Annotated in this window: 96 protein-coding genes and 5 pseudogenes; 44 read left to right on the top strand and 57 right to left on the bottom strand. The window is 54.9% G+C overall.

Annotation, left to right across the window (positions count from 1 at the left end; translation table 11 throughout):
• Positions 1-60 precede the first annotated feature (60 nt).
• The 8 genes from selB to fdnG all read right to left on the bottom strand — a co-directional run bounded on the left by selB (position 61) and on the right by fdnG (position 10551).
• Positions 61-1902, bottom strand: coding sequence for a selenocysteine-specific translation elongation factor (gene selB / locus ACUTQ5_RS19960; protein ID WP_445652650.1), 1842 nt, complete (start codon positions 1900-1902; stop codon positions 61-63).
• On the bottom strand, positions 1899-3290 hold the full coding sequence (selA, locus tag ACUTQ5_RS19955; protein WP_445652649.1) for an L-seryl-tRNA(Sec) selenium transferase: 1392 nt from the start codon (positions 3288-3290) through the stop codon (positions 1899-1901). Before selA ends, selB begins: the two co-directional genes overlap by 4 nt.
• 219 nt (positions 3291-3509) lie before the next feature.
• The gene (locus tag ACUTQ5_RS19950) at positions 3510-4115 is read right to left on the bottom strand and encodes a glutathione S-transferase (RefSeq protein WP_261092910.1); all 606 of its coding nucleotides are present in this window, start codon (positions 4113-4115) and stop codon (positions 3510-3512) included.
• Positions 4116-4149: 34 nt separating this feature from the next.
• Positions 4150-4797, bottom strand: a complete 648-nt coding sequence (locus ACUTQ5_RS19945; RefSeq protein ID WP_445652648.1) for a DcrB-related protein — start codon at positions 4795-4797, stop codon at positions 4150-4152.
• A 233-nt stretch (positions 4798-5030) separates the two neighbouring features.
• A complete protein-coding gene (gene fdhE, locus ACUTQ5_RS19940) occupies positions 5031-5960 on the bottom strand; it encodes a formate dehydrogenase accessory protein FdhE (protein WP_445652647.1) in 930 nt (309 codons plus the stop codon).
• Positions 5960-6595 carry a formate dehydrogenase cytochrome b556 subunit gene (gene fdoI, locus ACUTQ5_RS19935; protein WP_445652646.1) on the bottom strand — a complete coding sequence of 212 codons (636 nt, stop codon included), beginning with the start codon at positions 6593-6595 and terminating at the stop codon, positions 5960-5962. Before fdoI ends, fdhE begins: the two co-directional genes overlap by 1 nt.
• Positions 6592-7491 carry a formate dehydrogenase subunit beta gene (fdxH, locus tag ACUTQ5_RS19930; protein ID WP_135314605.1) on the bottom strand — a complete coding sequence of 300 codons (900 nt, stop codon included), beginning with the start codon at positions 7489-7491 and terminating at the stop codon, positions 6592-6594. The genes fdoI and fdxH overlap by 4 nt, the downstream gene beginning before the upstream one ends.
• A gap of 12 nt (positions 7492-7503) precedes the next feature.
• Positions 7504-10551 carry a formate dehydrogenase-N subunit alpha gene (gene fdnG, locus ACUTQ5_RS19925; protein WP_445652645.1) on the bottom strand — a complete coding sequence of 1016 codons (3048 nt, stop codon included), beginning with the start codon at positions 10549-10551 and terminating at the stop codon, positions 7504-7506.
• A gap of 144 nt (positions 10552-10695) precedes the next feature.
• On the opposite strand from fdnG, the gene fdhD reads away from it, so the two are divergent.
• The 5 genes from fdhD (at position 10696) to ACUTQ5_RS19900 (ending at position 15985) form a co-directional block, all read left to right on the top strand.
• Entirely contained in the window at positions 10696-11523 is an 828-nt protein-coding gene (gene fdhD, locus ACUTQ5_RS19920; RefSeq protein WP_445652644.1) for a formate dehydrogenase accessory sulfurtransferase FdhD, read from the top strand.
• Between the two features lie 126 nt (positions 11524-11649).
• Complete coding sequence (gene sodA, locus ACUTQ5_RS19915) at positions 11650-12270, top strand: superoxide dismutase [Mn] (RefSeq protein ID WP_445652643.1); 621 nt, start codon at positions 11650-11652, stop codon at positions 12268-12270.
• Positions 12271-12397: 127 nt separating this feature from the next.
• The gene (locus tag ACUTQ5_RS19910; RefSeq protein WP_445652642.1) at positions 12398-14326 is read left to right on the top strand and encodes a methyl-accepting chemotaxis protein; all 1929 of its coding nucleotides are present in this window, start codon (positions 12398-12400) and stop codon (positions 14324-14326) included.
• A gap of 93 nt (positions 14327-14419) precedes the next feature.
• Positions 14420-15091, top strand: a complete 672-nt coding sequence (gene yiiM / locus ACUTQ5_RS19905) for a 6-hydroxyaminopurine reductase (RefSeq protein ID WP_445652641.1) — start codon at positions 14420-14422, stop codon at positions 15089-15091.
• A gap of 114 nt (positions 15092-15205) precedes the next feature.
• Positions 15206-15985 carry a class I SAM-dependent methyltransferase gene (locus ACUTQ5_RS19900; RefSeq protein WP_445652640.1) on the top strand — a complete coding sequence of 260 codons (780 nt, stop codon included), beginning with the start codon at positions 15206-15208 and terminating at the stop codon, positions 15983-15985.
• A 31-nt stretch (positions 15986-16016) separates the two neighbouring features.
• On the opposite strand, the gene ACUTQ5_RS19895 is transcribed toward ACUTQ5_RS19900, so the two are convergent.
• Entirely contained in the window at positions 16017-16379 is a 363-nt protein-coding gene (locus ACUTQ5_RS19895) for a YibL family ribosome-associated protein (RefSeq protein WP_261111514.1), read from the bottom strand.
• A 72-nt stretch (positions 16380-16451) separates the two neighbouring features.
• Positions 16452-17918: an aminotransferase-like domain-containing protein gene (locus ACUTQ5_RS19890; protein WP_445652639.1), complete on the bottom strand. Its 1467-nt coding sequence runs from the start codon at positions 17916-17918 to the stop codon at positions 16452-16454.
• 140 nt (positions 17919-18058) lie between these two features.
• On the opposite strand from ACUTQ5_RS19890, the gene ACUTQ5_RS19885 reads away from it, so the two are divergent.
• Positions 18059-18667, top strand: a complete 609-nt coding sequence (locus ACUTQ5_RS19885; protein ID WP_445652638.1) for a LysE family translocator — start codon at positions 18059-18061, stop codon at positions 18665-18667.
• On the opposite strand, the gene ACUTQ5_RS19880 is transcribed toward ACUTQ5_RS19885, so the two are convergent.
• From ACUTQ5_RS19880 to glyQ, 6 genes are all read right to left on the bottom strand, one after another.
• Positions 18664-19215: an MltR family transcriptional regulator gene (locus ACUTQ5_RS19880; RefSeq protein WP_012004547.1), complete on the bottom strand. Its 552-nt coding sequence runs from the start codon at positions 19213-19215 to the stop codon at positions 18664-18666. The genes ACUTQ5_RS19885 and ACUTQ5_RS19880 overlap by 4 nt on opposite strands.
• Positions 19216-19388: 173 nt before the next feature.
• On the bottom strand, positions 19389-20543 hold the full coding sequence (locus tag ACUTQ5_RS19875; RefSeq protein ID WP_445652637.1) for a mannitol-1-phosphate 5-dehydrogenase: 1155 nt from the start codon (positions 20541-20543) through the stop codon (positions 19389-19391).
• Positions 20544-20601: 58 nt separating this feature from the next.
• Entirely contained in the window at positions 20602-22521 is a 1920-nt protein-coding gene (locus ACUTQ5_RS19870; protein ID WP_445652636.1) for a PTS mannitol transporter subunit IICBA, read from the bottom strand.
• 548 nt (positions 22522-23069) lie between these two features.
• Complete coding sequence (locus tag ACUTQ5_RS19865) at positions 23070-23789, bottom strand: DUF3053 domain-containing protein (protein WP_445652635.1); 720 nt, start codon at positions 23787-23789, stop codon at positions 23070-23072.
• A 333-nt stretch (positions 23790-24122) separates the two neighbouring features.
• A complete protein-coding gene (glyS, locus tag ACUTQ5_RS19860) occupies positions 24123-26192 on the bottom strand; it encodes a glycine--tRNA ligase subunit beta (protein ID WP_445652634.1) in 2070 nt (689 codons plus the stop codon).
• 9 nt (positions 26193-26201) lie between these two features.
• Complete coding sequence (glyQ, locus tag ACUTQ5_RS19855) at positions 26202-27116, bottom strand: glycine--tRNA ligase subunit alpha (RefSeq protein ID WP_012004542.1); 915 nt, start codon at positions 27114-27116, stop codon at positions 26202-26204.
• A 157-nt stretch (positions 27117-27273) separates the two neighbouring features.
• On the opposite strand from glyQ, the pseudogene ACUTQ5_RS19850 reads away from it, so the two are divergent.
• Positions 27274-27750: pseudogene (locus ACUTQ5_RS19850) on the top strand (MFS transporter); the annotation flags it as partial.
• A gap of 363 nt (positions 27751-28113) precedes the next feature.
• Entirely contained in the window at positions 28114-28773 is a 660-nt protein-coding gene (locus ACUTQ5_RS19845; RefSeq protein ID WP_445652654.1) for an acyl-homoserine-lactone synthase, read from the top strand.
• Here ACUTQ5_RS19845 and ACUTQ5_RS19840 read toward each other — a convergent pair.
• Positions 28732-29478, bottom strand: coding sequence for a LuxR family transcriptional regulator (locus ACUTQ5_RS19840; protein ID WP_115183488.1), 747 nt, complete (start codon positions 29476-29478; stop codon positions 28732-28734). The two genes, ACUTQ5_RS19845 and ACUTQ5_RS19840, sit on opposite strands and share 42 nt — an antisense overlap.
• 795 nt (positions 29479-30273) lie before the next feature.
• Positions 30274-32262, bottom strand: coding sequence for an autotransporter outer membrane beta-barrel domain-containing protein (locus ACUTQ5_RS19835; RefSeq protein WP_445652633.1), 1989 nt, complete (start codon positions 32260-32262; stop codon positions 30274-30276).
• A gap of 198 nt (positions 32263-32460) precedes the next feature.
• Between ACUTQ5_RS19835 and ACUTQ5_RS19830 the strand changes: the two genes are divergently transcribed.
• The 10 genes from ACUTQ5_RS19830 to ACUTQ5_RS19785 all read left to right on the top strand — a co-directional run bounded on the left by ACUTQ5_RS19830 (position 32461) and on the right by ACUTQ5_RS19785 (position 43702).
• Positions 32461-33024, top strand: a complete 564-nt coding sequence (locus ACUTQ5_RS19830) for a DNA-3-methyladenine glycosylase I (protein ID WP_445652632.1) — start codon at positions 32461-32463, stop codon at positions 33022-33024.
• Entirely contained in the window at positions 33000-33458 is a 459-nt protein-coding gene (locus ACUTQ5_RS19825) for an N-acetyltransferase (RefSeq protein WP_445652653.1), read from the top strand. Before ACUTQ5_RS19830 ends, ACUTQ5_RS19825 begins: the two co-directional genes overlap by 25 nt.
• Positions 33459-33726: 268 nt before the next feature.
• Positions 33727-34389, top strand: coding sequence for an OmpA family lipoprotein (locus tag ACUTQ5_RS19820; protein WP_445652631.1), 663 nt, complete (start codon positions 33727-33729; stop codon positions 34387-34389).
• A gap of 137 nt (positions 34390-34526) precedes the next feature.
• Positions 34527-35543, top strand: coding sequence for a LacI family DNA-binding transcriptional regulator (locus tag ACUTQ5_RS19815; protein ID WP_445652652.1), 1017 nt, complete (start codon positions 34527-34529; stop codon positions 35541-35543).
• A gap of 182 nt (positions 35544-35725) precedes the next feature.
• The gene (locus tag ACUTQ5_RS19810) at positions 35726-36478 is read left to right on the top strand and encodes a sugar phosphate isomerase/epimerase family protein (RefSeq protein ID WP_445652630.1); all 753 of its coding nucleotides are present in this window, start codon (positions 35726-35728) and stop codon (positions 36476-36478) included.
• A gap of 6 nt (positions 36479-36484) precedes the next feature.
• Positions 36485-37444: a sugar kinase gene (locus ACUTQ5_RS19805; protein WP_445652629.1), complete on the top strand. Its 960-nt coding sequence runs from the start codon at positions 36485-36487 to the stop codon at positions 37442-37444.
• A gap of 238 nt (positions 37445-37682) precedes the next feature.
• Complete coding sequence (locus ACUTQ5_RS19800) at positions 37683-38951, top strand: MFS transporter (protein ID WP_445652628.1); 1269 nt, start codon at positions 37683-37685, stop codon at positions 38949-38951.
• Positions 38952-39109: 158 nt separating this feature from the next.
• A complete protein-coding gene (gene ghrB, locus ACUTQ5_RS19795; RefSeq protein WP_445652627.1) occupies positions 39110-40087 on the top strand; it encodes a glyoxylate/hydroxypyruvate reductase GhrB in 978 nt (325 codons plus the stop codon).
• A 160-nt stretch (positions 40088-40247) separates the two neighbouring features.
• Entirely contained in the window at positions 40248-42314 is a 2067-nt protein-coding gene (locus tag ACUTQ5_RS19790; RefSeq protein WP_445652626.1) for an alpha-amylase, read from the top strand.
• A gap of 134 nt (positions 42315-42448) precedes the next feature.
• Positions 42449-43702 carry a valine--pyruvate transaminase gene (locus ACUTQ5_RS19785; RefSeq protein WP_174354804.1) on the top strand — a complete coding sequence of 418 codons (1254 nt, stop codon included), beginning with the start codon at positions 42449-42451 and terminating at the stop codon, positions 43700-43702.
• 54 nt (positions 43703-43756) lie between these two features.
• On the opposite strand, the gene ACUTQ5_RS19780 is transcribed toward ACUTQ5_RS19785, so the two are convergent.
• The 3 genes from ACUTQ5_RS19780 to ibpA form a co-directional block, all read right to left on the bottom strand.
• The gene (locus ACUTQ5_RS19780) at positions 43757-45415 is read right to left on the bottom strand and encodes a putative transporter (RefSeq protein ID WP_445652625.1); all 1659 of its coding nucleotides are present in this window, start codon (positions 45413-45415) and stop codon (positions 43757-43759) included.
• A gap of 167 nt (positions 45416-45582) precedes the next feature.
• Positions 45583-46011 (bottom strand): small heat shock chaperone IbpB, encoded by a 429-nt coding sequence (gene ibpB / locus ACUTQ5_RS19775; protein WP_135314580.1) that lies wholly within the window; start codon positions 46009-46011, stop codon positions 45583-45585.
• A gap of 310 nt (positions 46012-46321) precedes the next feature.
• A complete protein-coding gene (gene ibpA, locus ACUTQ5_RS19770) occupies positions 46322-46735 on the bottom strand; it encodes a small heat shock chaperone IbpA (RefSeq protein ID WP_445652624.1) in 414 nt (137 codons plus the stop codon).
• 304 nt (positions 46736-47039) lie between these two features.
• Here ibpA and ACUTQ5_RS19765 point away from each other — a divergent pair, with 304 nt between their 5' ends.
• Positions 47040-47384: a YceK/YidQ family lipoprotein gene (locus ACUTQ5_RS19765; protein WP_445652623.1), complete on the top strand. Its 345-nt coding sequence runs from the start codon at positions 47040-47042 to the stop codon at positions 47382-47384.
• A 34-nt stretch (positions 47385-47418) separates the two neighbouring features.
• On the opposite strand, the gene ACUTQ5_RS19760 is transcribed toward ACUTQ5_RS19765, so the two are convergent.
• Together ACUTQ5_RS19760 and ACUTQ5_RS19755 are read right to left on the bottom strand one after the other, a co-directional pair.
• Positions 47419-48699, bottom strand: coding sequence for a DUF3748 domain-containing protein (locus ACUTQ5_RS19760; protein ID WP_445652622.1), 1281 nt, complete (start codon positions 48697-48699; stop codon positions 47419-47421).
• Between the two features lie 46 nt (positions 48700-48745).
• A pseudogene (locus tag ACUTQ5_RS19755) lies at positions 48746-48856 on the bottom strand (hypothetical protein); the annotation flags it as partial.
• A gap of 438 nt (positions 48857-49294) precedes the next feature.
• On the opposite strand from ACUTQ5_RS19755, the gene ACUTQ5_RS19750 reads away from it, so the two are divergent.
• From ACUTQ5_RS19750 to ACUTQ5_RS19740, 3 genes and pseudogenes are all read left to right on the top strand, one after another.
• The gene (locus ACUTQ5_RS19750; RefSeq protein WP_135314577.1) at positions 49295-49900 is read left to right on the top strand and encodes a helix-turn-helix transcriptional regulator; all 606 of its coding nucleotides are present in this window, start codon (positions 49295-49297) and stop codon (positions 49898-49900) included.
• Entirely contained in the window at positions 49897-50865 is a 969-nt protein-coding gene (locus ACUTQ5_RS19745) for a threonine/serine dehydratase (protein WP_445652621.1), read from the top strand. Before ACUTQ5_RS19750 ends, ACUTQ5_RS19745 begins: the two co-directional genes overlap by 4 nt.
• A pseudogene (locus ACUTQ5_RS19740) lies at positions 50852-50962 on the top strand (ornithine cyclodeaminase family protein); the annotation flags it as partial. The gene ACUTQ5_RS19745 and the pseudogene ACUTQ5_RS19740, both read left to right, overlap by 14 nt.
• 156 nt (positions 50963-51118) lie before the next feature.
• Here the strand turns inward: ACUTQ5_RS19740 and yidA are convergent.
• The 5 genes from yidA to dnaA all read right to left on the bottom strand — a co-directional run bounded on the left by yidA (position 51119) and on the right by dnaA (position 58232).
• Positions 51119-51934, bottom strand: a complete 816-nt coding sequence (yidA, locus tag ACUTQ5_RS19735) for a sugar-phosphatase (protein ID WP_445652620.1) — start codon at positions 51932-51934, stop codon at positions 51119-51121.
• 121 nt (positions 51935-52055) lie between these two features.
• Positions 52056-54470 (bottom strand): DNA topoisomerase (ATP-hydrolyzing) subunit B, encoded by a 2415-nt coding sequence (gyrB, locus tag ACUTQ5_RS19730; RefSeq protein WP_445652619.1) that lies wholly within the window; start codon positions 54468-54470, stop codon positions 52056-52058.
• Between the two features lie 18 nt (positions 54471-54488).
• Positions 54489-55574, bottom strand: a complete 1086-nt coding sequence (gene recF, locus ACUTQ5_RS19725) for a DNA replication/repair protein RecF (RefSeq protein WP_445652618.1) — start codon at positions 55572-55574, stop codon at positions 54489-54491.
• A 161-nt stretch (positions 55575-55735) separates the two neighbouring features.
• Positions 55736-56836, bottom strand: a complete 1101-nt coding sequence (gene dnaN / locus ACUTQ5_RS19720) for a DNA polymerase III subunit beta (protein WP_445652617.1) — start codon at positions 56834-56836, stop codon at positions 55736-55738.
• 4 nt (positions 56837-56840) lie between these two features.
• On the bottom strand, positions 56841-58232 hold the full coding sequence (gene dnaA / locus ACUTQ5_RS19715) for a chromosomal replication initiator protein DnaA (RefSeq protein ID WP_445652616.1): 1392 nt from the start codon (positions 58230-58232) through the stop codon (positions 56841-56843).
• Between the two features lie 682 nt (positions 58233-58914).
• Here dnaA and rpmH point away from each other — a divergent pair.
• The 12 genes and pseudogenes from rpmH (at position 58915) to ACUTQ5_RS19655 (ending at position 66888) form a co-directional block, all read left to right on the top strand.
• The gene (gene rpmH / locus ACUTQ5_RS19710) at positions 58915-59055 is read left to right on the top strand and encodes a 50S ribosomal protein L34 (RefSeq protein WP_000831330.1); all 141 of its coding nucleotides are present in this window, start codon (positions 58915-58917) and stop codon (positions 59053-59055) included.
• 18 nt (positions 59056-59073) lie between these two features.
• Positions 59074-59433 carry a ribonuclease P protein component gene (rnpA, locus tag ACUTQ5_RS19705; RefSeq protein WP_025123954.1) on the top strand — a complete coding sequence of 120 codons (360 nt, stop codon included), beginning with the start codon at positions 59074-59076 and terminating at the stop codon, positions 59431-59433.
• Positions 59397-59654 (top strand): membrane protein insertion efficiency factor YidD, encoded by a 258-nt coding sequence (gene yidD / locus ACUTQ5_RS19700; RefSeq protein ID WP_012004505.1) that lies wholly within the window; start codon positions 59397-59399, stop codon positions 59652-59654. The genes rnpA and yidD overlap by 37 nt, the downstream gene beginning before the upstream one ends.
• A gap of 2 nt (positions 59655-59656) precedes the next feature.
• Entirely contained in the window at positions 59657-61294 is a 1638-nt protein-coding gene (gene yidC, locus ACUTQ5_RS19695) for a membrane protein insertase YidC (RefSeq protein WP_445652615.1), read from the top strand.
• A gap of 104 nt (positions 61295-61398) precedes the next feature.
• Positions 61399-62763: a tRNA uridine-5-carboxymethylaminomethyl(34) synthesis GTPase MnmE gene (gene mnmE, locus ACUTQ5_RS19690; protein ID WP_445652614.1), complete on the top strand. Its 1365-nt coding sequence runs from the start codon at positions 61399-61401 to the stop codon at positions 62761-62763.
• 29 nt (positions 62764-62792) lie between these two features.
• Positions 62793-63593 carry an MBL fold metallo-hydrolase gene (locus ACUTQ5_RS19685; protein ID WP_445652613.1) on the top strand — a complete coding sequence of 267 codons (801 nt, stop codon included), beginning with the start codon at positions 62793-62795 and terminating at the stop codon, positions 63591-63593.
• A 133-nt stretch (positions 63594-63726) separates the two neighbouring features.
• Positions 63727-63792, top strand: a pseudogene (locus ACUTQ5_RS19680) (SidA/IucD/PvdA family monooxygenase); the annotation flags it as partial.
• 51 nt (positions 63793-63843) lie between these two features.
• A pseudogene (locus ACUTQ5_RS19675) lies at positions 63844-64029 on the top strand (SidA/IucD/PvdA family monooxygenase); the annotation flags it as partial.
• 14 nt (positions 64030-64043) lie between these two features.
• The gene (locus ACUTQ5_RS19670) at positions 64044-64166 is read left to right on the top strand and encodes a hypothetical protein (protein WP_445652612.1); all 123 of its coding nucleotides are present in this window, start codon (positions 64044-64046) and stop codon (positions 64164-64166) included.
• Positions 64167-64274: 108 nt separating this feature from the next.
• The gene (locus tag ACUTQ5_RS19665; protein ID WP_445652611.1) at positions 64275-65000 is read left to right on the top strand and encodes a 4'-phosphopantetheinyl transferase family protein; all 726 of its coding nucleotides are present in this window, start codon (positions 64275-64277) and stop codon (positions 64998-65000) included.
• Between the two features lie 174 nt (positions 65001-65174).
• On the top strand, positions 65175-65741 hold the full coding sequence (locus ACUTQ5_RS19660) for an NADPH-dependent FMN reductase (RefSeq protein WP_445652610.1): 567 nt from the start codon (positions 65175-65177) through the stop codon (positions 65739-65741).
• Positions 65742-65835: 94 nt separating this feature from the next.
• Positions 65836-66888, top strand: a complete 1053-nt coding sequence (locus ACUTQ5_RS19655; RefSeq protein ID WP_445652609.1) for a hypothetical protein — start codon at positions 65836-65838, stop codon at positions 66886-66888.
• 330 nt (positions 66889-67218) lie between these two features.
• On the opposite strand, the gene ACUTQ5_RS19650 is transcribed toward ACUTQ5_RS19655, so the two are convergent.
• Complete coding sequence (locus ACUTQ5_RS19650; protein WP_445652608.1) at positions 67219-68556, bottom strand: NCS2 family permease; 1338 nt, start codon at positions 68554-68556, stop codon at positions 67219-67221.
• A gap of 349 nt (positions 68557-68905) precedes the next feature.
• Here ACUTQ5_RS19650 and yieH point away from each other — a divergent pair, with 349 nt between their 5' ends.
• Positions 68906-69571 carry a 6-phosphogluconate phosphatase gene (gene yieH, locus ACUTQ5_RS19645; RefSeq protein ID WP_445652607.1) on the top strand — a complete coding sequence of 222 codons (666 nt, stop codon included), beginning with the start codon at positions 68906-68908 and terminating at the stop codon, positions 69569-69571.
• On the opposite strand, the gene ACUTQ5_RS19640 is transcribed toward yieH, so the two are convergent.
• The 8 genes from ACUTQ5_RS19640 to pstS all read right to left on the bottom strand — a co-directional run bounded on the left by ACUTQ5_RS19640 (position 69564) and on the right by pstS (position 76658).
• The gene (locus tag ACUTQ5_RS19640) at positions 69564-70304 is read right to left on the bottom strand and encodes an amino acid ABC transporter permease (RefSeq protein ID WP_445652606.1); all 741 of its coding nucleotides are present in this window, start codon (positions 70302-70304) and stop codon (positions 69564-69566) included. The genes yieH and ACUTQ5_RS19640 overlap by 8 nt on opposite strands.
• A gap of 1 nt (position 70305) precedes the next feature.
• A complete protein-coding gene (locus ACUTQ5_RS19635; RefSeq protein WP_445652605.1) occupies positions 70306-71019 on the bottom strand; it encodes an amino acid ABC transporter permease in 714 nt (237 codons plus the stop codon).
• A gap of 78 nt (positions 71020-71097) precedes the next feature.
• On the bottom strand, positions 71098-71937 hold the full coding sequence (locus ACUTQ5_RS19630) for an ABC transporter substrate-binding protein (RefSeq protein WP_445652604.1): 840 nt from the start codon (positions 71935-71937) through the stop codon (positions 71098-71100).
• A gap of 168 nt (positions 71938-72105) precedes the next feature.
• Positions 72106-72840: a phosphate signaling complex protein PhoU gene (phoU, locus tag ACUTQ5_RS19625; protein ID WP_085120124.1), complete on the bottom strand. Its 735-nt coding sequence runs from the start codon at positions 72838-72840 to the stop codon at positions 72106-72108.
• Positions 72841-72851: 11 nt separating this feature from the next.
• Positions 72852-73628: a phosphate ABC transporter ATP-binding protein PstB gene (gene pstB, locus ACUTQ5_RS19620; protein WP_012004491.1), complete on the bottom strand. Its 777-nt coding sequence runs from the start codon at positions 73626-73628 to the stop codon at positions 72852-72854.
• Between the two features lie 48 nt (positions 73629-73676).
• Positions 73677-74567 carry a phosphate ABC transporter permease PstA gene (gene pstA, locus ACUTQ5_RS19615; protein WP_153858586.1) on the bottom strand — a complete coding sequence of 297 codons (891 nt, stop codon included), beginning with the start codon at positions 74565-74567 and terminating at the stop codon, positions 73677-73679.
• Between the two features lies 1 nt (position 74568).
• A complete protein-coding gene (gene pstC, locus ACUTQ5_RS19610) occupies positions 74569-75525 on the bottom strand; it encodes a phosphate ABC transporter permease PstC (protein ID WP_135344788.1) in 957 nt (318 codons plus the stop codon).
• 92 nt (positions 75526-75617) lie between these two features.
• Positions 75618-76658 (bottom strand): phosphate ABC transporter substrate-binding protein PstS, encoded by a 1041-nt coding sequence (gene pstS, locus ACUTQ5_RS19605; RefSeq protein ID WP_445652603.1) that lies wholly within the window; start codon positions 76656-76658, stop codon positions 75618-75620.
• Positions 76659-76875: 217 nt separating this feature from the next.
• Here pstS and ACUTQ5_RS19600 point away from each other — a divergent pair, with 217 nt between their 5' ends.
• On the top strand, positions 76876-77256 hold the full coding sequence (locus ACUTQ5_RS19600) for a hypothetical protein (RefSeq protein ID WP_445652602.1): 381 nt from the start codon (positions 76876-76878) through the stop codon (positions 77254-77256).
• Between the two features lie 45 nt (positions 77257-77301).
• Here ACUTQ5_RS19600 and glmS read toward each other — a convergent pair whose 3' ends face one another.
• From glmS to asnC, 15 genes are all read right to left on the bottom strand, one after another.
• Positions 77302-79131 (bottom strand): glutamine--fructose-6-phosphate transaminase (isomerizing), encoded by a 1830-nt coding sequence (gene glmS / locus ACUTQ5_RS19595; protein WP_153858537.1) that lies wholly within the window; start codon positions 79129-79131, stop codon positions 77302-77304.
• Positions 79132-79407: 276 nt separating this feature from the next.
• On the bottom strand, positions 79408-80781 hold the full coding sequence (gene glmU / locus ACUTQ5_RS19590; protein ID WP_445652601.1) for a bifunctional UDP-N-acetylglucosamine diphosphorylase/glucosamine-1-phosphate N-acetyltransferase GlmU: 1374 nt from the start codon (positions 80779-80781) through the stop codon (positions 79408-79410).
• A 296-nt stretch (positions 80782-81077) separates the two neighbouring features.
• The gene (locus ACUTQ5_RS19585; protein ID WP_445652600.1) at positions 81078-81497 is read right to left on the bottom strand and encodes a F0F1 ATP synthase subunit epsilon; all 420 of its coding nucleotides are present in this window, start codon (positions 81495-81497) and stop codon (positions 81078-81080) included.
• 20 nt (positions 81498-81517) lie between these two features.
• The gene (gene atpD, locus ACUTQ5_RS19580; protein WP_012004485.1) at positions 81518-82900 is read right to left on the bottom strand and encodes a F0F1 ATP synthase subunit beta; all 1383 of its coding nucleotides are present in this window, start codon (positions 82898-82900) and stop codon (positions 81518-81520) included.
• Between the two features lie 32 nt (positions 82901-82932).
• Positions 82933-83796, bottom strand: coding sequence for a F0F1 ATP synthase subunit gamma (gene atpG / locus ACUTQ5_RS19575; RefSeq protein ID WP_174354830.1), 864 nt, complete (start codon positions 83794-83796; stop codon positions 82933-82935).
• Positions 83797-83854: 58 nt separating this feature from the next.
• Complete coding sequence (gene atpA / locus ACUTQ5_RS19570; RefSeq protein ID WP_012004483.1) at positions 83855-85396, bottom strand: F0F1 ATP synthase subunit alpha; 1542 nt, start codon at positions 85394-85396, stop codon at positions 83855-83857.
• A 12-nt stretch (positions 85397-85408) separates the two neighbouring features.
• Positions 85409-85942, bottom strand: coding sequence for a F0F1 ATP synthase subunit delta (atpH, locus tag ACUTQ5_RS19565; RefSeq protein ID WP_445652599.1), 534 nt, complete (start codon positions 85940-85942; stop codon positions 85409-85411).
• A 14-nt stretch (positions 85943-85956) separates the two neighbouring features.
• Positions 85957-86427: a F0F1 ATP synthase subunit B gene (gene atpF, locus ACUTQ5_RS19560; RefSeq protein ID WP_004950476.1), complete on the bottom strand. Its 471-nt coding sequence runs from the start codon at positions 86425-86427 to the stop codon at positions 85957-85959.
• Positions 86428-86484: 57 nt separating this feature from the next.
• Positions 86485-86724, bottom strand: a complete 240-nt coding sequence (gene atpE / locus ACUTQ5_RS19555) for a F0F1 ATP synthase subunit C (protein ID WP_004093904.1) — start codon at positions 86722-86724, stop codon at positions 86485-86487.
• 49 nt (positions 86725-86773) lie between these two features.
• Positions 86774-87550 carry a F0F1 ATP synthase subunit A gene (gene atpB, locus ACUTQ5_RS19550; protein WP_445652598.1) on the bottom strand — a complete coding sequence of 259 codons (777 nt, stop codon included), beginning with the start codon at positions 87548-87550 and terminating at the stop codon, positions 86774-86776.
• Positions 87551-87571: 21 nt separating this feature from the next.
• On the bottom strand, positions 87572-87955 hold the full coding sequence (atpI, locus tag ACUTQ5_RS19545) for a F0F1 ATP synthase subunit I (protein WP_445652597.1): 384 nt from the start codon (positions 87953-87955) through the stop codon (positions 87572-87574).
• Positions 87956-88595: 640 nt separating this feature from the next.
• Positions 88596-89216: a 16S rRNA (guanine(527)-N(7))-methyltransferase RsmG gene (gene rsmG, locus ACUTQ5_RS19540; protein ID WP_445652596.1), complete on the bottom strand. Its 621-nt coding sequence runs from the start codon at positions 89214-89216 to the stop codon at positions 88596-88598.
• A 135-nt stretch (positions 89217-89351) separates the two neighbouring features.
• On the bottom strand, positions 89352-91241 hold the full coding sequence (gene mnmG, locus ACUTQ5_RS19535; RefSeq protein WP_445652595.1) for a tRNA uridine-5-carboxymethylaminomethyl(34) synthesis enzyme MnmG: 1890 nt from the start codon (positions 91239-91241) through the stop codon (positions 89352-89354).
• A 381-nt stretch (positions 91242-91622) separates the two neighbouring features.
• Positions 91623-92063 carry an FMN-binding protein MioC gene (gene mioC, locus ACUTQ5_RS19530; RefSeq protein ID WP_445652594.1) on the bottom strand — a complete coding sequence of 147 codons (441 nt, stop codon included), beginning with the start codon at positions 92061-92063 and terminating at the stop codon, positions 91623-91625.
• A gap of 97 nt (positions 92064-92160) precedes the next feature.
• Entirely contained in the window at positions 92161-92622 is a 462-nt protein-coding gene (gene asnC, locus ACUTQ5_RS19525; RefSeq protein ID WP_004950461.1) for a transcriptional regulator AsnC, read from the bottom strand.
• A gap of 155 nt (positions 92623-92777) precedes the next feature.
• Between asnC and asnA the strand changes: the two genes are divergently transcribed.
• Entirely contained in the window at positions 92778-93770 is a 993-nt protein-coding gene (asnA, locus tag ACUTQ5_RS19520) for an aspartate--ammonia ligase (protein WP_261152985.1), read from the top strand.
• 3 nt (positions 93771-93773) lie between these two features.
• On the opposite strand, the gene viaA is transcribed toward asnA, so the two are convergent.
• Together viaA and ravA are read right to left on the bottom strand one after the other, a co-directional pair.
• Complete coding sequence (gene viaA / locus ACUTQ5_RS19515) at positions 93774-95237, bottom strand: ATPase RavA stimulator ViaA (protein ID WP_445652593.1); 1464 nt, start codon at positions 95235-95237, stop codon at positions 93774-93776.
• A gap of 2 nt (positions 95238-95239) precedes the next feature.
• Positions 95240-96748, bottom strand: coding sequence for an ATPase RavA (ravA, locus tag ACUTQ5_RS19510; RefSeq protein WP_445652592.1), 1509 nt, complete (start codon positions 96746-96748; stop codon positions 95240-95242).
• Between the two features lie 283 nt (positions 96749-97031).
• On the opposite strand from ravA, the gene kup reads away from it, so the two are divergent.
• The 7 genes from kup (at position 97032) to rbsR (ending at position 104907) form a co-directional block, all read left to right on the top strand.
• Positions 97032-98900: a low affinity potassium transporter Kup gene (gene kup / locus ACUTQ5_RS19505; RefSeq protein ID WP_445652591.1), complete on the top strand. Its 1869-nt coding sequence runs from the start codon at positions 97032-97034 to the stop codon at positions 98898-98900.
• A gap of 190 nt (positions 98901-99090) precedes the next feature.
• Positions 99091-99510 carry a D-ribose pyranase gene (gene rbsD / locus ACUTQ5_RS19500; RefSeq protein ID WP_445652590.1) on the top strand — a complete coding sequence of 140 codons (420 nt, stop codon included), beginning with the start codon at positions 99091-99093 and terminating at the stop codon, positions 99508-99510.
• A gap of 7 nt (positions 99511-99517) precedes the next feature.
• Positions 99518-101023: a ribose ABC transporter ATP-binding protein RbsA gene (rbsA, locus tag ACUTQ5_RS19495; RefSeq protein ID WP_445652589.1), complete on the top strand. Its 1506-nt coding sequence runs from the start codon at positions 99518-99520 to the stop codon at positions 101021-101023.
• Positions 101024-101029: 6 nt separating this feature from the next.
• Positions 101030-101995, top strand: a complete 966-nt coding sequence (rbsC, locus tag ACUTQ5_RS19490; protein WP_442232695.1) for a ribose ABC transporter permease — start codon at positions 101030-101032, stop codon at positions 101993-101995.
• 23 nt (positions 101996-102018) lie between these two features.
• Positions 102019-102906, top strand: a complete 888-nt coding sequence (gene rbsB / locus ACUTQ5_RS19485) for a ribose ABC transporter substrate-binding protein RbsB (protein WP_445652651.1) — start codon at positions 102019-102021, stop codon at positions 102904-102906.
• A gap of 67 nt (positions 102907-102973) precedes the next feature.
• On the top strand, positions 102974-103900 hold the full coding sequence (rbsK, locus tag ACUTQ5_RS19480) for a ribokinase (protein ID WP_445652588.1): 927 nt from the start codon (positions 102974-102976) through the stop codon (positions 103898-103900).
• Positions 103901-103905: 5 nt separating this feature from the next.
• A complete protein-coding gene (gene rbsR / locus ACUTQ5_RS19475; RefSeq protein WP_445652587.1) occupies positions 103906-104907 on the top strand; it encodes a ribose operon transcriptional repressor RbsR in 1002 nt (333 codons plus the stop codon).
• On the opposite strand, the gene mdtD is transcribed toward rbsR, so the two are convergent.
• From mdtD to ACUTQ5_RS19460, 3 genes are all read right to left on the bottom strand, one after another.
• Complete coding sequence (gene mdtD / locus ACUTQ5_RS19470; RefSeq protein ID WP_445652586.1) at positions 104904-106319, bottom strand: multidrug transporter subunit MdtD; 1416 nt, start codon at positions 106317-106319, stop codon at positions 104904-104906. The genes rbsR and mdtD overlap by 4 nt on opposite strands.
• A 58-nt stretch (positions 106320-106377) precedes the next feature.
• Positions 106378-107067: a FadR/GntR family transcriptional regulator gene (locus tag ACUTQ5_RS19465; RefSeq protein ID WP_445652585.1), complete on the bottom strand. Its 690-nt coding sequence runs from the start codon at positions 107065-107067 to the stop codon at positions 106378-106380.
• Between the two features lie 31 nt (positions 107068-107098).
• On the bottom strand, positions 107099-107370 hold a 272-nt coding region (locus ACUTQ5_RS19460; RefSeq protein WP_445652584.1), incomplete at its 5' end, for a hypothetical protein.

Genomic DNA, 107370 nt, shown 5'->3' with positions numbered 1-107370 from the left:
CCTTCAGAAAAACGTTAACTGACAAGCATTAGGCTAACGCCCCGCTTTAGCGTATCACCATCAACGGCCAAACAGCCCGCCATCGCGCAGCAGATGCTGGTTGCCCTTGCGGCGGGTGAAACCGCTGCGGTCGAAGAACTCCAGCACCTGGATCGCCAGCTTGCGGCCCACACCGAGCCGATCGCGAAAATCGGCGGCATTGGCGCTGCCCTGCTCCACATCAAGCTCGCGGATCAGTGCCGCGAACTGTTCAATACGTCGACTTAGGTAATAACGATCCACCACTACTGCCGTGACATGCCCCAACTGTGCCGCTTTACGCAATGTCGCCCGTATCCGGGCCTCGTCTTCGCCCAATTCGCTCGCCAAATCGCGTACCCACCATGCCTCGTCGCCAAACCGCGGCTCAATACTGTCCCACAGGGTCAGTTCTTCGGCACTGAACGCCAGACCGTGCTCCGGCAGGTGCAACCAACCCCGGGTATTGTTTATCAACCCCTCGGCCAGCAGCCGATCGATCATCATAAATACCAGCGGTTCAGCAAGCTGAGGCAAAGCCATGCGCCGTAGGCGTGCCCGCCCCAGGCCGAGCTGATCGGCATGCTGCTGGTGATACTCGGCCAATACCTGCAATAAACGCTGTTGGCCCTGCTGTGCATTCTCCTGCGCCAGCGCCATATCGCCGGCAATCAGCAACTCACAGCCCGCCAACAGCGCTGCCAATTCGCCTGCGGTCAGTTGCCGGGCCCAGGAAAAAGCGGCCAGATCCAGTGCGCCATTAGGCAGATGCAACGCCAACACTTGCCGGTCATCGTCGGCCTGTGCCAGCGCCGCCAGCCAGGTCAGATACTCAGGTTGGCGCTTGCCTCGCTTCGGGGTGGTCAAACTCAGTACTCTGGCACCGCCCAGCGTTTGGCGAGCGCCAATATCCCGCAGCACCAGCCGGTCGTTTTCCGCCAGCCACAGTGGACGATCGAGGAGTAGCTCTGCCAGCCCCTCATTGAGCAGCGAAATTCGCCCGGTGATATGGCTGGCGGCATGATGCAGATGCAGCGGTTGCCAATGTTTTATCGGTTGGTCAGCATCCAACGCAACCAAAATGCGCTCGGCAGCGGCCAGCGGCTTTTGTGCCAGCAGCCAGTCACCGCGCGCCACCTGCTCTTTACTGACGTCACCGCTGATATTCAACGCGATACGCTGCCCGGCCTGCGCCTGCTCAACCTGCTGGTTTTGCGCGTGCAGGCCGCGTACCCGCACCGGAGTATCGGCACCGGTCAGCCACAGCGAGTCACCCACCGCCACCTGCCCGCCCAGCGCGGTACCGGTCACCACCAGACCCGCACCTTTTACGATGAACGCGCGATCCACCGCCAGACGGAAGCGACGGCTTAACGCATGTTCGTTTGACTGCAACGCCAACAGGTGCGCACGCAATGCATCGATCCCCCGCGCCTGTAGCGCTCCGGTGACGAACATCGGCACCTGATGCCACCCCTGGTGCGCCAGCTCGTCACTTAGCTGGCGTCGTACCTCTTCAATGCGTTCCTCATCCACCCGATCGGCCTTGGTCAGCGCCACAGTCAGCGCCGGCCGACCACTTAACCGCAGGATGGCCAGGTGCTCGCGGGTTTGCGCCATCACGCCGTCGTCACAGGCCACCACCAGCAGCGCATGGTCAATGCCGCCAACGCCTGCCAGCATATTGGCGAGGAATTTTTCATGACCGGGCACGTCGATAAAACCCAGCACCCGGCCATCCGGCTGCGGCCAGTAGGCATAGCCCAGATCTATGGTCATGCCGCGGCGTTTTTCTTCCGGCAGCCGATCGGCATTAATCCCGGTAATCGCCTGCAGCAGGGTGGTTTTGCCATGATCGACATGGCCGGCGGTAGCGATAATCATGCGCTCAGCGCCTCAATCAATGCGTTTTCCTGCTCCAGACAGCGTAGATCCAGCCACAGCCTGCCGTCGTTAATGCGACCAATCACCGGTTGCGGCAGACGGCGCCAGCGTTCCGCCAGTGCCTCCAAAGTCGCGCCGCGACCGTCCTGCGGCGTAAAGGTCAATGCATAGCTGGGCAGCCGATCCACCGGCAATGAACCGCTACCGATCTGCGACCAGCACGGCTCGGCACGCAACTGGAAATGCCCGGCAAACTGCGGCGTCAACGCCTGTAACAGTCGCTCGGCGGCATACTGCATGGCCTGCTGTGGGCGAGTGAGCAACCGCAGCGTCGGCAGTTGCTCCGCCAACAATTCAGGTTGTTGATAAAGGCGCAGCGTGGCCTCCAGCGCTGCCAGCGTCAGCTTGCCGACGCGCAGCGCACGCTTTAAAGGATGCTGCTGCAACCTGGCGATCAGCGCCTTTTTACCGACAATGATGCCGGCCTGTGGGCCGCCCAACAATTTGTCACCGGAGAAGGTCACCAGATCCACCCCGGCAGCCAGCAGCCGCTGCGGCATAGGTTCGGCCGGCAGGCCGTACTGCGCCATATCAATCAATGAGCCGCTGCCCAGATCAGTGGCGGTCGGCAGGCCGTGTTCGGCACCAAGCCGCGCCAGCTCGGCTTCTTCCACCGCGGCGGTAAAACCCTGGATGCTGTAGTTGCTGGTATGCACCTTCATCAGCAACCCGGTCTGTTCGTTAATTGCGTTACGGTAGTCCTTTAGATGGGTGCGGTTGGTCGTGCCGACTTCGACCAACTGGCAGCCCGCCTGACGCATCACATCGGGGATGCGGAACGCGCCGCCAATTTCCACCAGTTCACCGCGCGACACCACCACTTGCTTGCCGGGGGCGATCGCCGCCAGCATCAGTAGTACCGCTGCCGCATTGTTATTGACGATGCAGGCGTCTTCCGCGCCGGTCAGTTGACACAATAAATCCGCGACGGCGCGATCGCGATGGCCACGACCGGCACCATCGAGATCGTATTCCAGCGTCACCGCCGCGCCCATCGAACACGTCACCGCCTCTATCACCGGTTGCGCCAGCAAGGCCCGGCCGAGATTGGTGTGCAACACGGTACCACTGAGATTGAATACCGGGGCCAGCGACGGGCGTTGCTGTTGTGCCAACCTGACGCCAAGCGCCTGCGGCCAGTCAGCACACCAGCCAGGCAACCGTTGATGTTGTTTAATTGCCTCACGCGCCTGTAATTGCAGTTGGCGCAGTAGCTCGCTAATCAGCGTTTGGCCATGTTGTGCCACCAGCGGTTCGATAGCGGGATCGCGCAGCAGGCGGTCAATGGCGGGTAACTGGCTGTAAAGATGCAGGGATTCTGTGCTCATGGTCGCTCGGTTTTAATGTAATGGTCTCGGCATAAAGCAAAACCCCGCCGCAGCGGGGTAAGACTGCTGACCAAGCCTTGGTGGTTAACGTAATGATTTGAGTACCAATAAAAACAAAAGAATGATGTCTACTGGTTTACCCCAAACATCCGAAAACCACGTTTTTCGGGTGTTTGTCATCAATCTAAACCCCGCCGCAGCGGGGTAAGAGAAAGCAGATCAGGGGGGCGAGGTGCGGGCAAAGCTTTCGCGGGCAAACAGCCGTTCGGCCAGTTTGATCAACGCCGGTCGTTCAACGCACCAGTTGGGCATGATGCGGCGAAAGTTGAGGTAGCCCAATGCGCAGCCGGTAGCGATGTCCGCCAGCGTCAGCGTTTCGGTGTTCAACAGCTTTTTTTCCTGCGCCAACTTTTCCAGCGCGTCCAGCCCGTGCGTCAGCTTGGCGCGCTGGCGCAGGATCCAGTTTTCGTCCTGTTTGTCCGACGCCCGTTTGCTCTCGCGAAACAGCGTGGCGGCGGCCTCTGTCACGCCATCCGCCAGGGCTTCCACCTGACGTATGCTCAGTGCTGCCGCGCGATCGGCAGGTAAAAAAGCCGGAGCTACCGACAACAACTCAAGGTATTCGGCGATCACCCGCGAGTCGTAAAAGACGCTACCGTCGTCAGCCACCAGCACCGGAACCTTGGCGAGCGGATTTAGCTCCACCACCCGGCTGCCCGGCTCATACGGCGGATCGTTAACGAATTCGAACGCCATACCCTTTTCCAACAGCATCACGGAAATCTTGCGGACAAAAGGGCTGGTGTAACTGCCAATAAGCTTCATCAGTCTTCCCCTCGGCTTGCAAACCTCAGCGTTGTTATTTGATCGTCAGCGTGTCGATAATCTGCTGCACCAGTGCCTGGTGCGCCTCCGGCGTTTTGGCCGGCGACAACATTTGCAGCGTCACCACCCGCTTATTGAACACCGTCAGCACGATGGTGGATACCACCTTCTGCCCGTTGATGCTCTGCTCGGTATCCAGACGATGGAATTTCTGTTTACCGACGGTGAAGTTCTCTTCTTTGGTGGTCTGGATATTCTGATAACGATCGGCCAGTTCGGTAATGATGCTCTGCGTCAGATCTTTCAGCATTTTATCGCTGCTGTTGAGCTTCATGTCGTCTGGCGGGATCACTTCGGAAGAGACGGTGCTCTGGCGCGATTTGCCGTCCAGAAAGCGCTGAATAGTGGATTGGCTGTCGTTGATGATGCCGCTGTTCTGGGTCTGATCGCTAAAGCCCGATGGCAATTCAAAGGTAATCTTGCCCTTTTGCATCGAGACTTTCAGGCCCGGAGGAGCTGCAGGTTTTGTCTCCACCACCGGCGGTGGCGGTGCAGGTTGCGTGACGACCGGCTTGGTATCCGGCTTCGGCACTTCCGGTTTGGTGTCGTCCTTGTTGTCACAGGCCGCCAGTCCGATGGCCAAAACGGCAACCGCCGTGAATTTCGCAATGGTCTTCAACATCGTCAGTCCCTTTCCTTTCGCTTCGCGCGTCATTGCGTAAACGTAGCAAGTCGCCCCGGCGAATGCCAGAAACCCAGTCCGAAATTAATCATTGTTGTTCACTACCAAGAGACGTAGCGAGCAACGGCAGTTTGAGCGCGGACAGCGCACAGGCCCCGGAGCGTACACGCAGTACGTGAGGAGGCCGAGCACTGCCCAAGGTCAACATGCCGCAGCACAGTAGCCGGAGACCATCATTCCCCAGGGAACAGGAACGGGTTGATGCTGCTACGTGCAAAGCCTTCATCTTCCATTTTGGCGTCGAGCACCAGCGTGGCCAGATCGTCGGCAACCGCCTCAACCTGCGGGTCTTTCTCCTGATATAAAATCTTCAGGTAAGTGCCGCAGTCACCGCAGCTTTCCGCTTTCACTGCCGCCAGTTCGCTGTCCAGCGACCAGTAGTTGAGGTCACGGGTCTGCTCACAGTTGCTGCATTTGATTCGCACCACGTGCCATTCGCTTTCGCACAGGTTGCAGTGCAAATAACGCAGGCCGCTGACGGTGCCGATATGCACCACGCTGGAAACCGGGATACTGCCGCACACCGGGCAGAATTGGCGGTGCTCGCCATATTCGGCGCGTGCCTTGCCGGGGATAAGACCTGCCATCTGCGCCCAGTAAAGCGACAGCGCGGCCCAGATAAACGGCGCTTTCTCGCTGCCAATCTTGCTGAACTCTTGGTTAAGCAACGCCTGAGCCATCAGTTCTAACTCATGCGACGAGGCCTTTTCCAGGTTATCCAGCACCGCCAGAATGTGTTCCGGCGCCTGCGGGCGCAACTCGGCAATCAGCGAAGCCAGCAGTTTGTGCCAGTGTTCACTGCGCGGAAAAACGCTCAGATCCAGCGGGGGTTTGCCGCTGGCTGCGCCCTGTTGTAACGCTTCGGTCAGATCCAACGTCAGCGGATTGTCGTGCAACGCGTGATGTTGCGCCTCGGCCAGTTGGGCGGCGAAGTTCAGGTAGTCGCCCAGCGGGTTGTCGGTCGCCAGCTTGCGCAGGCGTTCAGCACGGCGGCTGTAAAGGCTTTTCAGATTCGCGAAAAGTAACGGCGGGATGGTTTCCGCCGTTGTGGACTTCTCACGCTGTGCCCCTAACTGCTCTTTAGGAACAATGCGGATGCTCATCAGGGTTTGTCTTCCTGTTGTTTCTCGCGGACCTCTCGGTACCAACGCGGGTGATGTTTTTTAGCCCAGGCCGCCGGCACCCAGCCTTCCACCATCGCGGTAATGGTGCCTTTTACCCACAGCGCGGCGTAAATATGCACCATGATAACGATAATCAGGCCAACCCCTGCCAGCGAATGCACCAGCAACGCGATACGGATCAGCGGTATCGGGAAGGACGGCGCAAAGTACGGCCGCCAAATCACCACACCGCTGGCCAGCAACAGCACCAGACTAATGATTGCCGCCCAGAATACGCACTTCTGACCGAAATTATAACGCCCGGTGTCACCCACTTCTTCGTTCATGACGATTTTTTGGATGTTTTTAGCCCAGACGATGTCTTCACGGTTGATCAGGTTATGCTTCCAGTAGCGCAGGAACATCAGCAGGAAGGCCACAAACATAATCACCCCGATAAAAGGGTGCAGAATGCGCGCCAACTGCGGCGTGCCGAGAATGTTCATCAACCAGTTGAAGGAAGGGAAAAAGAACCCCAACCCGCTGATGGCGGCGAACACAAAGCAGAACGCCACAATCCAGTGGTTAATCCGCTCCGGCGCGCTGTAGCGCTGAATACGCTTTTCCTTCTTCATTTGCGCGTCTCCTCATCGTGCAGTTCGTCGTTGTCTTCCTCTTCGACGCGATTAGGGCCGACGCCGACATAGTGGAACACGCTCGCTGCAAAGGTGGCGGCAAAGCCGATGGCCGCCAGGGGTTTCCACACGCCTTTCCAGAACGTGACTGCCGGGCTGATGGTCGGGTTATCCGGCAAACCGTGATAGAGCTGCGGCTTGTCGGCATGGTGCAGCACATACATCACGTGGGTGCCGCCCACGCCCGCCGGATCGTACAGACCGGCGTTCTGATAACCTCGGGTGTTCAGCTCGCTGACGCGCTCGGCGGCGATCTCCTTCATGGCGTCCTTGGTGCCGAAATGGATGGCCCCGGTCGGACAGGTCTTCACACAGGCCGGTTCCTGGCCGACATCAACCCGATCGACGCACAGGGTGCACTTGTACACCCGGTTGTCGTCCTTGTTCATGCGCGGCACATCGAACGGGCAACCGGCGATGCAGTAACCGCAGCCGATGCAGTGTTCAGACTGGAAATCGACGATGCCGTTGGCGTACTGGATGATGGCCCCTTCCGACGGGCAGGCCTTCAGGCAGCCCGGATCGGCGCAGTGCATGCAGCCGTCCTTGCGGATCAGCCACTCCAGCTTGCCGTTCTCCTCAACTTCGGAAAAGCGCATCACCGTCCACGACTTGGCGGTCAGATCGGCGGGGTTATCGTACACCCCGACGTTGTGACCGATTTCATCGCGGATGTCGTTCCATTCGGAACAGGCCACCTGACAAGCCTTGCAGCCGATACAGGTGGTGACATCGATCAGTTTGGCCACTTCCTCCTGGTGGTCACGGGCGCGCGGCGCCGGCGTGAAACCATTGGTGGCGGATTTACGAATGATGTCCTGAGATTGCATTGCCATAATTCGTCTCCGTTACACCTTTTCCACGTTGACCAGGAACGCCTTGAACTCTGGCGTTTGCGTATTGGCATCACCGACAAACGGCGTCAGCGTATTGGCAATAAAGCCTTTCTTCGCCACCCCTTCGTAACCCCAGTGGATCGGGATACCTATGGTGTCGACCTCCTGGCCGTGCACCTGCAGGGTACGGATACGCTTGGTCACCACTGCCTTGGCCTTGATAAAGCCGCGGTTGGAGCTGACCTTCACCGTATCGCCATGCTGAATGCCTTTTTTCGCCGCCAGCTTCTCGCCAATCTCCACAAACTGCTCCGGCTGTGCGATAGCGTTGAGTATCGCGTGCTTGGTCCAGTAGTGGAAATGCTCGGTCAACCGGTAAGTTGTCCCAACGTACGGGAACTTGTCGGAAGTGCCCATTGCTGCCAGATCGTCCTTGAACACCCTGGCCGCCGGGTTGGAAACCACGTTCGGGTGCAGCGGGTTGGTACCGAGCGGCGTTTCAAACGGCTCGTAGTGTTCCGGGAACGGCCCTTCGGCCATTTTATCGGTGGCAAACAGGCGGCCCATGCCTTCCGGCTGCATGATGAATGGCCCCACGTCACTGCCCGGTGCGGCGGCGCTGTAGTCCGGAATATCCACCCCGCCCCACTTGGTGCCGTCCCACTCCAGCAACTGACGTTTTGGATCCCAGGGCTTGCCCTGTGGATCGGCAGAAGCACGGTTGTACAGGATGCGGCGGTTGAGCGGCCAGGCCCAGGCCCAACCCAGCGTATTGCCGAGACCGGAAGGATCGGCGTTATCGCGCCGCGCCATCTGGTTACCGGCCTGTGTCCAGCTACCGGCGAAGATCCAACAGCCGCTGGCCGTCGTACCGTCGTCACGCAGGTGGGCAAAGGTGCTGAGTTGCTCACCTTTTTTCGCCAGCACTTTGCCGTCGGCGTCGAGAACATCCGCCAACGCCTTGCCGTTGCTTTCCATCGCCACTTCTTCAGAAGCAGGATTTTCCGGCGTCAGATAATCCCAGGTCATGTTCAGCACCTGTTCAGGTACCGCCCCCCCTTCACGCGCGTACATCTCACGCAGACGGATAAAGATACCCGCCAGGATTTCCCCGTCGTTCATCGCTTCACCCGGAGCATCAGCGCCCTTCCAGTGCCACTGCAACCAGCGCCCGGAGTTGACGATTGAACCGTTCTCTTCAGCGAAGCAGGTGGACGGCAGGCGGAACACCTCGGTCTGAATCTTCGACGGATCAACGTCGTTGAACTCGCCGTGGTTCTGCCAGAAGTTGGAGGTTTCGGTATTGAGCGGATCAATGGTCACCAGGAACTTCAGTTTTGACAGCGAGGCCACCACCTTGTTCTTGTTCGGGAACGACGCCACCGGGTTAAAGCCCTGACAGAAGTAACCGTTGACCTTGCCTTGTGACATCAGCTCGAAGTACTGCAGCACATCGTAGCCTTTGTCCCACTTCGGCAGCCAGTCGAAGCCCCAGCCGTTTTCCTTCTGCGCCTTGTCGCCGTAGAAGCTCTTCATCATGCTGACGAAGAATTTCGGGTAGTTGCTCCAGTAGTTCACCTGGCCCGGCAGCAGCGCCTTCGGCGTATTGGCTTTCAGGTAGGTGTCGATATCGGTCTGTTTCTCCGACGGCAGCGTCATATAGCCCGGCAGGCTCTGCGACAGCAGGCCCAGGTCGGTCAGCCCCTGAATGTTGGAGTGGCCGCGCAGCGCGTTGACGCCGCCGCCCGCCATGCCCATGTTACCGAGCAACAGCTGGATCATCGCCATGGTGCGGATGTTCTGCGCGCCGACCGAGTGCTGAGTCCAACCCAGGGCGTACAGGAACGACGCGGTTTTATCCGCCACACAGGTTTCGGCGATGTATTCGCACACCTTGATGAAGTCTTCGGTTGGCGTACCGCAGATATTGTTTACCACCTCCGGCGTATAGCGGCTGACGTGCTGTTTGAGCAGGTTCCACACGCAACGCGGGTCCTGCAGTGTCAGATCGCGCTTGGCGAAGCCGTTTTCATCGAACTGGTAGTTCCAGGTGGTTTTATCGTACTTGCGGTTTTCCGCGTCATAACCGCTGAACAGGCCGTCTTCAAAGGTAAAGTCTTCCCGCACCAGCAGGCTGGCGTTGGTGTAGGCGTGGACGTATTCGTGGTTAATCTTGTCGTTGGTCATCAGGTACAGCAACACGCCCGACAGGAAGGCAATGTCGGTGCCGGAACGGATCGGCGTGTAGAAATCTGCCACCGATGCGGTACGGGTAAAGCGCGGATCGATGACGATCAACTTGGCTTTATTGTGTATTTTGGCTTCCATCGCCCAGCGGAATCCTACCGGATGCGCTTCCGCCGCATTACCGCCCATGACGATAATCAGATTCGCGTTCTTGATATCAACCCAGTGGTTGGTCATCGCACCGCGACCAAATGTTGGAGCAAGACTTGCTACCGTTGGTCCGTGTCAGACACGTGCTTGGTTGTCTACGGCAAGCATGCCGAGAGCGCGACTAAATTTTTGCGTTAAATAACCGGTTTCGTTACTGGAAGCAGAGGCACACAGCATGCCGGTGCTCAGCCAGCGGTTGACGGTCACGCCCTGTTCGTTGGTTTTAACGAAGTTGGCGTCACGATCTTCCTTCATCAGCTTGGCGATGCGGGTGAAGGCGTCGTCCCAGCTCAGGCGCTGCCACTTGTCGGAACCTGGCGCGCGGTACTCCGGATACTGAAGGCGGCTTTCACTATGGATGAAGTCGACCAAACCTGCGCCTTTCGGGCAAAGCGCGCCGCGGTTGACCGGGTGATCCGGGTCGCCTTCAATGTGGAAAATGCTTTCTTTGGCGTTTTTGGCGCCATCACCAAGGCTGTACATCAACAGCCCACAGCCGACGGAACAATACGTACAGGTATTACGGGTTTCACGGGCGCGCAGCAGTTTGTACTGCCGGGTTTCCGCTAACGCCACTTCCGGGGCAAAGCCCAGAGCAGCTACCGTCGTCCCTGCCATACCGCCAGCGCAGATCTTAAAGAACTGCCTTCTGCTGACCTGCATGGGGGTCTCCTTTCACTTGCGATTGTCACATTGTTTCAAATGGCGCTTTCCCCCTGGAAGCGGGAAGCGCTAAAATTACTGTTGTTTTTACGCGGCAATATTACCACAGCGTATTTGTGGGTGTTACAAACAGGTGCCACTTAAGTGAACAATATAAACCCAGACCAACATATCAATGAAACCTTGCTCACAGGGGTGACCCGGTCTCAGGTGTATCAACGCGGGCAACTCGCCACCGCACAGCAGGATTGGCTGGCGGAAGAAGTGCCGGTCGCGCTGGTCTATAACGGCATTTCTCACGTGGTGATGATGTGCACCCCCAAAGATCTGGAGGCCTTCGCCCTGGGCTTTTCCCTGTCTGAAGGCATCATCGAGTCACCGCGCGATATTTACAGTATAGAGATTAACCAAACTTGTAACGGACTGGAGGTGAAAATTGAGCTTTCCAGCCGTCGCTTTGCCGGTTTGAAAGAGCGCCGCCGTGCCATGGCAGGCCGCACCGGCTGCGGCGTGTGCGGTATCGAACAGTTGGCGGATATTTTTCGCCCGCTGCCTGCATTGCCGTTTACCCAAACCTTTTCCCTCACCAACCTCGATCACGCGCTGGAGCAGCTAAAGCAGGTGCAGAGCGTCGGCCAGCTCACCGGTTGCACCCACGCCGCCAGTTGGATCTCACCACAGGGGGAACTGCTGGGGGGCTGTGAAGACGTAGGACGCCACGTGGCGCTCGACAAGCTGCTCGGCGTGCGGGCAAAACAAGACTGGCAACAGGGAGCAATCCTGGTTTCCAGCCGCGCCAGCTATGAAATGGTGCAAAAATCCGCCATGTGCGGCGTCGAGATCCTGTTTGTGGTTTCTGCCGCCACGTCACTGGCAGTGGAAATCGCCGAGCGCAGCAACCTGACGTTGGTCGGCTTCAGCAAACCCGGCCGTGCCACGGTGTTTACCCACCCGCAGCGCATTGTGGATTAACCAAAGACCACAATATAAGTAGGGCATTGATAATCATTTTCAATATCATTTAAATAACTATAATGATCCGACTGCTTACGCGGTGCTCACATAATGCGCCGCCCTATACCCTTGGAGATGATGATTATGAGTTACTCACTGCCATCCCTGCCGTACGCCTACGACGCACTGGAACCGCATTTCGACAAGCAGACGATGGAAATCCATCACACCAAACATCACCAGACTTATGTTAACAACGCCAACACCGTGCTGGAAGCTTACCCAGAGCTGGCTCAATACAGCGTTGAAGACCTGATCCAGGATCTGGATAAAGTGCCTGCTGACAAGCGAACCTTCATGCGTAACAACGCCGGCGGCCACGCTAACCACAGCCTGTTCTGGAAAGGCCTGAAAATCGGCACCACTCTGGGTGGCTCCCTGAAAGCGGCTATCGAACGTGATTTCGGCAGCGTTGAGAAATTCCAGGAAGAGTTCGAGAAAGCCGCAGCGACCCGCTTCGGTTCAGGTTGGGCCTGGCTGGTACTGAAAGGCGACAAACTGGCTGTAGTGTCTACCGCTAACCAGGACAGCCCGCTGATGGGCGAAGCCGTTGCCGGCGCTTCAGGCTTCCCAATCGTGGGCCTGGACGTGTGGGAACACGCTTACTACCTGAAATATCAAAACAAACGTCCAGACTACATCAAGGCATTCTGGAACGTGGTTAACTGGGATGAAGCCGCAGCACGCTTCGCGGCGAAGAAGTAATTCGCCCCCAAAAATGAAGATACCCGCTTCGTGCGGGTATTTTTTTGACCAAAATTCGCTAAAGTTTGACCGTTCTTTGCCGATGGTTTATTCAATTGACGTTCGCCCAAAGGAAAGGAAAATCATTATGGCGGCATTGAAAACATTGGCAGGAAAGTTTGTTCATCTCACCGTGGGTAAAAAACTCGGTCTCGGTTTCGCACTGCTGCTGCTGCTGTCCACGGTCATCGCTGGCACCGGCGTGCAATATCTGCACATCATCAAATCCCGTTCCGCTCGCATCGATTTCAGCAACCATTTGAAAGAGGAGATCAACCAGGCCAAGTACAACCGCGCCATGTTCAGCCAAACCTACAAGACAGAGTATCTACAGAACAACCGCACTAACATCAAGAACGCTGTCAAACTGATCGGTCAGGGGCAGGAGCTGGACTGGGACCCGCAGAGCCACAAAGATCTGCAACGACTAATCACGCTGATCGACGAATATCAGCAGCAGCAAACAGCCTTTGAACAGGCCGTGGCAGCGAAAGACGCCGTGCGCCAGAGTTGGAATATGTCAGAGGTCCAGGCCAGCCTGGATCAAGTAGAGCGCCAGTTAAACAACGGTGAACTTCAACTTGCTTTCATCCAGCTAAATCAAAAACTGACCCAGATACACTACGGTTCCCGCGGTCTGCTCTTGAACCTGAATAAGGAAACCGAAACCTCGTTGATGACCACTATCGACGAGGCGCGCAACGCAGCCAACGCGTTGAATCGCCGGGTCAGTGAAGCACAGCGCCCTCAGTTGCAACCGCTACTGACTACACTCGACAATTACAAAAAACGTATCGCGGCCTATCTACCCGCCTATCAGCATGAACAGCAGCTCAGCCAAGAGCTCAGCGGAAGCGCACAACAGATCGGCGAACTGGTGAACGCCTTTATGCTGGACGAACTGGCGCAGACCCGCCACGACATCAATCTAGCGCAGTTGCAGATGGGTATCACCACCTTGATAGCCATCATCGCTGGGGTGCTGATCGCTTGGCGCATCACGCTGCAGATCACCCGCCCACTGCATAACACACTGGCGATGGCAGAACGTATCGCCAACGGCGATCTGCGCCAAGCGCAGACCAGCGACCGCCGCGACGAACTGGGGCAGTTGCTGAACGCCGTGGCGGCAATGAGCCAGAATCTGCGCGATATGATTGAGAAGATCCAACTGGGGGTCAGTCAGGTTTCGACCGCCTCGTCAGAAATTGCCGCTGGCAATACTGATCTGTCCTCCCGCACCGAGCAGCAGGCGGCGGCGGTTGAAGAAACGGCTGCCAGTATGGAACAGTTAACCGCGACGGTGAAACAAAACGCCGAAAACGCCCATCATGCTAATCAGTTGGCTACCGACGCCTCGCAGACTGCCCAGCAGGGCGGCAAGCTGGTGGAAAGCGTGGTCAGCACCATGCGCGATATTTCCAGCAGTTCGCAGCGGATCGCCGAAATTACGACCCTGATCAACGGTATTGCCTTCCAGACCAACATTCTGGCGCTGAACGCGGCAGTGGAAGCTGCGCGTGCCGGCGAACAGGGCCGTGGCTTCTCGGTGGTCGCCAGCGAGGTGCGCAATCTGGCACAACGCAGTGCCCAGGCAGCAAAAGAAATCGAAGGGCTGATTGCCGAGTCGGTCAACCGGGTACAGACCGGTACCACACTGGTGGAAAACACCGGCAACACCATGGAGCAAATCGTTCTGTCGGTCACCCACGTGCGTGACATCATGGCGGAAATCGCCGCGGCCTCCGACGAACAGACCCGCGGCATCGCCCAGATCGGCCAGGCAATTGTCGAAATGGACCACACCACCCAGCAGAACGCCGCACTGGTGGAAGAATCCGCCGCCGCCGCCGACTCGCTGGAGGAACAGGCAGAAATGCTGTTGCAGAGCGTCTCGGTCTTCCGCCTGACGGAACATTCTGCGCCTGTCGCCGCGAAAGCCGTCGCAGTCAAAACCCCGAGCGGCAAACAACCGGCCAGCCAAACCGCCGGGCAAGACAACTGGACCACCTTCTGACCCTATCCCGCCCGAAACCTCTCGGGCGGGTTATTGTTCCCCGCGGCCAACTCGGGCTATGCTGGGCCTTCGACGCGGGACAAGGAGGCGCATATGCATCACCCAGAGGTTTACATCGGCACTATCCAACCCTACGAAGGCGGGCGGCCCAGCGGCATTGCCAAACGCCTGGTGGACGGTGCCGTCAAGCTGACCCCGCTCGGCCTGGAAGGCGATGAACAGGCAGAGAAAAGTTATCACGGCGGGCCGGACCGTGCGCTGTGTCACTATCCACGTGAACATTATGACCACTGGCGTGAACAGTTCCCGGCACAAGCGGAAAAGTTCAGCGCGCCCGCTTTTGGCGAGAACATTTCTACCCTCGGGCTGACCGAACATAACGTGTTTATGGGCGATATCTTCCGCTGGGGCAAAGCGCTGATCCAGGTCACCCAGCCGCGTTCTCCCTGCTTCAAGCTCAACTACCATTTTGCTATCGATGAGATCTCGGTGCTGATGCAGCAAAGCGGCCGCTGCGGCTGGCTGTACCGCGTGGTATCTGCCGGCAAGGTCAGCGGCGATCACCCGCTGGAACTGATGACGCGCAACAGTGATGTCTCGGTCGCCGAAGCCATTGGCATCGCCTGGCATATGCCATTTGATGAAGAGCAGTATCGTCGCCTGCTGGCGGTGGCCGGGCTGTCTGCCAGCTGGAGCAAAACCATGCTGACGCGCATCAGCGAAGGACGTCTCGAAGACTTTAATCGCCGCTTGCTGGGCCGCTAAAACAGACCGGTGGAAAATAAAACCTGACGCTGCCTACAGCGCTTAACTTTTTCACCGGCCTATACTGTTCAGCGTCGGTTGTTCCGGCAACCTCATTCAGGCAGGAGCAAAGTTATGAACACCCCGTCTCATTCGATTCACCCTGCAGCAGCCGAAGGCTACCAGGCCAACGCCGATCGTTACGTTAAAGGGCGTCCGGATTATCCGCCGGAGATAGCGACCTGGCTGCGCGACACCATCGGCCTGCACGCCGGTATGACGGCTCTCGATCTCGGTGCCGGCACCGGCAAGTTCACCCCTCGCCTGCTGGAAACCGGTGCGCAGGTGATCGCCGTCGAACCCGTGGCCCAAATGCTGGAAAAGCTGTCGGCGGCGCTGCCGCAGGTGAAAACATTGGCAGGCACCGCGGAATCTATCCCATTGCCGGATGAGTCGGTCGACGCGGTAGTTTGCGCGCAGTCCTTCCACTGGTTTGCCACGCAGCAGGCTTTGGCCGAAATCCAGCGCATCCTCAAGCCCGGCGGCAAACTTGGCCTGGTGTGGAACATGCGCGATGCGCGCGTGAGTTGGGTGCGTAAACTCAATCAGATTGTCGACCGCCATGAAGGCGACGCGCCGCGTTTCTACACCGGTGAATGGCGTAAACTTTTCCCGTCCAAAGGATTAGAACCGCTGCAGGAACAGGTGTTTATGCTCGGCCACCAGGGCGCAATAGAAGATGTGATTTATAACCGGGTGCGCTCCACCAGCTTTATCGCCGCCTTGCCGCACGAGCAGCAGGAACAGGTGATCGAACAGATTCGGCAGTTGGTGGCAGAGGAAGGGGAATTGCAGGGCAAGAATACGGTGACAGTGCCCTATCAGACCAAGGTGTATTTCACCACCAAGCGATGAAAACCGGGCGCCACAAAAGGCGCCCCAGCAATCAGAAAGCTTTTCTGGCGTAGCCGGTGACCACTTTCAGGCCCATTTCACGGCCCAGTGCGGTCATCGGGTGCACCACGATCAGGCCGCGCACGTTTTTCTTCAACGTGCCCATATCCGCCTGCTCTTTCTTGGTGATTTCACGATTGAACGGCAGTTTGCTCAGCTTTTGCGCTTCGGCGCTCAGCTTCTCAACGCGCACGCCTTTCAGGCGCTCGATCTCCGCTGCCATCTTCTCTTTTTCTTTGGTGTGCTGAGCAATCAGGTCAAGATTACCCTGTTGGATAATCAGGGTGTCTTTGTGCTTGAGGGCGTCCAGCAGGTCGCTAAGGCGCTTGATCTCTGCCTTTTCTATTTCTTTCATGGTTTCTGGCCTGTTGTGCCGATACGGCACGCTAATCAATGATGTCCACATTGTAGCAAAATGCGCGCGTGGTTACTCGTCTTGCGCGATGCCCGGTGGCAAGCCGCTCATCTCGCAGGCTTTGGCACCAACACGCGCCAGTGCCTGGCTGTAACGGGCATTAAACGGGTAGCAGCAGGAAAGCCGCAACGCGTTACGATAGCGGCCACTGGGGGAATACAGCGTGCCCGGTGTCAGGCAAATTTGTTCCTCCAGCATCTGGTGGAACAACGCCACGCTGTCGACCCCGACCGGGAACTCCACCCAAAACACGAATCCGCCCGCGGGTTGTGTCGCCCGGGTGCCACGTGGGAAGTGACGCGCAATCAGCGCCCGTGCCTCATCCACCTGAGCGGCGTAGCGTTTACGCAGGTTGCGCAGATGGTGATCGTATCCACCGGTTTCCAGAAACATCGCCAGAGTTTCCGACAGCAACTGCGACTCGGACATCGACGACACCGCCTTCAGCTTGCGCAACGCCTCGTTAAAGCGCCCCCCACTGATCCAACCGATGCGAAAGTCCGGTGCCAGGGTCTTGGTAAAGCTCGAACAAAACAACACCCAACCGTCGCGATCGAAAGATTTTACCGCCGGGGACAGCGCACCGCCGAATTGCAGTTCTGCGTACAACCCATCTTCTATCAGAGGTACCTGGTGATCGTTCATCAACCGCGCCAAACGTTTTTTCGCCGCCTGCGGCATGGTGCAACCCAACGGGTTTTGCACCGTCGGCATGGCGATTACTGCGTTCAGTCGCTTTTCATTGAGCAACAGCTCCAGCGCATCCAGCGACAGCCCGTGCTGCGGATCGGTAGGAATTTCCAACGCCTTCAGCCCCAGGCTGGCCAGCAGCGGCAGCAGATAAAAATAGGTCGGTGACTCCAGGCCAATACAATCGCCCGGTTTGGTGGTCACGCGCAGCGCCAGTTGCAGCGCCTCCATGCAGCCATGAGTCAACGTGATATCGCCGGGTTCCAGCAGCATGCCCAGCGTCATCGAACGACGGGCTACCTGCTGTCGCAGCCGCAGGCTACCGGGCGGTAGCGCATATTGACCGATTAAATTCGGCTGACGGCGTAACTGCGACGAAAGCATCCGCCCCAACTTGCCACCGGGATAGAAATCAGAAGTCTGTGGGCAGGCCAGCGAAAGATTGGTGAATGCCGGGTTTTGCTGGGCGGCGAACACCGTGTCGATCAACGCCAGTACGTCATCTGCCGGTGGCTCTATCCGGTTGCTGGTCGGCGAAGCAGCTTTCAGCGCCGGCAAGGTGTTGCAGACATAAAAACCGGACTGTGGCCGTGCCTCTATCAGCCCGCGATCTTCCAGGGTGCGGTAAGCCGCCACCACGGTATTGATACTGACGCTATGGCTTTGCGCGCAACGGCGCACCGAAGGTAAACGGCTGCCGGGTAGCAACGTGCCACGGCGTATGGCTTCTGCCAGCGTATCCGCCAGCTGCTGGTAGCGCGTTTCCGGCATTTCATCGAGCAAGGTCACAGTTTGTCTCCAGGCAATGGGTACAGTTTAAATTTGATACAACTGTATCCATGACAATAGCGGGTTTTTGGTTCTGTCACCATCTGCCTGTAGGTTTTATGCTGGTTCCCTTGCTTCTCAGCCCTTGTAAGGAACCCATTATGCTGGACTCCGCCTTTATCAGTTATGTCACGGTGATGTCGATCACCCCCGGCCCCAACAACCTGCTGCTGGCCTCGTCCGGGGTCAATTTTGGTCTGCGCCGCACCATGCCGATGGTGTTCGGCATCAGCCTGGGTTGTGGGGTACAGTTGGCCCTGACCACTAGCCTGCTGGCGCTGGTGCTGAGTTGGGCCGGAGCGATACGTTTCCCGCTGGCGGTGATTGGCTGTGCCTATTTACTGTGGTTGTCGTGGAAGCTGTTCCAGGCAACCTCGCCGGATGCCAAACAGCAGGCACAGCCGATGCGCTTGCTCAACGGCGCGCTGTTTCAGGCGGTGAATCCCAAAGCCTGGCTGATGGCGATTAACGTCGCCATTCTGTTCACCCCGCGTGAAGGGGCCAGCCTTGGCCATACGCTGATGATCATTGCCGGTTTCACCGCCCTGAACATTCCTTGCGTACTGGTGTGGGCGATATTGGGCGATCGGCTGCGTGATGCGCTACGCGTGACCTGGAAACTGCGGTTGTTTAACGGCGTCATGGCGGGCTTGATGGCAGCCACGGCACTGTGGCTGTTATTCGACGAGTGGCGCGCGGCCTTTGCTTAATTGCGGCCAAGCGGGGAAAGCCGGGACGGTTGCTTGGCACCGATGCCGGCGATCAGATCGGTGACCGACAGCACCATAGTGGAACGTAACACCTGTTGGTATCGCTGACGCTGCATGGCGATCAGCGATTCTTCCGCTTCGCCGGGCTGCAGGAAGGTCGGTACCGGCGGCAGCGCAGCCACGCAATGCAGTTCACCGAACGGCCCGAGGATTTCATCATCGACAAAACGGTATTCCGCCCCGTCGTGGTTCAGTTCTTCACGCATCGCCATCAGCAGTTCGGCGTCTTCGTATTCGTGACGTGAGATCACCCCCAGCCCATACATCAGCTTCAGGCGTACCGACAGCTCACCCAATGGACCGGCGCCGGACAATAGCGGTTCGACGGCATACTTCACCGCATAGTCATCTTTGCGGAACACCTGCACCACCAGAACGTTCAGCGCTTCCGCCAGCAGCTCTACCGCCGCGATCAGAAAACTGCGCACCGTCTTGCCTGCGTTCAGCCGTTCCAGAACCTTATTTTCAAATGCCTGTGCTTCTTCCATCGTCGCTTTTCGAATGGCGTGGGAGGGGTATGCTGTATTGGCCACTAATTTAATACCATAGGCGTTATTGTCGCAGCCAGTTTGCGGGCGGACAGCGCGCAGAATCCGGAGCGTACACGTAGTACGTGAGGAATTCGAGCTCTGCCCAACCGTAAAATGGCAAGTAAAATAGCCTATTGGCGCTGCATGGCGTTATACACAGCAATGGCCTGTTCTACAACCTCACTTTCCGCCGGCAGGCCGGAAATTTGCGCCAGCGCCGCTTTTGGCCCCAGTTTGGCCAGCAGTTCCACCAGCTCTTTGGCCTGCGGATCCTGCTCGCTGCGGTAGCTCATGGCGGCGGCAATACCCTGGATCAGATTGTCATGCGGCAGACCGTATTCCAGCGTGCCGAGCAGCGGCTTGATCAGGCGATCGCCAGCGCTCAGCTTACGCAGTGGCTGACGGCCCACACGCTCCACGTCATCGTGCAGATAGGGGTTTTCAAAGCGGCTGAGGATTTTTTCAATGTAAGCGGCATGCTTGGCGGCGTCAAAACCGTAGCGTTTGATCAGCACTGCACCGCTCTCTTCCATCGCACCTTTCACCACACGGCGGATCGCCGGGTCGAGAATGGCATCGCGGATGGTCAGCAGGCCGGCCTGTTGGCCAAGATAAGCGGTAATCGCATGGCCGGTATTGAGCGTGAACAACTTACGCTCAACAAACGCCATCAGGTTATCGGTCAGCTCCATGCCGGCGATTGCCGGTGGCTGGCCCTTGAACTGGGTTTGATCGACAATCCACTCGCTGAAGGTTTCAACCGTCACTTCCAGCGGATCGCTGCTGCCCGCTTCCGTCGGCGGTACAATGCGGTCAACCGCCGAATCAACGAAGCCAACATGCTGTTCGACCCATGCCTGATCTTCCTGCGGCAACACATCGAACACGTGCTGCTTTAACTGGCTGGTGCCACGCACCATGTTCTCGCAGGCGATGATGTTCAGCGGTTGGCTGTTGCCTTGCTGACGACGTTTGATTAACCCTTTGGCGATAGTCCCAGCAATCTTAGCCAGGATCTGTGGGCCCACGGCGGTGGTCACGACATCCGCTTCGGCGATCAGCGCAACCGCCTCTTCACTGCCGCTATTCACTGCGCTGACATTGTTGACCTGCTCGACCCGGGCCTGCTCACCGACCACGTTGACCTGGTAGCTTTTACGGCTGCTGAGCAGGTCCAGCACCGTCTGGTTAACGTCGGCAAAGGTCAGTTCGGCCTGCGCGTCCGCCAGTAGCTTGCCGATAAAACCACGGCCAATATTCCCCGCACCGAAATGTAATGCTTTCATATTCCTACCTTTCTAATGTCGAAGGGTGCAGCAAGCTGCACCCCTTAAAATGATTCCGTTATCCGCGTTTTTTGCCGCCCAGCAGATCCAGCACTTCCTGCACATTGGTGGTATGCGCCAGTCGTTCGATGACGCCCTCGTCATCCAACGCGTTGGTCAGGCTGGTGATCACCTGGATATGTTCGTTATTGCGTGCGGCAATACCGATGACCAGCCGAGCTACCTCGTCCTCTTCATCACCGAAACGTACGCCCTGCGGGTATTGGCAGAACACCACGCCGGTGCGCAGTACCCGGTCTTTGGCTTCGATGGTGCCGTGCGGCACGGCGATCGACTCGCCCAGATAGGTGGAGGTCAGTTTTTCGCGCTCCAGCATTGCAGGAACGTATTCCGGCTCGACGTAGCCGCCCTTGACCAGTTGCTCACCGGCAAAGCGGATCGCCTGTTCCTTGTCGCTGGCCTGCAGGTTAAGGAACACGTTACTTTCGCTGAGTCTGAACAGGTTTTGCTCGCTCGCTTCAAAGCTATCGTCAAGCCGGCTGATGACTTTCTGTTGGTTATCGGTGGTTTTGTTGGCCGCCACCAGACGCTCGGTCAGATCGCTGTACAGCTTGCTGTCGAGGAAGTTGGTCAGCGAGATATGCTGAGCCTGTGGCGCATGGCGCATCGCTCGTTCGGTCAGATCGCGGTGAGTAATCACCAGATCAACATCGTCCGGCAGGCTATTGATGGCGCTGTTGGTCACCGAGATATTTTTCAGCCCGGCATCCGCCACTTTTTTGCGCAGCACCCCGGCCCCCATCGCACTGGAACCCATGCCGGCATCGCAGGCAACGATGATTTTACGTACCGTGGTCAGGTCGCCATCGACCGCTGCATGAGCCGCCGCGCCGCCTTTAGACTGCGACTTCATTTCTTGCATACGGCGAGTGGCATCGATCAGGCCGTCCTCTTCTTTCACTTTTGAGGTCTTCAGCAGGAAGCTGGCGACCACGAATGACACCACAAATGCCGCACCGATAGCCGCCAGGTTGGCGAAATAAGCGCCCTTCGGCGTCATCGCCAGCACCGCCAGAATCGAACCCGGTGAAGCCGGTGAAACCAAACCGCCATTCAACAGGGTCAAGGTGAATACCCCGGTCATGCCACCCAGGATCACCGCCAACAGCAGGCGTGGGTTCATCAGCACGTACGGGAAGTAGATTTCGTGGATACCACCGAAGAAGTGGATGATCGCCGCACCACCGGCAGACTGCTTGGCACTGCCGCGGCCAAAGAACATGTAGGCCATCAGCACGCCCAAACCCGGGCCTGGGTTGGCTTCGATCAGGAAGAAGATGGATTTGCCGGTTTCTGTCGCCTGCTGAATGCCCAGCGGTGAGAAGATGCCGTGGTTAATCGCGTTATTCAGGAACAGGATTTTCGCCGGTTCCACGAAGATGGACGCCAGCGGCAACAGGTTGTTGGTCACCATGATATTTACACCGGCAGCCAGGATATGCGACAACCCTTCTACCAGCGGACCAATCGCCATAAACGACAGAATGGCCAGCAGCATACCGATAATGCCAGCGGAGAAGTTGTTCACCAACATCTCAAAACCGCTTTTGATCTTGCCGTCTACCCAGCGGTCAAAATGCTTGATCGCCCAGCCGCCCAGCGGACCGGCAATCATCGCACCGAGGAACATTGGCATGTCGGCACCGACAATCACACCCATGGTAGTGATCGCACCGACCACGCCGCCGCGCTCGCCCCCCACCAAGCGGCCACCGGTGAAACCGATCAGCAGCGGCAGCAGGTAAGTGATCATTGGGCCAACCAACTTGGCTAAGGTTTCGTTCGGCAGCCAACCGGTAGGAATGAATAGCGCGGTGATGATACCCCAGGCGATAAATGCGCCAATGTTGGGCATCACCATGTTGCTTAAGAAGCGGCCAAAGTTCTGAACTTTGACTTTGATGTCTGGTGAAAACATAAAACACACCCCTATTGTTACGCGCTGACAATAGAGCGCGTGATTATTGTTGTTACGATCCAGCTGTGTTGTGGCTGTACGCGAAATGGACTCTATCACGCTGTTTTTACTGTGCGAACTTCACGAGTTTTTTGTGATTCAGATCACCAATACCACCCCACTCAATGGGCACTTATAGTGATCTGAATCACATTTAATCGGTGTAGAAAAAATACAACGAGCAAGATTCGCCCTGAAATCCCAATAAAATGCGATTATGAACACGTTTTTACATTGCGTGTTTGTTTTTAAATTGTGACATTAATCACAATTTATTTATTGATGGTTACCGAATCCTGGTCTGGAGGTGTTCTTCCCTGTGAGCATTCATCCCGTCGGGAAATAGCAGTGCGATGAATGAAAGAAAACTACATATCGGAAAAAGATGATTGATTGAAGTGTAGTACAGAAGCGACGCGCAAGAAGTGAGCAAGTGATTGGAAAGACTGGGCGGGAATTCTTGGAACAGAAAGGCAGAAGCCGAGATACCAGCCTCTGCCTTTCTACTATTACTGGGTGACGCTTGAGACGGTTTTCTGTGCGTTCAGTAAATCCTGCTGCTTGGCGACCAGATTCGACATCATGGTGTTGTACTGCGTTGCCTGCTGGGAAGTACGCAATTGCACGCCGTTATTGTTAAAGCTCACCTGATTACCCTGTGTACGCAGGAAATCCCCAACCTGCACCAGATCCTGAACGAAACTGGCGGTAGCTGGAATAACCGGCATCAACGCATTGGCCGGCCCGGTGACAATTTTGTCGTAGGCCTGGTTATACACGGCTTTCAGATCGTCAGGTTGCTTCAGCGCTGCCCGGGCGGTATCCGCCTGCGACTTGGCCGACTGGATCTGCTGCCCCAGTAGGTTCAGCGCCCCAACGGATTGCTGCAGCGAATCGCGCTTGCTCATGTAGTCCTGTGCGGTGCGGATCTGGTTAATTTGATCCAGCGCCGGCGTCAGGCTGGCATCCAGTGATTTGGACAACTGCTGTGAAAAACCGACCAAAATAGCGTAATCACCAGCATAGTTGCCGAACTTCTGTTTCTGATCTTCGCTCAGCGTCGGGATTTTCGCGCCGCTGCGCATCACCGTGTTCTGTATGTAATCTATAAACGCCTTGCGTTGTTCCGGCTCTTTATCGCCGCAAGCAGTCAGCTGCATGACCACCAACAATGCCAATACCGGGGCCAACCAACGCGCGAAATTTCTGCTCTGGATCCCTACCGCCATGTGACATAACTCCTGTTATAAACCTGCTTTTTCATCGGACTCCGTCCCTTTTGCTGCACTCCCTGCACCTATAAGAATAGATCAACTGAGTGCGATCCGATACGCGATTCACCTTTCGGGGCTTATTCTTCGGTGAAAGGGAAGTAATAGCGATACCTGAAACCAGGTCGAACATGATTTGAGAGCGAAGAAATCAAGCCCTACCCCCCAATTCAGCCCCCAAGTCAGTGAGCTATTGGCAGCGTTAAAAGGAACAGGTTTGACACAAAACCGCCCACTGCGCCGACAGCAATAGAAAAGGCGCCCGCAGGCGCCTTTTCACAGCAGAACCGCTTATTGCAGCACGGAGATATCCGCCACCTGCAAGAACAGCTCACGCAGCTTACTCAGCAGCGTCAGACGGTTCACACGCACCGCTTCGTCTTCTGCCATTACCATGACGTTGTCGAAGAACGCATCGACCGGCTCACGCAGGTCAGCCAGCTCCACCAACGCATCCTGATAGTTGCCTGCCGCAAAATACGGCTCCAGCTTATCGCGCAGCACCACCAGATGGGTCGCCAGTTGAATCTCAGCCGCTTCTTTCAATACCGAGGCATGGACGCGGTCATTGAGCGTATCGGTAGATTTGGCCAGGATATTGGAAACGCGTTTATTGGCCGCAGCCAGTGCAGCTGCCGCTTCCAGGGTACGGAAGTGGGTCACCGCTTTAACGCGCGCATCGAAGTCCGCCGGTTTGGTCGGACGACGAGCCAACACCGCCTGAATGGTGTCTACCGCGTGGCCTTCTTCCTGATACCAGGCGCGGAAACGGCCCAGCATGAACTCGACCACTTCATCGACAACTTTGGCGTTGGTCAGCTTGCTGCCGTAAAGGCGCACGGCCTCTTCGGTCAGGGTCAGCAGATCCAGCGTCAGGTTTTTCTCGACGATGATACGCAGCACCCCCAATGCAGCACGGCGCAGTGCGAACGGATCCTTATCGCCTTTCGGATGTTGCCCGATGCCGAAAATGCCGGCCAGGGTGTCCATCTTGTCGGCAATCGCCAACGAACAGGCCACCAGCGACTCCGGCAGTGCATCACCGGCAAAGCGCGGCTGGTACTGTTCGTTCAGCGCAACCGCCACGTCTTCAGCTTCGCCGTCATGACGCGCGTAGTGCATGCCCATCACGCCCTGGGTGTCGGTGAATTCGAAGACCATGTTGGTCATCAGATCGCACTTCGACAGCAGGCCCGCACGGGTGGCGTGGTTAACGTCGGCACCAATCTGGCCGGCAACCCAGCCCGCCAGCGCCTGAATACGATCGGTCTTGTCGCGCAGGGTGCCCAGTTGCTGTTGGAACAGCACGGTTTCCAGACGCGGCAGGTTATCTTCCAGACGTTTTTTGCGGTCGGTGTTGAAAAAGAACTCGGCATCGGCCAAACGCGGACGCACTACCTTCTCATTACCGGAGATAATCTGCTGCGGATCTTTGGATTCGATGTTGGCCACGAAGATAAAGTTCGGCAGCAGTTTGCCCACGGCGTCATACACCGGGAAATACTTCTGGTCGCCCTTCATGGTGTACACCAGCGCTTCCGCCGGCACCGCCAGGAATTTATCTTCGAATTTGGCGGTCAACACCACCGGCCATTCAACCAGCGAGGCCACTTCTTCCAGCAGGCTTTCGCTCAGATCGGCCTTGCCGCCAATGGTCGAAGCAGCCAGCTCGGCGTCACGCTTGATCATCGCCTTACGGGTTTCGTAATCGGCGATCACCTTACCGCGCTCCTGCAGGATCTGCGGATATTGGTCGGCATTGTCGATAGTGAATTCCGCTTCACCCATAAAACGGTGGCCGCGAACCGTACGCGCGGAATCGATGCCCAGCACGGTACCTGGGATCAGTTCCGCACCCAGCAGCATCGTCACGGTGTGCACCGGACGCACGAACTGCACGTCGGAATCGCCCCAACGCATCAGTTTCGGGATCGGCAGTTTGGCCAGTGAATTGCTGACCATGCCTGCCAGCAGCGCTTGCGCGGACTGACCTTTAACATGGGCGCGGTACAGCAGCCATTCGCCTTTGTCGGTCGCCAGGCGTTCGGCCTGATCGACGGTAATGCCGCAGCCGCGTGCCCAGCCTTCGGCCGCCTTGCTTGGCTTGCCTTCGGCGTCAAACGCCTGGGCAATAGCCGGGCCGCGTTTTTCGACTTCGCGATCGGCCTGTGCAGCGCTTAAATTAGCCACTTTCAGCGCCAGACGGCGCGGCGCGGCAAACCAGCTCACTTCGCCGTGCTCGAGGTTAGCGCTATCGAGCTCAGCGGTAAAATTCGCGGCAAAGGATTCTGCCAGTGAACGAAGAGCCTTCGGCGGCAGCTCTTCCGTGCCGATTTCCACCAGGAAAGTCTGTTGAGTCATGGCTGCCTCTTAGCTCTTGTTCTTTTTGCACATTGGGAAGCCCAGCGCTTCGCGAGAAGCGTAGTAGGCCTCGGCAACAGCTTTGGTCAGCGTGCGGATACGCAGAATATAACGTTGACGCTCGGTCACCGAGATCGCCTTGCGCGCATCCAACAGGTTGAAGGTGTGGCCAGCCTTCAGAATACGTTCATAAGCCGGCAGCGGCAGTGGTTTCTCCAGCGCCAGCAGTGACTGGGCTTCTTTCTCGTACTGCTCAAAGCAGGAGAACAGGAAGTCCACGTCAGCGTATTCGAAGTTGTAAGTGGACTGCTCCACTTCGTTCTGATGGAACACATCGCCGTAGGTGGTTACACCCAGCGGGCCGTCGCTCCATACCAGATCGTAAACGCTGTCCACGCCCTGGATGTACATCGCCAGGCGCTCAAGGCCGTAAGTGATCTCGCCGGTCACCGGTTTGCATTCCATGCCGCCGACCTGCTGGAAGTAAGTGAACTGCGTCACTTCCATGCCGTTCAGCCACACTTCCCAGCCCAGGCCCCAGGCGCCGAGCGTCGGGTTTTCCCAGTTATCTTCTACGAAGCGGATGTCGTGAATGGTCGGATCCAGACCCAGCTCTTTCAACGAGCCCAGGTACAGTTCCTGAATGTTGTCCGGCGATGGTTTAATCACCACCTGGAATTGATAATAATGTTGCAGACGGTTTGGGTTTTCACCGTAGCGGCCGTCGGTCGGACGGCGGGACGGCTGCACGTAGGCGGTAGCCATTGGCTCCGGTCCCAGTGCGCGCAGGCACGTCATCGGGTGTGAGGTTCCCGCGCCGACTTCCATGTCCAATGGTTGAACGATGGTGCAGCCCTGGCGCGCCCAATAGTCCTGCAGTGTCAGGATCAGGCCCTGGAAGGTCTTGGTATCAAACTTTTGCATGTTGAATTCGCACGCGATACAAGTGGATTTAAATGGGATGCGCCAGTATACCCGTTGACCGTAAGATATACAGCCCGAATCCGGCAACAAGTGTGAATCATCAAAGAAGCGTGGCGTTTTTACGCACTGAAATGGGGCAAATGCGTCCGAATGGTACTGTTTCACCGTTCTGTTCGGCGGCCGCATCGCCGATGCGCTACTGAGACGCTTCGGCAATCTGCGGCTGGCCCGCAACCTGTTTGCGGCGGTAACGCTGCTGCTGACCGCCACCTGCTTCCTGTTGATCCCCTTTATGAGCACGCCCACCGAAATCATTTTGCTGATGACGTTGGGAAACGCGCTGAATGCGCTGGTGAATAATGTGTATTGGTCGGTGGTGATCGACGTCACACCCAAGGCTTCAGTAGGCACCTACAGCGGTATGACGCTGGCGATAGCCAATATTGCCTCAATCACTGCACCTATGCTGAGCTGTTGGTTGGCGCAGCACCACGGCTATGGCGCGATGTTCTTCGCCACCGCCGTGGTGTCCTTCTGCAGCATGCTGTGCATGACCCTGCTACAGCCGGAAAGAAAGATGGGAGCCGACAGCTCGCCGCACCACCGAGGTATTCAGCACGCAGCGCAGCGATAACAACAAAACCATGAGGCAAGGATGCCGTCAGGTTAGCGTCTGTCGAATTAAGTTAACTTCTGTACCTGCAGACAAGAACATTTCTATTATTCACAGAATTGATAACATACCGACAATAATCGTGCTTAAAAAGACATCCTCATGTGAAACATTCCAAGAGATAATCCGCAAACAAAAATGTGATTGTTAAAATAACAATCATCACACAAAAGAAACACTTTATTATAGAAACCAATCATCAATTATTTACCTCACAGGCTAAAAATTTACTTGCCGACTTGACTCTGGTAGGATTGTCTACCGCACCCCAGCATTGTCGCAAGACGAAATTAAATTTAAAATTCGATTATGGAAGATGTAGAAATGATAGAAATCTTTGATGTGGATTACAATCTACTGTCGGATAACCGTTCTAAAGAATTATTCTCTTTAAGAAAGAAGACATTTAAAGACCGTCTCAACTGGATTGTTAATTGCGAAAACAATATGGAATTTGACGAGTATGATAACAATCATACTACGTACCTTTTTGGTATGTATGAAAATATGGTAGTCTGCAGTCTGCGATTTATAGAAACAAAATACAATAATATGATTACTGGCACGTTTAAATCCTATTTTAATAAAATAGAACTTCCTGAAGGTAACTTTGTTGAGGCCAGTAGGCTTTTTATCGATAAAGGACGTGTGCAGGCGATGAAATTACAAAATGAACCGATCAGTTCACTACTGTTTTTATCTATGATCAATTATGCAAGAAATTATGATTACCAAGGGATTTATGCAATTATCAGCCATTCCATGCTGATTATCTTCCAAAGATCCGGTTGGGAAATTACAGTAGTCGAGCAAGGGCAATCAGAGAAAAACCAGCGAATTTACCTGATTTACATGCCGGTTGACGATCGCAACCAGCAGATATTGGTCGATCGCATCAACTTGGCCCACCCTGGCTTAACCCCGGACCGCGATGCCTGGCCATTAACCTTCCGTGTCAGGAAGCACGGGTCTGATCAGCTGTAGTTCAACGCCTAGCCTGATAGCATGCTTGGCGTTGGTAACGCCTAATTTTTTGACGGCATTACCAATATGATATTTTATTGTGGTGAGCTTGATCCCCAGGATGAGCGCAATCTCCTGATAGGATTTACCCATGCTTGCCCAGTAAATTATCTCATTCTCTCGCTTCGAGAATATTCCTTTATTGTTCATTTTGTCAAAGTAGGTAGGGCTATTAATTTCCTTGTAAAATGCAGTAAGCTTATCATGAGTAGTAATTAGCAGCATTTGAAGTTTGTCTTGGTTGGCTATTATTCTTTCTTCTATATTATAGTCGCAATGTTTATCAATCATAATAGAAAGCACCACCAAATTATGATTATGATCGTGCAGCACAAATGTATAGCCATTAACTACATTGTAATTCTTAGCCATATCAAAAATTCTTGGCAATTTTAACCCTGGATCAATCATTATATTTTCATCCCAGGAGAACGGAGTAATACGGCGCGAAGCAGTAATAAGAACCGGGTCGATAAATTGATAGTTATTTTCTGTATAAAATTCAAACCATTCAGTTCCGTTGGAAATAATCGCAAAGTTCGCCGGGTTTCTTTTATTCATTATTGCATAAGCGTACTTCACGTTACTATACTCGCTAAGTTTACCTTCCAAATCATTTTTTATGGTGGTGTTGATGGTTTCATCATTGAAGAATGAATTTGACACTGAACCCTCTCCTTAAAAAATAAAAATCCTTAGCTAATAAAAATTATAACATAAAAATTGCTGGCGGCATAACTGATAAAAAGTCAGGTTAAACTATTAAAATAGACAACCAAAACCATCTATACAATATAAATAATCACGGATTGGAATTTATTTATATTAATAAGCGCCATTTAGCCACATAAAGGATAGGTAAAAAAGAAAAATAACGTGGTTATCTTCGAAAAACTTCAGACACATGTTATGTTAATTTTTATTACAAAATAAACAAGAACACAACATACGGAGTGAGGAGTTACGAGCAAGTACGGAGGAAGACATACGATTCGCCATCAGAGGAAAAAACCAATAACTCCCTCACCCCATCAAATGACAGGGTGAAAGAAAGAAATTGACAATCAAAATACATAAAACAATAATATTTAAAATTGTTTCCCTGGTGTTGGCCAAATTGGCTATCTGATCCTGATTCAGGATCAGTTTTTTTTATGTGTGTCTTGTTTTTCTGAGATAACAATAAAGTTTTTTAAACTCGAATGATAGTTGTACTAAAGTACAGTCAAATACTGTATTTCATCATGCAAAGAGCGATAATTATCGCATTATAACGTTGATTCCCCCCCACTCAGTGCCATAAATAATCCATAGCAAATCGAATAATCCCTCATACATCATAGATGTGCCCACACTGTTTAATTGGCTAGCATCAACATACCGTTATATCTGCGATCCGCCACATCAACCGGTATTGATTATGGGCCAGATGTCCGGACCCCTTACTGATATATCAACCACTCAAAACCGCGCGCTGACGCCGACGTTATACATAAACTGCTCGCCGCTGCTCAGGCCGCCGGTTTGCGAAACGGTGGCGAACGCCGCTACCTGATCGGTCAGCGGCATGTTCGCTCCCAGGGTCACATCCACCCAGTTTTTATCCTGATTGGCGCTGTCGCGGGTAAAAGAGGTCTGGGTAGACTTCAGCCCACCGCCGGCCCGATAGACATCATCGCCAAACTGATGCTGATAACTCACCTCGGCGTACGGATTAAACAAACCAAACTTGCTGTCCAACCGCCAGCCCAACGCGCCGATCTGCGAATGGTAGGTCTGGTCGTTAAAGCGCATTGAGGTGCTGGTGTTGCCATCCTCGCTGTAACCGGAGACGTTACTGTAATCCCAGGCAAATTGCGCCATCGGGCCGCTAGTCAGATAAGAAGTAATGGGGAAGTCGTATCCGGCGGTAAGGCGCGCCCCCCACTGCTTGCCGGAGGTCGAGCCGGTTTCGGTGCGAGTTAACGATCCTAACTGCATGCTGCGGCGAATATCATCGTAATCCATTGTCGCGTAGTGCAGATCGGCGTTCACCCAACCGTGCTCAAACACGTCCAGGGCGGTAAAGGCCGAGAACAGCAGGCCGCGCGCCTTGTACTCATAGCGGCTGGAAGGCTGCTGATCGTCATTGGAACCGGAAATCAGCGCCCCAATTAACCAGCCGTCGGTCAACTGGTAATCCACCCCAACCGTCAGATTATGGGTGGTGGCGTTGCCGTCACCTGCCGCCAGATTGGAAGAATAGTCATAGTGTTGTCCGGCATAACCGCCGAATACGCCCAGCGCGCCTTGCGGGTTGCCGCCATTGCGTAGCTGTTGGAAACGGCTGTCGAGGGTAGCACGGCTGTCACGTGCCATCGCCGCCGTCGCCTGATTCAGCGCCACTGCCTGCGCCGGGCCGTCCAGCACCGCCTGAATGTAATCGGCAATCAGTTGATGTGCCTGCGGGCTAGGGTGGAAATGATCGGAAAACAGGTAGGATTGGTTGCTGTCAAATCCCGGCATGGCCGAGCTGCACACCGCAGAAGAAACGCCTGGCGGGCAGGCCATACCGGCGGTATTGGTAAAGCCAAACTGCGTCGGATTGGCAATGGCCTCGCTAAACAGCTGGTTTACGTCAACCCGCACGATATTGCCGCTGCCCTGTGCCAGCAGGCGGTCTTCGCTTTGGTTATAAAAATCGGTCAGTTGCCCGGCCTGAGCGCTCAGGCTGTCAAAGGCGGCAATCAGCTGTGCGGCAATTGCCTGCTGCACCTGCGGGAGCGCACTGCCCTGCGCCGCCGCGGCCGTCAGCGCCTGGTGAATGGCCTGAGTCCGCGTGTCATTGTCCGGTGTCGCCAGCGAATTAAGGGTGGCGTAGGCCGCCTGCACTGCCGCGTTTTGCACCGGCGTCAGCGCCTGCTGGATAATCAGCTCCATCAGTTGAGGCGTAGAGCCAATATTCGGCACCGTCGGAACGATCACCGTTCCGGCGCCGGCATTTAACAACGAGTGAACCTGCGCTGCTGCGGCGGCCGCACTGTTGTAGGCCACACCCGGCGCAGTCGCCGGATTTAACGCCGCCGCAGCCAGATCATTGCCGCCAATCCAGTGTATATACAGGCCATCACCATCGGCCCGGTCATTAACCCGATTGAGATAGCTCTGCACCTGATCCTGGGTGTTATCCGCCGGGTTAAGCGCCGGCACCGCCACGCCACCACCGGCGGCATAGTTGTCACCGCCGTTATCCGATGCCACCAGCGCGGCACCGATACGTTGCGCCAGCACTTCGTCATATAACAGGTGTTTATTGCTGTCGTAGGTAAAGCGGCCATTGTTACCGGTGTCGCTTAGACTGTCGCCAAACACGTAGAGTTGGTCATAGGCCAGCGCCGGGGGCGTCATACTGCATAATATTGCCACTGCAAGCACCGCTGGGCGGGGCATACGAGTTATTTTTAGAGGCATAAACAGACTCCTGAGAGCCAAGCAAATGAAGGAAAATACATTTTTATCATTGGCCTTTTTGGCTACCGGCCATCTAGTAAATATTGCTGGCTTTTTCGCCACGTCAAGCCGGTTGTTGATAAAACAATCAGGGGCTTGCCAAGTTCGCAACTTCGGGCGATGCTTACTGTAAATAAACACAGCATAAGGACAGTCAGTATGGTCAACGAACGTTGCGGTTGGGTGACGGCCGATCCGTTATATCTCGAGTATCATGACAAGGAATGGGGCGCACCGACCACCGATGCACATGAACTGTTCGAAATGCTGTGTCTGGAAGGACAACAGGCCGGACTTTCCTGGATCACCGTGCTGAAAAAGCGTGAAAACTACCGTCGTGCCTTCCACAATTTCAACCCACAGCGGGTGGCGGCCATCACTGAACAAGAGGTGGAAATCTTGCTGCAGGACAGCGGTATCATCCGCCACCGGGGCAAAATCGAAGCCATCATTGCCAACGCCAGGGCCTATCTGGCGATGGAGGCGGCAGGAGAAGACTTCGTCAGCTTTATCTGGGCGTTTGTCGACGGCGAACCGCTGCTCAACCGTTGGCAACAGCTAAGTGAAGTACCGGCAAAAACCGAACGCTCGGATGCCATGTCCAAAGCGCTGAAAAAACGCGGTTTTAAATTTATCGGCTCCACGACCTGTTACGCCTTTATGCAGGCCAGCGGGCTGGTGAACGATCATCTGACGGGCTGCCTCTGCTACCCAAAGCCATAGCGATCCGCCCTTGCCATCCGGGCGATCTGCCGCGACTGATGGCCCTGTGGCTGCCCAGCACCATCGCCGCCCATCCGTTCGTGAAGGAAAGCTACTGGCTTGAAAGCGCCACCCTGGTGCAGGAAAACTACCTGCCGCGCGCGCACAGTTGGGCGTATTGGCATGAAGGGGAAATCGTCGGCTTTATCAGCGTGTTGGATCAACGTTTTATTGGCGCGCTGTTTGTTGACATGGCGTTTCACGGCCGTGGCGTCGCCCAGGCACTGATGGCGTATGTGCAACAGCGCTATCCTCGGCTAAGCCTGGAGGTCTATCAGCAAAACCTGCGGGCCTGCGCCTTCTACCATAAGCAGGGTTTTCACGTCACACAGCGTTTGTTTAATGAAGAAACTCAAGCCCATACATTGATCATGAACTGGGCTGCCAGCGTTTGATTTTTGTCACTTCTGGCTAAAAACAGCGCACTCCGCACCGGGGTGCGTTCAATTCAGAATCCGCTGCATGGTATTCCCTTTCGTTTTGCCGGATAACAAGCGCAGCCCGTGAGCCGCTTATAAATTGTCACGTTTTTTTCCGGAACTGCCGGAGGAGATACGCGTCATAGTAGCGCCGCAACCTGGCATGCCAGGCGGCCAACGGTTTATTTAGCGTCCCCGAGATTGGACCGACGCACACAGATTCTGATGCCACAAGGGAAAAAACATGAATAAACGCATTGCGATTATTGCCGGCGCGGTGAGCCTTGCGCTCACGCTGTCAGCCTGTACCACCAACCCGTACACCGGGGAATCTGAAGCCGGAAAATCCGGCATTGGCGCAGGGATCGGCGCGGCATTGGGCGCAGGCGTCGGCATGCTGTCCTCGTCTAAAAAAGACCGCGGCAAAGGCGCACTGATTGGTGCCGCTGCCGGTGCCGCACTGGGCGGCGGTGCCGGTTATTACATGGACGTGCAAGAAGCCAAACTGCGCGACAAAATGAAAGGTACCGGCGTTAGCGTGACCCGTCAGGGCGACAATATCGTGCTGAACATGCCAAATAACGTCACCTTCGACAGCAGCAGCGCTACCCTGAAACCGGCGGGTGCCAATACCCTGACCGGCGTGGCTATGGTGTTGAAGGAATACCCGAAAACGGCAGTTAACATCATCGGCTACACCGACAGCACCGGTTCCCGTGCTCTGAACATGACCCTGTCGCAGCAACGTGCCGACGGCGTCGGTAGTGCGCTGATCACCCAGGGTGTGGCGGCCAACCGCATCCGCACCTCAGGAGCCGGCCCGGACAACCCGATCGCCTCCAACAGCACCACAGAAGGCAAGGCGCAAAACCGCCGCGTTGAGTTAACTCTCAGCCCGCTGCAGTAATCCCGTGCGGGGCGCTCTGCCCCGCCACTTCCTATACCCCGCAGCTCCGCCATTGGACATTCCGGCTCTGCGCCGGGTGTGTTAGTCTCCTTGGCAATTAACCACAGGGGAGATCGGCTGTGAGCAGTGTTAAGGCAATACGCGCCTCGGGGCGGGCCACCATCAGCGATGTGGCGAAAACCGCCAAGACCGGTAAAACCAGCGTATCGCGCTATCTCAATGGTGAGCAGCACCTGCTTTCTGACGATCTCAAACAGCGCATCGAACTGGCGATCAACCAGCTCGACTATCGCCCCAGCCAGATGGCACGCAGCCTGAAGGGCGGCCAAACGCGACTGATTGGCCTGATCATTGCCGATATCACCAATCCCTACTCGGTGGACGTGATGCGCGGTATCGAAGCGGCCTGTCGTCAGCACGGTTTTACCCTGCTGGTGTGTAATACCAATAACGAGGTCAATCAGGAACAGCACTACCTGCAATTGCTTAGCAGTTACCGGGTAGAGGGCATCGTGGTCAACGCCGTCGGTATGCGTGAAGAGGCGCTGTCGACCCTGCAACAATCGATGTTACCTATGGTGCTTATTGACCGCAAAATCTCTGATTTTGCCTGTGATGTGGTGGGCCTCAACAATCACGAAGCGGCAACCGTCGCCACGGAACACCTGTTGCAACAGGGTTTCGAAGCCATTTTGTTTCTCAGTGAGCCGATCGGCACGGTCAATACCCGCCTGGAAAGGCTGCACGCCTTTAACCAGACCATGGCGCAACATGCCGGACTGTTGGCCGAACAGGCCGAAACTCCGCTTAACGACGTTAAACAGCTGGAAGGCGTGATCCACGACTTTAACGCCCGCCATCGCGGTATGCGCAAGGCGGTGATTTCCGCTAATGGTTCCCTGACGCTGCAGGTGGCACGCGCCATGCGCCGATTGGGCATCCAATGGGGCAGCGATATCGGCCTGCTGGGCTTTGACGAACTGGAATGGGCCGAACTAGCCGGGGTGGGCATCACCACTCTGAAACAGCCCACCTATCAAATGGGTCATGCGGCACTAGAACAACTGGTGCAACGCATTCAGGGCCTGAATACCCCCATCAGCGAACAGATGTTCCCCGGTGAACTGATCGTACGCGGCTCCACCACCCGGTAATCGCCCCCCTTTCCCGCAGGGGGCGGCCTGTTACGCCCCTTTATCGCATCATCCAGACTATTTTTTGCTCAGGTTCGTGATTGCGATCATATTTTTACACTCTGTCGCTTTTGGATGGAACCGGTACCATTTAACTTGTGGTTAACAGTATCGGTGGGACTGACACCACCTCAGGAGCAAAAATGACCAGAGAAATTATCATAGTGACCGGCGCCTATGGCACCGATACCGTCCAGCAGCTCGGTGGCCAGGCCGCTTTACTGCCGATCATCGCCGCGGCAGGTGCCGACGGCGTAGAAATTCGCCGCGAACTGTTTTCTGCTCAGGATCTACAGGACCTGTCAGCTCTGGCTCAGGACATCGAACAGCAGCAATTGTTTGCCGTTTACTCTGCACCTGAAGCCCTGTTTACCCCACAGCACACTCTGAACCCAAACCTGGCGGCTCTGCTGGCGGAAGCCCAGACGCTAAACGCACGCCAGTTAAAATTATCCCTGGGCCATTATCAGCCGGGCTTCGATTTTACCGAACTGAAAGTGGCACTGGAGCAGCATCCGGTCAACCTGGTGGTGGAAAATGACCAGACCCCGGACTGCGGCATTCTGTCACTGCTGAACGCCTTTTTCCACGCGGCGGAAGATAACCGTCTGCCGGTCAGCATGACTTTCGATATGGCCAACTGGCACTGGGTCGGGCAAGACGCCTTCGCCGCTGCCGAGCGTCTGGCTCGCCACGTCAGCTATGTGCACGTGAAAGCGGCCACCCATAGCCTGCGCGGTTGGCGCGCCGTGGCGCTGGACGACAGTGACGGCCGCTGGCGTGAGTTGCTGACCCGCCTGCCGCAGGATGTACCACGCGGCATTGAATTCCCATTGCAGGGCGACAGTCTGGAAGACGTAACCCGCTACTACGTTAACCTGTTACGCGCGGAGTAAAACATCATGACAACGCTGACAGCAGCGCATAGCGCCCCCTTAGATGTCGTCACCCTGGGTGAAGCCATGGCCATGTTTGTGGCAAACCAAACCGGTGATATGGCGGAAGTAGAAACTTTCACCAAACGCATTGCCGGTGCCGAGCTGAACGTGGCGATCGGTCTGGCACGTCTGGGCCTGAACGTCGGCTGGGTCAGCCGCGTCGGCAATGACAGTTTCGGCCGTTTTGCCCTGCAACAATTGAAAAAAGAAGGTATCAACGCCCAGCAGGTCACGGTAGACGGCAATTATCCGACCGGTTTTCAGATCAAATCGAAAACCACGAATGGTACCGATCCCAAAGTGGAGTATTTCCGCAAAGGTTCGGCGGCTAGCCATCTTTCTGTGGACGATTTCAACCGCGATTACTTCGGTTCCGCGCGCCATCTGCACCTGAGCGGCGTAGCGGCAGCCTTGTCCGGTCAGTCGCTGGCGCTGTGTCACCATGCCGCACGTGAGATGCGTGCAATGGGCAAAACCATTTCTTTCGACCCTAATTTGCGTCCGGTGCTGTGGTCCAGTCAGCAGATGATGATCGAACAGCTCAATAAGCTGGCGTTCGCCGCCGACTGGGTGCTGCCGGGGCTGAAAGAAGGGCAAATCCTCACTGGCCAATCAACGCCGGAAGGCATTGCCGATTTTTACCTGGAGCGCGGCGTACAGGCGGTGATTATCAAAACCGGCCCGGACGGCGCCTGGTTTAAAACTGCCGCCGGCGATCAGACGGCCGTAGCTGCCATCAAAGTCGACAACGTGGTGGACACCGTGGGAGCAGGCGACGGTTTTGCCGTCGGCACCCTTAGCGCCCTGCTGGAAGGCAAAACGCTGAAACAGGCGGTTCAACGCGGCAATAAAATCGGCTCGCTGGCGATCCAGGCCATCGGCGACAGCGAGGGCTTACCGACCCGCGCTGCACTGGCTGAATAAACACAATAAATACCAATCACTACATTCAATCTCCATAACGGTTAGCCTCTAGCCCTACAACTAGATTTCCGGGAGATCGCCTATACCCAATGACTTTCAAGTTGCAGCTAGGCACCCAGCTCGTGAGTCCCCGTCCCCAGGCGCTTACTTAAGTAAGTAACTGGGGTGAGCGAGTGCAGGTAACAACGCTGCAGCGTGAAAGACGAAGGGTATGCAACACCACTGAAGGAACCTGAACATGAACAAAGCGACTATCGCGGCTAAACGCTGGTGGTACATCATGCCCATCGTGTTTATCACCTACAGCCTGGCCTATCTCGATCGCGCCAACTTCAGCTTTGCTTCGGCCGCCGGCATCAATGACGACCTGGGCATCACCAAGGGCATGTCCTCGCTGCTGGGGGCGCTGTTTTTCCTCGGCTATTTCTTTTTCCAGATCCCCGGCGCTATCTATGCCGAGCGCCGCAGTGTTAAAAAACTGATTTTCTGGTGCCTGATCCTGTGGGGGGCCTGCGCCTCGCTGACCGGCATGGTCAGTAATATCCCCATGCTGGCCGCTATCCGCTTTATCCTCGGCGTGGTGGAAGCCGCGGTCATGCCGGCGATGCTGATTTACATCAGCAACTGGTTCACCAAATCAGAACGCTCACGCGCCAATACCTTCCTGATCCTTGGCAACCCGGTAACGGTGCTGTGGATGTCGGTGGTTTCCGGCTACCTGATCCACGCCTACGGCTGGCGTGAAATGTTCATCTTTGAAGGCATTCCGGCGGTGATCTGGGCCTTCTGCTGGTGGGTGCTGGCCAAAGACAAACCCGCCCAGGCCAAATGGCTGAGCGACAATGAAAAGCAGGCGTTGCAGCAACAGCTGGAAGAGGAACAAAAAGGGATTAAAGCGGTGCGTAATTACGGTGAAGCCTTCCGCTCACGCAACGTTATTCTGCTGTGCGCACAGTACTTTGCCTGGAGTATTGGCGTGTATGGCTTCGTGCTGTGGTTGCCTTCCATCCTGCGCAGCGGCATGCAGATGGGCATGGTGGAAGCCGGCTGGCTGTCGGCGGTGCCTTATCTGGCGGCGACTATCGCCATGATCCTGGTGTCCTGGGCCTCCGACAAAATGCAAAACCGTAAGCTGTTCGTCTGGCCACTGTTGCTGATTGGCGCGCTGGCTTTCTTCGGCTCTTATGCCGTCGGTGCCAACCATTTCTGGGTCTCTTACACCCTGCTGGTGATTGCCGGGGCCGCCATGTATGCCCCTTATGGGCCTTTCTTCGCCATCATTCCTGAAATGCTGCCGAAAAACGTTGCCGGTGGCGCTATGGCACTGATCAACAGCATGGGTGCGCTGGGCTCCTTCTTCGGCTCGTGGTTTGTCGGTTACCTGAACGGCGCTACCGGTAGCCCGGCGGCTTCTTATATGTTTATGGCCATTGCCCTGCTGGTGGCGGTGGTGCTGACTCTGGTTGTCAAACCCGCTCGCAACGAGGCCCAGCCACAACTGGCTTAGTCTCGTTATAATTTATTTTCTGTTGAATATACCCAATGAATTTCAGGCTGCAGCCAGGCGAAAAACGAACTTCCCCCAGTTACTTAAGTAAGTAACTGGGGGAAGTTCGAGCAGTTAACAACGCTGCAGTCTGAAAAAGGGTATTGCTGGAGTTCGTGATGAAGCCTTCTATTGTTCTATACAAAAACATCCCTGCCGAACTGCGTGAACGACTGGAACAGCACTTCACCGTGCACGCCTTCGACGGCCTGAACCCGGATAACTGCGATGAGTTGCACCAGGCGCTGCAACAGGCGGAGGGGATCATCGGTTCCGGCGGTAAAATTGATGAGGCTTTCCTGCAGCAGACGCCAAAACTGCGTGCCGCTTCAACCATTTCCGTCGGTTACGATAATTTCGACGTCGACGCGCTTAATGCCCATAACGTGCTGCTGATGCATACCCCCACCGTGCTGACCGAAACCGTCGCCGATACCATCATGAGTCTGGTGCTGGCGACAGCGCGCCGGGTGGTGGAAGTGGCCGAGCGGGTCAAGGCTGGCGAATGGCAGGGCAGCATCGGGGCCGACTGGTTTGGCGTCGATGTGCACCATAAAACCATCGGCATTCTCGGGATGGGCCGGATCGGGCTGGCGCTGGCGCGACGTGCGCACTTCGGTTTCGGCATGCCGGTGTTGTATAACGCCCGCCGCACACACGAAGAAGCGGAACAACGTTTTAACGCCCGCCGCTGTGACCTGGATACCCTATTGGCTGAGTCCGATTTCATCTGCATTACGCTGCCGCTGACCGATGAAACCTTCCATATGATCAGCCGTGAGCAACTGGCGAAGATGAAAAAGAGTGGCATCTTGATTAACGCCGGTCGCGGCCCGGTGGTGGATGAAGCGGCACTGATTGAAGCACTGCAAAACGGCACTATCTACGCTGCCGGGCTGGACGTGTTCGAAAAAGAACCGTTAGACGTGTCTTCACCGTTGCTGAAGCTGCCAAACGTAGTGGCGCTGCCGCATATCGGTTCTGCGACCCATGAGACCCGCTATGGCATGGCCGAATGCGCCGTCGACAACCTGATTGCCGCACTGACCGGCACGGTCAAAGAAAACTGCGTGAATCCGCAACTGCTGAAGAAATAGTCATGAAGGGCGGCGCCCGCCGCCCATTTCGTTCCATCCCTCTCCCCCTTCCATCTCCTCCCGGAAAATTATCTGTTGGGATGAGGCGACTTTTTCATCATTTGTCACACTGGGCATTACCCTACAAGAAAAACGCTTCCTGCCACGCGTAAGGAGAGCCATGAAACGCCAGATCCTTCCCCTGCTGATACTGCTGTCACCGGCGGCAATGGCGAGCTGGACGCTGCAAAGCTTCCCGGCCTTTGACGAGTCCGCCAGCGGCTTGTTCACCAGCCACGCCACCTTGCCCAAGGGTGAACTGCCGCTAAAGATTTACCAGGACCAACAGTGTTGGCAGCCGGCCACCACGGCCAAACTGAATCAAGCCCTGTCGCTGCAACCTTGCGGCGATAACCCACCGGTTAACTGGCGGCTGTTCCGCGCTGGCGAATATCAGGTACGCATCGACACCCGCAGCGGTACACCAACGTTGCAGCTCAGCCTGAAAACCGCACCGGAAATCGCCGCCGCTACGGTAGCGCGCACCTGCCCACGCTGGAACGGCTTGCCGGTCACGCTTGACGTGGCCGCGACCTTTGCCGAAGGCGAAACGGTGCGTGATTTCTATTCGGGCCAAACGACCAGGGTCAGTCAGGGCAAAGTCACCCTGCAACCGGCCGCTGGCAGTGGGGGATTACTGTTGCTGGAGTCGGCAAGCCGCGAGAAAGCCGCGCCGTTCAACTGGCACAACGCCACGGTTTACTTCGCCCTCACCGATCGCTTTGAAAACGGTAACCCGGCCAATGACCACAGTTACGGCCGCCGCAGCGACGGTATGCAGGAGATAGGCACTTTCCACGGCGGCGATTTGGCCGGCCTGACGCAAAAGCTCGATTATCTGCAACAGCTCGGCGTCAATGCGCTGTGGATCAGTTCACCACTAGAGCAAATCCACGGCTGGGTTGGCGGCGGCACCAAGGGCGATTTCCCGCATTACGCCTATCACGGATACTACGCATTGGACTGGACCCGGCTCGATGCCAACATGGGCAGCGAGCAGGATCTGCGCACGCTGGTCGAGCAAGCCCACCAGCGTGGTATCCGCATTCTGTTCGACGTGGTGGTGAACCACGTCGGTTACGCCACGCTGGCGGATATGCAGACCTTCCAGTTTGGCTCACTGTATCTGAAAGGTGCGGAGATCGAAAAAACACTGGGTAAAAACTGGGGCGACTGGCGGCCGGGCACGGGACAAAGCTGGCACAGCTTCAATGATTACATCAACTTCAGTGATAAATCCGGTTGGGATACGTGGTGGGGTAAAAACTGGATCCGTACCGATATCGGCGACTACGACTCGCCGGGTTATGACGACCTCACCATGTCGCTGGCCTTCCTCCCGGATATCAAAACTGAAGCGCCCGGTGCCAGCGGTCTGCCGCTGTTTTATCGCCATAAACCCGACACTGATGCGCGCGAAATTCCCGGTGCCACAACCCGCGACTACCTGACTACCTGGCTCAGCCAATGGGTACGCGATTACGGCATTGACGGCTTTCGCGTCGACACCGCCAAACACGTAGAGAAACCGACGCTGGCACTGCTGAAACAGCGTGCCACGGCGGCATTGGCCGAGTGGAAAGCCGCTCATCCGCAACAGGCGCTGGATTATGCCCCATTCTGGATGACCGGTGAAGCCTGGGGCCATGGCGTGATGAAAAGCGACTATTACCAGAACGGCTTCGACGCGATGATCAATTTTGATTTCCAGGATCAAGCGTCGCAGGCGCTGAGCTGTTTTTCCAGCATCGACGCCACCTATCAACAGATGGCCGACAAGCTTCATTATTTCAACGTGTTAAGTTATATCTCTTCGCACGATACCCGGCTGTTCTTTGCCAGTGATGCCAAAGGTTCGCTGGCACTGCAACAGCGTGCCGCCGATCTTCTGCTGCTTGCCCCCGGCGCGGTACAAATTTACTACGGTGATGAAAGTGGTCGTCAGCTTGGCCCGAGCGGTTCAGATCCGTTGCAGGGCACCCGTTCCGATATGAACTGGAGCGAGCTGCAGGGCGACAAAGCCCCACTGCTGGCGCACTGGCAGCGGCTGGGCCAATTCCGCGCTCGCCACCCGGCAATCGGTGCGGGTAAACAGCTGTCGCAGCAAACGACGCAATACTATGCTTTCAGCCGTCGGCTCGGTGACGATAAGGTGATGGTGGTGTGGGTCGGCGATCGGTCACAATAAATCAGTGAAATATGCCAATAAAAAACCATTGGGTAAAATTTACTCCCGGTGGTTTTTTTATGAACCGCATTGCGCCGGAAATTGTCAGGCGGTATGGTGGGCGATTACCTGCTAAAAACACTACAGCTGCACCTATGACTTTTTCACTTTTCGGCGACAAATTTACCCGTTACGCGGGCATTACCCGTTTAATGGATGACCTGAACGAAGGCTTGCGTACCCCCGGCGCCATCATGCTTGGCGGCGGTAATCCGGCGCAAATTCCTGAGATGGAAAGCTACTTCAAGCAACTGTGTCAGGACATGCTCGACCAGGGCAAACTGACCGAGGCGCTGTGTAACTATGACGGCCCTCAGGGCAAAGACTCCCTGCTGAAAGCACTGGCTAAATTGCTGCGTGACGAGCTGGGCTGGCAGATTTCTCCACAGAATATTGCACTGACAAATGGCAGCCAGAGCGCGTTTTTCTACTTGTTTAACCTGTTTGCCGGGCGCTATGCCGACGGCAGCCGCCGCCGCGTACTGTTCCCGCTGGCGCCGGAGTATATCGGCTATGCCGATGCCGGGTTGGACGAAGGCCTGTTTGTCTCGGCCAAACCCAACATCGAATTGCTGCCGGAAGGCCAGTTCAAATATCACGTTGATTTCGAACACCTGAATATCGGCGATGATATCGGCATGATCTGCGTATCACGCCCGACCAACCCGACCGGCAACGTGATCACCGACGAAGAGCTGATGAAGCTCGACCGGCTGGCGCAACAGCGCAATATTCCGCTGGTGATCGATAACGCCTATGGCGTGCCCTTCCCCGGCATTATCTTCAGCGACGCAACGCCACTATGGAACCCTAACATAATTCTGTGCATGAGCCTGTCAAAACTCGGCCTGCCCGGTTCGCGCTGCGGCATTGTGATCGCCGATGAAAAGACCATCAGCGCCCTGACCAACATGAACGGCATCATTAGCCTGTCACCGGGCAGCATGGGGCCGGCTATGGCAACGGAAATGATTGAACGCGGCGATCTGCTGCGCCTGTCCAACGAAGTGATCCGGCCCTTCTACAAGCAGCGTGTCGAGCATACTATCGAGATCATTCGCCGCTACCTGTCGCCAGAACGCTGCCTGATCCATAAACCGGAAGGGGCCATTTTCCTCTGGCTGTGGTTCAAGGACCTGCCGATCACCACCGAATTGCTGTACCAGCGCCTGAAAAAACGTGGCGTGCTGATGGTGCCGGGCCACTATTTCTTCCCGGGGTTGGAGCACGAATGGCCGCATACCCATCAGTGCATGCGGATGAACTACGTGCCGGATCCGGAGAAGATTGAGCGTGGCGTGGCGATCCTGGCGGAAGAGATCGAACGCGCGCACCAGGAAGCGGGCTGATCGTTGAGATGGGGCGTCCAGGCGGCGCCCCGTCGTGTTACATCGCCCAGTTTTTTACATCGCCCAGAACAATACCGCCAGCAACTGCGGCGACATGATGCGCAGGAACATCGCCAAAGGATAAACCGTAGCGTAAGACAGCGCGGCAGCGCCGCTGGTCGGGTGCAAGCCATTAGCGAAGGCCAACGCCGGCGGATCGGTCATTGACCCTGCCAGCATGCCAGACAGCGTCAGGTAGTTCATCTTGCCCACCGTGCGCGCCAGTACGCCCACGCTAAACAGAGGGATCGCGGTAATCAGCGCACCGTAGCCAATCCATGCCAGCCCTTCACCATTAATCAGCGTATCGACAAAGTTGCCGCCCGACTTCAGCCCGACCACCGCCAGAAACAGCACAATCCCCAACTCACGCAACGCCAGATTGGCACTGGGCGGCATAAACCAGTACAGCTTGCCGATGCTGCCGATACGCCCAAGGATCAGCGCCGCCACCAGTGGACCACCAGCCAGCCCCAGACGCAATGCCGCCGGGAAGCCCGGTATAAACAGAGGGATGGATCCCAACAACACGCCCAGGCCGATACCGATAAACACCGGCAGCATTTGCACCTGCTGGAGCTTCTGCTGGGCGTTGCCGACAATCGCCACCACCGCCTCGATAGATTCGGGCCGCCCCACCAAATTGAGGATATCACCAAATTGCAGGGTCACATTGCTGCCGGCCACCAGTTCGACCCCGGCACGGTTGAGGCGCGAGATCACCACGTCGTATTTTTGCTTCAGGTTCAGATCGCGGATTTTGCTGCCCAACACCTTCTCATTGGTCACCACCGCTCTCACCACCTGCAGCTCTGTACCGCGCGTTGACAACGAGACGTCGACCTCTTCGCCAATCACCAGCCGGGCATTTTCCAGGCTTTCGCGCTTGCCCACCAGATGCAGGTAATCGCCCAGTTCCAGCCTCTCCAGCGGGGCCGGCACCATCAGAAAATCGCCGCGTTTCAGGCGAGAACAGATGATGTCCTCACCGTTCAGCAGCGGAACATTTTTGATAGCCATTCCCTGCAGATTCGGGTTACGCACCGCCACGTTCATGGTGTGCAGCAGTTCACGCTGGTTGCCCAGGCTGCCTTCAAACGCCTGCGCCTCTTGCTCGATATTAATGCGGAAAAACAGGCGTATCAGCCACATCACCAATAAAATGCCGCAGATGCCAAACGGATAGGCCATGGCGTACCCCATACCCATGCGATCGACCAGTGCCGGATCTGAACCCAAATCGGTCAGGATTTGCTGCCCAGCACCGAGCGCAGGAGTATTGGTGACCGCCCCGGAGAACACGCCGAGAATGATTGGCAACGGCACGGCAAACAGCTTGTGAACTACCGCCGCGACCAGCCCACCGACCAGCACCAGTAAAATGGCAAAGCCGTTGAGCCTCAGCCCCGATACCCGCAAGGAAGAGAAGAAACCCGGGCCGACCTGAATGCCAATGGTGTAGACAAACAGGATCAGGCCAAACTCCTGAATGAAGTGCAGCATGTCGCCATTAAGATTAAGCTGCCAGCTCTGGGCGAAATGCCCAACGATAATGCCACCGAACAGCACCCCGCCGATGCCCAGCCCTACCCCATAGATTTTCCAGTTACCCATCCACAACCCGAGAACGGCCACCAACGCCAACATACTGACGGTCAGGGCGATTTCGCTCATAGCTCACATCCTTGCCAGAAGTTTAACAACCGGTTTGCGGTTAAAGTCACACAATTAACAGGGATTTTGGCACAGGCGGGAAAGGGTGACTGTGGCTTGTGCCACAGAAAGCAAAGGGGGAAGCCCGTTAGGACTTCCCCCTGAAAATTTAACTGTTTCTCAGTCTGTTATTTAGCTTCCAGCCCTGGCGTAGTGCCAATGGCGATCCGCTGCGGCTGCAGGGCTTCCGGCACTTGACGAACCAGATCGATATGCAGCAGGCCATTTTCAAACTGGGCCTCGGAAACCTGCAAATGCTCAGCCAGCGTGAAGGTCAGTGTGAACTCTTTGCACACCAGTCCCTGATGCAGATATTCCACCTGTTTTTCCGACGGTGTCGGCTTACCGCGCACGGTCAGGCGTGGGCCTTCGACTTCGATATCCAGTTCGCTTTGTTTGAAGCCGGCCAGCGCCAGAGAAATGCGGTAGTGGTTATCGTCGCTTTTCTCGATGTTGTATGGCGGGAACCCTTGCGGCTCCTGGCCGCCCATTGAACTGGCCAATTTGTCAAAGCCGATCCACTGACGCAGTAGTGGGGATAAGTCGTAATTACGCATAGTATAAACTCCTTCTATGAAGCGAGACTTTACCCGTCGCCTTTCAAGCTACAGTGTTGTTACCTGCACTCGGCTATGTGGCCCATCCATGAGCCACACCCCTTCGGGGCCGCTGCGGGCAGCGTTCAAATCTGCTCCCGGCAGATTTGTCATCCCAGTCACTTACTAAAGTAAGCTCCGTGGGCTAAATGAGCTGGTCGCCTAACTGTAACTTGAAATTCATAGGGTAAATTAAGCTGTGCCCCCTGACGGCAGACAAGTTAACTAACATTCATCGCACCGGCGGTTCATTCCGCCGATGAAATAAGAATTATTTAATTTCTATCCGGCGCGGTTTTAATGTTTCCGGCACGATACGTTCCATATCGATATACAACAGGCCGTTTTCCAACTTGGCACCTTTAATTTGGATATGTTCGGCCAACTGGAATTTACGTTCAAAGTTTCGCTCAGCAATACCTTGATATAAATAGGTTCTTTCCGCAGGTTCATGATTATGAGCACCACGTACAATCAACAGGTTATCCTGAGTCGTGATCTCGAGTTCTTGCTCGGCAAACCCTGCCACCGCGATGGCGATGCGGTAATGATTTTCATCCACCAGCTCAACGTTATAAGGGGGGTAGCCGCCATTACCCTGGCTCTGGCCTGCCTCCAACGCATTAAACAAACGGTCAAAACCAATAGCAGAACGGTAGAGTGGAGAAAGATCGAAATTACGCATAAAACAGCCTCCTAAGGCACTTCAGCGAGGTTTAATAATTAGGCCTTCCATCATGGACAGGCTAAATAATCAGAATTCCCTTACGGCGAATTCTTAATTTGCTTCTGATAAGAAAATGGGGGTGGCTTTCACCATTTCAAGCGACGATGATAAAAAAAATGATAATCAGTGCAGCGAAAGTTTTTTTATCCCTTACAATAAACTGAGACGGCCGCCACAGAGCGGGCGCTTGCTCCTTTTAAAACATCCACAAGATGTTAGAGATCAGCAGATTTTGGAGAACAGCACCCTGCAGGATGGAATAATGAAAACGATAAGAGTCATAGCAACCAGTTGCATGCTGTTAGCAACCAACGGCTGCTCCAGCGTAATGAGTCACACCGGCCCGAATCAGGGCTACTATCCGGGTACCCGTGCCAGCATGGACGTGCTGAGGGACGACAATACCAGTTGGGCGATGATCCCACTGGTGACGCTGGATCTGTCATTCTCGGCGGTGATGGACACGGTGTTACTACCTTACGACTATATGCGTTCCGGCAGTGACGGCACCGCAGACTCGCCGAGAGCACGCATCTTGCGAGGCGAAGAGCAGAATCTGGTCGCCAGCGGTGACCCTGCCCATGCCGCCACTGCAGCCCCACATTAAGCGACTCTGATGCGGGCTGTTCGCCCGCCGTTGCTCACACCTCGGCCACAAAAATCTGGCTGAATCCACCGACCTCTCGCATAAACGCCACCTTGCTACCGTCAGGTGAGAACACAATAGCGTCCCCCGAAGGCGGTAACGCCGTTCGCTGCGTCAGGCGCTGCATCCGTCCGCTGGCTACCTCACATAACATCAAGCTGTTATCACACACCAGCGCGATACGACCGCCCTGCGGATGCCAACTGAACGCCGATTGAATACCCTGTTCACCATGAGTGACCTGACGCGGGTCTCCGCCGTTGGGTGAGACCACCCACAGCTGTACCACACCCGCGTCATCCTTCATCAGGCAGGCAATCATACTGCCGTCGGGTGAGCTGCGCAGCCAGTGGCGGGGAGTGGTCGCCACACCGGGGAAACGTCGCTGGCCGGTAAAGGTCAGCCGACGTTGGCATACCCCCAGCGGGGGGGCAGGTAAATGAGTGGCGGTGCCTTGCAACGGCCGGGCACCGGCTTTGGCGTAATCGGCATCATCCTGCGGCAGATCAACGATAAACACCTCAGGCAGCTTTTCACCGCTGCTGGAAATGGTATCGCCGATAAACGCCAGCGCCCAGCGCTGTTGCCGCCCATCAGGCCGGGTATAACCGCCCAGGCCAACCCAGCCCTCTTCGTAGGCGCGATTAATTTGGTCACTGCCCGGCTGCGGGTGTGGCGTGGTCTCGCTGACTAACACGCAGTAATGGCTGCCGTCATATTCACGCGGATGCTGCTTGGGAGGATTCACGCCCTGTAATGGCACGGCTACCCCCACGTTGCGCAGATCCAGCGCCGGGTCCAGTTCATGCATCACATGGTCATTATAAGTAAAGCTCAGGCGGCTGCCGTCCGGACTAAACACATGCACGTGAGTGCCGCCACGCAGTGCACCGGGGGTATAGGGCGCGGTGATATCCATCGCATCGAGGGTAATGGCAAGTTCGCGATCCGGTTCGCTGACAATTACCCCACGGCGATGGTGAAAATCGTAATGCCAAACGCTATCAGGGTGCTCGGGGCCGTGAATAAAAGCATATCGGGCCGGCGCGTCCGGGCTGACAGTCACCACGCCCACGTGAGCACCGTGCTGGGCACGGTAAACCACTTCTACCACGCCGCTGTCGACGTTCACCCGTTCAATGCTCAGGCCGGTGAAAGAAGCGCCGCTCGGGCGTACGTCGTAAGCCAGCCACTGGCTGTCCGGCGTCCAGACGTTAATATTAGTTAGCTGATGCCCACGTGGATCAAAAGTCAGCTGTTTTTCCCGATGGCTCATGGCGGCTCCCCTGCTCATGCTGGCACTGAGCCGCCATCTTACCGGATCAGCCGACGCGTTTCACATCACCCACCAACAGCAGATACGACAACCCGCCGAGTAACGCCACAACGGCGATATAAATCAGTGAGGGTGCAAAACCATAATCCTGCGCTAAGCGCCAAATCGGCATTCATCGGCATTCATCGGCATTCATCGGCAACGCGACAATGGAAATATTAGATCTGTCTATTATGCAAGAAGATAAAGCAGCTTAATAAATGGAATAATACGCCGGTTCATTTTTTGATTGTCGTGGAGTCGATACTGGTATCCATGATTCATCCCCCTGAGAAATATATTCATTTCTGCACAATCTGTTCCCGAAAAATCATGCAGCAGTGGTGTTTTCATCTGGTTAACCGACCTGGTTCGCTATTGAGTATTAAAATCTAGCTAATGGATTATTTAATAGGTCGTTGATCATTGTAGATACGAAATCGGATCTTGTAATACAAGATGGATAACAAAAAAACATCAGCCAGAAGAACATCACGATTTACATTTTGGAAAATTAATTCTAAATTGGATTTTTAAATCCAAATAAAAGATCACCATGCTGAGTCGTTACCACGCCATCGCCGATGCCATTACGCTGTTGTTTGCCCCTTACGCCGAAGTGGCACTTCATGATCTCGCCAGCCAGAAGCTGGTTTACATCAGCAATAACCGCTCGCAACGTGAGCTGGGCGAAGACTCCAACCTGAGCGAGTTACAGGGCGATCAAGGCTTGCAGGTGATCGGCCCCTATCTGAAGCGCAATTGGGATGGCAGCCAACTGCGTTCTATCAGTGCGGTATTGCGCGACGATAACGGTGCCCCCATTGGCCTGTTGTGCATCAATCTTGATATCACCGTGCTGGAAAGCGCCAAAGCCGCGCTGGAAGTCTTCCTGGGTGGCAATGCCCTGCAACCACAGCCGGACGTGCTGTTCCAGGATGACTGGCAGGAACGCATCAACACCTTCATTCACCAATGGTTGCAACAACGTCAACAAACGCTCGGTACCCTTAACGGTGCGGGCAAGCGGGCAATGGTGGAGGCGCTCTATCACCAGGGGGCTTTCAAAGGAAAAAACGCCGCCGGCTATGTCGCCAAGATCCTTGGTATCGGCCGTGCTACCGTTTACAACTATTTGAAAAATATAAAGGAGTCTGTATGAGTCAGCTATTTGACGCGATTGTTTCCGCCCATCAGCATTTGCGCCCGCAGGTTCGCGTGACCCCGCTGGAACACAGCGTATTGCTGTCACAGCAGTTGGGTTGCGAGCTATATCTGAAATGCGACCATCTGCAGCATACTGGCTCTTTCAAATTTCGTGGTGCCAGCAACAAACTGCGGTTGCTGAATGAGCAACAGCGCAGCCATGGAGTGATCGCCGCCTCGACCGGGAACCACGGCCAGGCCGTCGCGCTGGCAGGCAAACTGATGGGTGTCAGCGTGACGGTGTATGCCCCGGAAACGGCGGCAGCGATCAAACTCGAGACCATCCGTGCGCTGGGTGGCAAAGTGGAACTGATACCGGGCGACGCACTGAATGCTGAGCAGGCGGGAGAAAAGGCAGCCACTGAGCAAGGCAAAGTCTATATCTCGCCCTATAACGACCCACAGGTGATTGCCGGTCAGGGCACCTGCGGCATGGAGTTGGTAGAGCAGCAAGCAGATTTGGATGCGGTGTTTGTTGCCGTGGGTGGCGGTGGTTATATTTCAGGAATTGGTACCGTTTTGCAGCAATTGTCGCCGAAAACCCAACTGATTGCCTGCTGGCCGGAAAATGCCACCAGCATGTATAGCGCACTGCAGGCGGGCCATATCTATCCGGTGGAAGAACAGGACACGCTGTCAGATGGTACCGCTGGCGGCGTTGAGCCTGGAGCGATCACCTTCCCACTGTGTCAGCAGGTGATTAACCGCAAAGTATTGGTCAGTGAAGCGGAAATCAAACAGGCCATGCGCCAGATTGCCACCAGCGATCGCTGGATTATTGAAGGTGCTGCCGGAGTGGCCTTGGCCGCTGCCATCAAACTGGCACCGGAATTCCAGGGCAAAAAAGTGGCGGTGGTACTGTGCGGGAAAAACATTGTGCTGGAGAAATACCTCAAGGCAATCGCCGATGAAAATCATTAATAAACGGCAGATCCTTGAAGCTTTCGATGCAGATGCCGTCACATTGTTACTAAAACAGGGATTTATTGCCTATTCCCAACAGCAGGTGCAGTACCCACATCACCGCCGTCGTCGCTGACGCCCAGGGCAAGCAGGAGCTGGCGGCCGATCTGACCGGGCTGGCGATTCAGGACGTACAGATTGTGAAGGGTATTTTGGCTTGGATATAGAATGTTTTTAGGGCGCGACTGCGCCCCTGTAAATCGAATCACTGTCAGGCATTCAGCACAAACTTCTCGATCGCGCGGGCTACACCGTCTTCAGTATTGGTGCTGGTAACAAACTGCGCTACCGCTTTCAGTTCCGGGATAGCATTACCCATCGCCACGCCAACACCGGCATACTCGATCATCGCCGTGTCATTGGCCTGATCGCCCAACGCCATCACATTTTCCTGCGCAATACCGAGGTGTTCTGCCAGCATTCTGACTCCGGCACCTTTATCGACGTTTTTGTGCAGAATTTCCAGGTAATAAGGCGCGCTTTTCATGATGGTGTAACGCTCCCGAGTCTCAGGAGGAATGCGCGCAATAGCGCGATCCAAAAGTTCCGGCTCGTCTATCATCATCACTTTCGGGAAACGAATCTGACGATCCATTTCTTCCACGCTGCGGTACTTCAGCGGAATACCGGTCATCTCCGACTCATGCACGGTGTATTTGCCGATATCCTTGTTCGGGGTGTACAAAGTGTCAAAATCAAATGCCTGGTAATGGACGCCCAGTTCGCGGGCCATCTGCTCGAAATAGAGATAATCCTCAAAACCCAGCGTTTCCTGCAGGGTACAGGCACCGTCTGCCGCCTGTAAAACCAGTGCGCCGTTATAGGTAATACAGAAATCACCGGGCCCCTGAATATCCAACTGTCGCAGATAGTCCTGCACGCCGACATAGGGCCGCCCGGTTGCCAGCACCACATGCACCCCTTTGCGGCGCGCCTCGGTAATCGCCTGCTTCACCGCAGGCGTTATCTGGTGCTGCGGATTAAGCAACGTGCCATCCATATCAATCGCGATCAGTTCAATAGCCATTCGAGCTTCTCCCAGTGGTTTTTCCCATGCTAACGCGTTTCAGCCCACGCTGTCAGCGCCAAAAAGGCGTAAAAAAATCCGCGCAAGTCACCCGGCGCGGATTTTCATGGCCATCAATGCGTTAGATATCGATATTTGCCGCTTTCAGGGCATTTTCTTCGATAAAGGCCCGGCGAGGCTCAACTGCATCACCCATCAGGGTGGTGAACAGTTGATCAGCAGCAATGGCGTCCTTCACGGTCACGCGCAGCATGCGACGACTTTCCGGATCCATGGTGGTTTCCCACAGCTGCTCTGGGTTCATTTCACCCAGACCTTTATAACGCTGTACTGCCAGCCCACGGCGTGACTCTTTCACCAGCCACTCCAATGCCTGCTCGAAGCTTTCAATCGGCTGACGACGCTCACCACGTTCGATGAAGGCATCTTCTTCGATCAGGCCGCGCAGTTTCTCACCCAGCACGCAGATTTTGCGGTATTCGCCGCCGTGGATGAAATCGAAGTCCAGCGCGTAGTCGGTATCCACACCGTGGGTACGGATGCGCAGTACCGGCTCAAACATCTGGCGCTCACGGTTCTCAAAGAGAACCGAGTCATAGCTGCTGCCGTGCTGTTCTTTGTCGTTCAGCAATTTCACCAGTGAATCAATCCAGGTCTTAACCTTGGTCTGATCGCTCAGATCGCCCTCTGCCAAAGTTGGCTGGTAGATCAGGTTGTTCAGCAGTGCACGCGGGTAGCGGCGCTCCATACGACCGATCAGCTTCTGCACACTGTAGTGCTCCGCAACCAGTTTTTCCAATGGCTCACCGGCAAGTGCTGGGGCGGCTCCGTTGGTGTGCAGGGTTGCGCCGTCCATCGCGATGGCGATTTGGTACTGATCCATCGCTTCGTCATCTTTGATGTACTGTTCCTGCTTGCCTTTTTTCACCTTGTACAGCGGCGGCTGAGCAATGAAAACGTGGCCGCGCTCGATGATTTCCGGCATCTGACGGTAGAAGAAGGTCAACAGCAGCGTACGGATGTGCGAACCATCGACGTCGGCATCGGTCATGATGATGATGTTGTGGTAACGCAGTTTGTCCGGGTTGTACTCATCGCGGCCAATGCCGCAGCCCAGCGCGGTGATCAGCGTCGCCACTTCCTGCGAAGACAGCATCTTGTCGAAGCGTGCTTTCTCAACGTTAAGGATTTTACCTTTCAACGGCAAGATTGCCTGGTTCTTACGGTTACGCCCCTGCTTGGCAGAGCCGCCCGCTGAGTCCCCTTCCACCAGGTACAGTTCGGACAGCGCCGGATCGCGTTCCTGGCAATCTGCCAGTTTGCCCGGCAGGCCAGCCAAATCCAATGCGCCTTTACGACGGGTCATTTCACGCGCTTTACGCGCCGCTTCACGGGCACGAGCCGCATCGATGATTTTACCGACGACAATTTTCGCATCGCCCGGGTTTTCCATCAGATAATCGACCAGCTTTTCGTTCATCAGTGTCTCAACCGCGGTTTTTACCTCGGAAGAAACCAGCTTGTCTTTGGTCTGAGAAGAGAACTTGGGATCCGGAACTTTCACCGAAACCACGGCAATCAAACCTTCGCGCGCATCGTCACCGGTGGCACTGATTTTGGCTTTTTTGCTGTAGCCTTCTTTATCCATGTAGCTGTTCAGGGTACGGGTCATCGCGGTACGGAAACCGACCAGATGGGTACCCCCATCACGCTGTGGGATGTTGTTGGTGAAGCAATAGATATTTTCCTGGAAACCGTCGTTCCACTGCAGCGCCACTTCTACACCGATATCGTCTTTCACGGTTGAGAAATAGAACACGTTTGGATGAATCGGGGTTTTGTTTTTGTTCAGGTACTCAACAAACGCCTTGATACCGCCTTCGTAGTGGAAGTGGTCTTCTTTGTCCGTGCGTTTGTCTTTCAGGCGGATAGACACGCCAGAGTTCAGGAATGAGAGTTCGCGCAGGCGCTTGGCCAGAATGTCGTACTCAAATTCGGTATTGTTGGTGAAGGTTTCATAGCTCGGCCAGAAACGCACCGTGGTACCGGTCTGATCGGTTTCACCGACCACTTTCAGCGGCGCCTGTGGTTCGCCCATGGCGTAGGTTTGTTCGTGCACCTTGCCTTCACGACGGATAACCAGTTCCAGCTTCTCGGACAGGGCGTTAACGACAGAAACGCCCACGCCGTGCAGACCGCCGGAAACCTTGTAGGAGTTGTCATCAAATTTGCCGCCGGCATGCAGCACGGTCATGATCACCTGCGCCGCAGAAACCCCTTCCTCTTCGTGAATACCGGTCGGGATACCACGACCGTCATCCTGTACCGAAACGGAGTTGTCGGCATGGATGGTCACCTGGATGTCACTACAGTGGCCAGCGAGTGCTTCGTCGATAGCGTTGTCCACAACCTCGAATACCATGTGGTGCAGACCGGTGCCATCATCGGTGTCGCCGATATACATGCCCGGGCGCTTACGCACCGCGTCCAGCCCTTTTAATACCTTGATACTTGAGGAGTCATAAGAATTCGACATCAACGTTTCTCGCTCATTTTAGTCCTGTGGTTGAACCTCTATTTTACCTTGTTCCACGCGGAACATCTTGCCCTTTTCACCGGCCATATCGGTCACTTGTTCAGCACTTACGGCACTGACAAAGACCTGGGCCTGGGTGGCTTTCAGGCGATCGGCCAGCAACCGGCGACGGCCGGTGTCCAGCTCGGAGGCAAAATCATCAATCAGATACAGGCAACGCCGCCCGCTCTGCCGGGTGAGAAACTCACCCTGCGCTAAGCGCAACGCGCACATCAGCAACTTCAACTGACCGCGCGATAACAAATCCTCTACCGGCGTGCCGTCGGCACGAATGCGAAAGTCCGCTTTATGCGGCCCCACCGCGGTATAGGTTAACGCTCTGTCACGCTCAAACTGGCGCTCCAGCAGCTCTCCGTAGTCGCTCTCTTTGTCCCAGCCACGCTGGAAAGAGAAACTCAGGGCAAATTCGGGCAAAAACTGCGCGCACGTCGCGGTAATATCCGCGGCAATCGCGTCGCTGTATGCTGCCCGCCACTCGCTGATACGCTCGGCCAACGGGATCAATTCCTGATCCCAGGCGCGGATCTGCGCATAGCGACTGACCTGGCGCAGCGCGGCATTGCGCTGCTTCAGTAACCGTTTCAGGTTGCTCCAGGCGGTGAAAAAACCGGGTTCGTTATGAAAACAGCCCCAGTCCAGGAAGGCACGCCGGAATTTCGGCCCACCGTTTAGCAGGGTAAAACCTTCGGGGGTAATCAGTTGCATCGGCAATAGCTGCGCCAGTTCAGCCACTTTGTGGCCGTCGCTGCCATCGATACGCACCTTGCTGTCCCCCTGACGGCTCTTGCTTAATCCTACGGATATTTCACGCTCTGCACCGTCAATACGGCCGTGCAAAATAAACTCAGGCTTGTCGTGGCGGATCACCCGCCCAGCCTGCAGGCTGCGAAACGCCCGCCCGTGCCCAAGGGTATACACCGCCTCAAGCACGCTGGTCTTTCCGCTGCCATTGGCACCCACCAGGAAGTTGAATCCCGGCGCCAGAGCCAAATCCGCCGCTTCAATATTGCGGAAATCTTTAATCAGTAAACGCGTTAATGCCATGCCAATTCCATCACCGGGAAATTACGCTCAATGTGAGGGCGTTATCGGCGCTGGCAGTTTACGTGCGGACAGCGCACAGCAACCGGAGCGTACACAGAGTACGTGAGGATTGCGAGCACTGCCCAAGCGTAAAATGGCAAGCAAGATAGCCCGGATATCGATCACAACCGCATTGGCATGACGACATAGGCCGCAGACTTACTGGCACCGTCTTCGATCTGCACGCTGGAAACCGAGTCGGTCAGCAGCAGGCGCACATCTTCACACTTGAGCGCGTTCAATACGTCCAGCACGTAGCTGACGTTGAAACCAATTTCCATCTCGGTGCCGTCGTAGCTGACATCGAGGATCTCTTCCGCCTCTTCCTGTTCAGGGTTGTTGGCGGTGATCTTGAGTTGGTTTTGACTGACATACAGGCGCACGCCACGGAACTTCTCGTTCGACAAAATGGCCGCACGAGCAAACGCCTGCTTGAGCAGATCGCAACCGGCTTCCAGCGTTTTGTCCGGGTTCTTCGGCAATACGCGACGATAGTCAGGGAAACGGCCATCAACCAGCTTGGAGGTGAAGATAAAGTCACCGACGTGGGCGCGAATGTTGTTACTGCCGATCTGCAGCTGCAGCAGCGTATCGCCACCGTCCAGCAGACGCACCAGCTCCATCACCCCTTTACGCGGCACGATCACCGAATGCGATGGCAATTGCTGACCGATCGGCATTGAGCACACCGCCAGGCGGTGACCATCAGTCGCCACGGTACGCAGTTCTTCACCTTCGGTTTCGAACAGCATGCCGTTTAAGTAGTAGCGCACGTCCTGATGAGCCATCGAGAACTGCGTGGCTTCGATCAGGCGCTTCAGGGTCGCCTGCGGCAGAGAAAATTCAACTTCACTCTGCCAGTCGTCCAGGTTCGGGAAATCCACCGCCGGCAACGTAGAAAGAGAGAAGCGACTGCGGCCGGAACGCACCAGCATACGCTCGCCTTCCAGCGTCACAGTGATCTCGGCTCCTTCGGGCAAGCCACGGCAGATATCAAATAATTTACGCGCGGGGACGGTAGTCGCGCCCACCTCATGAGGTTGGGACAGGGCAACGCGTGCCACCATCTCCATCTCCAGATCGGTGCCAGTCAACAGCAGGCTGCCTTCCGTCACCTGCAACAGCAGGTTACCCAGAATTGGCAGCGTTGGGCGGCCGCCCAGCGGGCTGCTCACCTGTTGCAGTGGTTTTAGCAGATGCTCACGTTCAACGATAAATTTCATAGCGCTAGGAAGATAATGTTCTGATTAAATTGGAGAAATCTTCTTTGATGTCGTGACTTTCCTCACGCAACTGCTCGATCTTCCGGCAGGCGTGCAACACCGTGGTATGGTCGCGGCCACCAAACGCATCGCCGATTTCTGGCAGGCTGTGGTTGGTGAGCTCTTTTGCCAGCGCCATCGCCATTTGGCGGGGACGGGCAACGGAACGCGAGCGCCGCTTGGACAACAAATCAGCGATTTTAATTTTATAGTATTCTGCCACCGTCTTTTGAATATTATCGATGGTGACCAGCTTTTCCTGCAGTGCCAGCAGATCGCGCAGCGCTTCACGCACGAAATCAATGGTAATGGCACGGCCGGTAAAGTTTGCGTTGGCGATCACGCGGTTCAACGCCCCTTCGAGCTCACGCACGTTGGAACGCAGGCGCTTGGCGATAAAGAACGCCACTTCACCTGGCAGACGGATATTATTCTCGTCGGCCTTTTTCATCAGGATCGCTACGCGGGTTTCCAGCTCCGGCGGTTCGATCGCAACCGTCAGTCCCCAACCGAAGCGGGATTTCAGACGATCTTCCACGCCGTTAATCTCTTTCGGATAACGGTCTGAGGTCAGGATAATCTGCTGATTGCCTTCCAACAGGGCGTTAAAGGTATGGAAGAACTCTTCCTGCGAACGCTCTTTGTTGGCAAAAAATTGGATGTCATCGATCAGCAACGCATCGACCGAACGGTAATAACGCTTAAATTCTTCAATGGCATTGTTCTGCAAGGCTTTGACCATGTCCTGCACAAAGCGTTCAGAGTGCATATAGACCACTTTGGCGTTGGCCTTGCGTGCCATGATGCCGTTACCCACCGCGTGCAACAGGTGAGTTTTACCCAGACCGGTGCCGCCATAAAGGAACAGCGGGTTATAGGCACCACCCGGGTTATCGGCCACCTGACGGGCCGCCGCGCGCGCCAACTGGTTGGATTTACCCTCAACAAAGTTATCAAAGGTGTGCTTTGGATTAACGTTGGAGCGGTAAGAAAGTTCAGGTTGCGGCGCTGCGTTGTCCCAGCTTGGGCGGGAAGGCGCGGCAACACGCACTATGGGCGCGCTGGGTGCACTGACGCTGGCAGCGACGGTCTGGCTGATGATTTGGGAGAGAGGTTTACTGCCCACTTCAAAACGCAACAATGGGGCATCCGTACCGCAGAAATCATTCAACAGGCCATTGATATTGTTTAAGTACTTATCGCGAACCCAATCCAGCACAAAACGATTGGGCGCATAAAGCGCCAGGGTGTTGTCACTCAGTTCCGCCTGCAATGGGCGTATCCACATACTAAATTCTGTGGCAGGTAACTCATCCTGCAATCGGGCAAGACACTGCTGCCAAAGCGAAAGTGACACGGCGGACTCCACTCGAACAAGATCAATAAAAGAAAAGAATCAGGCTAATTTTTTATAACTCATGATTTTTGACACATACCCGGCATCGGCTGTTTGCCTGTGGGGGATGCGAACCGCCTTTCACGGTTTATGTCCCTCACGATCCCCGCTTGAGAGATCGCGATCGGAATGACGGATCATAGCGCAATCCGCGCAAGAGATCCTCCTCTTCATCACAGATTAGATCCATTTTATCCACAGGCCCCGGCCTGCGGCGATCTTTTCGCCAGCCTCGCTCAATTGCAGGCAAAAACCCGTCTGCGGAAAGGTATTTTTTACATTGTCAACCGGTTATACCCTGTTATCCACGCCGGATCCTTGGCTTTACCCCCAAGGATCGCATCGGGATCCTTGCGATTTACCCCCGAGTCCGTATAATCTTCGCCCTACGTGTGTACCTGGTTCCTTAATGGTGTGTCATTAACCGGACAGGATTCTGCGGTGACCACGGGCCAATACCGGATTTTACTCCAAATTGGCAGACAACCAGGTAGGCTAGCGCAATGTGAATTGACTCAGGACTGTACAATTATTACAATCCCGCCTCTTTATATATTGCGATTGAGGCGTCGGTGGTCTTCACGCCGAATAGCCAAACGCGTTTACTGATCAGTAATTATTTTAAGTTTAGGTAGAAATCGCCATGAAACGCACTTTCCAACCGTCCGTATTGAAGCGTAACCGTAGCCACGGCTTCCGTGCTCGTATGGCCACCAAAAATGGTCGTCAAGTTCTGGCCCGCCGTCGTGCGAAAGGCCGTGCTCGTCTGACTGTTTCTAAGTAATAAAAGCTAACCCGCTGAGTGGTTAAGCTCGCTTTTCCCAGGGAGTTACGTTTGTTAACTCCCACTCACTTCACTTTCGTCTTCCAGCAGCCACAACGGGCTGGCACGCCGCAAATCACCATCCTCGGCCGCCTGAACCAGCTGGGGCATCCCCGCATCGGTCTTACCGTCGCCAAAAAACACGTCAAACGCGCGCATGAACGCAACCGGATCAAACGCCTAACCCGCGAAAGCTTCCGTTTACTTCAGCACGAATTACCGGCGATGGATTTTGTCGTGGTGGCCAAAAAAGGGATAGCGGATTTGGATAACCGTGCACTGACGGAAGCTTTGGAAAAATTATGGCGTCGCCACTGTCGCCAGGCTCCCGCATCCTGATCGGGCTGGTGCGGGCTTACCAGCTCGTCATCAGTCCGCTGCTTGGGCCTCGTTGTCGCTTCCAGCCGACATGCTCTCATTACGCAATTGAGGCATTAAGCAGGTTTGGCATGATAAAAGGCAGTTGGTTAGCATTGAAACGCGTATTAAAATGCCACCCCTTGAACCCAGGTGGCGATGATCCCGTGCCGCCGAAACCCGACGATAACAGAGAACACTAACGATGGATTCGCAACGCAATCTTCTCCTCATCGCTCTGCTGTTCGTGTCTTTCATGATCTGGCAAGCCTGGCAAACGGACAACGCTCCGCAACCAGTCGCGCAGACCACGCAACAGACTTCGAACCCTGCTACCGGTGATGCCGCAAGCTCAGCAGTTCCAGCCAGTGGCCAAGGTAAACTGATTACCGTAAACACTGACGTGCTGTCGCTGACCATCAACACCCGTGGTGGTGATATCGAGCAGGCTAAACTGTTGGCCTACCCGGACACTCTGGGTTCATCGACGCCATTCCAGCTGCTGGAAACCACACCGGCATTTGTTTATCAGGCGCAAAGCGGCCTGACCGGCAGAAACGGTCCGGATAACCCGGCAAACGGCGAACGTCCTCTGTTCCAGGCGGCGCAGGACAGCTACACCCTGCCGGAAGGCCAGGAAGAGTTGCGCATCCCGCTGACCTTTACCGGTAAAGACGGCGCAATCTACACCAAGACTTTCGTGCTCAAGCGTAATCATTACGCGGTTGCCGTTGACTACAACATCGACAACAAAAGCACCACTCCGCTGGAACTGACCCTGTTCGGCCAACTGAAGCAGACCACCGAGCTGCCTAAGCACCGTGATACCGGCAGCAACAACTTTGCCCTGCACACCTTCCGTGGCGCGGCGTACTCTTCCAGCGAAGACAAATATCAGAAGTATGCGTTCGATAAGGACGAGAACCTGAGCGTGACCACCCAGGGCGGTTGGGTTGCAATGCTGCAACAATACTTCGCCACCGCGTGGGTGCCGGCAACTCAGGGTAGCAATACCTTCTATACCGCCAAGCCAGGCGACAACCTGTCTACCATCGGCTTCAAATCTACTCCGGTAGTGGTGCAGCCTGGTGCGCAGCAGCAACTGAACGCCACCCTGTGGGTTGGCCCGGAGCTGCAGGATCAGATGGCCCAACTGGCGCCGCACCTGGACCTGACCGTGGATTACGGTTGGTTGTGGTTCATCTCCCAGCCGCTGTTCAAACTGCTGAAGTTCATCCACGGCTTTATCGGTAACTGGGGCTTCTCAATTATCATCATCACCTTCATCGTGCGCGGCATCATGTACCCGCTGACCAAAGCGCAGTACACCTCAATGGCGAAAATGCGCATGCTGCAGCCAAAACTGCAGGCGATGCGTGAGCGTATCGGTGATGACAAACAGCGCATGAGCCAGGAAATGATGGCGCTGTACAAGTCTGAGAAAGTGAATCCGTTGGGGGGTTGTCTGCCGCTGGTTATCCAGATGCCAATCTTCCTGGCGCTGTACTACATGTTGATGGGCTCAGTTGAGCTGCGCCATGCGCCGTTCGCTCTGTGGATCCACGACCTGTCGGCGCAAGACCCGTACTACATCTTGCCAATCCTGATGGGCGTGACGATGTTCTTCATTCAGAAGATGTCGCCGACCACCGTGACTGATCCGATGCAGCAGAAAATCATGACCTTCATGCCGGTGATCTTCACAGTGTTCTTCCTGTGGTTCCCGTCCGGTCTGGTGCTGTACTACATCGTCAGTAACCTGGTGACCATCCTCCAGCAGCAGTTGATTTACCGCGGCCTGGAAAAACGTGGTTTACACAGCCGCGACAAGAAAAAGACCTAAGCGTATTGTAAGGGTTCGGCGCGCTGAACCCTTGCTGCGATAGAATAGGAGGCGGTCATTAGACCGCCTTTTTGCATATTGAATTGTCAGAGAAGAGAATCACTATGAGCACCACCGATACCATCGTAGCCCAAGCCACCCCGCCGGGACGCGGCGGCGTCGGCATTCTGCGTATTTCCGGCCGTGGCGCCAAAGACGTCGCCCAGGCTTTGCTCGGTAAGCTACCCAAGCCACGTTACGCCGATTACCTGCCATTCCGAGATGCCGCAGGTGCCACCCTGGATCAGGGCATCGCACTGTGGTTCCCGGGCCCTAATTCGTTTACCGGCGAAGACGTGCTGGAGCTGCAAGGCCATGGCGGGCCGGTGATCCTCGATCTGCTGCTCAAACGCGTGTTGGCGCTGCCAGGCATGCGTATCGCGCGGCCCGGCGAGTTTTCCGAACGCGCATTCCTCAACGACAAGCTGGATTTGGCACAGGCCGAGGCGATTGCCGACCTGATCGATGCCAGTTCCGAGCAGGCGGCGCGCTCAGCCATGAACTCGCTGCAGGGGGCTTTTTCCACCCGCATCCACCAACTTGTGGAAGCACTTACTCACCTGCGAATCTACGTAGAAGCGGCCATCGACTTCCCCGATGAGGAAATCGACTTCCTGTCTGACGGTAAAATCGAAGCGCAGCTCAACGGCGTTATGGCCTTTCTTGCCAGCGTCCGCGCCGAAGCGCGCCAGGGCAGCCTGCTGCGTGAAGGGATGAAGGTGGTGATCGCCGGGCGGCCAAACGCCGGTAAATCCAGCCTGCTGAACGCATTGGCCGGCCGCGAAGCGGCGATTGTTACCGATATCGCCGGTACCACCCGCGACGTCTTGCGCGAACATATTCACATCGACGGCATGCCACTGCACATCATCGACACCGCCGGCCTGCGTGAAGCTATCGACGAAGTTGAACGCATTGGTATCGAACGTGCATGGAATGAGATCGAACAGGCGGATCGCGTACTGTTTATGGTCGACGGCACCACCACCGCAGCCACCGAACCGGCTGAGATTTGGCCAGAGTTTATGGCCCGCCTGCCACATCGTCTACCGATCACCGTGGTGCGCAACAAAGCCGACATCACTGGTGAAACACTGGGCATGACAGAAGTGAATGGTCACTCACTTATTCGCCTTTCGGCACGTACTGGTGAAGGCATCGATCTGCTGCGTGACCACCTGAAGCAAAGCATGGGCTTCACCAGCAATATGGAAGGCGGCTTCCTGGCACGCCGTCGCCACCTGCAGGCGCTTGAGCAAGCGGCTCAGCATCTGGTTGAGGGCAAAGAACAGTTAGTGAGCGCTTACGCGGGGGAGCTGTTGGCCGAAGAATTACGCCTGGCGCAGCAAGCGCTGAGTGAAATCACCGGCGAATTTACCTCTGACGACCTGCTGGGACGCATTTTCTCCAGCTTCTGTATCGGTAAGTAAACCATCATCCCTCTAAGGAAAGAGCATACATGGCATTAACTCTCAGGGTGTTACTGGAAAACCGCCGCGCCACCGGCATGGATAAATCGCTGCTGGTGAAGGCCGGGCTCAGCCTGTTGATTGAGGATGAAACGGACTCGGTTTTGTTCGATACCGGCCCCGATGGCAGTTTTCTGCATAACGCAGAGCTGATGGGCGTCGATCTTTCCGGGTTAACCGCTACGGTGCTGTCGCATGGCCATTATGACCACTGCGGCGGCGTCCCCTGGCTACCCGATAACAGCCGCATCATTTGCCATCCGCAAATCGCCGATGAGCGCTATTCGGCGGTGAAACTGCTTGGCCATAGTCAGAAAATCAAAAAGTTATCGCTGGATATCGATTACTCCCGCCATCGTATGGAGTACAGCCGTAAGCCGCTGCATATCAGCGAACGCTTTATGTGGTCAGGGGAGATCGCGGTGGCCAAGCCGAAAGCCTATGGCGTGATAGGAGGTAAAACTGAGGCTGTAGATTACGTTATCGACGAGGGAGTGCTGATTTATAAGTCCGATCGTGGGTTGGTGATAATTACCGGCTGTGGACATCGTGGGATCATTAACATCGTGCGTCACTGTCAAAAGATAACCGGGGTCAATAAGATCCATGCGTTGATCGGTGGTTTCCATCTGCGCTGCGCCTCACCGCGCCTGATATGGCAGGTCAGGCAATTTCTGAATCAGCAAAAACCCGATAAGCTCATGGGCTGCCATTGTACTGGCACATGGGGGAAGCTGTGGTTACCGGAGGGGGTAGCGCCGGCGACGGGCGATACCTTGGTTCTGGGATAAACGCCAACAAGCACATTCGTTTTCACCGCCATACCGCAGAACAAGGTCCGCTATCTCCCCTACCTTGTCAAAACTCACCTAAGCTTATCTCAGCGATTTTTATCGGGAGAGATAAGAAAAAATGAACTAACCACTGGATTTACTGGGTGTCGGCCTTGGCCCTTTCAACCTCAGTCTGGCCGCCCTGGCCTATGAAAGTGGCATACTCAATTATACCTTTCTCGATCGAAACGCCAGCTTCCGTTGGCATCGCAACCCGGATCTGACCGGTAAGCGGGTAACCGTTGTCGGGGGAGGCCAAAGTGGTGCAGATATTTTCCTGAACGCACTACGCGTCAATTGGGGAGAAGCCGCACAGCTGGACTGGATTTCTCGTCGGCCGAATTTCCAGCCGTTGGACGAGTCCGCCTTCACCAATGAAGACTTCACTCCGGAGGAGGACTCAGCCTGATGGCCTGGTGCTCGGCCCGCATCCTCAATCACCTGCTCGGCAAACCCCATTTTGATTTGACGCCGAACGCATCGATGATCCAATGGTGGAGTGATGCATCTCCGGACAATGATATTGCTTAGTCAGATAAATAGGATAAAACGCATACTGTTTTTTAATGATAAATCCTCGACTTATGCTTAATCTAACTCCCTAGCGTTTTCAGCGCCCCCTCTGTCACGGAGTGAATAATGGCATGTCATTTTGCCCGATGGATCCCCACATCCCCCGCACTGGATACCCGGAGATTATCCGCCGAGGTCGTTGCTGCAACCGCTGCTTTTTCCGTTAAACGCCGCCAGCGCTTCCTACAGGGGCGCATCCTGCTCGCAGAGCTGATGTTTTATCTTTATGGCTTTTCGACATTGCCGGCTCTCGCCACCACCCCCACCGGACGCCCCTGTTTCGTCGATAATCACCTGCCCGATTTCAGCCTGGCCTATGCCAGCGATACGGTGGGGGTTTTACTCAGCCAGGAAGGCAAGGTAGGTCTGGATATCGAAGTGATGCGTGCCCGTGCTGGGCAACATAGGGAGCTGCAACACCAATACCAAACGCCGGCAGAAAACGCCTGGATCAACGCGCAGTACGACCGGCTGGAGGCGGAAACCCAACTGTGGAGCATTCGCCAGAGCGTGCTGAAGCTTTCCGGCCTGGGTAACAGCGGGCAATCGACGCTGCTGCTGCACCCATTTTCCGGTCATTTGCGCTCCAGCATCACTCCTCAGGTTCATGTGATGAGCGATGCCGACGAATACCTGAGTTGGGCTTGCGCACGTGAACCCAGCCTGGAGCGCTTAATCTGCTGGCAATACGAAGCGGGTAAAGGCCTGCATAGGCACGGCGAAATCTCCCCGCGAGCCCCTGCGCTCTCCACCCGCTTTGTAAAACTAACCAGCCTGGCGCTCCAACGCTAACATCCGCGTTTTATGGCTAATCTGTAAGATAAAACTTTCTTTAACGAATAAATTTCTGCATAAAAATGCAAATTCAGCCAATTATTCAGTAATCATCTATTATCACCGCTCTCTTTGCCTTAGTATCTCAAGGTGTTCCAGGCTGAATCTGTTCATTCGAAAGGGAGAATCACCATGTCAGACCAAGCATTAAAAATCGTCACCCTGCTCGGCAGTTTGCGCAAAGGCTCTTACAACGCCATGGTAGCCCGCGCCTTGCCCGGTCTTGCGCCACAGGGTGTCACCATCGAAGCACTTCCCTCTATCCGTGATATTCCGCTGTACGATGCCGATGTACAACAAGAAGAGGGTTTCCCCGCCTCGGTGGAAGCCATTGCCGAGCAAATCCGCCAGGCCGACGGCGTGATCATCGTGACCCCGGAATATAACTATTCGGTACCTGGCGGGTTAAAAAATGCCATCGATTGGCTGTCCCGCCTGCCGAATCAGCCGTTAGCCGGTAAACCGGTGGCGATCCAGACCAGTTCCATGGGGCCGATTGGCGGCGCGCGCTGCCAATATCATCTGCGCCAGATCCTGGTGTTCCTCGATGCGATGGTGATGAACAAGCCGGAGTTTATGGGCGGCGTGATCCAGAACAAAGTGGACGCGCAGGCTGAGGAACTGATCGATCAGGGAACCTTAGACTTCCTGACCGGACAACTGTCCACCTTCAGCGACTATATTCGTCGTCTGAAATAAATGTCTTTTTTGACGCCTTCATTAAAAATCGAATGAAGGCGTCATTTCAATCAGAGAGTCACTGCCAACCCATTAAAAATAAAGTCATTAAATTATGTATTTTTTCATTTTAGCCATCTTACTGGCTTTCACCACCAGACCACTATTAGCCACAGAAATGCGTTATCCCGCCGGAGAAGAGCCGATCGAGCTACCGGTACATAGCCCACTAAGCACCCAACTGCCACGCACCACCCAGAGCCAGGAAGATAAAAAGATCGCAGCCATGTCGTTGTATCTGACGCTGATGCGTGAAGACGGCCGTAACATATGGGCGCCTTATCAACTGGCGGCTTCCTCAGCGGAAAAGGGCCAGACCGAACTGGCAGAGCGCTATCTGCAACTGAGCGCCGATCGCGGGTTATGGTATTACTACAATCTGCTGGAGGATGACGCCTTCAACAACATCCAACACGGCAGTACCTACCAGTCGATTCTGGCGGTAACCAAAGCCCGTTACCTGCAACATGCTCATTGGTTCGAAGGCAAAGCCAGCTATGCCATTCCGAACGGCACACCGCCGCCCGGAGGCTGGCCAACGGTGGTGTACCTGCACGCCTATGGCAAAAGCGCCGGTATCACACCGGAAGAACGCCTGTTTTTTAGTGAGATCGGCGTCGCCTATATAGAGCTCAACGGCACCCAGATGCTGTCGGAAAACAGCTTCCGCTGGTCAAATTACAGTGACGAAAGCACCCAGAGCGCGATTCAGCGAACCCTGCTGTCATCCACCGAAGAATTAAAGCTCAATCCGCAGAAAATCTACCTTGCCGCCCGCGGACAGGGGGCGCTGCATGCCGCCAATCTGTTAGCCAAATACCCGCAACTTTATGCCGGCGCACTGCTGATTGCCCCCAATGGCGGGATCAAGCAGGCACGGCAATCGCTGGCGACCCATAAGCGGCTGGTAGTGGCCTACTACGAACGGCAAAACTTCAGCGATCAAGCACTGGCAATGCACTTTGCCAATCTGTTCAGCAAGAATAATCAGGTAGAGGCTTTGCATTTTGCCCAAGGCGAGAGCCCCGATGGCGGCTGGCAGGCACGTTTTAAACGGCCCTTGCAGTGGGTGTTGCATCAGGTGCCCGACGCAACGCCGGGCGCCTGATATGACTACGCGCATTGGCTTGCAGGCTCTGAGAAAGTTGATTATTAGGGAGAGCGTGCCGAAGAGGTCGTAGCAGCTTCAGCTGCCGGAGCGCCCATCGGTGCGCTAGGCCCGAGTATCTCAGGCTAAAAGCAAACCCAGGGCCGACATTTGTCGGCCCTCAGACTGATGACAAACCTCATTCCTGCCCAGAGCGAGTCGAGGCCGATAAATAAAAATCAGGAAAATCAATTTATTGATTTTCGGCTGCTCACCACAAAGCAGGAAAAACCACGCTTTTTCCTGCTTTGTCAGCAACCTAAGGGCCGACATTTGTCGGCCCTATTCGCATTAATGACCGTCTACAAAGACAATCTTCAGCACAAACAGCACCGCAACCACCACCACGCATGGGCTGATTTCACGCCAGCGGCCGGTACCCAACTTCATTACACAGTAAGAAATAAAGCCGAGCGCGATACCTTCGGTAATTGAGAAGCTGAACGGCATCATCACCGCCGTCACAAACGCCGGTACGGCTTCGGTCAGGTCATCCCACGTCACCCGCGCCAGGCTGGATGTCATCAGCACGCCCACGTAGATCAACGCACCGGCAGCGGCATAAGCCGGCACCATGCCCGCCAATGGCGACAGGAAAATCACCAACAGGAACAGAATACCGGTAACCACCGCGGTCAGACCGGTACGGCCGCCGACGGAAACCCCGGCGGAGCTTTCAATGTAGGCGGTTACAGAAGAGGTGCCGACAAACGAACCGGCCACCGAACTGATGCTGTCCACGTACAGCGCTTGCTTCATACGCGGGAACTTGCCCTTATCGTCGGTCAAACCCGCCTTGTCGGTCACGCCAATCAAAGTGCCGGAGGAGTCAAACAGATTCACCAGCATAAAGGAGAAAATCACCCCTGCCAGGCCAATGTTCAGCGCACCCGCCAAATCAACCTGACCCACCACCGAGGTAATGTTCGGAGGCATGGAGAACACGCCGCCGTATTTCACATCGCCCAGCGCCCAGCCGATCAGGGTAGTTACCACGATGGAAACCAACACCGCCGCATGGAAATTACGTGACGACAGTACGGCAATAATAAAGAAGCCCAGCGCGCCCAACAGCACGTTGTGTGAGGTCAGGCTACCTATGGTCACCAGCGTATCCGGGTTAGCCACCACGATGCCGGCATTTTTCAGCCCCATCATGCCGATAAACAGGCCGATACCGCTGGTGATCCCCACCCGCAGGCTCATGGGTATATTGGCAATCATCCAGTAGCGGACGCGGAAAATAGTCAGCAGTAACAAACCGACCGCGCCCCAGAAGATGGCTCCCATGCCGACCTGCCATGAAATACCCATTGCGCCCACCACCACAAAGGCGAAGAACGCATTGAGGCCCATAGCCGGTGCCAGCGCCACCGGCAGATTCGCCAGCAGGCCCATAAAAATACTGCCGAAAGCGGCAATCAGGCAGGTGGTTACGAACACCGCCTGCGTATCCATGCCCGCCGCACCCAGAATTTGGGGGTTAACGAACACGATATACACCATGGTCAAAAAGGTAGTAATACCGGCAATCGTTTCCGTACGCACCGTGGTGCCATGTTGCTTGAGTTTAAACACACGCCCAAGCAAGCCTTGCTCAACGTCAAGGCCAGTGACTTGTTTGTTCATTTTCAGAAATTCCGAAGAAGGGAATGGACCGTCGCCGGCTATCCTATACCCAAAATAATTGGAGTCGCATCACGGCGGCAAGAACGCGAATCCCCAAGAACTTACTCAAGTAAGTGACTGGGGTGAGCGTTCGCAGCCAACACAGATGCGGTTTCAAGTATGCCGGGTATATAACAAAAAGTCAGGGTTTTGATGCTGATCACAGGTTTTTTTCGCCGTCTTTACGGCTATAAACCCCAACAGGTTGTATTTACTGAGATTGATCGGCAATCGGTGATTCTGGGGTCGCAATCCGGCCTGATGCGGTTAAAGTGGCATTATCACGCATAATCTAAGGACACGGCCCCTGATGAACCAAATTGACTGTATTTTGTTTGATTGCGACGGCACGCTGGTGGACAGCGAAGTTCTTTGTAGCAAAGCCTATGTGCACATGTTTGCCCACTATGGCATTCACCTTTCGCTGGACGAGGTATTCCGGAAATACAAAGGGGTAAAGCTGTACGAGATTATCGAACAGGTTAATGCGGAGCACGGCGCCGCCTTGCCGAAGGAAGAACTGGAGCCTCTATACCGTCAGGAAGTGGCCCGACTGTTTGACCGCGAACTGCAGCAGATTGCCGGTGCGCGCGAACTGCTGGCGCAGGTGACAGTACCAATATGTACTGTGTCTAACGGCCCGGTCAGCAAAATGCAGCACTCGCTCGGCCTGACCGACATGTTGCACTATTTTGATGATCGGTTGTTCAGCGGCTATGACATTCAGCGCTGGAAACCGGACCCGGCGATCATGTTTCACGCCGCCGAAAAAATGCAGGTTGCCGTGGAGCGTTGCATTCTGGTGGACGACTCCGCTGCCGGTGCTCAGGCAGGGATTGCCGCCGGGATCCCGGTATTTTACTTCTGCGCCGATCCGCATAACAAGCCGATCGACCATCCGCTGGTCACCGCATTCGACGATTTGGCGCAATTACCTGCGCTGTGGCGTGAACGCGGCTGGCAGTTAACTAACTAGCCGGCAACGGCGGTTTATTGCGCCACCAGCGCCATGAGCGTTTCAACTCCCGGGTCTGCGGGCTAAAGCGGCAGTTGACCGCATTGGCCAGCAGATCCAGTGCCAGACAAAACACAAAGTACACCAGCGCGATAAACAGGAAGACTTCCATCGGGTACACCATGCTGCGGTTGTTGACCTGGGTCGCCAGAAACGTCAGTTCGCCAACCCCGACGATATAGGCCAGGGAAGTGTCCTTGATCAGCGAAATCCACTGGTTGATAAACGAAGGCACCATCATCCGCAACGCCTGCGGCAACACGATCATCCGTAGCGTTTGCCAACGGGTCAATCCCAGAGACAAACCCGCCTGCCACTGGCCTGGGCCGATGGCGATAATCCCCGCCTTCACCGCATGCGCCAGATAGGCCGAGGCGATCAGCGCCAATGCGCAAACTACGGTGGTGATTTCCGGAATATCCACACCAAAAACGATAGGCAGCAGGAAATAGGTCCAGAAAATCAGCATGATCACCGGGATGGCGCGGAAAAAACCCAGCAGCATGGCCAGTAACCCGGCTGCCACGCCACGCGACATCGCCAGGGCCACCCCCAGCAAGGTGCCGATAATGGCCGAAACCACGCCGGCCATCAGGCTGATCGCCAACGTCAGCGCTGCGCCCCCCAGCGGCCCGTCCGGCCAGGTTCCCCACAGCAGATAACCCAGGTTGTCGTAGATGACGCTGAAATCCATATTAATGTCCTCTCAGCGGTTTACGTTGCTGTCGCCACATACCCCAACCTTCCAACAGGGCAATGATGGCGATGTACAGCACCGTCGCCACGCCAAACGCCTGGAAGGTTCGCAGCGTCTCGGTTTCCACCTGACGCGAAGCATAAGACAGTTCGGCAACGCCGATAGCCATGGTCAGCGAGGAGTTTTTTATCACGTTCATATACTGGCCCAGCAGCGGCGGCATGGCGATTTTCAGCGCCTGCGGCAGCACCACATAGCGCATCGCCTGCCAGCCGGTTAATCCCAGCGCGTTGGCCGCATATTTTTGCCCGTTAGCGACACCACGGATGCCGGAACGGATCTCTTCGGCGATAAAGGCACTGGAGTACAGCGTCAGGCCGAAAAAGCCGGCGAGAAATTCAAACGACGGCCACTCAAGCGGACCGATTTGATGCGAAGTGTTGAGCCACTGCATGGCGGCAGAAGGCAGGATCTGCCCGGCGGCGAAATACCAAAAGAACAACTGCACCAGCAACGGCGTATTGCGAAACAACGAGCTATACCCCACCGCCAGCCAGCGCAGTGTCCACAGGCGGCTGTCACGCATCGCGGTCAGTAAAAATCCCAACAGCGTGGCGGCCAGGCTCGCACAGGCGGAAAGCCACAGCGTCAGCAGGAAGCCCCGCCATAGCCAGCTCAGATACTCCGGCGCCAGCAGCCAATCCAGGTTCATGGTCAATCCTTGTCTTGCAAAATGCGTCAGGGGCGCAGCAAGCTACGCCCCTCCATACAGATTTCAGCCCCACAGAAATCAGGCCTTCGGCTGTTGATCCAAAGGCGCGATTTTGAAGTCGCCGCGTGGCTGTGCGGTTTTGGTTTCCGGGCCAAACCAACGATCGTAGATCTTCGCCGCTTCACCGTCTTTTTCCAGCTTGATCAAAGTGTCGTTAACATTGGCGGTCAGGCGGTCTTCACCCTTGGGAATACCCACCCCCTGATACTCTTTGGTAATGCTGAACGGCGATATTTCGAAATCTGCCTTTTGCGCCGCCGGCAGGTTGCCGAGCAGGCCCACCAGCTTGGCATCATCCTGGGTGATCGCCTGTACGTTGCCGTTGCGCAGTGCTACGAACGCCAGCGGAGTGTCGTCGTAAGAGATCACTTTGGCCGTCGGGTAATGTTCACGCAGGGTAATCTCCTGCACCGTGCCTTTGTCCGCACCGATGCGCAGTTTTTTGATATCTTCCGGGGTTTTCAGCACGCCTTTATGGGCGATAAATTTCTGGCCGGTAGCGAAGTACGGCACGCTGAAGTTCACTTCCTTGGTGCGCTCGTCAGTAATGGTGAAGTTGGCGGCGATCAAATCGACCTTTTTCGCTACCAGCAAAGGAATACGGTTGGCCGGGTTAGTGGCACGCAGCTCCACCTTCACCCCCAGCGCCTTACCGATCGCATCGGCCACATCAACGTCATAGCCCACCAGTTTTTTGCTTTGCGGATCGATATAACCGAACGGAGGATTGCTGTCGAACACCGCGATACGCACTACGCCGGCTTTCTTGATGTCGTCGAGTTTGTCCGCATGCGCAGCACCGGTGGCGAGGCTGGTCAGGCTGGCTAACAAAGTTAAGGCCAAAACGCGATGTTTCATGAGTTGCTCCTAAGGGGTTGATGTCCTGCTGGCTGCTACGCTAGCAAGACCCGCTTAGGTCAGGAAATAATATAAAAAGCTATATTTATAACCTTTTTATCTTTGAGGATTTTAAACAGCATAAAGGCGCAGTTTTCTGCGCCTTTTAAGAGGTAACTCGAGGGGATATTACTCTTTTTTCTCGTCTTTACCGTCGGAGGACAACAGCTTTTCCAGCGCATCGCCACCAATATGACGGAAGTCCTGACCTTTCACGAAGTAGAAGATAAATTCGCAGATGTTCTGGCAACGGTCACCGATACGCTCGATTGAACGGGCGCAGAACAACGCAGTCAGCACGCTGGGAATGGTGCGCGTGTCTTCCATCATGTAAGTCATCAACTGACGCACGATGCCTTCATACTCCTGATCGACCTTTCTGTCTTCGCGATAAATTCGGATCGCCTCATCCAGATCCATACGCGCGAAGGCGTCCAGCACGTCATGCAGCATCTGCACGGTGTGGCGGCCCAACGACTCCAGGCTCACCAACAGTGGCTGATGCTGGTGCGAGAACTTTTCCAACGCGGTACGGCAAATCTTATCCGCCACGTCGCCGATACGTTCCAGCTCGGAGATGGTTTTAATGATCGCCATCACCAGGCGCAGGTCGCTGGCGGTCGGCTGGCGTTTGGCGATGATCCGCACGCAGGCTTCGTCGATCGCCACTTCCATCATATTGACCTTGGCATCGCCTTCGATCACCCGCTTGGCCAACTCACCGTCCTGGTTATGCATCGCAGTAATGGCGTCGGTTAGTTGCTGCTCCACCAGCCCGCCCATGGTCAGCACCTGGGTGCGGATGTGCTCAAGTTCTGCGTTGAACTGGCCGGAAATGTGTTTATTTAAATTCAGGTTATCCATGATGCATCCTATCAACCATAACGGCCAGTGATGTAGTCTTCGGTCTGTTTTTTCTGTGGCGCGGTGAACAGGGTATCAGTATCACTGAACTCGATCAGTTCGCCCAGATACATAAAAGCCGTGGAGTCAGAGCAACGTGCGGCCTGTTGCATGTTGTGGGTTACGATCACCACGGTGTAGTCAGACTTCAGTTCGCTGATCAACTCTTCAATTTTACCGGTGGAAATCGGATCCAGCGCCGAGCAAGGCTCATCGAGCAATAAGACGTCCGGACGAATAGCGATACCGCGGGCGATACACAGGCGCTGCTGCTGGCCGCCGGACAGGCTGTAACCGCTCTGGTGCAGCTTGTCCTTGGTTTCGTTCCACAATGCCGCCTTGGTCAGAGCCCACTGCACGCGCTCATCCATGTCGGCACGCGACAGCTTTTCAAACAGACGTACACCGAAGGCGATATTGTCGTAAATCGACATAGGGAATGGCGTCGGCTTCTGGAACACCATGCCGACCTTGGCACGCAGCAGGGCGATATCCGAGTTGTCGGTCAGAATGTTCTGCCCATCCAGCAGAATGCCGCCTTCTGCACGCTGCTCAGGGTACAACTGATACATCTTGTTGAAAGTGCGCAGCAGCGTTGATTTGCCACAACCGGATGGGCCGATAAACGCGGTGACCTTGTTCTTGGCGATATCCAGCGTGATATTTTTCAGCGCATGGAATTTGCCATAGTAGAAGTTCAGATCGCGTACCTGAATTTTGCTGCTGGAAGCGTCGTTAACCATACTCATCAAGACTTCTCTCTTTTCATCAGCGCCGCCTGGGCCGCGCTCAAAATTTTATGAATGCTTTTGCTTGGCGAAAACTACGCGCGCCAAGATATTCAGTACCAGTACACACAGGGTAATCAACAGCACCCCGGCCCAGGCCAGCTCTTGCCATTCGGCGAACGGGCTCATGGCGAATTTGAAAATGGTCACCGGCAGGTTGGCGATCGGCTGCATCAGGTCGGTGCTCCAGAACTGATTAGACAGCGAGGTAAACAGCAGCGGTGCGGTTTCCCCGGCGATACGCGCAATTGCCAGCAGCACGCCGGTGATAATGCCGGAGACCGAGGCTTTCAGCGTGATGGCGGAAATCATGCGCCATTTCGGCGTACCCAGCGCGTAAGCAGCTTCACGCAGCGTATCCGGCACCAGTTTCAGCATGTTTTCAGTCGTTCGAATCACGATTGGCACCTGTAACAGCGCCAGTGCGATGATCCCGGCCCAACCGGAGAAATGCTGCATCTTCGCCACCACAATGGTGTAGACGAACAGGCCCACGACAATCGACGGTGCTGATAACAGGATGTCGTTAATAAAGCGGATGACTTCCGCCAGCCAGGATTTACGGCCGTATTCCGCCAGGTAAATGCCGGCCATAATGCCCAGCGGCGTACCAAACACCGTAGCCCACATGATCAACAGCCCGCTACCAGCGATGGCGTTAGCCAGGCCGCCACCCGCGGTGTTCGGCGGCGGGGTCATTTCGGTGAACAGCGCCAGCGACATGCCGTCGATGCCTTTGGTCACGGTGGAAAACAGGATCCACACCAGCCAGAACAGGCCAAACACCATGGTCGCCATCGACAAGAACAGTGCCAGACGGTTTTTCTGACGGCGCCAGGCCTGCATTTTGCGACGGCTTTCCAACAGCGCCAGGTTGTTTTGCATTTCCATAGTCGCCACGTTAGCGTCCCTCCTTCTTGGCCAGACGCATCACCATCAACTTCGACAGCGCCAGGACGATAAAGGTGATAACAAACAGGATCAGGCCCAGCTCCATCAACGCTGCGGTGTGAACCCCAGACTCCGCTTCGGCGAATTCGTTGGCCAGCGCAGAGGTAATACTGTTGCCCGGCATATACAGTGAAGCGCTGTCGAGCTGGTAGGTGTTACCGATGATAAAGGTCACCGCCATGGTTTCCCCCAGCGCGCGGCCCAACCCCAGCATCACACCACCAATCACGCCATTTTTGGTAAACGGCAGCACGATACGCCAGATCACTTCCCAGGTGGTGCAGCCAATGCCATAGGCCGACTCTTTCATCATCACCGGGGTCTGTTCGAACACATCGCGCATCACGGCGGCGATGTAAGGAATAATCATAATCGCCAGGATCACCCCGGCAGCCAGAATACCGATACCGAATGCCGGGCCAGAGAACAGCTCACCGACAATCGGAATGCCGGACAGCACATCGCCAACCGGAGTCTGGAAATATTCGGCAAACAGCGGAGCAAACACGAACAGGCCCCACATGCCGTAAACGATACTTGGGATTGCCGCCAGCAGCTCAATGGCGATACCCAGTGGGCGTCGCAGCCAGTTTGGTGCCAACTCGGTCAGGAACAGGGCAATACCAAAGCTGACGGGTACGGCGATAATCAGTGCGATCAGCGAGGTCACTACGGTGCCGTAGATGGGCACCAGCGCACCGAACTGTTCGGCAGGCGCGTCCCACTCTTTGGTCCACAGGAAGGAGAAACCGAATTTCTGGATGCTCGGCCAGGAGGCGAAGACCAGCGAAACAATAATGCCGCCCAGCAACAATAAGGTAATCAGCGCTGCCAGTTTAACCAGCGCGCTGAAGATGACGTCACCATTTTTACTCGGTGCTTTCATGGTCGGCTTGTACTCAGCCATAGATCACTCTCTGTTTTAACCCTGGCAGGCCTAACATGAGTCAGGCCCTGAAAAACTGAGTGGGGCGCGCCGAATCACGCGCCCCTGCGTTGTTAGTACAGCGCTTTACCAGAACTGTCTTTTACGTTGGTTTTCCATGCTGCACGCACCTGCTCGATCACTTCTTTCGGCAGAGTGGCGTAATCCAGGTCATTAGCCTGCTTGGCGCCAGTTTTGTACGCCCAGTCAAAGAACTTCAGCACTTCGGTACCCTGAGCCGGGTTTTTCTGCTCTTTGTGCACCAGGATGAAGGTGGTAGAAGTGATTGGCCAGGCGTTATCACCTTTCTGGTCAGTCAGGTCCTGTGCGAAGGTCTTGCTCCAGTCCACGCCTTTAGCCGCGTTGCTGAAGCTCTCTTCAGTCGGACTGACCGGCTTGCCATCGGCAGAAATCAGCTTGGTGTAAGCTAGGTTGTTCTGCTTGGCGTAAGCGTATTCCACGTAGCCGATAGAGCCTGGCAGACGTTGTACGAAGGCTGCGATGCCGTCGTTACCCTTGCCGCCCAAACCGGTTGGCCAGTTAACGGTAGAGCCTGCGCCGATTTTCTCTTTCCACTGCGCGTTGGCTTTAGACAGGTAGCTGGTGAACACGAACGAGGTGCCTGAACCATCAGCACGACGGACAACGGCAATGTTCTGATCCGGCAGCTTAACGCCAGGGTTGAGCTTGGTGATCGCCGGGTCGTTCCATTTCTTCACGTTACCCAGATAGATATCGCCCAGAGTTTTACCGTCCAGGGTCAGCTCACCGGATTTGATGCCCGGGATGTTAACTGCCAGCACCACACCACCGATCACGGTAGGGAACTGGAACAGGCCATCAGCAGCCAGTTTTTCTTCAGTCAACGGCGCATCAGAAGCACCAAAGTCAACGGTGTTGGCGATGATTTGCTTCACGCCACCAGATGAGCCGATGCCCTGATAGTTAACTTTGTTGCCGGTTTCTTTCTGATAAGAATCTGCCCACTTGGCATAAACCGGAGCGGGGAATGTCGCACCTGCACCGGTCAGGCTAGCAGCAGCGAACGCGGACACGGCGGTCAGGGAGAAAGTCGCTGCCACAATACTGGCGACGGTGGTACGCATCAGTTTCATAATCCCTCCTAATGGGATATTCAAAAATCGACTTCAAGTCGTTTTCATCAGAGTAAGTATTGCTGCAGGAGGGAAAATAGGACAGTTTGGTGACAGTAAAATGTACGAAATGTGACAGTTATATTACAAAAAACCAAAAGTGCAATTAACATCTTGATTAGGCTATTATTTCACCTGAAACATTCTGTTATACCTCATCCAGGCAAAGGGACTGCATATGAAAAAAATACTTATCTTGTCAACGGTTAGCCTTTATTTTCTGGCTATGGCCAACGCCACGGCGGCGGATGGATTACAGCGCAGCAAGCAATCGAGTGGCAGTACCGATAACATCCTTCTTTGGAGCCATTACGACCAAGGTTACATTATTTCTAATTATGAGCTCAGAGATTTAGACGGATTCAAAGAACAATTAAGGCTTCAGGAACAGACCATCAAGAAACTGCAAGACAAGCTGAGCGATATGGAACGCGAGAATCGAAATCAAAACAGCGAGATCGACAATCTGAAACGTAAGTTACAAGGGCAAGACAATGCCCAAAGCGAAATCAGCGATCTGAAACGCTCGGTACAAGAGCTGCATAACAAGATTAAATGATAAAAAAGCCGGCGCTCAGGCCGGCTTTTCGAACATAACAGCGAGTTACTCTACCGTGACAGATTTCGCCAGGTTGCGCGGCTGGTCAACGTCTGTGCCTTTGATCAGTGCCACGTGGTAGGACAGCAGCTGCAACGGCACGGTGTAGAAGATCGGAGCCACGATTTCTTCGACGTGCGGCAACGGGATGATAGTCATGCCTTCGCTGCTGACGAAACCCGCATCCTGATCGGCGAACACGTACAACTGGCCACCGCGCGCGCGCACTTCTTCAATGTTGGACTTCAGCTTTTCCAACAGTTCATTGTTCGGCGCCACCACGATCACCGGCATATCGGCATCGATCAACGCCAGCGGACCATGCTTTAGCTCACCAGCCGCATAGGCCTCTGCGTGAATATAGGAGATCTCTTTGAGCTTCAGTGCACCTTCCATAGCGATCGGGTACTGATCGCCACGGCCGAGGAACAACGCGTGATGCTTGTCGGAGAAGCCTTCCGCCAACGCTTCAATGTTTTTGTCCAGCGACAGCATCTGTTCGATACGCGCCGGCAGCGCCTGCAGGCCGTGCACGATTTCATGCTCCACGCTTTCCGCCATGCCTTTCAGACGACCCAAACGTGCCACCAGCATCAACAGCACCGCAAGCTGGGTAGTAAACGCCTTGGTGGAAGCAACACCAATTTCGGTGCCGGCTTTGGTCATCAGAGCCAGATCGGATTCACGAACCAATGAAGAACCGGCCACGTTACACACGGCTAGTGAACCGAGGTAACCCAGCTCCTTCGATAGGCGCAGTGCCGCCAGCGTATCGGCAGTTTCACCGGACTGCGACAACGTTATGATCAGACTGCCCGGACGCACGGCAGATTTGCGATAGCGGAATTCTGACGCGATTTCCACGTCGCAAGGCACGCCGGCCAGCGATTCGAACCAATAGCGGGCAACCATGCCGGAGTGGTAAGAAGTCCCACAGGCAATGATTTGCACGTGCTGTACCTTCGCCAACAGTTCGTCAGCACGCGGACCCAGCTCGCTCAGGTTGATTTGGCCATGGCTGAAACGCCCTTCCAAGGTGTTCTTCAACGCGAGTGGCTGTTCGTAGATCTCTTTTTGCATGTAGTGGCGGTAAGCGCCTTTGTCACCGGCGTCGTACTGCACCTGAGATTCGATTTCAGGACGCTCAACGGCGTTGCCCTGTTTATCGAAAATGTTGACGGTGCGGCGAGTCATCTCCACCACATCACCTTCTTCCAGGAAGATAAAACGACGGGTTACCGGCAGCAGTGCCAGTTGATCGGAAGCCAGGAAGTTTTCACCCACGCCACGGCCGATAACCAATGGGCTGCCGGAGCGTGCTGCCACCAGCACGCTTGGGTCACGGCTGTCCATCACCACAGTGCCGTATGCACCACGCAACTGAGGGATCACGCGCTGAACCACTTCCAGTAAGGTGCCCCCCTGACGCTGTTCCCAATGCACCAGGTGAGCAATCACCTCGGTATCGGTTTCAGAGCTGAAGTGATAACCGCGTTCGATCAGCAGTTCACGCAGCGGCTCGTGGTTTTCGATGATGCCGTTATGCACCACCGTAATGTAATCAGAAACATGCGGGTGCGCGTTAGCTTCGGTAGGTTCACCGTGCGTTGCCCAGCGGGTGTGAGCAATACCGGTGCCCCCATGCAATTCATGTTGTTCAGCGGCTTCGGCCAGTTTATTGACTTTGCCGACGCGACGTAAACGGCTGACGTTACCTTCAGCATCCACCACCGCCAAACCGGCTGAGTCGTAGCCACGGTATTCAAGACGGCGTAACCCTTCCAACAGAATCTCTGCAATATCACGTTGCGCTACTGCGCCTACAATTCCACACATCAGTTGTATTCCTAATTAAACGCCTTTCGGGGCGCTTTCGATGTCTTGACCTGATTTTGCCGGTTTTTACCGTGCAGCCCCGAGCCTGTAGATAGTGGGGCTTATCCTCTTCATCTTTCGAGCTGCTGCGTTGTTGGCTGCGAGTGCTTATCCCAGTCACTTAGTGAACTAAGCTCCAGGGAATTCACACTCTTGCCGCCTAGCAGCAACTCGAAATCTATTGAGGACTTTTATGTTTTGTATTGGGCTCGTGAATGGAGCCCAACGCAAAACACACTATGACTTCTTTTTCACCGGACGTTGCCAGCCCTGGATATGCACCTGCTTGACGCGGCTCAGTACCAGTTCATCTTCACCGATATCACGGGTTACCGTAGTGCCGGCGGCAATGGTAGAACCTTTGCCGACAGACACTGGCGCCACCAGCTGGGTGTCGGAACCGACAAACACGCCGTCGCCGATAATGGTTTTATGCTTATTGGCACCATCATAGTTACAGGTGATGGTACCGGCACCGATATTCACATCGTCGCCAATCTCGGCATCACCCAGGTAGCTCAGATGACCCGCTTTAGAGCCTTTGCCCAAACGCGCCTTTTTCATTTCGACGAAGTTACCAACATGGGCGCCCACCGCCAGCTCGGCACCTGGACGCAAGCGGGCAAAGGGACCCACGGTGCATTCCGCAGCCAGCACGGCATCTTCCAGCACGCTGTACGGGCTGATTTCGCAGTCATCGCCGATCACGCAGTTTTTCAACACGCAGCCAGCACCGATTTTCACCCGATCCCCGAGCTTGACCGTGCCTTCAATAATGACGTTGGCATCAATAGAGATGTCGCGGCCGTGCACAAGTTCCCCGCGCAGGTCAAAACGCGCCGGATCCAGCAGCATTACGCCGGCCAACAGTAATTTTTCAGACTGTTCTGCCTGATAGATACGCTCAAGCCGCGACAGTTGCAGGCGGTTATTCACGCCTTCCACTTCACTCAGGCGTGATGGATGCACGGCTTCAATTTTCTTGCCGTCGGCATGGGCCAGCGCAATGATATCAGTGATGTAGAATTCACCCTGCGCGTTGTCGTTGTTCAACATCCCCAGCCAGCGCTTGAGATCGCGGCCGTTGGCCACCAGAATACCGGTGTTGATTTCATTGATTTGGCGCTGGGCCTCGCTGGCATCTTTATGCTCAACAATCCCCACCACCTGGTCGTTCTCACGCACGATACGACCGTAACCACTCGGGTCAGCCAGCTTCACCGTCAGCAGACCAATACCGCCCAGGGGCTTCGCGGCCATCAGACGCTGCAAAGTATCGACAGAAATCAGCGGGACGTCGCCGTACAGCATCAGCACGTCTTCATCATCGGCAAAATGCGGGGCAGCCTGCTGCATGGCATGGCCGGTACCCAATTGCTCGGCCTGCAGCACCCAGTTCAGTGCACCATCGGTCAGGGTATTTTTCAGCAAGTCACCGCCATGGCCGTACACCAGATGGACGTTTTTCGCGCCCAGTTTCATCGCGGCATCAATGACGTGCTGCACCATCGGCTTGCCGGCCAACGGATGTAACACCTTGGGAAGATCGGAATACATGCGTGTTCCCTTGCCCGCGGCGAGGATCACCACACTCATTGCGCTGTTCGACATAAGCAACCTGATAACTCCATTTTAATAGACGAAAGTAGAACCCTTTAGTGACGATATTACTACATATTTCTCTGCACGAACCCAGCTCAGGCCTTGGGGCACTAGGCATGCCGAAGTTAACGATCCAGTAACCCGACGGTGGGGATAACTGTCGGCGATCGGCGACATTTCCAGCCGCTATTGAAGGTTATACCTCACAATGCCTGCCGGGGTATCAGGCTTATTTTAAAACAAAAAAAAAGCGACCCAATAGGCCGCTTTCTTAATTTTGGCTGCGTTATGCACGCGCCAAAATATTACATCGATCTTCTGGTGAGCTCGATAACGCGCAGTTTTGCGATCGCTTTCGCCAGTTCTGCAGATGCCTGAGCATAGTCGACATCGCCATGAGAGCTACTGATATGTTCTTCAGCTCTACGCTTAGCTTCCAGCGCTCTCGCTTCGTCGAGGTCCGTTCCACGGATAGCAGTGTCAGCCAGCACGGTGACCACGCTCGGTTGTACCTCAAGGATACCGCCGGACAGGTAGATGAACTCTTCTTCACCGTGTTGTTTAACAATACGCACCATGCCAGGCTTGATGGCAGTCAGCAGCGGCGCATGACCAGGGAAAATCCCCAGTTCGCCTTCGCTACCTGTCACCTGGATCTTTTGCACCAGGCCGGAAAACATATGTTTTTCCGCGCTGACTACATCCAGATGGTAAGTCATAGCCATATCACCCTCCTCTCAAGACGTTACAGTTTCTTGGCTTTTTCCACTGCTTCTTCAATGGTGCCAACCATGTAGAACGCTTGTTCAGGCAGGTGGTCATAGTCGCCGTCCATAATGCCTTTGAAACCACGGATGGTGTCTTTCAGCGATACGAACTTGCCCGGAGAACCGGTGAAGACTTCTGCCACGAAGAACGGCTGAGACAGGAAGCGTTGGATTTTACGCGCACGGGATACAACCAGTTTGTCTTCTTCAGACAGCTCGTCCATACCCAGGATTGCGATAATATCTTTCAGTTCCTGATAGCGTTGCAGAATCGACTGCACGCCACGCGCTACATCGTAGTGCTCCTGGCCAACTACCAGCGGATCCAGCTGACGGCTGGTAGAATCCAGCGGGTCAACGGCCGGGTAGATACCCAGAGAAGCGATATTACGGCTCAGTACCACAGTTGCATCCAAGTGAGCAAAGGTGGTGGCTGGTGACGGGTCAGTCAAGTCATCCGCAGGGACGTAAACGGCCTGTACGGAAGTGATTGAACCGGTCTTGGTAGAGGTGATACGTTCTTGCAGAACACCCATCTCTTCCGCCAGCGTTGGCTGATAACCTACCGCCGATGGCATACGGCCCAGAAGTGCGGACACTTCGGTACCGGCCAGGGTATAACGGTAGATGTTATCAACGAACAGCAGAACGTCACGGCCTTCGTCACGGAATTTCTCCGCCATGGTCAGACCGGTCAGAGCAACGCGCAGACGGTTACCCGGTGGCTCGTTCATCTGGCCGTAAACCAGGGATACTTTGTCCAGTACGTTGGAGTCGTTCATTTCGTGGTAGAAGTCGTTACCCTCACGAGTACGCTCACCCACGCCCGCAAACACAGAATAACCGGAGTGCTCGATCGCGATGTTACGGATCAGCTCCATCATGTTTACGGTTTTACCAACACCAGCACCACCGAACAGACCGACTTTACCCCCCTTGGCGAACGGGCAGATCAGGTCCATTACCTTGATACCGGTTTCCAGCAGATCCTGGGAGTTGGCCAAATCTTCGTAGCTTGGCGCCGGACGGTGAATCGCCCAACGTTCTTCTTCGCCGATATCGCCCTTCATGTCGATTGGTTCACCCAATACGTTCATGATACGGCCCAGGGTAGCTTTACCTACCGGTACTTCAATTGGGTGGTCCAGGTCAGTGACTTTCAGACCGCGACGCAGACCATCAGAGGTCCCCATTGCGATACAGCGAACCACGCCACCGCCCAACTGTTGCTGAACTTCCAGCACCAGCTTATTGGCACCGTTTTCTACCTCAAGAGCGTTGTACACTTTTGGTACGGCATCCTGAGGGAACTCGACGTCCACTACGGCGCCGATTACCTGGATAATCTTTCCAGTAGCCATCTTGAATCCTCTACGTAATTCGTAAACCTAGCTTAAACCGCGGAGGCTCCCGAAACGATCTCGGTGAGTTCCTGAGTGATGCTGGCCTGACGAGCCTTGTTGTATACCAACTGCAGCTCTTTGATCAGGCTACCGCCGTTATCGGTTGCGGCTTTCATCGCTACCATTCGTGCGGCCTGCTCGCTGGCCAGGTTTTCCACGACGCCCTGATAAACCTGAGATTCCACATAGCGACGCAGCAAGGTATCAAGCAGCACTTTTGGATCGGGTTCATACAGGTAATCCCAAGATTTTTTCTTCAGCTCACCGTCATCGGCAGGCGGCAACGGCAGCAACTGAACGATCTGTGGTTCTTGGGACATCGTATTGATAAATTTGTTACTGACAATGTACAACTTGTCCAAACGACCTTCGTCGTAGGCTTGCAGCATCACTTTCACCGGTCCGATCAGCTCCGACAGGGAAGGGTTATCCCCCATGCCGGTGACCTGGGCAACCACGTTGCCACCCACGGAACCAAAGAAAGAAGCGGCTTTAGAGCCAATCAGTGCCAAATCAGTTTCGACACCTTTTTCGGACCAGCCTTTCATCTCTGCCAACAGCCGCTTGAACAGGTTAATGTTCAAGCCACCACAGAGACCACGGTCAGTAGACACCACCAGATACCCGACGCGCTTAACATCACGCTCATCCAGGTACGGGTGCTTATATTCCAGATTACCCAACGCAAGGTGACCAATCACTTTGCGCATGGTCTCTGCATAAGGACGGCTGGCCGCCATGCGTTCCTGCGATTTACGCATTTTGGAGGCGGCGACCATTTCCATCGCTTTAGTGATCTTTTGCGTGTTTTGCACGCTCGCGATCTTACTACGTATCTCTTTTGCGCCGGCCATGTCTGCTTCTCCTCATTGCCAGACGGCCTGCTGTCTTTCAACTGCAGGCCGCTGAGCGTTACCAGGACTGGGTTTTCTTGAAGGTCTCGAGGATGCCTTTCAGCTTGCCCTCGATCTCATCGTTGAAATTGCCAGTTTGGTTGATGTGGTTCAGCAACTCGGCATGCTCGCGGTCTGCGTAAGCAACCAGCGCGGCTTCGAAGCTCACGACTTTCGCGACTTCAACGTCGTTCAGGAAGCCACGTTCTGCGGCAAACAGCACCAGAGACTGTTGTGCGACGGACATCGGCGCATACTGTTTCTGTTTCAACAGCTCGGTCACTTTCTGACCGTGGCTCAGCTGTTTACGGGTCGCATCATCCAGATCGGAAGCGAACTGAGAGAACGCAGCCAGTTCACGATACTGTGCCAGCGCGGTACGAATACCACCGGACAGTTTTTTCATGATCTTGGTTTGCGCTGCACCGCCCACACGGGATACGGATATACCCGGGTTAACCGCCGGACGAATACCGGAGTTAAACAGGTTGGATTCCAGGAAGATCTGACCATCGGTAATCGAGATTACGTTAGTCGGAACGAACGCGGAAACGTCACCCGCCTGAGTTTCAATGATCGGCAGAGCAGTCAGTGAACCGGTTTGGCCTTTGACTTCACCTTTAGTGAAGGCTTCAACATATTCGGCGTTAACACGCGCAGCACGCTCCAGCAAACGGGAGTGGAGATAGAATACGTCGCCTGGGTAAGCTTCACGACCTGGTGGACGACGAAGCAGCAGGGAGATCTGACGGTAAGCAACGGCCTGTTTGGACAGGTCATCATAAACAATCAGCGCATCTTCACCGCGGTCACGGAAGTATTCACCCATCGCACAACCAGCATATGGTGCCAGATATTGCAATGCAGCGGACTCGGACGCGGTAGCAACCACAACGATGGTGTTTGCCAGTGCGCCGTGCTCTTCCAGTTTGCGCACCACGTTAGCGATGGTGGACGCTTTCTGGCCGATAGCCACGTAAACACACTTGATGCCGGAATCGCGTTGGTTGATGATCGCATCGATCGCCAGGGCAGTTTTACCTGTCTGACGGTCACCGATCACCAGCTCACGCTGGCCACGGCCGATTGGGATCATGGCGTCAACAGATTTGTAGCCAGTTTGAACCGGCTGATCTACGGACTGACGCTCGATAACACCAGGGGCAATAGCTTCAACCGGGGAGAAACCGTCGTTATCAACCGGGCCTTTACCATCGATAGGTGCGCCCAGGGTGTTAACTACACGACCCAGCAGGCCACGGCCAACCGGTACTTCCAGAATACGGCCGGTACATTTTACCTTCATGCCTTCGGCCAGATCCGCGTACGGACCCATGACCACAGCACCTACGGAGTCGCGCTCCAGGTTCAATGCGATTGCGTAACGGTTGCCTGGCAGTGCGATCATTTCGCCCTGCATAACTTCGGCCAGACCGTGTACGCGGATGATCCCGTCACTGACGGAAACAATAGTACCTTCATTGTGAGCTTCGCTCACCACATTGAACTGAGCAATGCGCTGCTTGATCAGTTCGCTGATTTCGGTGGAATTCAGTTGCATGCTCCAGTCCCCTTAAGACTGCAAGACGTCTGTCAGGCGTTCAAGACGACCGCGAACGCTGCCATCAATCACCATATCGCCAGCACGGATAATTACGCCGGCCAGTACAGACTTGTCAATTTTGCAATTCAGCTTAACTTTGCGTGACAGACGCTTTTCCATCGCAGCGGCAATATTAGCCTGCTGTTTGTCGCTCAGTGCGCTCGAAGAGAGCACGTCGACTTCGACGGTGGATTCCAGCAAAGCGCGCAGTTCGATGAACTGCTGCAGCACCGCAGGAAGAACCAGTAAACGTCCATTTTCGGCCATTACACGGATAAAGTTCTGGCCATGTTCGTCGAGTTGTTCGCCACATACCGCGATGAACGTTCTGGACAGCGTCTCCGGTGCGACAGCACCAGCCAGCAGTTCAGAAATCTGTTCATTGCGAGTGACAACAGCCGCAAACGCCAGCATATCCTGCCAGCGATCCAAGCTTTGATGCTCAACGGCAAAGTCAAAAGCTGCTTTGGCGTAGGGGCGAGCTACAGTTACAAATTCAGACATCAGCCCCTCCCTCCTTACAGTTCAGCGACCAGTTTATCAACGATGTCGCTGTTAGCAGCTTCATCCACGGAACGTTCGATGATCTTCTCGGCGCCGGCAATTGCCAGCATCGCGACTTGCTTACGCAACTCTTCACGAGCGCGCTTACGTTCGGCTTCGATCTCAGCCTGAGCCTGCGCCACGATTTTGTTACGTTCCTGCTCGGCTTCGGCTTTCGCTTCATCCATGATCTGAGCTTTGCGTTTGTTTGCTTGCTCGATGATCACCTGAGCTTCTGCCTTGGCAGTTTTCAGCTGGTCGGTCGCATTGGCTTGCGCTAAGTCCAAATCTTTTTTGGCACGTTCTGCAGAAGCGAGACCGTCAGCAATTTCTCCCTGACGCTTCTCGATGGCTGCCATGATCGGCGGCCATACGTACTTCATGCAGAACCAGACAAACAGAACGAACGCGATGGCCTGGCCGAGGATTGTTGCGTTAAGATTCACAGCACAATGCCTCTTTAATAGTTAATAGTGTGGTTTCAGTGTAGAGAAGATCTCTACTTACGCGACAGCAAACATCACGTACAGACCCAGACCAACAGCGATCATCGGGATGGCGTCAACCAGACCCATAACGATAAAGAACTGTGTACGCAGCAAAGGAATCAGGTCAGGCTGACGTGCAGCGCCTTCCAAGAATTTACCACCCAGGATGCCGATACCGATCGCAGCACCGATTGCCGCTAAACCCATCATCACAGCGGCAGCCATGTACAGCAGATCCATACTCAGGTTTTCCATGACAGTCTCCAGTTTGTTTCAGTTTAAAAGTACAAGTGTTTTAAGAAAATCAGTGCTCTTCAGATGCCATCGAGAGATAGACAATCGTCAGAACCATGAAAATAAAGGCTTGAAGCGTAATAATCAGGATGTGGAAAATAGCCCAAGGCAAGCTCAGAAGCCACTGTGACCACCACGGCAACAAACCGGCAATCAGGATGAAGATCAACTCACCCGCATACATGTTGCCGAACAGTCGCAGGCCGAGAGAAACAGGCTTGGACAGCAGGCTGACACCTTCAAGAATCAGGTTGATAGGAATGAATACTGGGTGGTTGAACGGCTGCATGGTTAACTCTTTAACGAACCCACCAACGCCTTTCATTTTAATGCTGTAGAACAGAATCAGGATAAATACGCCCAACGCCATCGACAGGGTGACGTTCACGTCAGCCGTTGGCACCACACGCAGTGCCGGCAGGCCGAGCCAGGTCCCGATGGTCGGCAGGAAGTCGACCGGGATCAGATCCATCATGTTCATCAGGAACACCCAGACGAACACCGTCAGCGCCAGAGGAGCAATGACCTTGCTCTTGCCGTGATACATATCACGCACGCTGCTATCGACAAATCCGACGACCAGTTCCACTGCGGTTTGCAGTTTACCCGGCACGCCACTGGTGGCGTTTTTAGCCACCCGACGGAACACCACTAGGAACAGAACCCCGAGGACAACGGAGAAAAACATCGAGTCGAGGTTAATCGACCAAAAACCAGTCCCGACCTGAAGTTGCGTCAGGTGGTGACCGATATACTCCTGTGGACTGTTGTATCCCTCTGCAGACATGATGCCTCTACCCTTATTGAGTTAATTTCGGTAACTGTTAATCACGGCGGGTGCCACTATCTGCACCACTAACACCGCTAAATAGGTCAGGCCAAGCGGTATAAACGCCGCTTTAAACACCCCAAGCGCCACGATCAGCAAAACTATGGTGATCAGGACCTTCAATCCCTCGCCGATGGCGAACGACCAGGCAACCCGACCGGGTGCCGGCGTCTGCGCCTGATGGCGCAAGGCAAACAGCATAAACATGGTGCTCGGCAACCAGGCGGCGAGACCACCAGCCAGTGCCGAACCGCTCCATTCCAGACTTTTCAGACCGAAAGCAGCGCTGATCAGAACAAAAGTCATTAACTGCAGAAACAGCAATTTGCGAGCAACTTTTCCGCTGTAAAGGGACCCAGACATGACGTTTGTTCTCTCCGTACCCCTGAGGAGGTATGCTGAGTGACGTATAAAACTTTCTTTACTGCTCTGAGTCAAGCAGCAAAAAACGAGCAAATTATACGGGGCATACCAACGAATTCAATCGATAAGTAGCGAAAAGGTGAACAATTATTTAAATTTCCCCATTTCAGGCTATTTTCACAAGAAAACGGTCGGAATAATAGGGCTCATTTAATTGTCTGATTATTCCAGTATTACAGTAAGAAACGTGTAGTTGCTCACAATAATACCTATTCCTGATTTATAGCCCATGCCCAGCCAAAGCGTCTTTAGCAAATCGAGCGATAAAAAAGATATTATAAATCAGAATATTACAAGTTAACTGTTCAAAAACAATCCGTCTACCCGCTTAAAACCTTTTATTGACAGCTTCAGGGATAATATTCCAACAGCTAATTAACATTAGCAGCAAAGCGAGATCCTTCACTTATGGTTGCTAACGCAACTATTACGATCTGCAATTACCCTATTATCGCCAATTGGCGGCTATTTTTTTGTTAATAAAAAGTAAATTAACTAAAAAAACCACCCATTAATTAGCCCGCTTACTTTAACTATCGGCACTATGTTTTAATTCACCCTTAGTTGATCAAAAACAAACTCAGTTTGCCTTAAGGACTACCAGATGACGTTCACCTTCGAGTTCCGGTACCTGCAGACGTACTACCGATTCCAACTCGATGCCTTCCGGCAACTGCGTCAGCTCTTCGTCTGGGCGCATCCCTTTCAACGCGTAGAAGCGCCCCTGCCCTTTTGCCGGCAAATGATGACACCAGGACAGCATATCCTGCAGTGAGGCGAAAGCGCGACTGATGACGCCGTCAAACGGTGGCTCCGCAGGAAACTCCTCAACGCGGCTCTGAACCGGTTCAACGTTGGTCAACCCCAGTTCATGCTGCACCTGACGCAGGAAGCGTACACGCTTACCCAGGCTATCTAGCAAGGTGAAATGGGAATCAGGGCGAACAATTGCCAGCGGAATGCCTGGCAAGCCGGGGCCGGTGCCCACGTCGATAAAACGCTTCCCCTGCAGATGCGGGTTGACCACGATGCTGTCGAGAATATGGCGAACCAGCATTTGCTGCGGGTCACGCACCGAAGTGAGGTTATAAGCCTTGTTCCACTTATCCAGCATGCCAACATAGCCCAGCAACTGCTGCTTTTGCTGATCGGGAAGCGTAATGCCTGCCGCTTTGAGCAACGAATCTAATTTTTTCTGCACAATGAGTCCTTAGACTGGCGCACAACGGCAAGCCAGGTAGGGGCTGCCCAAGAAGGTGACCATAATAATTCAGGCCAGAAACGATGTCAGCGGCCGTTTGCCGATCAAATAATCAAACGGCCGCAAAAACAGGATTTATGCGCTGCGGCGCAGCAGCCCTTGCTTTTTCAGCCAAATCAGTAGAATTGAGATCGCCGCCGGCGTAATGCCAGAAATACGTGAAGCCTGGCCGATCGAATTCGGCTTGTGGTCATTTAACTTGGCAATCACTTCATTCGACAGGCCAGAAACCTGCTGGTAATCGAGATCCAACGGCAGCACGGTGTTCTCATTGCGCTGCTGTTTTTCGATCTCTTCCTGCTGACGAGCAATATAACCTTCGTATTTTACCTGGATCTCAACCTGCTCGGCGGCCTGAGTGTCGGCCAGCGGCGGCGCAAATGCTGCAACGGAGGTCAATTGGGTGTAATCCATTTCCGGGCGACGCAGCAGTTCTTCACCGTTGGCTTCACGCGACAGCGGTGCTTTCAGCAGTGCATTCACCTGCTCGACGTTTTCAGCATGCGGGTGCATCCAGATATCGCGCAGGCGCTGACGTTCCTGTTCGATGTGCTCGAGTTTTTCGCTAAAGCGTGCCCAGCGGACATCGTCCACCAGGCCCAGTTCACGGCCTTTTTCAGTCAGGCGCAGATCGGCGTTGTCTTCACGTAACATCAGGCGGTATTCGGCACGGGATGTGAACATGCGGTACGGCTCTTTGGTGCCAAGGGTGCTGAGGTCGTCCACCAGCACGCCCAGATAAGCCTGATCGCGGCGTGGCGACCAGCCTTCGTCTTCATTGGCATAGCGTCCGGCATTCAGACCGGCCAACAGGCCTTGTGCGGCAGCCTCTTCGTAACCGGTGGTGCCGTTGATCTGGCCGGCGAAGAACAGGCCCTGAATAAATTTGCTTTCCAGTGTCGGCTTCAAATCACGAGGATCGAAGAAATCGTATTCGATGGCATAGCCAGGTCGAATGATTCGGGCATTCTGCATCCCTTCCATCGAACGAACGATCTGCATCTGTACATCAAACGGCAGGCTGGTGGAGATGCCGTTTGGATAAATTTCATTGCTGGTCAGGCCTTCCGGCTCGAGGAAGATCTGGTGTGCATTACGATCGGCAAAGCGCATCACCTTGTCTTCGATCGACGGGCAGTAACGCGGACCGATCCCTTCGATGATCCCGGCATACATCGGGCTACGATCGAGGTTATTACGGATTACATCATGCGTTTTTTCATTGGTGTAGGTGATGTAACACGCCATTTGCTCAGGATGTTCCCCGGCGTTGCCCATGAACGAGAACACCGGGATCGGCGTATCACCGTGTTGAGGTGCCAGTACGCTGAAATCTATGCTACGGGCATCGATACGCGGCGGTGTGCCGGTTTTCAGTCGGTTAACACGCAAAGGCAATTCTCGCAGTCGCTGTGAAAGCGAGATCGATGGTGGATCTCCGGCACGGCCACCGCTGTAGTTCTCCAGGCCAATGTGGATCTTGCCGTCCAGGAAGGTCCCTACGGTCAATACCACCGCCTTGGCGCGGAATTTCAGTCCCATTTGGGTCACGGCACCGACAACGCGATCGTTTTCCACGATCAGATCTTCGACTGGCTGCTGGAAGATCATCAGATTGGGCTGGTTCTCCAGGGCAGTACGTACCGCTTGGCGATACAGTACCCGGTCAGCCTGAGCTCGGGTGGCTCGTACCGCAGGGCCTTTGCTGGCGTTTAGTATCCTAAACTGGATACCCGCATGGTCGATCGCCGTGGCCATCAGGCCGCCAAGTGCATCAATTTCCTTAACCAGATGTCCCTTACCAATACCGCCAATCGCCGGGTTGCAAGACATTTGCCCCAGCGTATCGATATTGTGAGTCAGTAATAAAGTCTGACGTCCCATACGTGCCGCAGCCATAGCGGCTTCGGTACCGGCATGGCCACCACCGATGATGATGACGTCAAATTGCTCTGGATAAAACATGGAACTGCACCTCGTCGTATTGCGAACGATCGTTGTTTGCCCTGGGGTGGAGGATTCTACTCAAGTTTAGTCGATCGACCAAGTGGTCAGGATCCTTGAGTAATTAAAAGAAGATCTTTTTATTTAAAGATCTCTTTATTAGATCTCTTATTAGGATCGCGATCTTCTGTGGATAAGTGATTATTCGCGATTGAGATCAGCTAATTAAGGAGGATCGTTAGCTGTGAATGATCGGTGATCCTACGGCTTATAAGCTGGGATCTAAATGGCATGTTATGCACAGGACAAAAAGCGACCTAAGGTTGTTATTGGGATAACTACCGGTTTTACCCTGCTTTTAAGTATAGTTATCCACAATCGTTCGGGTGATCTTTGAACGAATTAGAGTAAATTAATCCAATTTTTCACCCATTCCTCGGCAGGATCCTCAGGAATTTCGTGTTCAGTCACGTCGATCTCGAGCCGATCGCCTATCCTTTTTGCTCCACGAGCAATCAGAAGATCGTCGATCCGTTGGATCGCACCACAGAAAGTATCGTATTCAGAGCTGCCCAAACCGACTGCGCCGAACTCCACCTGAGATAAATCAGGAAGCTGTTCTTCTATTTGTTCCAGCAGCGGTTGCAGGTTATCCGGTAAATCCCCGGCGCCATGGGTCGAAGATACCACCAGCCAGCGTCCGGACAGGGTCAGTTCATCCAATTCAGGGCCGTGCAGCGTCTCGGTAGTAAAGCCTGCGGCTTCCAGCTTTTCAGCCAAGTGCTCGGCTACATACTCGGCGCTGCCAAGCGTACTGCCACTGATCAGAGTAATGTCTGCCATGAAATGAATGATCCCAACCTTCTCAAAGTGGCAGCATTGTACGCTGTGAATCGGCTGGGATCTACCTGTGGATAATATGGGTATAGTAAATAGTTGGCTAAGGGGTAATGGTACGCATGATGGGGTTCTGCAGCGAGATCAGGGTTTCAGTTGACTGGATCTCGTCAATCGTCTGGATCTTGTTGATAAGTACTTGTTGCAGCGCATCTATCGAGCGGCACATCACTTTGATAAACACGCTGTAGTGGCCGGTGGTGTAATAGGCCTCAACCACTTCCTCCAGGCTTTCGAGCTTTTTCAATGCAGAAGGATAGTCTTTGGCACTCTTTAATATAATGCCGATAAAACAGCAGACGTCGTAACCCAGGCGTTTGGGGTTCACGTCTACCCGCGCACCGGTGATGATACCGGCCTGTTTCATCTTCTCTACTCGCACATGAATGGTGCCGGGGCTGACGGCAAAATTTTTCGCCAGTTCGGCATAAGGCGTGCGCGCGTTTTCCATCAAGGCATTAAGAATGCCGCGATCGAGATTATCGATCTGATAATTTTCAGCCATTTAATCCCTCACTAATTGCTGATTGTTGAATTATTACCGCATCAAAATGAACGATTAAAATTGAAAAGACAATATTGATTATAGGATATTGAATTGTAGTGCCATTCTGTTGCTTAATCGTTATCAACAGAGACAGGTTTATAAGAGATACGGCAATGAAAAAACAATTTATTCAAAAACAACAACAAATCAGCCTGGTTAAATCCTTTTTCTCCCGCCAGTTGGAGCAACAGCTTGGCCTGATTGAAGTGCAGGCGCCGATCCTCAGCCGTTTGGGAGATGGTACCCAGGACAACCTGTCCGGTAGCGAGAAAGCGGTACAGGTAAAGGTGAAAACCCTGCCGGACGCCACCTTCGAAGTGGTGCACTCACTGGCCAAATGGAAGCGTAAAACACTGGGTAGCTACGACTTTGGCGCCGGTGAAGGCCTGTATACCCATATGAAAGCACTGCGTCCGGACGAAGATCGTCTGAGCGCCATCCATTCGGTCTACGTTGATCAATGGGACTGGGAGCGGGTGATGGGCGATGGCGAACGCAGCCAGGATTACCTCGAAAGCACCGTGCGCAGCATTTATGCGGCGATTAAGGCTACAGAAGGGGAAGTGAGCCGCGAATACGGCTTAACGCCGTTCCTGCCGGAGCAAATCCATTTTGTGCACAGCGAAACCTTGCTGCAACGCTACCCTGAACTGGATGCCAAAGGCCGTGAGCGGGCGATTGCCAAAGAGCTGGGCGCGGTATTCCTGATGGGGATTGGTGGCAAATTGTCGCACGGCAAATCACACGATGTACGTGCGCCGGATTATGATGACTGGACCACTCCAGCAGCCGAAGGGTTGGCCGGCCTGAACGGTGACATCCTGGTATGGAACCCGGTGCTGCAGGACGCCTTCGAACTTTCTTCTATGGGGATCCGCGTTGACGCCAGTGCGCTGAAACGTCAATTGGCACAGACCGGTGATGAAGATCGTCTGGCGTTGGAATGGCATCAGTCACTGCTGCGTGGCGAGATGCCGCAAACTATCGGTGGCGGTATCGGTCAGTCACGCCTGGTGATGCTGTTGCTGCAACTGTCGCACATCGGGCAGGTACAGTGCGGCGTGTGGTCACCTCAGGTACGTGAGGCGGTAGAAGGGCTGCTGTAATACTCAGCGCCGCCAGCGGCGCATCAAGCGGCTTTTTAACCCGGTATCAAAGCGCCAGATATGATCGAAGATGCGCATGATACCGGGCTTGCCGTAGTTGGACATCGCCACTGCGTGAAAGCGCTGCTGGTGGTTTTGCTGCTGTTGTTTAACCTTCTTTATTATCTCTTCCGGCAATCGCTGGGCAATAAAGTCAGAAATGATCACCGCGTCGGCGTCGAACCAGCCGCTTTCCGTCATTTTGCTCAACGTGGCATTCAGGCAGGCCGCTAGATCGGTGCCGCCGCGAAAATGCTGGCCGAGAAAGCGCACCGCCTGCTCAATACCGCTGGCGGCAGTCAGTTCGTAATGCACTATCTGGTTGGCGAATAGCATGATGTAGCAGCGGCGGTTATCCGCCAGCGCAATGCGCAACAGCGCCAGACAGAAAGCCTTGGCGCACTGTTCGTTGAAACCGCCCATCGAACCTGAGGTATCCACACAGACAATAAACGGCCCGCGAGGTTGTTGATCCTGCTGCTGATAAGTAACCTGACGGATATGGATCTGTTCCTGCCAGACATCGCCCTGCAGGCGATAACTCAATAGCCGTTTTTCCAGCAGGCGGCGGTAAAACTCAAATTCCAGCTCTTCAATGCCCAGCGTGACCAACTCGGGTGGCAGCAGACGCAGAATATCGTCGCTCTGGTGAATGCCGCTGACCTCTTCCGGCAGTGTGGCCGGTACCTGTACCATCACGCGGAACGGTTCCGGCAACGCGTCCTGCTGTTGCACCGCCTTGGCCTGATAGCTGCGCCCAAGCTGCTGTGCCAGTTTTTTCAGTTCTGGTTGCTGCTGCAAGAAATTGCCGTATTCCACCAGCCGTTGATAGTCACCCCGTTGCAGATGGCCTTTACTCATATCCCACAGTCGCCCGGCAGCGGTGTCGTTTTCCGACAACAGCGGCTCCAGTGCACCACTCAACGCCAGACGTTCCTGCAGCTCCGCCATCAGCTGTTCGCGTTCCTGTTCCAGCAGTTGGTGATGCATCATGGTGGCCTGAAGCGTCAGGCTGATGCGCCAGCGCTGCAGAAACAGGGTTTGGAAGCTGTCGTCCAGCGGATGATTGGGCAGATCGGCGGCGTCCACCAGTGAGCGCGCCTGCTCATAAAAGGGGGAAACCAGCTGGCGCAGCAGATCCAGGGTGTCGTTAAGGTTATGGAAGAACTGGGTGTTGTTCTCTAGCTGGCACTGTTGATAACGATAGAATTCCTGTGCCAGCGCGGGTGGTACCATGGCCTCATGGAGGCGTTCTTTCAGCTGTAGCTTCCAGCGCGGCAGGTCGCGATCCAGCGCCCGGCGGATGGCCGGAAACTTTTTGAAGAAAATCGACAACTGCGGCGCCGCCAGCATGCCGATGATCATCTCCTCGATCAGCTCACCTTCGGTGATCGCCAGCAGCAGATCGAGAGTTTCCAGGCTGAGCATAATTACTGGCCGCGCATTTGCTGGTGCTGTTGTTTGATTTGTTCCGCCACCTGCAACAGGCTGGCCTCAATTTTTGCCAGCCTGGCGGCAGGGGTAAACAGGCTGGGCTGATGCTGGCTGAACAAACGACGCTGTTCTGCCAGGCGCTGCGCCAACTGGTCCATTTCGTCCAACATTGCCTGCGGCGTGCCGCTGGTCTGCTTACCGGGTTGGGCCAGTAGAGAGGGCTGGCGGCTAACGTCCAACACCGTCAGATGCAGTTGCTCGTCGACTTCCAGGTCAATCTGCTGAGCAAAACCAATGCCGTTCAGCTTGGCGCGTACGTCGCCGCCTTTTTGCAGCCAGTTTTCCAGCGCGCTGTTTTCAATACTCAGATGGTTGACCTGAATATCATGCAGTTGCAGCGGTTTTTGCAGCAACAGGGTCAGGGTGCCGGTACCGAGTGGCGTTGCCAAGGCAAACTGGGGCTTTCTGCTGAACATGCCGCCCTTTTTTACCAATGTAATAGCCTGACTATCGCTCTGCTGTTGTTGATGCTGTAGCCAGCGGGTATGGATCTGTTGCAGTTGGATCAGCAACGTTTGCTGTTGATAGGCCGACTCGTTCAGCAATAGCTCAACTTGCTGTTGCAGCAGTTTCAGTGAGCTGAGGTCGTGCCACAGGCAGTCTTTCAGCAGCAGCAAATCGATCGGGGCCACGGCATCGCGACCACTGAAGAAAGCACAGGCCTGCAACAGCCGCAGCGCTTTTTTCCAGCGACGATCGGAAACGTAAGGGGCACTTTCCAGTGCATCGAGCCGCTGGCGCAGTTGGAATATCAGTTCAAAGCAATTTTCAGGCAGTTTGATTTTGTCGATCTGCGGTTGCCACTGGTGATATTCCTCGTCACTGATGCTCAGTGCTTCGGGCACAGGGTTTTCATTCTCGTTCTGGCGGCTGACCAGCAGTGAGCGGAAATTCTGTTTATCCTGCACTTTATCCAACCACAGGCGTATCAACATACGGTCATATAAAGCTTCCAGACTGTTGTCGGCTTCCGGCAGTTCGTTGGAGGCGGTGACCAGCAGCCGCAGTGGGATAGGTTCTTCATTATTACCGTTACGGAAACGGCGTTCGTTAATCGCCGTCAGCAGGGTATTGAGGATCGCCGGACCGGCCTTCCAGATTTCGTCCAGAAAGACGATTTCCGCCTCGGGCAGATAGCCGGCGGTCAGGCGCTGGTAGCGCCCTTCATCTTTTAAAGCCTGGATCGATAATGGGCCGAAGACTTCTTCCGGCGTTGAAAAGCGCGTCATTAGATATTCAAACGAGCGCGCGCTGCGAAAGGCGAATTTTAACCGACGGGCAATCAGGCTTTTGGCAATGCCCGGTGGGCCAAGCAGAAACACGCTTTCACCGCTTAGCGCCGCCAGCAAACACAGGCGAATTGCTTCCTGCCTTTCATAAAGACCGCTCTCCAGTGCGCTGCTGAGGCGGGAAATCCGTTCTGCCAGAAGTGATGAGGGCGCCATATTATTGTCGTGTTGTCCGAGAGTTAGCCAATCTTGGTGGATAATCCGATGATAAACCACCATTATTTTTAATGGTATAGCTTGTTGATTAGTAAAATTTTTCTATTATCAAAAGGGTGGCTGGTTCACATTTTGTTTATTTTTAAGGTCTGATATAAGGATAGGCAAGCAGTATAAATCGTGCATACTGTGCGCCTTTTAGTGGGCGTAACGGATCTTAGAGCCCGTATCTCTGGCTGATGCGGATGCATCGCTAACGGATGTTCTAATAAAGAAACGAATTATGAGCACAGAGCATAAACAGTCCTTATCGGCGGTAACCCTGGCGGCAATTGGGGTGGTTTACGGTGATATCGGCACCAGCCCTCTCTATACTCTCCGAGAGTGTTTCTCCGGCCATTACGGCTTCGATGTTCGTCCAGACGTGGTTTTTGGTTTTCTTTCGCTGATCTTCTGGATGTTAATCATCATTGTTTCCCTCAAGTACCTCACCTATGTCATGCGCGCGGACAACGCCGGTGAAGGGGGGATACTGACGCTGATGTCGCTGGCCGGGCGCCAGACTTCGGCGCGGACAACGTCCATATTGGTGATCCTGGGTCTGATTGGCGGCAGCTTCTTCTATGGCGAAGTGGTGATCACCCCGGCGATATCGGTGATGTCGGCGATAGAAGGCTTGGAAATTGCTGCGCCGTCGCTTGATGGCTATATCGTCCCCTTATCCATTCTGGTGCTGACGTTGCTGTTCGCTATCCAAAAACACGGTACCGGCAGCGTCGGAAAACTGTTTGCCCCGGTGATGCTGTTGTGGTTTATCGTGTTGGCGGTGCTGGGTGCGCGCAGCATCATCGCTAACCCGGAAGTGCTGCAGGCGATGAACCCGAAATGGGCGCTGAACTTCTTTATGGAATATAAGAAGGTCTCGTTCTTTGCGTTGGGCGCGGTGGTGCTGTCGATTACCGGCGTTGAGGCGCTGTATGCCGATATGGGGCACTTCGGCAAATTCCCTATCCGTCTGGCCTGGTTCACCGTGGTGTTGCCTTCGCTGGTACTAAATTATTTCGGCCAAGGTGCCTTGCTGCTGAAAAATCCTGAGGCAATTAAAAATCCGTTCTTCCTGCTGGCACCGGATTGGGCGCTGATCCCGCTGTTGATTCTGGCGACGCTGGCTACGGTTATCGCCTCACAGGCGGTGATCTCCGGCGTGTTCTCACTGACTCGCCAGGCGGTGCGTCTGGGTTACCTGTCACCGATGCGCATCATCCATACTTCGGAGATGGAATCCGGTCAGATCTATATTCCGGTGATTAACTGGACGTTGTATATATCGGTCGTGCTGGTGATTATTGGTTTCGAACACTCCAGCAATCTGGCGGCGGCATACGGTATTGCGGTGACCGGCACTATGGTATTGACCAGTATCCTGGTGACCTCGGTGGCGATCAAAAATTGGCACTGGAACCGTTTCTTCGCCGTCGGCATTCTGGTTGTCCTGCTGATTATCGACATCCCGATGTTCTCCGCCAACGCCCTGAAACTGTTCTCGGGTGGTTGGCTGCCGCTGATGTTGGCGCTGGTGATGTTCATCATCATGACCACCTGGAAGAGCGAACGTTTCCGCCTGCTGCGCCGCATGCACGAGCACGGCAATTCCCTGGAGGCGATGATCGCCTCGCTGGAAAAATCACCGCCGGTACGGGTGCCGGGGACTGCGGTCTTTATGTCGCGTGCCATCAATGTGATCCCTTTTGCGCTGCTGCATAACCTAAAGCACAACAAGGTGCTGCATGAGCGAGTGGTGTTGTTGACGCTGCGTACCGAGGATGCCCCTTACGTCCATAACGTGCGGCGGGTGACCATCGAACAGCTTTCGCCGACCTTCTGGCGGGTGGTGGCCAGCTACGGCTGGCGTGAAACGCCGAACGTGGAGGAAGTGTTCCACCGCTGTGGGCTGGAAGGGCTGCCGTGCCGGATGACGGAAACCTCATTCTTTATGTCGCATGAGTCGTTAATCCTGACCAAACGGCCGTGGTACCTGTTCCTGCGTGGCAAGCTGTTTATCGCGTTGAGCCGCAACGCGCTGCGTGCGCCGGACCAGTTTGAGATCCCACCTAATAGGGTGATCGAGCTGGGAACCCAGGTCGAGATTTAACTTCCCCCCAAGGGCTCAGCAACCGCTGGGCCCTTTCTGTTTATGTTCTTGGTAACTATGTTCTCGGTAACACCAGCGAAACGTTTCGATGGCGATCACAATTCTGCGCTGTCCCGGTTGCCTTCTGTTGGCGTTTTTTTAAACTCCAGACACAAGCGAAACGTTTCGCTGGTGGAGTGAGAAGAAAAAGATGAAAAAAGGCGTGCTACTCAATGCTGATGTTTCTGCCGTGGTTTCTCGCCTCGGTCATACCGACCAGATCGCCATCTGTGATGCGGGGTTGCCTATTCCGGCAGCAACGCAGCGTATCGATCTGGCGCTGACCCAGGGGGTGCCGACGTTTTTGCAGGTGGTCGGGGTGGTGACACAGGAAATGCAGGTAGAAAGCGCCATTCTGGCTGAAGAGATCGTTAAACAAAATCCGCAGCTCCATCGTGCGTTGTTGGCTCAACTGACCGAACTTGGCCAACACCAGGGCAATACTATCAGCGTGAGCTATATCAGTCACAGTGCGTTCAAAGCGCAAACTGAACATAGCCGGGCAGTGATCCGCAGCGGGGAATGCTCGCCGTATGCGAATGTGATCCTCTGCGCCGGCGTAACTTTCTGAGGCATTTATGCAACCTTTATTGCAACTGAAAGGGATCGATAAAGCCTTTCCCGGCGTGAAGGCGCTTTCCGGCGCCGCACTCAGCGTTTATCCCGGCAAGGTGATGGCGCTGGTGGGGGAAAACGGTGCCGGGAAATCCACCATGATGAAAGTGCTGACCGGGATTTATAACAAAGATGCCGGCAGTCAGTATTTTCTCGGTAAAGAGGTGGTATTCAATGGGCCAAAGGATTCGCAAGAAGCAGGTATTGGCATTATCCATCAGGAACTGAACCTGATCCCGCAGTTGACGATCGCGGAAAACATCTTCCTCGGGCGCGAATTTGTGAACCGTATTGGCCGCATCGACTGGAAGCGCATGTATGCCGAAGCCGACAAGCTGTTGGCGCGGTTAAACCTGAGTTACAGCAGCCACCGGCTGGTGGGCGAGCTGTCGATCGGCGATCAGCAGATGGTGGAAATCGCCAAGGTGCTGAGCTTCGAATCCAAAGTGATCATTATGGATGAACCGACGGATGCGCTAACCGACACTGAAACCGCCTCTTTATTTAAAGTGATCAACGAGCTGAAGGCCGAAGGGCGTGGCATTGTTTATATCTCGCACCGGCTGAAGGAGATCTTCGAAATCTGCGATGACGTCACGGTGTTTCGTGACGGTCAGTTTATCGCAGAGCGGCCAGTCAGCGAGCTGCATGAAGATTCGCTGATTGAAATGATGGTCGGCCGCAAGCTGGAGGAACAGTACCCACGCCTGAATCTACCGCGCGGTGAAAAGCGGTTGGAGGTCAGCCAGGTTTCCGGCCCGGGTGTGGATGATGTCAGCTTTACCCTGTACCGGGGCGAAATTCTTGGTGTGGCCGGGCTGATGGGCGCCGGGCGTACCGAACTGATGAAAATTATCTACGGTGCCGCGCCGCGCAAATCCGGAACCGTCAGCCTCGATGGCCGCCCGGTGGTTACCCATTCTCCGCAGGACGGCCTGGCGAACGGCATTGTGTATATCTCCGAAGACCGCAAGCGCGATGGCCTGGTGCTGGGGATGTCGGTGAAGGAAAACATGTCGCTGACGGCACTGCGCTATTTCAGCCGTGCCGGTGGCAGCCTGAAACAGGCGGAAGAGCAACAGGCGGTGGGCGACTTCATCCGTTTGTTCAATATCAAGACTCCCTCGATGGAACAACCGATTGGCCTGCTCTCCGGCGGTAACCAACAGAAAGTGGCGATCGCCCGTGGCCTGATGACGCGGCCAAAGGTGCTAATCCTCGATGAGCCGACACGCGGTGTCGATGTTGGCGCAAAAAAAGAAATCTATCAGTTAATCAACCAGTTCAAGCAGGAAGGGCTGAGCATTATTCTGGTGTCTTCGGAAATGCCGGAGGTGCTGGGCATGAGTGACCGCATCCTGGTGATGCACGAAGGACATCTCAGCGGTGAGTTCCCGATTGAACAGGCCACCCAGGAAGCGTTAATGGCTGCGGCCGTTGGCAAGCAATACGGCGTAAAGCAGGAGTAATCAGATATGAGTTCCCAGAGTGTGGCAAAGCGCTGGTTCAGTAAAGAGTGGCTGTTAGAGCAAAAATCACTGATTGCTCTGCTGGTGCTGATCGCAGTGGTCTCTTCAATGAGCCCGAATTTCTTCACCCTAAACAACCTGTTCAATATTCTGCAGCAAACCTCGGTGAACGCTATTATGGCGGTGGGGATGACGTTGGTGATCCTCACTTCCGGCATCGATTTGTCGGTGGGATCGCTGTTGGCGCTGACCGGCGCGGTGGCGGCATCGATCGTCGGTTTCGAAATTAACGCGGTGGTAGCCGTGGCGGCTGCTCTGGCATTGGGGGCGGCAGTCGGTGCCTGTACCGGGGTGATCGTAGCCAAAGGTAAAGTGCAGGCGTTTATCGCTACTTTGGTGATGATGCTGCTATTGCGCGGTGTCACCATGGTGTACACCAACGGCAGTCCGGTGAATACCGGCTTTACCGACGTGGCCGATACCTTCGGCTGGTTCGGTATCGGCCGCCCGCTGGGGGTCCCCACCCCAATCTGGATCATGGCGATCGTGTTTATCGCCGCCTGGTACATGCTGCACCATACCCGTCTGGGCCGTTATATTTATGCCCTGGGCGGTAACGAAGCGGCGACCCGTCTGTCCGGCATCAGCGTCGATAAAGTGAAGATTATCGTTTATTCGCTTTGTGGATTACTGGCGGCTCTGGCGGGGGTGATCGAAGTCGCGCGCCTATCTTCCGCGCAGCCAACCGCCGGTACCGGCTATGAGTTGGACGCCATTGCCGCGGTGGTGCTGGGGGGTACCAGCCTGGCCGGTGGCAAGGGCCGCATTGTGGGTACCTTGATCGGGGCGCTGATCCTCGGCTTCCTGAACAACGGTCTGAATTTACTGGGTGTTTCTTCGTACTACCAAATGATCGTGAAGGCAGTGGTGATACTGCTGGCGGTTCTGGTAGAGAACAAAAGCAACAAATAACCTCCCCTACAGGAATCACGATGATGAAAATGAAAAAACTGGCAATTTTGGCTTCAGCCTTCGCGCTGAGCGCCACCCTGAGTGCTAACGCATTGGCTAAAGACACCATTGCGCTGGTGGTTTCTACCCTAAATAACCCGTTCTTTGTCTCAATGAAAGAGGGCGCACAGCAGGAGGCCAATAAGCTGGGTTACAACCTGGTGGTGCTGGACTCGCAAAACAACCCGGCGAAAGAACTGGCGAACGTGCAGGATCTGATGGTGCAGGCACCCAAGTTGCTGCTGATTAACCCAACCGATTCCGATGCGGTCGGCAACGCCATCAAGATGGCCAACCAGGCCAAGATCCCGGTCATCACCCTGGACCGTGTCGCGAGCAAAGGTGAAGTGGTCAGCCATATCGCTTCGGATAACCGCGTCGGCGGTAAAATGGCCGGTGACTTTATCGCTAAAAAAGTGGGCGCAGACGCTAAAGTGATCCAACTGGAAGGGATCGCCGGTACCTCTGCCGCCCGTGAACGTGGCGAAGGCTTTAAACAGTCGCTGGATCAGAACAAATTCAAACTGCTGGCCAGCCAGCCGGCAGACTTCGACCGCACCAAAGGTCTGAACGTGATGCAGAACCTGCTGACTGCTCATCCGGACGTGCAGGCGGTGTTTGCCCAGAACGATGAAATGGCGCTGGGTGCACTGCGTGCGCTGCAAACTGCCGGTAAAACCGACGTGGTCGTGGTAGGCTTCGACGGCACCGCTGACGGCGTGAAAGCGGTTGAAGGCGGCAAACTGGCGGCGACCGTGGCACAGCGCCCGGATCAGATCGGCGTGATTGGTGTTGAAACGGCGGATAAAGTGTTGAAAGGCGAAAAAGTGCCGGCCACTGTCCCGGTTGATCTCAAGCTGGTCACCAAATAACACTCTGTAGCACCAGCGCCATCAAAACGGGGCGTTTATGATGGCGCGCAATTCAGGAATCAATGCGATGGCAACAGGTAAGCTGGTGGTTCTGGGCAGTATCAATGCCGACCATATCCTCAATATTGAGCAGTTTCCCCAACCGGGCGAAACGGTGATCGGGAAGCAGTATAAAGTGGCGTTTGGCGGCAAAGGTGCCAACCAGGCGGTGGCGGCAGGACGTAGCGGCGCGGATATCGCTTTTATCGCCTGCGTGGGCGCTGATGACATTGGCGAACGCATTCGTCAGCAGCTGGCGACCGATCGCATTGATACCCAACCAATAGAAGCGATTGCCGAAAACACTACCGGCGTCGCGCTGATTTTTGTTAATGCTGAAGGCGAGAATGTGATCGGCATTGATGCCGGCGCCAATGCGGCAGTGACTCCTGACTATCTGGCTCGCTATCAGCAAAATGTGATCGATGCCGACGCGCTGCTGATGCAGCTCGAGTCGCCGCTGGAGACGGTTATCGCCGCCGCCGGCCTGGCGAAACAGCATCAGACTCAGGTGATCCTCAATCCTGCGCCGGCACGTGAACTGCCGGACGAATTATTGGCGATGATCGATATGATTACGCCAAACGAAACTGAAGCCCAACGCCTGACAGGTATTGCAGTCAACAATGATAATGATGCCGCACGTGCCGCACAGGCTTTGCATAATAAAGGCATTGCCAAGGTGATTATCACCCTTGGCAGCCGTGGCGTTTGGCTGAGTGAGAATGGCAAGGGTAAGTTGGTGCCCGGCTTCAAGGTTAAAGCGGTAGACACCATCGCCGCTGGCGATACCTTCAACGGGGCGCTGGTCACTGCGCTGCTGGAAGGTAAAGTGATGGCAGATGCCGTGCGCTTTGCCCATGCGGCGGCGGCCATTGCGGTGACCCGTCCTGGCGCGCAGCCTTCCGTACCCTGGCGCGAAGAGATCGACACTTTCTTGCAGCAGCAGGAGTAATCCCTTTGGCCACCATGAAAGACGTCGCCCGCCTGGCGGGCGTTTCAACTTCGACTGTCTCGCACGTCATTAATGACAATCGCTTTGTCAGCGACAGCGTGCGAGCCAAAGTCATGGCGGCCGTTGAACAACTGAACTATGCGCCTTCTGCGCTGGCGCGCAGCCTCAAACTAAACCAAACGCGTACCATCGGCATGCTGGTGACCTCCAGCAATAACCCGTTTTATGCCGAAGTCGTGCGTGGCGTTGAGCGCAGTTGCTATGAACGGGGTTACAGCCTGATCCTGTGCAATACCGAAGAAGATGCCGCACGCATGAATCGCAACATGGAAACGCTGCTGCAAAAGCGCGTCGATGGCTTGCTGTTGATGTGTACCGAAAATCATCGACCATCGCAGGACGCGCTGAGCCGCTATCCTTCGCTGCCGATAGTCATGATGGATTGGGCGCCGTTCGAAGGGGCCAACGATATCATTCAGGATAACTCGCTGCTGGGCGGTGAGATGGCGACCGATCATCTGATCGCCCGTGGGTATCGCAAGATTGCCTGTATCGCCGGCCCACAGGATAAAACTACCGCCCGCCATCGGCTTGAGGGCTACCGTCGAGCCATGCAGCGCGCCGGGTTGGCCGTTTTGCCGGGGTACGAAGTGCACTGCGATTTTGAATTTGAAGGCGGCGTGGATGCCATGAAGCAACTGCTGGTACTGGCTGAACCCCCGCATGCGGTATTCGCCGGTAACGATGCGGTAGCTGTAGGTGCCTATCAGGCGCTTTATCAGGCCGGCTTGTCGGTGCCGCAGGATATGGCGGTGATGGGCTACGATGATATAGAACTGGCCAAATATCTGGCGCCACCGTTAAGCACCATTCACCAACCGAAAGATTCACTGGGGGAATTGGCGATTGATACACTGATTAACCGCCTGCAGAATCCGGAACGCGCAGCCCAGGTTCTGGTGTTGACCCCTGAGTTGGTGGAGCGTGCTTCGGTCGGTCACCGTTAGCCCGCAGTTTTAACCGGTTTTTTCGGGTCCTGGCCACTGATCAGGTTACGGCCGTCCTTTCTTCTCAGCAGCATAAACACAAACGCCGAGGTCACGGTGACAATCCCCATGGTAATAAAGGTGTAGTGGAAGTGATCGACCATGGTCCCCGGTGACATGGTTTGATAGAAACGCAGCACCGCCGCGCTGATCGCCACCCCGAAACTAATTGAAAGCTGTTGAGTCACTGCCAGCACGCTGTTGCCGGAGCTGGCATTGGCATCGTTCAAATCTGCCAGGCTGATGGTATTCATGGCGGTGAATTGCGTAGACATCGCCATCCCCAGCACGAACAACGGCAGGATCATCAGCCACAGCGGCATCCCCGGGCTTTGCAGCGCGAACTGGGCAATCAGCACGCCGATAATCATGGTGATGCCTACCAGCGTTTTGCGATAGCCGAACCAGCGCAGCACCTGAGTGACGGTGGATTTCGCCATCAATGAGCCGACCGCGGTCGGCGCCATCATGCAACCAGCAATAATCGCCGAGTAACCGAAACCCACCTGCAACATCAGTGGCATCAGGAATGGCACGCAGCCGGTCCCCAGCCGTGAGGCTACGTTACCGGCAATCCCCACCGAGAAGGTTCGGGTCTGGAACAGGTCCAGGCCAATCAGCGGTTGAGGGTGCCTGCGAGCATGAACGATGTAGCCGAACAGCATCACTACACCACTGAGTAAAATACCCAGCGAGATATAGCTGGCCAGTACCTGCTCGCCAAACAGCTCAAGCCCGGTGGAAACCAGTACCAGACTCAGCCCAAACAGCATAAAGCCCATAAAGTCGAAGCGCCGTTTGGGGGTAGTAAAGTCCGGCATATATTTACGCGCATAGAAGATACCGAGCAGGCCAATCGGGATATTGATAAGGAATATCCAGTGCCAGGTGGCGTAGGTCACCAGCCAGCCGCCCAGCATCGGCCCCATGATTGGCCCAACCAGCCCAGGCATGGTTACGAAGTTCAGCACCGGTAACAGCTCGCTGCGTGGGTAGGCGCGCAGCAGAGCCAGGCGCGCCACCGGCATCATCATTGCCCCGCCGACCCCCTGAATGACTCGTGAAGTTACCAACAGGCTTAACGTCGGAGAAAGCGCGCACAGCAGCGAACCGAGAGTAAACAGAGAAACCGCGATGATAAACACCCGGCGGGTACCGAAGCGATCCGCCAGCCAGCCGCTGACCGGGATCAGCATCGCTACCGTCAGGGTGTAGCTGATAACCGCCGACTGCATCGCCAACGGCGAGCGCTCAAGACTTTGAGCTATCGCCGGCAATGCCGTATTGAGGATGGTGGCATCCAGAGCCTGCATAAAGAATGCCATGGCGGCGATCCAGGGTAGCCCTGCCATACTGCGCGCGGATCTGGTCATTGTGAGTCCCGGTTAACTGTCGTCTTCGTCCCTTTCTTCTATATATAAGCAGGGGGCGTTAGTCTTTATCTCTGAGCAAAACCTGGCAGGCGGTTAATGCCGCTGCGCTGTCACCGGCGAGTATTGCATCGACGATGGCCTGATGGTGCTGGAGCTTAATCACTTCGTTGCCGGTGATGGCGCGGAAGTAACTTTGATATACCGAACTGAACAGATTGGCAAATGAGGTTAGAAATGGGTTGCCGCTGGCTTCATAGATCAGCTGGTGGAATTGGGTATCCACCTGGATCCAGTGCTCTCGGTCGAACTGGATATGCAGGGCGCGCATTTCCGCCATCAGTTCAGCCAGTCGTGCGGTTTGCTGATGGCTGGCATTGGCCGCCGCCAGTGAGCAGGCCTGAGGTTCCAGAGAGGTACGCAATATAAGGAAGTGCTGCATGACCTGATCGAAGTTTTCTTTGGTCATCCACCAGGTCAGTAAATCCTGATCGAGAAAGTTCCACTGGCTTTGTGGCATCACCCGGGTCCCAATGCGTGGCCGGGGTAACAGCATACCTTTGGCTGCCAGCATCTTCACGGCTTCGCGTACCGCTGTACGGCTAACGCCGAATTGCTCACCCAGTTCCATCTCTCCAGGCAGGATGCTGCCAGCCTGATAATCGCCAGCCAGAATTTGTTGGCCGAGTTTTTCTGCAAGCAGATAAGAAAGATTGCGTTGGGCGGCCTGTTGTTGAGCATTAAATTGCATGGCTGCGAGTCCTTAACTGACATTGTTACTCTTATTTTACTCTACGGATCGCCAGCTTTTGCGGCTGTTTACCGGAAAAAGTGACGAAAACGCTGACTTGTGCAGCGCTTTGTTGAAATAATCCGCGCTTGAAAAGTTTTTTGCATTTAGGGGTTGCGGCCTTCTGAGAACTCCTTATAATGCGCCTCCACTGACCGGGAACAACGACTCCTCTAACGAGAACCAAGTCGCCCAGTCGGAAAGAGGAAAGCGAAATAAACGCTTGACTCTTCGGGTGAAAAGCGTAATATACGCCACCTCGAG

The sequence above is a fragment of the Serratia sp. NA_112.1 genome (assembly GCF_052691715.1).
This window is presented reverse-complemented; position numbering and strand designations above follow the sequence as displayed.

What these genes read in the sequence shown, in the direction of transcription:
- selB (WP_445652650.1), bottom strand. Translation starts at nt 1,902, where the DNA reads ATGATTATCGCTACCGCCGGCCATGTCGATCATGGCAAAACCACCCTG.
- selA (WP_445652649.1), bottom strand. Translation starts at nt 3,290, where the DNA reads ATGAGCACAGAATCCCTGCATCTTTACAGCCAGTTACCCGCCATTGAC.
- ACUTQ5_RS19950 (WP_261092910.1), bottom strand. Translation starts at nt 4,115, where the DNA reads ATGAAGCTTATTGGCAGTTACACCAGCCCTTTTGTCCGCAAGATTTCC.
- ACUTQ5_RS19945 (WP_445652648.1), bottom strand. Translation starts at nt 4,797, where the DNA reads ATGTTGAAGACCATTGCGAAATTCACGGCGGTTGCCGTTTTGGCCATC.
- fdhE (WP_445652647.1), bottom strand. Translation starts at nt 5,960, where the DNA reads ATGAGCATCCGCATTGTTCCTAAAGAGCAGTTAGGGGCACAGCGTGAG.
- fdoI (WP_445652646.1), bottom strand. Translation starts at nt 6,595, where the DNA reads ATGAAGAAGGAAAAGCGTATTCAGCGCTACAGCGCGCCGGAGCGGATT.
- fdxH (WP_135314605.1), bottom strand. Translation starts at nt 7,491, where the DNA reads ATGGCAATGCAATCTCAGGACATCATTCGTAAATCCGCCACCAATGGT.
- sodA (WP_445652643.1), top strand. Translation starts at nt 11,650, where the DNA reads ATGAGTTACTCACTGCCATCCCTGCCGTACGCCTACGACGCACTGGAA.
- ACUTQ5_RS19910 (WP_445652642.1), top strand. Translation starts at nt 12,398, where the DNA reads ATGGCGGCATTGAAAACATTGGCAGGAAAGTTTGTTCATCTCACCGTG.
- yiiM (WP_445652641.1), top strand. Translation starts at nt 14,420, where the DNA reads ATGCATCACCCAGAGGTTTACATCGGCACTATCCAACCCTACGAAGGC.
- ACUTQ5_RS19900 (WP_445652640.1), top strand. Translation starts at nt 15,206, where the DNA reads ATGAACACCCCGTCTCATTCGATTCACCCTGCAGCAGCCGAAGGCTAC.
- ACUTQ5_RS19895 (WP_261111514.1), bottom strand. Translation starts at nt 16,379, where the DNA reads ATGAAAGAAATAGAAAAGGCAGAGATCAAGCGCCTTAGCGACCTGCTG.
- ACUTQ5_RS19885 (WP_445652638.1), top strand. Translation starts at nt 18,059, where the DNA reads ATGCTGGACTCCGCCTTTATCAGTTATGTCACGGTGATGTCGATCACC.
- ACUTQ5_RS19880 (WP_012004547.1), bottom strand. Translation starts at nt 19,215, where the DNA reads ATGGAAGAAGCACAGGCATTTGAAAATAAGGTTCTGGAACGGCTGAAC.
- ACUTQ5_RS19875 (WP_445652637.1), bottom strand. Translation starts at nt 20,543, where the DNA reads ATGAAAGCATTACATTTCGGTGCGGGGAATATTGGCCGTGGTTTTATC.
- ACUTQ5_RS19870 (WP_445652636.1), bottom strand. Translation starts at nt 22,521, where the DNA reads ATGTTTTCACCAGACATCAAAGTCAAAGTTCAGAACTTTGGCCGCTTC.
- ACUTQ5_RS19865 (WP_445652635.1), bottom strand. Translation starts at nt 23,789, where the DNA reads ATGGCGGTAGGGATCCAGAGCAGAAATTTCGCGCGTTGGTTGGCCCCG.
- glyS (WP_445652634.1), bottom strand. Translation starts at nt 26,192, where the DNA reads ATGACTCAACAGACTTTCCTGGTGGAAATCGGCACGGAAGAGCTGCCG.
- glyQ (WP_012004542.1), bottom strand. Translation starts at nt 27,116, where the DNA reads ATGCAAAAGTTTGATACCAAGACCTTCCAGGGCCTGATCCTGACACTG.
- ACUTQ5_RS19845 (WP_445652654.1), top strand. Translation starts at nt 28,114, where the DNA reads ATGATAGAAATCTTTGATGTGGATTACAATCTACTGTCGGATAACCGT.
- ACUTQ5_RS19835 (WP_445652633.1), bottom strand. Translation starts at nt 32,262, where the DNA reads ATGCCTCTAAAAATAACTCGTATGCCCCGCCCAGCGGTGCTTGCAGTG.
- ACUTQ5_RS19830 (WP_445652632.1), top strand. Translation starts at nt 32,461, where the DNA reads ATGGTCAACGAACGTTGCGGTTGGGTGACGGCCGATCCGTTATATCTC.
- ACUTQ5_RS19820 (WP_445652631.1), top strand. Translation starts at nt 33,727, where the DNA reads ATGAATAAACGCATTGCGATTATTGCCGGCGCGGTGAGCCTTGCGCTC.
- ACUTQ5_RS19810 (WP_445652630.1), top strand. Translation starts at nt 35,726, where the DNA reads ATGACCAGAGAAATTATCATAGTGACCGGCGCCTATGGCACCGATACC.
- ACUTQ5_RS19805 (WP_445652629.1), top strand. Translation starts at nt 36,485, where the DNA reads ATGACAACGCTGACAGCAGCGCATAGCGCCCCCTTAGATGTCGTCACC.
- ACUTQ5_RS19800 (WP_445652628.1), top strand. Translation starts at nt 37,683, where the DNA reads ATGAACAAAGCGACTATCGCGGCTAAACGCTGGTGGTACATCATGCCC.
- ghrB (WP_445652627.1), top strand. Translation starts at nt 39,110, where the DNA reads ATGAAGCCTTCTATTGTTCTATACAAAAACATCCCTGCCGAACTGCGT.
- ACUTQ5_RS19790 (WP_445652626.1), top strand. Translation starts at nt 40,248, where the DNA reads ATGAAACGCCAGATCCTTCCCCTGCTGATACTGCTGTCACCGGCGGCA.
- ACUTQ5_RS19785 (WP_174354804.1), top strand. Translation starts at nt 42,449, where the DNA reads ATGACTTTTTCACTTTTCGGCGACAAATTTACCCGTTACGCGGGCATT.
- ACUTQ5_RS19780 (WP_445652625.1), bottom strand. Translation starts at nt 45,415, where the DNA reads ATGAGCGAAATCGCCCTGACCGTCAGTATGTTGGCGTTGGTGGCCGTT.
- ibpB (WP_135314580.1), bottom strand. Translation starts at nt 46,011, where the DNA reads ATGCGTAATTACGACTTATCCCCACTACTGCGTCAGTGGATCGGCTTT.
- ibpA (WP_445652624.1), bottom strand. Translation starts at nt 46,735, where the DNA reads ATGCGTAATTTCGATCTTTCTCCACTCTACCGTTCTGCTATTGGTTTT.
- ACUTQ5_RS19765 (WP_445652623.1), top strand. Translation starts at nt 47,040, where the DNA reads ATGAAAACGATAAGAGTCATAGCAACCAGTTGCATGCTGTTAGCAACC.
- ACUTQ5_RS19760 (WP_445652622.1), bottom strand. Translation starts at nt 48,699, where the DNA reads ATGAGCCATCGGGAAAAACAGCTGACTTTTGATCCACGTGGGCATCAG.
- ACUTQ5_RS19750 (WP_135314577.1), top strand. Translation starts at nt 49,295, where the DNA reads ATGCTGAGTCGTTACCACGCCATCGCCGATGCCATTACGCTGTTGTTT.
- ACUTQ5_RS19745 (WP_445652621.1), top strand. Translation starts at nt 49,897, where the DNA reads ATGAGTCAGCTATTTGACGCGATTGTTTCCGCCCATCAGCATTTGCGC.
- yidA (WP_445652620.1), bottom strand. Translation starts at nt 51,934, where the DNA reads ATGGCTATTGAACTGATCGCGATTGATATGGATGGCACGTTGCTTAAT.
- gyrB (WP_445652619.1), bottom strand. Translation starts at nt 54,470, where the DNA reads ATGTCGAATTCTTATGACTCCTCAAGTATCAAGGTATTAAAAGGGCTG.
- recF (WP_445652618.1), bottom strand. Translation starts at nt 55,574, where the DNA reads ATGGCATTAACGCGTTTACTGATTAAAGATTTCCGCAATATTGAAGCG.
- dnaN (WP_445652617.1), bottom strand. Translation starts at nt 56,836, where the DNA reads ATGAAATTTATCGTTGAACGTGAGCATCTGCTAAAACCACTGCAACAG.
- rpmH (WP_000831330.1), top strand. Translation starts at nt 58,915, where the DNA reads ATGAAACGCACTTTCCAACCGTCCGTATTGAAGCGTAACCGTAGCCAC.
- yidD (WP_012004505.1), top strand. Translation starts at nt 59,397, where the DNA reads ATGGCGTCGCCACTGTCGCCAGGCTCCCGCATCCTGATCGGGCTGGTG.
- yidC (WP_445652615.1), top strand. Translation starts at nt 59,657, where the DNA reads ATGGATTCGCAACGCAATCTTCTCCTCATCGCTCTGCTGTTCGTGTCT.
- mnmE (WP_445652614.1), top strand. Translation starts at nt 61,399, where the DNA reads ATGAGCACCACCGATACCATCGTAGCCCAAGCCACCCCGCCGGGACGC.
- ACUTQ5_RS19685 (WP_445652613.1), top strand. Translation starts at nt 62,793, where the DNA reads ATGGCATTAACTCTCAGGGTGTTACTGGAAAACCGCCGCGCCACCGGC.
- ACUTQ5_RS19670 (WP_445652612.1), top strand. Translation starts at nt 64,044, where the DNA reads ATGGCCTGGTGCTCGGCCCGCATCCTCAATCACCTGCTCGGCAAACCC.
- ACUTQ5_RS19665 (WP_445652611.1), top strand. Translation starts at nt 64,275, where the DNA reads ATGGCATGTCATTTTGCCCGATGGATCCCCACATCCCCCGCACTGGAT.
- ACUTQ5_RS19660 (WP_445652610.1), top strand. Translation starts at nt 65,175, where the DNA reads ATGTCAGACCAAGCATTAAAAATCGTCACCCTGCTCGGCAGTTTGCGC.
- ACUTQ5_RS19655 (WP_445652609.1), top strand. Translation starts at nt 65,836, where the DNA reads ATGTATTTTTTCATTTTAGCCATCTTACTGGCTTTCACCACCAGACCA.
- ACUTQ5_RS19650 (WP_445652608.1), bottom strand. Translation starts at nt 68,556, where the DNA reads ATGAACAAACAAGTCACTGGCCTTGACGTTGAGCAAGGCTTGCTTGGG.
- yieH (WP_445652607.1), top strand. Translation starts at nt 68,906, where the DNA reads ATGAACCAAATTGACTGTATTTTGTTTGATTGCGACGGCACGCTGGTG.
- ACUTQ5_RS19640 (WP_445652606.1), bottom strand. Translation starts at nt 70,304, where the DNA reads ATGGATTTCAGCGTCATCTACGACAACCTGGGTTATCTGCTGTGGGGA.
- ACUTQ5_RS19635 (WP_445652605.1), bottom strand. Translation starts at nt 71,019, where the DNA reads ATGAACCTGGATTGGCTGCTGGCGCCGGAGTATCTGAGCTGGCTATGG.
- ACUTQ5_RS19630 (WP_445652604.1), bottom strand. Translation starts at nt 71,937, where the DNA reads ATGAAACATCGCGTTTTGGCCTTAACTTTGTTAGCCAGCCTGACCAGC.
- phoU (WP_085120124.1), bottom strand. Translation starts at nt 72,840, where the DNA reads ATGGATAACCTGAATTTAAATAAACACATTTCCGGCCAGTTCAACGCA.
- pstB (WP_012004491.1), bottom strand. Translation starts at nt 73,628, where the DNA reads ATGAGTATGGTTAACGACGCTTCCAGCAGCAAAATTCAGGTACGCGAT.
- pstC (WP_135344788.1), bottom strand. Translation starts at nt 75,525, where the DNA reads ATGGCTGAGTACAAGCCGACCATGAAAGCACCGAGTAAAAATGGTGAC.
- pstS (WP_445652603.1), bottom strand. Translation starts at nt 76,658, where the DNA reads ATGAAACTGATGCGTACCACCGTCGCCAGTATTGTGGCAGCGACTTTC.
- ACUTQ5_RS19600 (WP_445652602.1), top strand. Translation starts at nt 76,876, where the DNA reads ATGAAAAAAATACTTATCTTGTCAACGGTTAGCCTTTATTTTCTGGCT.
- glmS (WP_153858537.1), bottom strand. Translation starts at nt 79,131, where the DNA reads ATGTGTGGAATTGTAGGCGCAGTAGCGCAACGTGATATTGCAGAGATT.
- glmU (WP_445652601.1), bottom strand. Translation starts at nt 80,781, where the DNA reads ATGTCGAACAGCGCAATGAGTGTGGTGATCCTCGCCGCGGGCAAGGGA.
- ACUTQ5_RS19585 (WP_445652600.1), bottom strand. Translation starts at nt 81,497, where the DNA reads ATGGCTATGACTTACCATCTGGATGTAGTCAGCGCGGAAAAACATATG.
- atpD (WP_012004485.1), bottom strand. Translation starts at nt 82,900, where the DNA reads ATGGCTACTGGAAAGATTATCCAGGTAATCGGCGCCGTAGTGGACGTC.
- atpG (WP_174354830.1), bottom strand. Translation starts at nt 83,796, where the DNA reads ATGGCCGGCGCAAAAGAGATACGTAGTAAGATCGCGAGCGTGCAAAAC.
- atpA (WP_012004483.1), bottom strand. Translation starts at nt 85,396, where the DNA reads ATGCAACTGAATTCCACCGAAATCAGCGAACTGATCAAGCAGCGCATT.
- atpH (WP_445652599.1), bottom strand. Translation starts at nt 85,942, where the DNA reads ATGTCTGAATTTGTAACTGTAGCTCGCCCCTACGCCAAAGCAGCTTTT.
- atpE (WP_004093904.1), bottom strand. Translation starts at nt 86,724, where the DNA reads ATGGAAAACCTGAGTATGGATCTGCTGTACATGGCTGCCGCTGTGATG.
- atpB (WP_445652598.1), bottom strand. Translation starts at nt 87,550, where the DNA reads ATGTCTGCAGAGGGATACAACAGTCCACAGGAGTATATCGGTCACCAC.
- atpI (WP_445652597.1), bottom strand. Translation starts at nt 87,955, where the DNA reads ATGTCTGGGTCCCTTTACAGCGGAAAAGTTGCTCGCAAATTGCTGTTT.
- mnmG (WP_445652595.1), bottom strand. Translation starts at nt 91,241, where the DNA reads ATGTTTTATCCAGAGCAATTTGACGTCATCATCATCGGTGGTGGCCAT.
- mioC (WP_445652594.1), bottom strand. Translation starts at nt 92,063, where the DNA reads ATGGCAGACATTACTCTGATCAGTGGCAGTACGCTTGGCAGCGCCGAG.
- asnC (WP_004950461.1), bottom strand. Translation starts at nt 92,622, where the DNA reads ATGGCTGAAAATTATCAGATCGATAATCTCGATCGCGGCATTCTTAAT.
- asnA (WP_261152985.1), top strand. Translation starts at nt 92,778, where the DNA reads ATGAAAAAACAATTTATTCAAAAACAACAACAAATCAGCCTGGTTAAA.
- viaA (WP_445652593.1), bottom strand. Translation starts at nt 95,237, where the DNA reads ATGCTCAGCCTGGAAACTCTCGATCTGCTGCTGGCGATCACCGAAGGT.
- ravA (WP_445652592.1), bottom strand. Translation starts at nt 96,748, where the DNA reads ATGGCGCCCTCATCACTTCTGGCAGAACGGATTTCCCGCCTCAGCAGC.
- kup (WP_445652591.1), top strand. Translation starts at nt 97,032, where the DNA reads ATGAGCACAGAGCATAAACAGTCCTTATCGGCGGTAACCCTGGCGGCA.
- rbsD (WP_445652590.1), top strand. Translation starts at nt 99,091, where the DNA reads ATGAAAAAAGGCGTGCTACTCAATGCTGATGTTTCTGCCGTGGTTTCT.
- rbsA (WP_445652589.1), top strand. Translation starts at nt 99,518, where the DNA reads ATGCAACCTTTATTGCAACTGAAAGGGATCGATAAAGCCTTTCCCGGC.
- rbsC (WP_442232695.1), top strand. Translation starts at nt 101,030, where the DNA reads ATGAGTTCCCAGAGTGTGGCAAAGCGCTGGTTCAGTAAAGAGTGGCTG.
- rbsB (WP_445652651.1), top strand. Translation starts at nt 102,019, where the DNA reads ATGAAAATGAAAAAACTGGCAATTTTGGCTTCAGCCTTCGCGCTGAGC.
- rbsK (WP_445652588.1), top strand. Translation starts at nt 102,974, where the DNA reads ATGGCAACAGGTAAGCTGGTGGTTCTGGGCAGTATCAATGCCGACCAT.
- mdtD (WP_445652586.1), bottom strand. Translation starts at nt 106,319, where the DNA reads ATGACCAGATCCGCGCGCAGTATGGCAGGGCTACCCTGGATCGCCGCC.
- ACUTQ5_RS19465 (WP_445652585.1), bottom strand. Translation starts at nt 107,067, where the DNA reads ATGCAATTTAATGCTCAACAACAGGCCGCCCAACGCAATCTTTCTTAT.